The 113510-nt window shown below is 60.0% G+C and carries 102 protein-coding genes, 1 tRNA gene and 2 pseudogenes (1 of these 105 running past the window's edge); 53 read left to right on the top strand and 52 right to left on the bottom strand.

Annotated elements, in window-relative coordinates; translation table 11 throughout:
* From AC1RBR_RS26825 to AC1RBR_RS26815, 3 genes are all read left to right on the top strand, one after another.
* Window positions 1–1064, top strand: the 3' portion of a protein-coding gene (locus AC1RBR_RS26825; protein WP_492567332.1) for a methyltransferase. 172 nt of this gene lie to the left of the window's left edge; only the last 1064 of its 1236 coding nucleotides appear in the window; its start codon lies beyond the left edge, outside the window; it ends in the stop codon at window positions 1062–1064.
* 420 nt (window positions 1065–1484) lie between these two features.
* A tRNA-Thr gene (locus tag AC1RBR_RS26820) sits at window positions 1485–1560 on the top strand.
* A 144-nt stretch (window positions 1561–1704) separates the two neighbouring features.
* Window positions 1705–2571 carry a hypothetical protein gene (locus AC1RBR_RS26815; RefSeq protein ID WP_492567331.1) on the top strand — a complete coding sequence of 289 codons (867 nt, stop codon included), beginning with the start codon at window positions 1705–1707 and terminating at the stop codon, window positions 2569–2571.
* A 346-nt stretch (window positions 2572–2917) separates the two neighbouring features.
* Here the strand turns inward: AC1RBR_RS26815 and AC1RBR_RS26810 are convergent, their stop codons facing one another.
* Both AC1RBR_RS26810 and AC1RBR_RS26805 read right to left on the bottom strand, forming a co-directional pair.
* Complete coding sequence (locus AC1RBR_RS26810; RefSeq protein WP_448179509.1) at window positions 2918–3343, bottom strand: type II toxin-antitoxin system HicB family antitoxin; 426 nt, start codon at window positions 3341–3343, stop codon at window positions 2918–2920.
* A 31-nt stretch (window positions 3344–3374) separates the two neighbouring features.
* Window positions 3375–3557 (bottom strand): type II toxin-antitoxin system HicA family toxin, encoded by a 183-nt coding sequence (locus AC1RBR_RS26805; protein ID WP_492567330.1) that lies wholly within the window; start codon window positions 3555–3557, stop codon window positions 3375–3377.
* A 472-nt stretch (window positions 3558–4029) separates the two neighbouring features.
* Here AC1RBR_RS26805 and AC1RBR_RS26800 point away from each other — a divergent pair, with 472 nt between their 5' ends.
* Window positions 4030–4305, top strand: a complete 276-nt coding sequence (locus AC1RBR_RS26800; protein WP_492567329.1) for a DUF3077 domain-containing protein — start codon at window positions 4030–4032, stop codon at window positions 4303–4305.
* A 51-nt stretch (window positions 4306–4356) separates the two neighbouring features.
* On the opposite strand, the gene AC1RBR_RS26795 is transcribed toward AC1RBR_RS26800, so the two are convergent.
* The 3 genes from AC1RBR_RS26795 to AC1RBR_RS26785 all read right to left on the bottom strand — a co-directional run bounded on the left by AC1RBR_RS26795 (window position 4357) and on the right by AC1RBR_RS26785 (window position 6263).
* The gene (locus AC1RBR_RS26795) at window positions 4357–5037 is read right to left on the bottom strand and encodes an RES family NAD+ phosphorylase (protein WP_098966723.1); all 681 of its coding nucleotides are present in this window, start codon (window positions 5035–5037) and stop codon (window positions 4357–4359) included.
* On the bottom strand, window positions 5034–5444 hold the full coding sequence (locus AC1RBR_RS26790) for an MbcA/ParS/Xre antitoxin family protein (protein WP_492567328.1): 411 nt from the start codon (window positions 5442–5444) through the stop codon (window positions 5034–5036). Before AC1RBR_RS26790 ends, AC1RBR_RS26795 begins: the two co-directional genes overlap by 4 nt.
* 309 nt (window positions 5445–5753) lie before the next feature.
* Complete coding sequence (locus AC1RBR_RS26785; RefSeq protein WP_492567327.1) at window positions 5754–6263, bottom strand: PBECR2 nuclease fold domain-containing protein; 510 nt, start codon at window positions 6261–6263, stop codon at window positions 5754–5756.
* Window positions 6264–6704: 441 nt separating this feature from the next.
* Between AC1RBR_RS26785 and AC1RBR_RS26780 the strand changes: the two genes are divergently transcribed.
* Window positions 6705–7631, top strand: a complete 927-nt coding sequence (locus AC1RBR_RS26780) for a LysR family transcriptional regulator (RefSeq protein ID WP_007961685.1) — start codon at window positions 6705–6707, stop codon at window positions 7629–7631.
* On the opposite strand, the gene AC1RBR_RS26775 is transcribed toward AC1RBR_RS26780, so the two are convergent.
* The 6 genes from AC1RBR_RS26775 to AC1RBR_RS26750 form a co-directional block, all read right to left on the bottom strand.
* Window positions 7548–7865, bottom strand: a complete 318-nt coding sequence (locus AC1RBR_RS26775) for an AzlD domain-containing protein (RefSeq protein ID WP_007952614.1) — start codon at window positions 7863–7865, stop codon at window positions 7548–7550. The genes AC1RBR_RS26780 and AC1RBR_RS26775 overlap by 84 nt on opposite strands.
* Window positions 7844–8560, bottom strand: coding sequence for an AzlC family ABC transporter permease (locus AC1RBR_RS26770; protein WP_003220701.1), 717 nt, complete (start codon window positions 8558–8560; stop codon window positions 7844–7846). Before AC1RBR_RS26770 ends, AC1RBR_RS26775 begins: the two co-directional genes overlap by 22 nt.
* Window positions 8557–8934 (bottom strand): GNAT family N-acetyltransferase, encoded by a 378-nt coding sequence (locus AC1RBR_RS26765; protein WP_003220700.1) that lies wholly within the window; start codon window positions 8932–8934, stop codon window positions 8557–8559. Before AC1RBR_RS26765 ends, AC1RBR_RS26770 begins: the two co-directional genes overlap by 4 nt.
* Before the next feature lie 79 nt (window positions 8935–9013).
* Window positions 9014–9760: a 2OG-Fe dioxygenase family protein gene (locus AC1RBR_RS26760; protein WP_064585516.1), complete on the bottom strand. Its 747-nt coding sequence runs from the start codon at window positions 9758–9760 to the stop codon at window positions 9014–9016.
* Window positions 9761–9991: 231 nt separating this feature from the next.
* Entirely contained in the window at window positions 9992–11278 is a 1287-nt protein-coding gene (locus AC1RBR_RS26755) for an OprD family porin (protein WP_492567326.1), read from the bottom strand.
* Window positions 11279–11574: 296 nt separating this feature from the next.
* Window positions 11575–12243 (bottom strand): DsbA family protein, encoded by a 669-nt coding sequence (locus tag AC1RBR_RS26750; protein WP_492567325.1) that lies wholly within the window; start codon window positions 12241–12243, stop codon window positions 11575–11577.
* Between the two features lie 256 nt (window positions 12244–12499).
* Here AC1RBR_RS26750 and AC1RBR_RS26745 point away from each other — a divergent pair, with 256 nt between their 5' ends.
* A complete protein-coding gene (locus AC1RBR_RS26745) occupies window positions 12500–14593 on the top strand; it encodes a TonB-dependent receptor (RefSeq protein ID WP_492567324.1) in 2094 nt (697 codons plus the stop codon).
* A gap of 175 nt (window positions 14594–14768) precedes the next feature.
* Here AC1RBR_RS26745 and AC1RBR_RS26740 read toward each other — a convergent pair whose 3' ends face one another.
* The 3 genes from AC1RBR_RS26740 to AC1RBR_RS26730 form a co-directional block, all read right to left on the bottom strand.
* Entirely contained in the window at window positions 14769–14981 is a 213-nt protein-coding gene (locus tag AC1RBR_RS26740; RefSeq protein WP_007961849.1) for a hypothetical protein, read from the bottom strand.
* Between the two features lie 245 nt (window positions 14982–15226).
* Window positions 15227–16333, bottom strand: a complete 1107-nt coding sequence (gene aguA, locus AC1RBR_RS26735) for an agmatine deiminase (protein ID WP_007961848.1) — start codon at window positions 16331–16333, stop codon at window positions 15227–15229.
* Between the two features lie 158 nt (window positions 16334–16491).
* Window positions 16492–19404, bottom strand: a complete 2913-nt coding sequence (locus tag AC1RBR_RS26730) for an aminotransferase (RefSeq protein WP_492567323.1) — start codon at window positions 19402–19404, stop codon at window positions 16492–16494.
* A 239-nt stretch (window positions 19405–19643) separates the two neighbouring features.
* Here AC1RBR_RS26730 and rfbB point away from each other — a divergent pair, with 239 nt between their 5' ends.
* The 7 genes from rfbB to AC1RBR_RS26695 are packed head-to-tail and all read left to right on the top strand — an operon-like array spanning window position 19644 to window position 26685.
* Window positions 19644–20726: a dTDP-glucose 4,6-dehydratase gene (gene rfbB / locus AC1RBR_RS26725; protein WP_492567322.1), complete on the top strand. Its 1083-nt coding sequence runs from the start codon at window positions 19644–19646 to the stop codon at window positions 20724–20726.
* Window positions 20723–21598, top strand: a complete 876-nt coding sequence (gene rfbA / locus AC1RBR_RS26720; RefSeq protein WP_166496334.1) for a glucose-1-phosphate thymidylyltransferase RfbA — start codon at window positions 20723–20725, stop codon at window positions 21596–21598. Before rfbB ends, rfbA begins: the two co-directional genes overlap by 4 nt.
* Window positions 21595–22140, top strand: coding sequence for a dTDP-4-dehydrorhamnose 3,5-epimerase (gene rfbC, locus AC1RBR_RS26715; protein ID WP_492567321.1), 546 nt, complete (start codon window positions 21595–21597; stop codon window positions 22138–22140). Before rfbA ends, rfbC begins: the two co-directional genes overlap by 4 nt.
* Window positions 22137–23006: a dTDP-4-dehydrorhamnose reductase gene (gene rfbD / locus AC1RBR_RS26710; protein WP_492567320.1), complete on the top strand. Its 870-nt coding sequence runs from the start codon at window positions 22137–22139 to the stop codon at window positions 23004–23006. The genes rfbC and rfbD overlap by 4 nt, the downstream gene beginning before the upstream one ends.
* 36 nt (window positions 23007–23042) lie before the next feature.
* Complete coding sequence (locus tag AC1RBR_RS26705; protein ID WP_095137931.1) at window positions 23043–24851, top strand: sensor histidine kinase; 1809 nt, start codon at window positions 23043–23045, stop codon at window positions 24849–24851.
* A complete protein-coding gene (locus AC1RBR_RS26700; RefSeq protein ID WP_481396260.1) occupies window positions 24848–26233 on the top strand; it encodes a sigma-54-dependent transcriptional regulator in 1386 nt (461 codons plus the stop codon). The genes AC1RBR_RS26705 and AC1RBR_RS26700 overlap by 4 nt, the downstream gene beginning before the upstream one ends.
* Window positions 26230–26685: a YiiD C-terminal domain-containing protein gene (locus AC1RBR_RS26695; protein WP_492567319.1), complete on the top strand. Its 456-nt coding sequence runs from the start codon at window positions 26230–26232 to the stop codon at window positions 26683–26685. Before AC1RBR_RS26700 ends, AC1RBR_RS26695 begins: the two co-directional genes overlap by 4 nt.
* A 146-nt stretch (window positions 26686–26831) precedes the next feature.
* Here AC1RBR_RS26695 and cysQ read toward each other — a convergent pair whose 3' ends face one another.
* Both cysQ and nudE read right to left on the bottom strand, forming a co-directional pair.
* Complete coding sequence (gene cysQ / locus AC1RBR_RS26690) at window positions 26832–27659, bottom strand: 3'(2'),5'-bisphosphate nucleotidase CysQ (RefSeq protein WP_492567318.1); 828 nt, start codon at window positions 27657–27659, stop codon at window positions 26832–26834.
* An 11-nt stretch (window positions 27660–27670) separates the two neighbouring features.
* Complete coding sequence (gene nudE / locus AC1RBR_RS26685) at window positions 27671–28237, bottom strand: ADP compounds hydrolase NudE (protein ID WP_027611223.1); 567 nt, start codon at window positions 28235–28237, stop codon at window positions 27671–27673.
* Window positions 28238–28325: 88 nt separating this feature from the next.
* On the opposite strand from nudE, the gene yrfG reads away from it, so the two are divergent.
* Complete coding sequence (gene yrfG, locus AC1RBR_RS26680) at window positions 28326–28988, top strand: GMP/IMP nucleotidase (protein WP_095137928.1); 663 nt, start codon at window positions 28326–28328, stop codon at window positions 28986–28988.
* A gap of 112 nt (window positions 28989–29100) precedes the next feature.
* On the opposite strand, the gene lysM is transcribed toward yrfG, so the two are convergent.
* The gene (gene lysM / locus AC1RBR_RS26675; protein ID WP_098966705.1) at window positions 29101–29541 is read right to left on the bottom strand and encodes a peptidoglycan-binding protein LysM; all 441 of its coding nucleotides are present in this window, start codon (window positions 29539–29541) and stop codon (window positions 29101–29103) included.
* A gap of 234 nt (window positions 29542–29775) precedes the next feature.
* On the opposite strand from lysM, the gene fdhD reads away from it, so the two are divergent.
* From fdhD to AC1RBR_RS26660, 3 genes are all read left to right on the top strand, one after another.
* A complete protein-coding gene (fdhD, locus tag AC1RBR_RS26670; protein WP_492567317.1) occupies window positions 29776–30615 on the top strand; it encodes a formate dehydrogenase accessory sulfurtransferase FdhD in 840 nt (279 codons plus the stop codon).
* Window positions 30612–32960, top strand: a complete 2349-nt coding sequence (locus AC1RBR_RS26665; RefSeq protein WP_492567316.1) for an FdhF/YdeP family oxidoreductase — start codon at window positions 30612–30614, stop codon at window positions 32958–32960. The genes fdhD and AC1RBR_RS26665 overlap by 4 nt, the downstream gene beginning before the upstream one ends.
* A gap of 328 nt (window positions 32961–33288) precedes the next feature.
* Window positions 33289–33768 carry a glycine zipper domain-containing protein gene (locus AC1RBR_RS26660; RefSeq protein ID WP_095137925.1) on the top strand — a complete coding sequence of 160 codons (480 nt, stop codon included), beginning with the start codon at window positions 33289–33291 and terminating at the stop codon, window positions 33766–33768.
* A gap of 64 nt (window positions 33769–33832) precedes the next feature.
* On the opposite strand, the gene AC1RBR_RS26655 is transcribed toward AC1RBR_RS26660, so the two are convergent.
* The 4 genes from AC1RBR_RS26655 to AC1RBR_RS26640 all read right to left on the bottom strand — a co-directional run bounded on the left by AC1RBR_RS26655 (window position 33833) and on the right by AC1RBR_RS26640 (window position 38366).
* On the bottom strand, window positions 33833–34264 hold the full coding sequence (locus AC1RBR_RS26655) for an acyl-CoA thioesterase (RefSeq protein ID WP_095137924.1): 432 nt from the start codon (window positions 34262–34264) through the stop codon (window positions 33833–33835).
* Between the two features lie 31 nt (window positions 34265–34295).
* On the bottom strand, window positions 34296–35519 hold the full coding sequence (locus AC1RBR_RS26650; RefSeq protein WP_492567315.1) for a 3-hydroxyacyl-CoA dehydrogenase: 1224 nt from the start codon (window positions 35517–35519) through the stop codon (window positions 34296–34298).
* A gap of 227 nt (window positions 35520–35746) precedes the next feature.
* Window positions 35747–37681, bottom strand: a complete 1935-nt coding sequence (locus AC1RBR_RS26645) for a RecQ family ATP-dependent DNA helicase (RefSeq protein ID WP_492567314.1) — start codon at window positions 37679–37681, stop codon at window positions 35747–35749.
* 181 nt (window positions 37682–37862) lie between these two features.
* The gene (locus AC1RBR_RS26640) at window positions 37863–38366 is read right to left on the bottom strand and encodes a polysaccharide deacetylase (protein WP_492567313.1); all 504 of its coding nucleotides are present in this window, start codon (window positions 38364–38366) and stop codon (window positions 37863–37865) included.
* Window positions 38367–38639: 273 nt separating this feature from the next.
* Here AC1RBR_RS26640 and AC1RBR_RS26635 point away from each other — a divergent pair, with 273 nt between their 5' ends.
* The 5 genes and pseudogenes from AC1RBR_RS26635 to nadS all read left to right on the top strand — a co-directional run bounded on the left by AC1RBR_RS26635 (window position 38640) and on the right by nadS (window position 41292).
* Window positions 38640–38921 (top strand): hypothetical protein, encoded by a 282-nt coding sequence (locus AC1RBR_RS26635; protein ID WP_253150231.1) that lies wholly within the window; start codon window positions 38640–38642, stop codon window positions 38919–38921.
* Between the two features lie 103 nt (window positions 38922–39024).
* Window positions 39025–40167 (top strand): hypothetical protein, encoded by a 1143-nt coding sequence (locus AC1RBR_RS26630; protein WP_492567312.1) that lies wholly within the window; start codon window positions 39025–39027, stop codon window positions 40165–40167.
* A gap of 346 nt (window positions 40168–40513) precedes the next feature.
* Window positions 40514–40786, top strand: a complete 273-nt coding sequence (locus AC1RBR_RS26625; protein WP_492567311.1) for a hypothetical protein — start codon at window positions 40514–40516, stop codon at window positions 40784–40786.
* 103 nt (window positions 40787–40889) lie between these two features.
* Window positions 40890–41003, top strand: a pseudogene (locus AC1RBR_RS26620) (type II toxin-antitoxin system RelE/ParE family toxin); the annotation flags it as partial.
* Between the two features lie 2 nt (window positions 41004–41005).
* Window positions 41006–41292, top strand: a pseudogene (gene nadS, locus AC1RBR_RS26615) (NadS family protein).
* Between the two features lie 65 nt (window positions 41293–41357).
* Here nadS and AC1RBR_RS26610 read toward each other — a convergent pair.
* Together AC1RBR_RS26610 and hslO are read right to left on the bottom strand one after the other, a co-directional pair.
* Complete coding sequence (locus AC1RBR_RS26610) at window positions 41358–42899, bottom strand: phosphoenolpyruvate carboxykinase (RefSeq protein WP_492567310.1); 1542 nt, start codon at window positions 42897–42899, stop codon at window positions 41358–41360.
* Between the two features lie 181 nt (window positions 42900–43080).
* The gene (gene hslO, locus AC1RBR_RS26605; RefSeq protein ID WP_095137915.1) at window positions 43081–43983 is read right to left on the bottom strand and encodes an Hsp33 family molecular chaperone HslO; all 903 of its coding nucleotides are present in this window, start codon (window positions 43981–43983) and stop codon (window positions 43081–43083) included.
* Between the two features lie 104 nt (window positions 43984–44087).
* Here hslO and AC1RBR_RS26600 point away from each other — a divergent pair, with 104 nt between their 5' ends.
* Complete coding sequence (locus tag AC1RBR_RS26600) at window positions 44088–44891, top strand: phosphatase PAP2 family protein (protein WP_492567309.1); 804 nt, start codon at window positions 44088–44090, stop codon at window positions 44889–44891.
* 166 nt (window positions 44892–45057) lie between these two features.
* Here AC1RBR_RS26600 and AC1RBR_RS26595 read toward each other — a convergent pair whose 3' ends face one another.
* On the bottom strand, window positions 45058–45465 hold the full coding sequence (locus tag AC1RBR_RS26595; RefSeq protein ID WP_098966686.1) for an RNA-binding S4 domain-containing protein: 408 nt from the start codon (window positions 45463–45465) through the stop codon (window positions 45058–45060).
* Window positions 45466–45681: 216 nt separating this feature from the next.
* Here AC1RBR_RS26595 and rimB point away from each other — a divergent pair, with 216 nt between their 5' ends.
* Both rimB and rimK read left to right on the top strand, forming a co-directional pair.
* Window positions 45682–46161 (top strand): retropepsin-like aspartic endopeptidase RimB, encoded by a 480-nt coding sequence (rimB, locus tag AC1RBR_RS26590; RefSeq protein WP_492567308.1) that lies wholly within the window; start codon window positions 45682–45684, stop codon window positions 46159–46161.
* A complete protein-coding gene (gene rimK, locus AC1RBR_RS26585) occupies window positions 46158–47063 on the top strand; it encodes a 30S ribosomal protein S6--L-glutamate ligase (RefSeq protein WP_007952690.1) in 906 nt (301 codons plus the stop codon). The genes rimB and rimK overlap by 4 nt, the downstream gene beginning before the upstream one ends.
* A 130-nt stretch (window positions 47064–47193) precedes the next feature.
* Here the strand turns inward: rimK and AC1RBR_RS26580 are convergent, their stop codons facing one another.
* Both AC1RBR_RS26580 and ompR read right to left on the bottom strand, forming a co-directional pair.
* Complete coding sequence (locus AC1RBR_RS26580; RefSeq protein WP_027611205.1) at window positions 47194–48507, bottom strand: ATP-binding protein; 1314 nt, start codon at window positions 48505–48507, stop codon at window positions 47194–47196.
* Window positions 48508–48621: 114 nt separating this feature from the next.
* Window positions 48622–49362, bottom strand: coding sequence for an osmolarity response regulator transcription factor OmpR (gene ompR, locus AC1RBR_RS26575; RefSeq protein WP_003220637.1), 741 nt, complete (start codon window positions 49360–49362; stop codon window positions 48622–48624).
* A gap of 358 nt (window positions 49363–49720) precedes the next feature.
* Here ompR and AC1RBR_RS26570 point away from each other — a divergent pair, with 358 nt between their 5' ends.
* From AC1RBR_RS26570 to tauD, 7 genes are all read left to right on the top strand, one after another.
* Complete coding sequence (locus AC1RBR_RS26570; protein WP_123585646.1) at window positions 49721–52045, top strand: Tex family protein; 2325 nt, start codon at window positions 49721–49723, stop codon at window positions 52043–52045.
* Window positions 52045–52428 (top strand): PaaI family thioesterase, encoded by a 384-nt coding sequence (locus AC1RBR_RS26565; RefSeq protein WP_086793980.1) that lies wholly within the window; start codon window positions 52045–52047, stop codon window positions 52426–52428. Before AC1RBR_RS26570 ends, AC1RBR_RS26565 begins: the two co-directional genes overlap by 1 nt.
* A 318-nt stretch (window positions 52429–52746) precedes the next feature.
* Window positions 52747–54330, top strand: a complete 1584-nt coding sequence (gene gshA, locus AC1RBR_RS26560; RefSeq protein ID WP_492567307.1) for a glutamate--cysteine ligase — start codon at window positions 52747–52749, stop codon at window positions 54328–54330.
* Between the two features lie 280 nt (window positions 54331–54610).
* Complete coding sequence (tauA, locus tag AC1RBR_RS26555) at window positions 54611–55588, top strand: taurine ABC transporter substrate-binding protein (protein WP_492567306.1); 978 nt, start codon at window positions 54611–54613, stop codon at window positions 55586–55588.
* A gap of 16 nt (window positions 55589–55604) precedes the next feature.
* A complete protein-coding gene (tauB, locus tag AC1RBR_RS26550; protein ID WP_492567305.1) occupies window positions 55605–56399 on the top strand; it encodes a taurine ABC transporter ATP-binding subunit in 795 nt (264 codons plus the stop codon).
* Window positions 56396–57229 carry a taurine ABC transporter permease TauC gene (tauC, locus tag AC1RBR_RS26545; protein WP_492567304.1) on the top strand — a complete coding sequence of 278 codons (834 nt, stop codon included), beginning with the start codon at window positions 56396–56398 and terminating at the stop codon, window positions 57227–57229. The genes tauB and tauC overlap by 4 nt, the downstream gene beginning before the upstream one ends.
* A 142-nt stretch (window positions 57230–57371) precedes the next feature.
* The gene (gene tauD / locus AC1RBR_RS26540; protein ID WP_097086892.1) at window positions 57372–58214 is read left to right on the top strand and encodes a taurine dioxygenase; all 843 of its coding nucleotides are present in this window, start codon (window positions 57372–57374) and stop codon (window positions 58212–58214) included.
* Window positions 58215–58369: 155 nt separating this feature from the next.
* Here the strand turns inward: tauD and mgrA are convergent, their stop codons facing one another.
* The 3 genes from mgrA to AC1RBR_RS26525 form a co-directional block, all read right to left on the bottom strand.
* Complete coding sequence (gene mgrA / locus AC1RBR_RS26535; protein WP_492567303.1) at window positions 58370–59407, bottom strand: L-glyceraldehyde 3-phosphate reductase; 1038 nt, start codon at window positions 59405–59407, stop codon at window positions 58370–58372.
* 190 nt (window positions 59408–59597) lie between these two features.
* The gene (locus tag AC1RBR_RS26530) at window positions 59598–60917 is read right to left on the bottom strand and encodes an LLM class flavin-dependent oxidoreductase (protein WP_492567302.1); all 1320 of its coding nucleotides are present in this window, start codon (window positions 60915–60917) and stop codon (window positions 59598–59600) included.
* Window position 60918: 1 nt separating this feature from the next.
* Window positions 60919–63144 carry a TonB-dependent receptor gene (locus AC1RBR_RS26525; protein WP_492567301.1) on the bottom strand — a complete coding sequence of 742 codons (2226 nt, stop codon included), beginning with the start codon at window positions 63142–63144 and terminating at the stop codon, window positions 60919–60921.
* Window positions 63145–63349: 205 nt separating this feature from the next.
* Between AC1RBR_RS26525 and AC1RBR_RS26520 the strand changes: the two genes are divergently transcribed.
* Window positions 63350–64387: a LacI family DNA-binding transcriptional regulator gene (locus tag AC1RBR_RS26520; protein WP_492567300.1), complete on the top strand. Its 1038-nt coding sequence runs from the start codon at window positions 63350–63352 to the stop codon at window positions 64385–64387.
* Between the two features lie 32 nt (window positions 64388–64419).
* Here AC1RBR_RS26520 and AC1RBR_RS26515 read toward each other — a convergent pair whose 3' ends face one another.
* On the bottom strand, window positions 64420–65391 hold the full coding sequence (locus AC1RBR_RS26515; protein WP_492563214.1) for an IS110 family RNA-guided transposase: 972 nt from the start codon (window positions 65389–65391) through the stop codon (window positions 64420–64422).
* Between the two features lie 535 nt (window positions 65392–65926).
* On the opposite strand from AC1RBR_RS26515, the gene AC1RBR_RS26510 reads away from it, so the two are divergent.
* Window positions 65927–66187: a hypothetical protein gene (locus AC1RBR_RS26510; RefSeq protein WP_492567299.1), complete on the top strand. Its 261-nt coding sequence runs from the start codon at window positions 65927–65929 to the stop codon at window positions 66185–66187.
* A 24-nt stretch (window positions 66188–66211) separates the two neighbouring features.
* Here the strand turns inward: AC1RBR_RS26510 and betT are convergent, their stop codons facing one another.
* Both betT and epsC read right to left on the bottom strand, forming a co-directional pair.
* A complete protein-coding gene (gene betT / locus AC1RBR_RS26505; RefSeq protein WP_166496387.1) occupies window positions 66212–68173 on the bottom strand; it encodes a choline transporter BetT in 1962 nt (653 codons plus the stop codon).
* A 424-nt stretch (window positions 68174–68597) separates the two neighbouring features.
* The gene (gene epsC / locus AC1RBR_RS26500) at window positions 68598–69524 is read right to left on the bottom strand and encodes a serine O-acetyltransferase EpsC (RefSeq protein ID WP_492567298.1); all 927 of its coding nucleotides are present in this window, start codon (window positions 69522–69524) and stop codon (window positions 68598–68600) included.
* 190 nt (window positions 69525–69714) lie between these two features.
* Between epsC and AC1RBR_RS26495 the strand changes: the two genes are divergently transcribed.
* From AC1RBR_RS26495 to AC1RBR_RS26440, 12 genes are all read left to right on the top strand, one after another.
* On the top strand, window positions 69715–70713 hold the full coding sequence (locus AC1RBR_RS26495; protein WP_492567297.1) for a D-cysteine desulfhydrase: 999 nt from the start codon (window positions 69715–69717) through the stop codon (window positions 70711–70713).
* Window positions 70714–71057: 344 nt separating this feature from the next.
* Complete coding sequence (gene tcyJ / locus AC1RBR_RS26490; RefSeq protein WP_027611190.1) at window positions 71058–71858, top strand: cystine ABC transporter substrate-binding protein; 801 nt, start codon at window positions 71058–71060, stop codon at window positions 71856–71858.
* A complete protein-coding gene (tcyL, locus tag AC1RBR_RS26485; protein WP_492567296.1) occupies window positions 71858–72523 on the top strand; it encodes a cystine ABC transporter permease in 666 nt (221 codons plus the stop codon). The genes tcyJ and tcyL overlap by 1 nt, the downstream gene beginning before the upstream one ends.
* A gap of 3 nt (window positions 72524–72526) precedes the next feature.
* On the top strand, window positions 72527–73276 hold the full coding sequence (tcyN, locus tag AC1RBR_RS26480; protein WP_492567295.1) for an L-cystine ABC transporter ATP-binding protein TcyN: 750 nt from the start codon (window positions 72527–72529) through the stop codon (window positions 73274–73276).
* 467 nt (window positions 73277–73743) lie between these two features.
* Entirely contained in the window at window positions 73744–74514 is a 771-nt protein-coding gene (locus AC1RBR_RS26475; protein WP_492567294.1) for a hypothetical protein, read from the top strand.
* Window positions 74515–74916: 402 nt separating this feature from the next.
* Window positions 74917–76158, top strand: a complete 1242-nt coding sequence (locus AC1RBR_RS26470) for an SfnB family sulfur acquisition oxidoreductase (protein WP_095137895.1) — start codon at window positions 74917–74919, stop codon at window positions 76156–76158.
* A 36-nt stretch (window positions 76159–76194) separates the two neighbouring features.
* Window positions 76195–77388, top strand: coding sequence for an SfnB family sulfur acquisition oxidoreductase (locus AC1RBR_RS26465; RefSeq protein ID WP_480404384.1), 1194 nt, complete (start codon window positions 76195–76197; stop codon window positions 77386–77388).
* Entirely contained in the window at window positions 77388–78740 is a 1353-nt protein-coding gene (locus tag AC1RBR_RS26460) for an LLM class flavin-dependent oxidoreductase (protein ID WP_492567293.1), read from the top strand. Before AC1RBR_RS26465 ends, AC1RBR_RS26460 begins: the two co-directional genes overlap by 1 nt.
* A 118-nt stretch (window positions 78741–78858) precedes the next feature.
* Entirely contained in the window at window positions 78859–79668 is an 810-nt protein-coding gene (locus AC1RBR_RS26455; RefSeq protein ID WP_480404382.1) for a MetQ/NlpA family ABC transporter substrate-binding protein, read from the top strand.
* A 2-nt stretch (window positions 79669–79670) separates the two neighbouring features.
* Window positions 79671–80792 (top strand): methionine ABC transporter ATP-binding protein, encoded by a 1122-nt coding sequence (locus AC1RBR_RS26450; protein ID WP_492567292.1) that lies wholly within the window; start codon window positions 79671–79673, stop codon window positions 80790–80792.
* On the top strand, window positions 80782–81426 hold the full coding sequence (locus AC1RBR_RS26445) for a methionine ABC transporter permease (protein ID WP_492567291.1): 645 nt from the start codon (window positions 80782–80784) through the stop codon (window positions 81424–81426). The genes AC1RBR_RS26450 and AC1RBR_RS26445 overlap by 11 nt, the downstream gene beginning before the upstream one ends.
* Before the next feature lie 158 nt (window positions 81427–81584).
* The gene (locus AC1RBR_RS26440; protein WP_492567290.1) at window positions 81585–82214 is read left to right on the top strand and encodes a class I SAM-dependent methyltransferase; all 630 of its coding nucleotides are present in this window, start codon (window positions 81585–81587) and stop codon (window positions 82212–82214) included.
* A gap of 98 nt (window positions 82215–82312) precedes the next feature.
* On the opposite strand, the gene AC1RBR_RS26435 is transcribed toward AC1RBR_RS26440, so the two are convergent.
* Genes AC1RBR_RS26435 through AC1RBR_RS26425 form a run of 3 tightly spaced genes read right to left on the bottom strand, consistent with a single transcriptional unit; the run spans window position 82313 to window position 87527 of the window.
* A complete protein-coding gene (locus AC1RBR_RS26435) occupies window positions 82313–85366 on the bottom strand; it encodes an efflux RND transporter permease subunit (RefSeq protein WP_492567289.1) in 3054 nt (1017 codons plus the stop codon).
* On the bottom strand, window positions 85363–86427 hold the full coding sequence (locus AC1RBR_RS26430) for an efflux RND transporter periplasmic adaptor subunit (protein WP_097086864.1): 1065 nt from the start codon (window positions 86425–86427) through the stop codon (window positions 85363–85365). Before AC1RBR_RS26430 ends, AC1RBR_RS26435 begins: the two co-directional genes overlap by 4 nt.
* The gene (locus AC1RBR_RS26425) at window positions 86424–87527 is read right to left on the bottom strand and encodes an efflux RND transporter periplasmic adaptor subunit (protein WP_492567288.1); all 1104 of its coding nucleotides are present in this window, start codon (window positions 87525–87527) and stop codon (window positions 86424–86426) included. The genes AC1RBR_RS26430 and AC1RBR_RS26425 overlap by 4 nt, the downstream gene beginning before the upstream one ends.
* A 259-nt stretch (window positions 87528–87786) precedes the next feature.
* Between AC1RBR_RS26425 and AC1RBR_RS26420 the strand changes: the two genes are divergently transcribed.
* Window positions 87787–88983: an AAA family ATPase gene (locus tag AC1RBR_RS26420; protein WP_492567287.1), complete on the top strand. Its 1197-nt coding sequence runs from the start codon at window positions 87787–87789 to the stop codon at window positions 88981–88983.
* A 119-nt stretch (window positions 88984–89102) separates the two neighbouring features.
* Here AC1RBR_RS26420 and AC1RBR_RS26415 read toward each other — a convergent pair whose 3' ends face one another.
* From AC1RBR_RS26415 to AC1RBR_RS26345, 15 genes are all read right to left on the bottom strand, one after another.
* Window positions 89103–89975 (bottom strand): transporter substrate-binding domain-containing protein, encoded by an 873-nt coding sequence (locus AC1RBR_RS26415; RefSeq protein ID WP_492567286.1) that lies wholly within the window; start codon window positions 89973–89975, stop codon window positions 89103–89105.
* Window positions 89972–90754: an amino acid ABC transporter ATP-binding protein gene (locus AC1RBR_RS26410; RefSeq protein WP_492567285.1), complete on the bottom strand. Its 783-nt coding sequence runs from the start codon at window positions 90752–90754 to the stop codon at window positions 89972–89974. Before AC1RBR_RS26410 ends, AC1RBR_RS26415 begins: the two co-directional genes overlap by 4 nt.
* Window positions 90751–91410, bottom strand: coding sequence for an amino acid ABC transporter permease (locus tag AC1RBR_RS26405; protein WP_047290785.1), 660 nt, complete (start codon window positions 91408–91410; stop codon window positions 90751–90753). Before AC1RBR_RS26405 ends, AC1RBR_RS26410 begins: the two co-directional genes overlap by 4 nt.
* Window positions 91391–92056: an amino acid ABC transporter permease gene (locus AC1RBR_RS26400; protein WP_027611173.1), complete on the bottom strand. Its 666-nt coding sequence runs from the start codon at window positions 92054–92056 to the stop codon at window positions 91391–91393. The genes AC1RBR_RS26405 and AC1RBR_RS26400 overlap by 20 nt, the downstream gene beginning before the upstream one ends.
* Before the next feature lie 599 nt (window positions 92057–92655).
* Window positions 92656–93453 (bottom strand): MetQ/NlpA family ABC transporter substrate-binding protein, encoded by a 798-nt coding sequence (locus AC1RBR_RS26395; protein WP_095137882.1) that lies wholly within the window; start codon window positions 93451–93453, stop codon window positions 92656–92658.
* A gap of 167 nt (window positions 93454–93620) precedes the next feature.
* Window positions 93621–94553: a sigma 54-interacting transcriptional regulator gene (locus AC1RBR_RS26390; protein ID WP_492567284.1), complete on the bottom strand. Its 933-nt coding sequence runs from the start codon at window positions 94551–94553 to the stop codon at window positions 93621–93623.
* Between the two features lie 56 nt (window positions 94554–94609).
* The gene (locus tag AC1RBR_RS26385; protein WP_095137880.1) at window positions 94610–95191 is read right to left on the bottom strand and encodes an alpha/beta hydrolase; all 582 of its coding nucleotides are present in this window, start codon (window positions 95189–95191) and stop codon (window positions 94610–94612) included.
* A gap of 291 nt (window positions 95192–95482) precedes the next feature.
* Window positions 95483–95884: an ExbD/TolR family protein gene (locus AC1RBR_RS26380; protein ID WP_003220570.1), complete on the bottom strand. Its 402-nt coding sequence runs from the start codon at window positions 95882–95884 to the stop codon at window positions 95483–95485.
* Window position 95885: 1 nt separating this feature from the next.
* The gene (locus AC1RBR_RS26375) at window positions 95886–96611 is read right to left on the bottom strand and encodes a MotA/TolQ/ExbB proton channel family protein (protein WP_027611170.1); all 726 of its coding nucleotides are present in this window, start codon (window positions 96609–96611) and stop codon (window positions 95886–95888) included.
* Window positions 96612–96655: 44 nt separating this feature from the next.
* Window positions 96656–97471, bottom strand: coding sequence for an energy transducer TonB (locus AC1RBR_RS26370; RefSeq protein ID WP_492567283.1), 816 nt, complete (start codon window positions 97469–97471; stop codon window positions 96656–96658).
* A 273-nt stretch (window positions 97472–97744) separates the two neighbouring features.
* The gene (locus AC1RBR_RS26365; protein ID WP_097086847.1) at window positions 97745–98080 is read right to left on the bottom strand and encodes a hypothetical protein; all 336 of its coding nucleotides are present in this window, start codon (window positions 98078–98080) and stop codon (window positions 97745–97747) included.
* Window positions 98081–98135: 55 nt separating this feature from the next.
* Window positions 98136–98459 (bottom strand): hypothetical protein, encoded by a 324-nt coding sequence (locus AC1RBR_RS26360; protein ID WP_095137876.1) that lies wholly within the window; start codon window positions 98457–98459, stop codon window positions 98136–98138.
* A gap of 162 nt (window positions 98460–98621) precedes the next feature.
* A complete protein-coding gene (locus AC1RBR_RS26355; RefSeq protein WP_007952780.1) occupies window positions 98622–98948 on the bottom strand; it encodes a hypothetical protein in 327 nt (108 codons plus the stop codon).
* A gap of 189 nt (window positions 98949–99137) precedes the next feature.
* Window positions 99138–100481 (bottom strand): aryl-sulfate sulfotransferase, encoded by a 1344-nt coding sequence (locus tag AC1RBR_RS26350; protein WP_492567282.1) that lies wholly within the window; start codon window positions 100479–100481, stop codon window positions 99138–99140.
* A 23-nt stretch (window positions 100482–100504) separates the two neighbouring features.
* Complete coding sequence (locus AC1RBR_RS26345; RefSeq protein WP_492567281.1) at window positions 100505–102865, bottom strand: TonB-dependent receptor; 2361 nt, start codon at window positions 102863–102865, stop codon at window positions 100505–100507.
* Between the two features lie 165 nt (window positions 102866–103030).
* On the opposite strand from AC1RBR_RS26345, the gene AC1RBR_RS26340 reads away from it, so the two are divergent.
* Window positions 103031–103975: a LysR family transcriptional regulator gene (locus tag AC1RBR_RS26340; protein WP_027611164.1), complete on the top strand. Its 945-nt coding sequence runs from the start codon at window positions 103031–103033 to the stop codon at window positions 103973–103975.
* 190 nt (window positions 103976–104165) lie between these two features.
* Entirely contained in the window at window positions 104166–105782 is a 1617-nt protein-coding gene (locus AC1RBR_RS26335; protein ID WP_492567280.1) for an alkaline phosphatase family protein, read from the top strand.
* Window positions 105783–105892: 110 nt separating this feature from the next.
* Here AC1RBR_RS26335 and AC1RBR_RS26330 read toward each other — a convergent pair whose 3' ends face one another.
* Window positions 105893–106813, bottom strand: a complete 921-nt coding sequence (locus tag AC1RBR_RS26330; protein ID WP_492567279.1) for a TauD/TfdA dioxygenase family protein — start codon at window positions 106811–106813, stop codon at window positions 105893–105895.
* A 181-nt stretch (window positions 106814–106994) separates the two neighbouring features.
* On the opposite strand from AC1RBR_RS26330, the gene AC1RBR_RS26325 reads away from it, so the two are divergent.
* Entirely contained in the window at window positions 106995–107915 is a 921-nt protein-coding gene (locus AC1RBR_RS26325) for a LysR family transcriptional regulator (protein ID WP_045122247.1), read from the top strand.
* A 122-nt stretch (window positions 107916–108037) separates the two neighbouring features.
* Here the strand turns inward: AC1RBR_RS26325 and AC1RBR_RS26320 are convergent, their stop codons facing one another.
* Window positions 108038–109051 (bottom strand): ABC transporter substrate-binding protein, encoded by a 1014-nt coding sequence (locus AC1RBR_RS26320; protein WP_492567278.1) that lies wholly within the window; start codon window positions 109049–109051, stop codon window positions 108038–108040.
* A 408-nt stretch (window positions 109052–109459) separates the two neighbouring features.
* Between AC1RBR_RS26320 and AC1RBR_RS26315 the strand changes: the two genes are divergently transcribed.
* From AC1RBR_RS26315 to AC1RBR_RS26305, 3 genes are read left to right on the top strand one after another with little or no spacing between them, the layout of a single operon-like run.
* Entirely contained in the window at window positions 109460–111058 is a 1599-nt protein-coding gene (locus tag AC1RBR_RS26315; RefSeq protein WP_492567277.1) for an ABC transporter permease, read from the top strand.
* Entirely contained in the window at window positions 111055–111870 is an 816-nt protein-coding gene (locus AC1RBR_RS26310) for an ABC transporter ATP-binding protein (RefSeq protein WP_492567276.1), read from the top strand. The genes AC1RBR_RS26315 and AC1RBR_RS26310 overlap by 4 nt, the downstream gene beginning before the upstream one ends.
* A 13-nt stretch (window positions 111871–111883) precedes the next feature.
* Window positions 111884–113494 (top strand): arylsulfatase, encoded by a 1611-nt coding sequence (locus AC1RBR_RS26305; protein WP_492567275.1) that lies wholly within the window; start codon window positions 111884–111886, stop codon window positions 113492–113494.
* Window positions 113495–113510: the final 16 nt, after the last annotated feature.

Below are 113510 nucleotides of genomic sequence, written 5' to 3'. Positions count from 1 at the left end.
TACGCGGACGATCGCTGGAAGATGCAAAGCGGGCGCATAACCATCCTGCCGATCTCGTCGATGCCCTGGAGCCGTTCGCTGCATTGGCGGAGTTGTCGGCTGAGCTGAGCGCGGTCGGTGAGTTGCCGGGACATGCGCTGGAGACTGCAGGCCACCGATTGAATGTCGATGTGCCGGGGCGCAAGTGGCAGCAGATCGAAGCCTTCGCCAGTCGCTTGTCTTTCGCCTCGCAGCCGACGCACTGGCTGGACTGGTGTTCCGGCAAGGGACATCTGGGCCGACGCCTGTTGGGTACGGGGCAACAACTGACTTGTATCGAATACGATCCGGCGTTGGTCGCCAGTGGTCAGGCATTAAGTCAGCGCCGTCATTTGCACGCCCTGCATGTCGAGCAGGATGTACTGGCGGCAGACGCAGCGAGTGTTATAAGTGCTCAGCACACCCCGGTCGCCCTGCACGCCTGCGGCGATCTGCATGTGCGCCTGATGCAACTGGCGAGCGCTGCAGGATGTCAGCAGATGGCCATCGCCCCGTGCTGCTACAACCGGATCAATCGCAGCGAGTACCAGGCATTGTCCTCAGCGGGCTTGCGATCCGCCCTACAGCTCTCGCTCGAAGATCTGGCACTGCCCATGAGCGAAACCGTCACCGCCGGTGCAAGAGTCCGACGTCAGCGCGACACCTCCATGGCCCGGCGCCTGGCTTTCGATTTGCTGCAACGGCAAGTGCGCTGCGTCGACGAATACCTGCCCACCCCGTCCCTGCCCAGCGCCTGGCTGGACAAACCTTTCGCCGATTACTGCCGCGATCTGGCAGCACTGAAAGAGTTATCCACAATCGGCACGCCAGATTGGCAGGCACTGGAAGCCGCCGGTTGGCAGCGGTTGGCCGAAGTTCGCAACCTGGAATTACTGCGCGGACTGTTCCGACGACCGCTGGAGCTTTGGCTGAATCTTGATCGAGCCATTTTCCTCACCGAACAGGGATACGTCGTACGCCTAGGCACCTTCTGCGACGCACCGCTGACTCCGCGTAATTTTCTGCTGCTGGCCGAGCGCGCTTGAAATCTTTACAGCCTGTGGATAACTCTGTTGATGGTTTTCCCGTGGATCCAATATCTACGGCTATTGCATGGCAAAAACACCATTGGTCATTTTTTGTTCATATAGATAAAAAACCCGTAAAACAGGGCTTTGCGCGCAAAATGAGAATGTGTCCACAAAATCCCCTGCAACACCGCCGTGGCGCCCATCCGTTGTGCATAAGCTTCCAATCAAAAGGACATAAACGGGTGAAATGGGTGCTTGAACGGTGCAGAAATCCTGCCCTCACGCTCATTCTGGCTTGATCGCGTAGCACCTCGGCTTTGCGGCTAAAAACTCGGCGACACCGCTCACGCCAAGCCTGATCCAGCGCCTGCGTAAAAATAGTCTGAATTCAGGGGTTTACAGAACCAACCCAATCGCTATAATCGTCGCCCACACGCCGGTATAGCTCAGTTGGTAGAGCAACTGACTTGTAATCAGTAGGTCCCGGGTTCGACTCCTGGTGCCGGCACCATACAAAAGAAGGGCTTGCAGCGATGCAGGCCCTTTTTTTTGGTTTACACGTAACAAGCCACGTAACAGGAATGTTCGTTAGCGCTCCGGAAACGCGTCCGGCACCTACCGCTTTTTAACCATCGGTTTTCAGAGAAGGGATGCGATGAACTGGAAAAAATTGGATTGGAAGTTCTTCCTTACCCTATTCGGGACGATTGCGGGTGTAGTCGTCCCTGTATATCTGTGGCAAGCGGATTTCTCTTCCCGATCGTTAGGCTTGAAGCTGCTTTCTACATCGGCTCTGCAACCTGCAGCCGACATTCAAGATCTCCAGATTTTTTTGAACGGAAAAAAGATCGAGTCTCCGTATCTGTCATCTTTTGAACTGATAAACACTGGCTCTAAACCTGTGTTGAGCGCTGACTTCGAATCTCCTATCGAGATTTTTCCAACAGGTGGTGCCAAGCTTATTAGCGCCCAGGTAACGACTACAGAACCCGAAAACATCCCAGTGAAAATAACGTTCGATGATCAGCACATTCTGATTGCGCCTTTCCTTTCGAACCCAAAAGACACCGTCGCCTTTTCAATCATCACATCCGGCAAGCCACCAGATTTCGAGCCTCGCGCCAGAATTGCAGGCATTAAATCGATCACGTTCGAAGACTCGACCTCCAAGAAAGGCGAATACAGCGCGACCTCCATCAATCTAGCTCTAGCCTTCGCACTACTGATTCCGTACCTGGTATTTCTCATCTCGACGGTGACAGGGGAGGTATTACCAATATCAAGACCACTCGCTTTCTTCATCTCGACTACTTGTTACGTAGGATTAGTCAAAGCGCTTACGGATGCTTATGCCATCTTTGAGCCATGGCCATCTCGCACAGCAATAGTCGTTGCTATCGCGATTTCAGGGTTGGCTTTAGGGATCTTCGTCGTCATAAGAAGCATGCGATCTGCCTTCAGGGCCAAGCGCGAAAAATCGAAGGGACCGGATCAGCCATTCGCTTCCCCTCCATGGAAGTAAGCACGACACATCTCAATAACGGTGCTGCCAATAGGCGATTGAAATAGGGGTCATAAAATAGGGGTCAGACCACGTTTTGAGCTGAGACTGTGGCCTGACTCTATTTTTCCCCGCCTTATTTTGCTCGTGTCACCACGGAGCTAAGGTCGGTGAAAACGCTTTGAGAAACCCCGGCCTTCCTTTGCTCCTCAGTGGCCGAAGAGAGCGGCAGCAGCGTTACGCGCGAGGCCTTTCCAGACTTCATCTGACGTACTGATTCCATCAAGTCCGCCTGAAATCGCCCTAGTTCATTTGCCATACCTTTTCTTCGCCTTCAGCTATTTTCTCCAACGCTCGCTTGCTGAACTTATGCAGCTTGAACCGAAAGCGAAATCCGCCTTCCAAGTTGCTGCAACGCACGCTCAACATTCTCGATTTTGGAATGATGCAGAAAATCTACCAGGCGATCGACTTGGGGCCGTTGTACGCCGAGACGACGTGCCAACTCGGCCTTGCTTAAACCTGACTCCAAAAGCGTATTCCACAGAGCAACCTTTGCTGCAGTCAGCGCAGGCAGACGCAATACGACGTCACTTGCCTGTTCTCCTGCCTGCCCGGTCGGAATCAACCGGCGATCATCAACGTATATCGAGAGCGCCGTCTCGATTGCATCAATGGCGGTGTCCAACGCTTGCTCGAGGGTGTCGCCAACGGCGTGCATCTCAGGAATTTCTGCGCAGGACAACCAGACACTATCCGGCTCTTCGTGAACTTCCAACGCATATTCGAACATCACGATTCCTCTCATGGGGTACAGCTGAGCCTCAATCCCTGAGGCCCAGCTGTTTGATTATCGATTTTCTCAACCCTTCGCCCATTTCCTTGGCTCCATGATCAGGAAACACAGTTGATTTGCCATTCAAGGAAACCTTGAAGTGACTGCCCTTGCCGGCTTGAAACTCAACGCCTTGGGCTTTCAACCATCGCCGAAACTCGCTGTACTTCATGTGCATCACTCGCCGTTTCGGTAAAGCGAATGTGCAACATATTTGCTGCATTCGCAACATAAATGTTGCACTACACCGAGATGGCAACGGCCACCACCTGGCCACGATTGCGCATCCGTCCTCCGCAAGCTACCGTCAATCCCATCGCTGTCAATTCAGCGACCGGGCCTGAGAACCCGGGTAAGATACAGGCGCACCAGCGCCCCAAACCCATGATTGCCGGCGCTTTTTTTGCACCCGCACTCACGTGTAATGGCGGCTGTGCGTGGGAGACCTTCGGGTCTGCCGGGTTCCTGTATCTCCGGTTTCTCAGCCTGCGCATAGCTGCCACCCTTTCGCCTGAGAACGAAAAATGGCGGCTCTCATTTGATACAGGGAGTTCACAAATGAATGCCATTGATCCATCCGTAATCCGCCGCGCTGCCACACCGGTTACCTCACTCCACGCCTTACGTACGGCAGGTGAAGCGATATGACCGACTACCTCGATTTGAAAACACCAGGCCTTACGCACTTTTCCTTTCAGGCCAATCAAGCGCTGTTCCGCACCAATCGTGGTGTGCCGGTAATAGCCGCCCTTTCTCACGCCTCCCACTTGCTTCACATCTCACGATTGCTCACTGCGGACACTTCAGTCTCGCGCGATCCGGATCTTCACGCTTATGCCTCTCAGTACCTGCAGGAGTTAAGCAAGACGCTGATCGACGATGTGGTGAAAGTATTGGATGCGCCAACAGCAAGCCATTGACGTAAACCGCCAATAAAAAGCCCTCGCGGTACTGCGAGGGCTTTTTGCGTTTCAAACCTGACTGATCTCAAACACATACGAAATCCTGCGCTGACTCGCACTCCACACATAACGCAAATGCTTGCCCTGTTTCGGAATCGATACCGCTGGCGGGCGGAACGCAGCAACACATTCGTGCCCCGTTAGGCGAACACTGTTGTAGAGCAGTCCCCAGGATGCAGACTCGCGCAGTTGTCGGGCAAATGCCTGGGATGGGCCGTAGGCTTCCGGGTCGGGTTGATGCAAATGTGCGAAACCATCACGAACATCGTGCAGCGGCTTAACCACCCGATTGACGTAAGTACGCATGGTCAACTCAAGATCCGCTTCGTTGGTGGCCGCGAGGAAGCGTTCCTGGTGATAGCAAGTTTCGGCGATGGCCGCGGCCTGGCTGCTGGCGGCGTAGTAGACGCCGAAGGTGCCATCGGTGAAGCGGCTGCTTTTGCCGATATGGGTAAACGCCGCCATCACCGGGGTTGAACCGGGGCCGGAGAGCCGGTCTTCGGGGCGCACGCGGGCGAGGACGCCGGCCTGCTCGATCAGGCGATCGTTGGTCAGTGCTTCCAGCGCGTAGGCGATTTCCAGGTCTTCGGGGTCGAGCACGTCTTCGAACAACGCAATCGGCGGGAAGCTGCTGTTGACGATCCGGTAGGCCTTCGGCCATTGCGGCTCAGCCAGCGGCGGGGCCTTCAACCGCGCACCCCATCGAGGTAGCGGCGCACATCAGCGATGTCGACCACCCTACCCACCAGCATGTAATCCAGCGCCGTTCGACCATTGAATGGCGCAGCGGTGTTGGGGCTGCTGACCCACGTATAAGCACGCTCGCGACTGTTGCTGAAGATGATGCTCAAGGCCTTGTGAATGCCCATCAGATACGAGATGCGCTCCAGTGTGTCGTGCGGCAGGCGAATGTTCGGCGGCAGGTGTTTGTACTTGTAGAACGTGGTGTTGCCGACGCCGCCCAGCAAAGTGCGCTGCTGTTCGGCGTTGCAACCCCAGCGCTCCATGAGATTGAAGAAAAACTTCAGCGCGACGCGCCCGGCCTCGGGGACGTCGAGTTGTTCACGCGGGGTGAGGGCTGGGGATGAGGTAGGCATGGTCGTCCTTCTTGGCTGGTCCGCAAGCTGAGCGTAGTACACATATGAATTTTTACAAAAGATCTATTCGCATGCGAATAAGAACCTTGAAATTCCAAGGTTGACACCTCTATGTTCCGTGGCAGAGAATCTGGCTCAAGAGCGCGAAACCGACTGCCTTCAGGTGGCAATAGTCGGCGTTAGGAACCCCGTTGATGACCTGAAAATCAGCGTTCGGGTGAGACCTCTTCTCCCCTGCTTGAGGGAGCACAATATCAAGCAACATTCATGTGAAGGGCAGCCTGAGAAGGCTGCCCTTTTTCGTTTGAGCTACCGGTAATGTCGATACAACAGCTCACCATGCCGATGCTTGTTCAGGCCTTTCTTGTCACAGTTCATGAAATTCCAGAGTACGTTGCCGCGCTCAACATGAACCACCACCAGCATCTGGTATCTCGCGTTGTAAGCACCGATGAAAGAGAGTCGAAACGAGGCGTCATCGTAGGAAACCCGCCATATCTCTAACGGCCTCGTCAGGGTATCTCGCGCAAATTCGGTGAACCGCTCACGGGCATTCGGGCGCTTTTCCACCGTATGAAGCAAATGCTCGCGCTTCACCAAAATCGGCACATATGGCGTTTCGATCAGAACAGCATCAAGACCATGATCAAGTCCGAAGCCTCTGGCAACCTGCTCCCACGCTGCATTAAGACTCAGTTCACCTGGCAGCTCTCTAACCGCAGAAATCAGAAGGCCGGGGTCAATATCGCGAATATCCGGCAGGCCCAGATCTTTCCAGTTTTTTTGATTGGGTAACGCCCTGCTCCCCTGCAAACTCATGGCATCGACTCGCTAGCTTCGCGGATGCCGGCATTGCCTGGAAATCCATGGCCTCGGACTAGAAGTCCCGAAAATAACTACCTGATATTTCAGCCACTTGTGCTTCGGCGGTAAATAAGCCCGTTCGCTCTTTTCTTAGGAGGCTTCCGACAACGGTGCAAAACAGTGGCGTTTCGGTGTGGGAAACATTCAAAAAAGCTGTAGTCCCGAGACGTAAAAAAATGCCCGACTCGTCCGAATCGGGCACTTTTCTTGACCCCAATCACCCCCACGTCATCAAAAATCCCGATCCTGTGTCAGCTTCCAGCCATCGGCGGGGACATCAATTCGCTACTAAACCCGCGACAACTATGCTCAGGTGCTGGAATATAGCCGGCATATGACGCCGGATCGGCAGTCTCGTAAACAACAATACCCAGCCCACTTCAGAGGGCATTACCCATGGATAGCAGAACCTTACGCAACCTCATGCGCATCGTGCAGACCGGCTCGTTGTCGGCCGCAGCCGAGCATTCGTGCCTGACTGTGCAGGCCTTGGCCGCGCAGTTGAACAAGGTCGAAGAGCAGTTCGGTTTCCGCTTGTTTCGACGTTCCAACAAAGGGCTGACGCTGACGCCGCAAGGCACGGAGCTGACGCCCTACATGGACAAAGTGCTGATTGCCACGCGACAGATGGAAGAAAAGGTCGAGGCGCTCAAGGTGCCGGGCCAGCGTACATTGAAGGTTGCGTTGAACAACACGTTGTCGTCTGACTTCAACCGGCGAATGATCGGACGCCTGATCGAGGTGTTTCCCGATTACCAGATGGAATTCAGCTACGCCGAGTCGATGGAGAACCTCAGCAAGCTGAAGAATGAAGACTTTGATCTTGCGGTGTTGATCGGCCCGCAGCGGCCGGGTCTGCCGAGCATTGTTTTGCCGGATGTGCAGGTGCAGGTGGTCGGTGCCCATTGCGGGCAGGAAAACGATCCACTGACGTTGCTGGGCAACAAGTTTCAGGTGCGTCCTGCGGAAGATTGTCCGTATTCCCACAGTTTCCTGCGTTTTCTCGACGCCGGACTGGGCAATCACGAGAACGGTCAACGCATGGTCTATTCCTGCAGCGAAACCCTGACCCTGTCGCTGATCACGCAGATGGACGCAGTGGGCATGGTGTCTCGTGAGGCCGCGCAAAAGAACGGCCTGACGATTTTCCCCGGATTCGAGGATTTCCTCGAAGTGCGTCTGGCGGTGAATAACCCGAACCTGTCGGGGCAGGCCCTGAATGACGTGGTCGATCTGCCGCTACATGAACGAGCCGAGCGCAATGTACGCAGCCGTCCCAACCGCCACACTGAGAAAGAGGTTTTTGCTGAAATACGCACATAACAACGTCGGAATGGCTGCATAAAATTCCGGGCGATCGAGCTGTATGTGCTGATCCTTGATCAACAAGGGTGTCAGGCTGATCGCAGCGACGATCGCCACCGGCAGGTACTCCAGCGCCCGCGCAACGAATGGCGGCCAGTGCTCGGTGTTGACCTGCAGCGGCAACGCGCGTGGCAGGAAGGTCACGGCCATCATCAGCGCGACCACCAGAATCAGGAACGTTTGGTCAGGCATACACCCACTCCGCAGCCCACAAACGTGGCGATGAAAACGTTGAACGGCGAAGTGCCGACCAGGCTCAGCGCGCCCATGCAGGCGACGGCAGCCGCGGCGGCGATGAGTTTGTTGCGGGTGTTGCACAGCGACACCAGCACATAGAGCATCATTGCGGTCAGTGCGTAGTCGAGCTGATATTTGATCAAGTGCGACGCGTATTGCGCGCACACAGCGCCCAACAAACCGCCCAGCACCCAAGAGGTGTGGCAAAACAGGTTGAAGCCGATCAGGTAACGGATGTTGACCGGCGCGCCGGTGCCCAGTTTGACGCTGTGGAACGCAAAGGATTCGTCGGTCAGGCCACCGGCGTAGGCCCAGCGTTCCATGCGGCTGAGCCCCAGTGCGCGCAGGGCCTTGGCCATGTACACCGACATCAGCATGTGCCGCGCATTGATCAGGAAGGTGGTCAGCACGATGGTGGTCAGCGAAGCACCGCTGGAGATCAGCGCCAGCGCGGCAAATTGCGAAGCCCCGGCGTAGACGAACAGACACATCGCCACCGGCAGCCACATCGGCAGCCCGGCGTTCACCGCCATCAGCCCAAACACGAACGACACCGTGAAGTAACCGGCCACCACCGGGCTGGCTTCGGCAAACGTGCGCGATGGCTGATGAGCAGCCATCAGCGGCGCACTGCCGGACGTTTCATTCATAGATCCCTCTCAAATGTCCGCTCGCCGTGGGGTTCGCAAAAACCTTGGGCAGTCCAGAATCGCTTGCCCGCGAGGTTAGCATCGTCGACGAACAGAAACATCCGTAATACACCGACCCGTTTCATGTCGGATGACGCCGCTTCCACCAGCCGCTGGCCGACGCCCTGGCTGCGGTAGCGTGGGCTCACCGCGAGGTGGTTGATGGTGCCGCGACTGCCGAGCATGCCGCCGAGCACCGCGCCGACGATTTCGCCTTCGACATCGAAGGCCAGATAGGCCGTGGTGGTCTTCTGGATCAATACACCGCGCAGGCATTTGGCGTCCTGCCATTCGCAGAACGACACTTCGTCGAACTGCCGGAAGAAGCGCTCCATGCGCTGCGCGTCCTTGGCGGTGGCGCGTCGCAGCACCACCGGCGTCGAGCACTCGACGCCATCGATTGGGGTGATCTGATTAGCGAACAATGTCGAAAGCGGTCCCGGGCCGCGAGAAGGAAATCGCCAGAATCTGCCGATACGCCATGGCATGCGTGTGGGTGTTGCGCGCCGGGGTCACGTAGTGGCGCATGTCGCGATCAAGGAAGTAGGTGGTGTCGAGAATTTCCTGGTAGGTGGTCGACGCCAGTTGATGCTCGTGCACATCGTACAAACGGCTTTCCGCGCCCTCGACATTGTTGCGCCCCCAAAAGTGCACACCGCTGAACGGATAGCCGTCGCAGTGAATCCCTTCCGGGGTTATTTCCAGTTGCTTGCCGGGTTTGATCTCGATGCGGATCTGATGGATCTGGCACTGCCAGATTTCATCGTGCAACTCTTCCGGCAACACGCTTTTGTACACTTCGAAATCGGTGTCGATCAGGCTGCGCATCACCGGCGAAGTGATCACTTCATCGGAGAAGTCCTGAAAGTGCCGCACAACACCGCCCACATAGGCGTTATTCTCTTTCGACTGCACGTACGCGCGATGCTCGAGTTGCTTCAATTCACGTGTTTTCGGGTTGTACTCGAAGTCGCTGTAACGACGGTAACGCATGCCGGCTTCGGCCTGACCGTAGTAACTGTCTGGCTCCATGTTTTCCCAACTTTTGGTCAGTCTGACGAAGTCGGCAAAATGACCGTAGAGATTGAAGTCACCACCCTGGACGTTGACATATTTGTCGCGCCGTAGCGATTCGCCCACTTCTCTGTTCAAAACGATCATTACCAAATTCTCCGCTGCGTTGAGCGGCCTAATCTATTAGGTGGAGAATTTGCGTCCATGAGAAAGAATTTCAGGCATTTAAAGCCCTGCTTGAAACGGTACTTGAAGACGCTTCAAAACAACTTTTACGTGACAAAAACACGGGTTTTTTACGGTTTTTGCGAAAAAGACGTCGAAAAAAAACCCCGAGCCAGTCGGGGTTTTCTCATGTTTCTTACACCGGATCGTTCATCAGAAGATGTTGATCGGGTAGTCCACGAATACACGCACTTCGTTGCCGCTGCTGTTGTAGTCGGCGGATTTCTGCGACACGCGCAGAATCGAGCTGCGCAGTTTCACGCTAAGGTCTTTCGCCGGACCGCTTTGCACGACGTATTTGACCTGGTTGAAGATCTCACGCTCGGTGCCGCCACTGCTGGTGTCGGTGGTGATGTTGTCGCCACGCACGTAAGCAAAGTTGTAGCTCAGGCCAGGTACGCCAAAGGCACCGAAGTCCAGGCCGTAGCCCAGTTGCCAGCTGCGCTCGTCTTCAGCGTTGAAGTCCGACCAGTACGAGTTGGCCAGGTAAATGGTGTTGCCACCGTCGCCCTGACGACGACCATCGTTCTGATAACCGCCGTACGGATAACCCAGGTTGCTGTCACCGGTACTGCGCTGGTGCGCCACGGTGAACGAGTGCGGGCCGGTGGCGAATGTGGCCGCCAGGCTCCAGATCTTGTTGTCCTGGCCGCCGGCGTTCTTGATGTCGGCATAAGACTTGTCGAGCTTGGTGCGATAGCCGTTGAAGTCCAGGGTCAGGGACTGATCCTTGTCGATCGGGAACACGTAGTTGGCGTTCACGTACTGCTTCTTCATGACGTCTTCAACGTCGGAAGCGTACAACGCCGCCTTGAACTGTTCGGTGAACTGGTAGCTACCGCCCAACACGTTGATCGACTTCAGACCACCGCTGTCACGGCCTTCAGCGCTTTTACGCGATTCGGCGGTGAAACGACCGGCGTCCAGTTGCAGGCCTTTGATCTCTTTGGAGGTGATCAAGGTACCGGTGTAGCTTTCCGGCAGCAGACGCGAGTTATCGTAGTTCAGCACCGGCAGGGCCGGCATCTGGTCGCCGTAGGTCAGCACGGTGTTGGACACGCGGAATTTGACCGCAGCGCCACCCTTGGACAGGTCGTCAGCCGCATTGCCGCTGTCACCCTGTTTGAAGAAGTCGATACCACCGGCGCCGCTGCGGCCCTTGCCGCCATCCAGACGCAGTGCGTAAAGACCGAAAGCATCGACACCCACACCAACGGTGCCTTGGGTGAAACCGGAAGAGAACGTACCGATGGCCGCCTGGCCCCACTCGGCTCTGTCCGGATTGCCGTCTTTGTAATCACGATTGATGTAGGCATTGCGCAGCAGCACTTTCAGGCTGCTGTCTTCTACAAAACCCTTGGATTCGGCCTGGCCGTCAGCCATTGCCGAAGTGGCACTCAACATCCCCAGTGCGATCAGACTGATTCGCTTGTTCAACATTTTGTTTTCCTTATTACGGGTTGAAACGCGCTGTGTCGAACGGCTGAAACGGCGCTATCGCACTCTTTTTTCACCCCGAAACAAAAAGACCCGCCCACGACAAAGTCATGGCGGGCCTGCTTGTTATTCTTGAGTCATGGCGGTTGGCCACAGGCGTTGGGCCGAATCGTAGCCGCGCCCTCAATAATGTGTCAATTTCAAGAATCGTCTTTAAATAGGTAAAAATCGTCTAAGAATCGTAAATTTTGCGATAGCACATTGCTCGGAAATGCGCTCAGCCAGTGAATCCAGCGCAATTACGCGCAGCCGTCGAGGCCGCATTGCGCGGAGGATTGCCTCGGCTCATCAACCACAACCGCTTGCTCCAACCAGTCGGCGAAAGCCTGCGGTTTGCCAAGCCATGGGCTGATGTCGATCAAGGTGAACTGCCCATCCTGCTCCAGCGCCAACGTCGGAAAACCTTGGCCACCCAGTTGCGCCAAGAGTGCGCGGCTGGCCTTTACATGCGCTGTCGTATCAACGGACTTAAACGCAGCCACGAAGATGTCACGGGTGTAGCCCAACTCACGGGCGAGTTCGAAAAGTACGGATTCATCGGCAATCCGCCGTCCTTCAACGTAATGCGCCGTCTGCAAACGTCCGAGCATCTGCAAACCGCGACCGTCGATGGCTTCTGCCGCCATCACCGCCGCAATCGGCGGCGTCGAATCGAAAAACGCCGAGTGGTCACGCAGCAGACCTTCGAAATACGCTTCGCCAAAGGGTTGTCCGGTGTATTCGGCAATGCGCCGATCGTGGGGCATGACGTAATCGCGCAGTTGCGGCGAAACGCGCTGGCGATTCGCGCCGCTCATCATTCCGCCCGCATGGGCAATGACCGGCAACACTTGCTGCGCCGCTTGCACCAGCGGTTTGGCGCCGTAGCACCAGCCGCACAATGGATCGTAAATGTAGTGAAGGATCATGGGAGAACTCCGGCAACAAAGTAGAAAAATTCGATGCCGGCAGACTATTCCTACGCGTGTTGGGGAAAAATGCCGGAATGGCTCTCAGACTGTTTCAAGAATCGGTCGAATGGATCGCCTGATCAGGTTGTATCGAAATCGACATAAATTGAAACAATCTGACAGGGGGACTTCTCAGGAATAAATTACAGGAGCAAATGCAAAGCATTACCATTCGCGCGCTTGAATTTCCTTACCCTTTCGGATGCGCTTTTCCATGCCTGCCCCGTTCCGCCTCACGCCTGTCACCCTTGGATTGTCTGCCTTTCTGTCCAGCGGTTTTGCTTACTCCGCCACCGAACTGCCCGCCACCGCGATCAGCGCCGAAGAGCAAGCCGAGGATCCGCGCGTCAAGATCAGCAACACTGCGACTCGCACCTCGACACCGGTGCGCTATGTGCCGCAGGCCATCGACTCGATCAAGACCTCAAACGTCGCCGACTACGGCACCAATGACATCGGCGACGCCCTGAGCGGGATTCCCAACGTCAGCAGCAGCGCCGACACGCGCTTCGACAGCCTGCGTATCCGCGGCTTCGACGCCAGCAACGACTTCTATCTGGATGGCATTCGCGATGACAGCCAGTACAAGCGCGACCTGCACAACATCGAGCGGGTCGAAGTGCTCAAAGGTCCGGCGGCGGTACTTTACGGCCGTGGCAGCCAGGGCGGGATCGTCAACCGCGTGAGCAAGCTGCCCGAGTTCGGCCATCGTTCGACCATCGAGGCCCAGGGCGGCAGCGAAGACCTGCGCAGCCTGTACGCCGACCTCAGCACCGACCCCAGCGAAAATTTAAGCCTGCGCCTGAACATGGGCAATATGGATGAAAACAGTTTCCGCGATGGCGTCAGCGGCAATCGCCAACTGTTCGCGCCATCGATGAGCTGGCAACTGACCCCGGACCTGAACTGGCTGGTGCAATACGAATACAGCCGCTACAACCGCACCCCGGATCGTGGCATTCCCGGTGTGAATGGCCGCCCGGCTGACGTCGGTCGCGACACCACCTACGGCAACGATCACGACTTCATCGACGACAAGGCGCAGTCCCTGCGCTCGAAACTCACCTACGAGATCAACGACAACTGGCAGCTGCGCCAGACCTTGGGGGTGTTCAAGCTCGACAGCGATTTCGACAACACCTATCTCACCGGCTTTGACCCGAAAACCAACAAGGTCGCGCGCCAGCACTGGCAGCAGGATCTGACCACCCGCAACGTCTACAACAACCTTGAGCTGGAAGGTGGTTTCGATACCTTTGGCCTCGAGCATCGCCTGTTGACCGGCGTCGAGATCGGCAGCCAGCGCCGTGATCCGAAGTTGTACAACGCCGCGACTGGCAAGACCCCAGGCGCACAACAGGTGCCATCGCTCGACCTGTTCAACCCCAACCGCGAGCTCCGTCATACCGGCAGCATGCAGGTGTTCAGCGACAGCCACACCGAAGTCGAAAGCCGCGCGGTGTACGTGCAAGACCAGTTGCGTCTGAACGATCACTGGCAACTGCTGGCCGGCCTGCGTTACGACACCTTCGATATCGAGTCGACCAACCAGCTCAAGAACCTCACTGAAGATCGCGACAGCCACAGCACCAGCCCGCGCTTCGGGATTGTCTGGACGCCACTGCAGAATCATTCGTTCTATGCCTCGTGGTCGAAGACTTTCTCGCCCGTCGGCGGCGGCCTGATCGGCATCACCCCGGGGGCTGCCGGTAATAGCAACGACTTGAGTCCGGAGCTGACCAAACAGAAAGAAATCGGCGTGAAAAGCGACTGGCTGAATGATCGTCTGAGCACCACGCTGGCGGTCTACGACCTGGAACTCTACAACCGCCGCACCAGTGATCCGAACGATCCGACCCTGACCGTCATGACCGGTCTTCAGCGCTCGCGCGGCATCGAACTGACCGCCACCGGCAAACTGGTCGGCAACTGGTACATGCGCGGTGGCGTCGGCGTGCAGGACACCACTATCGAAAAGGATAACAACGGCCTGGAAGGCAAGCGCGTCAACAACGTGGCCAAACACAACGGCAGCCTGTTCCTGACCTGGAAACCGGAAATGGGCTGGTACGGCGAAACCGGTCTGACCCTGGTCGGCCAGCGTTACGCCGACAACGCCAACACCACCGTGCTGCCGGGGTATGGCCGCTGGGATGCGCTGGTCGGCTATCGCTTCAAGGACTGGGACTTGCGCGCGGCACTGAACAACATCACTGACCGCGAGTATTACGCCTCGGCCACCAGCCAATATCAGATCCAGCCAGGCGCACCGCGCAGTGTGGTGATGACCGGTACCTATTCTTTCTGATTCAACCCAATACCTGTAGGAGTGAGCCTGCTCGCGATGACCATTTAACATTCAACAGATTCGTTGGCTGTTACTTCGCCATCGCGAGCAGGCTCACTCCTACAGTGGTTTTGTTTCGTGCATAAAAAAAGCGCCGCCATCCCGGCAGCGCTTTTACCAATCCCTGTTGTTGTTCTTATCCTTCCATCACAGCCCATAACGCTTCCAGTTCGGCCTCGCTGAACAGGCCAGCGGGGTAGCGCTCGATCATCATCCGGCGCGGATCAGGTTCCCTGATCTGACGCGTTCCGTTGGATTTCAAAAAGTGCGCGACAATCTGGAGCGATTCGCCGTTAACGGCCATGGGATGCAAAGTCCGCTCGCTGACTACGTTCACTTCGGCGTTCATTTCAGCGCTCTCTCCCCGTTCGTGAGCGGCTACGTTATCCAAGGTATATGACAGAACTGTTGAAGTTCCCCCCTCTCCCTAGTGCACTTTGTCCGATACAAGAGCTATGCCAAGGTTTCCGATTTGTCGACAGGCGGATACAAACAAGCCCGCGGTCCAACAGGGCCGCAGGCTTTTTTGAATGTGTAGCAAGCTAATTTTTGCCTGGCCGATTTATGAGTCAACTCAAGCTGTTACGTCTCAACTCACTCTTTGTGCGGGGCTGGCTGCTGTTGGGTAAGGCAGTGGATATTGCCGCCGCCCAGTAACAGTTCACGGCCCGGCACCATTACCACTTCATGCTGCGGGAACAGCTTCTGCAGGATTTCCCGCGCAGGCGCGTCCATCGGATCGTCGAAGCTCGGCGCGATGATGCCGCCGTTGACGATCAGGAAGTTCACGTAGGAGCCGGCCAGGCGAACGGACGGATTGCGCTCCTGTGTACCGTCGACCGGATCGACACCGGCGCACTCTTCTTCGGTCGCGTACAGCGGCCCCGGAATTGGCATCTTGTGCACCGTGAACGGGCGCCCCTTGGCATCGGTGCTGCTTTGCAGCACGTTCATTGCGGCCTGGCAGCGTGGGTAGTTCGGATCCTGCGGATCGTCGGTCCACGCCAGCAGAACTTCGCCCGGGCGCACGTAGCAGCAGAAGTTATCCACATGACCGTCGGTTTCATCGTTGAACAGACCATCCGGCAGCCAGATGATCTTATCCACAGACAGATTGTCGCGCAGCACCGCTTCGATCTCTTCGCGGCCCAGGTGCGGGTTGCGGTTGTGATTGAGCAGGCACTCTTCGGTGGTGATCAGCGTGCCTTCGCCGTCGACGTGAATCGAACCGCCTTCCAGCACGAAACCTTCGGTGCGATAACGCGGGCTGCGCTCGATTTCGAGGATTTTGCCACCGACCTGCGAATCACGGTTCCACGGCGAATACAGACCGCCTTCAAAACCACCCCATGAGTTGAAGTCCCAGTTCACACCGCGCACTTCGCCGCTGTTGTTGATGACGAAGGTCGGGCCGGTGTCCCGCACCCAGGCGTCATCGCTGGACATCTCGACCACGCGGATATTCGGCACGTCGAGACGTGCGCGAGCGTTCTCGTACTGACCGGCCGACACGGCAACCGTCACCGGTTCAAAACGGGCGATGGCCTTGGCCACTGCAACGTGCGCGGCCTGCGCCGGCTTGCCACCCAGGCGCCAGTTGTCCGGGCGCTCGGGCCAGATCATCCAGGTCTGGGTCTGCGGCGCCCACTCGGCCGGCATGTAGAAGCCATCGTCACGCGGGGTACTTTTCAAAGTGGTCATCGGAACAGGACTCCAGGAAACCGTCGAAGGGTTGCAAAGCAATGGCGACTTTATAACCGATAAATATCGTATTTTAAATGTTTAAGGATGCGAGACTCTTAAAAAACATCGATAAATACCGATACAAATCGAATTTACACGAATTCCTGTGGGAGCGTTTACAGGCCTTCTTCGAGCACCCGATCCAGCATGTCGACAAAGAAGTCGACACTGCGCCGCGAGGTAACCATCGGCGGTTTGATCTTGAGAATGTTCAGGTCATCCCCGGTTGGCTGCATGAAGATCCCCAGCTCACGCAGGCGATAGCACAGCAAGGCGGTTTCCTCGGTGGCCGGCTCCAAGGTCTGGCGATTGCGGATCAGCTCCAATCCCAGATAGAACCCGGAACCATGCACCGCGCCCACCAGCGGATGTTTGTCGATCAGCGCTTCCAGCCGCGCCTTGAAGTGACCGCCGACCACCTGGGCATTTTCCCAGAGCTTTTCTTCTTCCATCACATCCAGCACCGCCATGCCGATCTGGCAGCTCACCGGACTGCCGCCGGCCGAAGAGAAGAAATAACCTTCAGCCTCCAGCGCTTCGGCGATTTCCCGGCGGGTAATGACGGCGCCTAGCGGCTGACCGTTGCCCATGCCCTTGGCCATGGTGATGATGTCCGGCACCACGCCCTGCTCCTCGAAACCCCAGAAGAAGTGGCCCATGCGCCCGTAACCGACCTGTACTTCGTCGGCGATGCACACCCCGCCCTGGGCACGCACCAATGCGTATACCTGTTTCAGATAAGTCGGCGGCAGCGAGATACCACCGGCGTTGCCATACACCGGCTCGCAGATGAAGCCGGCCAATTGGCGCTGCTGTGCGGCAATATGCGCCAGTTGCGCTTCGACGCTGCGCACATAGTCCGGCGCCGAATCGGGGCCGCGGAACTCGCCACGATAGATGTTCGGCGCGGTCACTGGGTGCACCCAGTCCGGGCGGCTTTCCAGCGCTCGCGGGTTGTCGGCAATCGAGGTCGACACCGCATCGGCGCCGACCGTCCAGCCGTGATAGGCCTCCAGCACGCTGAGCATGTCGCGGCCGCCGCTGTAGGCCCAGGCCAGGCGAATCGCCAGGTCATTAGCCTCGCTGCCACTGTTGACCAGAAACACCCGGTCCATGCCTTCCGGCGCCAGTTTCAGCAAGCGTTCTGAGAACTCCGCCACCGCCGCATAGTTGAAGCGCGAGTTGGTGTTGAGCAGCGACCACTGCCGCGCCGCCACCTGGGCCATGCGCGGATGGCCATGACCGAGCACCGCGACGTTGTTGAGCATGTCGAGGTAGGAGCGGCCCTGCATGTCGATCAGGTGATTGCGCCAGCCACGCTCAATACGTGGCGGATCGACGTAATAGTGTTTTTGCGTGCGGGCGAAACTGGCGTCGCGCCGTTCGAGCAAGGTTTTCGCGTCCAGCTCCGGCTCGGCATCGCAGGCCAGCCCCAACAGCGCCGCTGGCGACGGGCACAACGCCTGCCACGCAGCCGCGCGCGAAGGGCTGCAAAACAACGGCGCATCCAGCGATGCAACGCGGCTCAACTGCACAATCAACGGGCCGCTGACCACACCCAGCACCTGACCTTTGACCAGCGCCGCGCCGCTGTGCAACGAGGCGTTCACGCCCCACAGGCGCACACTGAGCTGTGGCCCGTCGAGTTGCAGCACACCACCTGCCGCGTGATGCAGCACACCGGCAAACGGCGCTTCCACCGCCGAACCCTGCGGCACGCGCAACTCAACGTGCAGCGGGAACGTCTCCGGTTCGACTGCTGTGTCCACTCGCGTCTGCGACAAGCGATATTGCCCGTAACGACTCGCCGCCAGCCCATGCGCCGCGGCGGCTTCCGTCAGCAATCGTTGATCGATCCCCTGCTGCTCCCAATTGCCCGCCTCGAAATGCGGACTCAGGACGCCAAGGTCGATCAGCGCAAATTCCCGCCCGACCAGCTCTGGCAACAGCGGCGCAAAACCCTCGCTGCTGATCGCCGGCAGACGCTGGCCGACTGATGTGAGGATCGCCGCTTCCATCAATGCCTGCGGCACCGAAGTCGCCACGTGGAAAATTTCCCATTCGTGGGCAAGATTGTCACGGCTGTAGGTGTTGCCCGGATCGATACTGACCTGCTGCTCGCCACTGAGCACCAGCACCGCCGCCCGCGCCACGATCAATGGCCACAGCGCCTGCAACTCTTCGTGTTGCAGCGGATTGACAGCGTGATAGGCCTGCACCGCCGGCAGAATCACGAACGGATCACCACCGGCATGGTGCAGCAGCGCCGCGCACGTCACCGACAGATCGGTGATGCGCCAGGTGCGCACCAGATCACCGAAGTCGATCACGCCCTGCAATTGCCAATGACGCTTGGCATCGCGTTGCCAGACAGCGTTATCGTCGGTGATGTCCATGTGGATCGCCTGCACCGGCAGTTTGTCCTGCAACGGCTGCAAACGGCGCTCGGCCTGTTCGGCGGCGTCGGCGATCAGTGTGCGCTGGCGTTCATCCTTGATCACCGGTAGCAAATGGCTGATCAGCGCACTGGCATGCCGCGCGTCCCATTGCAACGTGCGATCAAGGCCCGGATGGTCGAAGCCGGCCAGCGCCAGGTCCATCTGGCCACACAGCTGACCGAAACCGGCCACCACGTCCTGGCCCAAGTGATCAAGATGAGTCAGCGGCTGGCCTTCGATGTAGTCCAGCAACCGCACGTGCACCGGCTCGCCATTGGCTTGCAGCGACAACAGATCCGCGCCGTTATTGGCCGGGATCACCTTGGGTACGTTTACCGACGAATGCTCGGCGAGGTACTTGAGACCGGCATGTTGGGCCTGCAACTCCACCAGCGCGTAATCGCCGCGGCAGATTTTCAGGACAAAGCGCCCGCGTTCGCTGTCGACCCGGTAATTGAGATCCTGCTGACTGCCCAGCGCCTGTAATGTGCCGCTGAGCCCGTAATGCTCGGCCAACCATTGCCGGGCCAGCGCCTCGGAAACCTGCGGGCTGGGCAGACTGGCGCGATGAATCAACGTGGCGAGCGGCATGGAACGACCCCTGAAATTTTATTAGGCGCCTATATCGCCATTGCCCCGAGGGATAATCAACCCCCGACCGTGAACACACCCCAGCCCCTGTGCGAACCGGCAACGCCCGTGCGTCGAATATCCAGCAGCAAAACACAGCGCAGACAAAATAGCGGGGGCATCCCTCTTGCACCGTCCCTCACCTGCCGACAAGCTATGCTCCACTCGCTTTATCGTCTTACGGAAAAAGGCCAACCTGCATGCGTATTCTCATCACCGGTGGTGCCGGTTTCATTGGCTCCGCACTGGTTCGCCATCTGATTCGCAACACTGACCACGAGGTGCTTAACCTCGACAAACTGACCTATGCCGGCAATCTGGAGTCCTTGACCAGCATCGCCGACAACAGTCGTTACGAATTCGTCCAGGCCGACATCGTCGACCACCCAACGGTGAGCGCCATACTGCAGCGCTTCCAGCCTCATGCGATCATGCACCTGGCTGCCGAATCCCATGTCGACCGCTCCATTGACGGTCCGTCGGAATTCATCCAGACCAACATCGTCGGCACTTACAGCCTGCTGGAAGCGGCCCGAGCCTACTGGTCGGGGCTGAGCGAGCCGCAAAAAAGCGCTTTCCGCTTTCACCATATCTCCACCGACGAGGTCTATGGTGACCTGCATGGCGTCGATGACTTGTTCACCGAGACCACCCCCTACGCCCCAAGCTCCCCTTATTCAGCGAGCAAGGCCGCGTCCGACCATCTGGTCCGCGCCTGGCACCGAACCTACGGCTTACCGGTCCTGCTGACCAATTGCTCGAACAACTATGGGCCGTACCACTTCCCGGAAAAACTGATTCCGCTGGTGATCCTCAATGCTCTGGCAGGCAAACCGCTGCCGGTGTACGGCAACGGCCAGCAAGTTCGGGATTGGCTGTTCGTCGACGATCACGCGCGGGCACTGCTCAAGGTGGTGACTGAAGGCGTGGTCGGCGAAACCTACAACATCGGCGGTCACAACGAGCAAAAGAACATCGATGTCGTACACGGCATCTGTACGTTGCTCGAAGAACTCGCGCCTCATAAACCTGAAAACGTCGCCCGGTTCGCCGACCTGATCACTTTCGTCCAGGATCGTCCCGGCCATGACCTGCGTTATGCGATCGACGCCGGCAAAATCGAACGCGACCTTGGCTGGGTGCCGGAAGAAACATTCGAGACCGGACTGCGCAAGACCGTCCAATGGTATCTGGACAACCTCGAATGGTGTGGTCGTGTCCAGGACGGCAGCTACCAGGGCGAACGCCTCGGTTCCACGGGTATCAAGGATCTTCACGCATGATGAAAGGAATAGTTCTGGCCGGTGGCTCCGGTACACGTTTGCATCCAATCACGCTGGGTGTATCGAAACAACTGTTGCCGGTCTATGACAAACCGATGATCTATTACCCGATCTCGGTACTGATGCTGGCCGGCATCAAGGACATCCTGGTGATTTCCACCCCACAGGATCTGCCGCAATATCGCAACCTGCTGGGCGACGGCAGCCAGTTCGGCGTGTCGTTCAGTTTTGCCGAACAACCGTCCCCGGACGGTCTCGCCCAAGCCTTTTTGATCGGCGAGCAGTTTATCGGTAACGATCCGGTCTGCCTGATCCTCGGTGACAACATTTTCCATGGCCAGTATTTCGGCGAGCAGTTGAAGAAGGCTGCCCAGCAAAAGGCTGGCGCAACAGTATTCGGCTACTGGGTCAAGGATCCGGAGCGCTTCGGCGTGATCGACTTCGACAGCGAAGGGCGCGCGCTGTCCATTGAAGAAAAACCGGCGAAGCCAAAGTCCAGCTACGCCGTCACCGGGCTGTATTTCTACGACAACGATGTGATCAGAATTGCCAAGGCAGTCAAACCCTCGCCCCGTGGCGAACTGGAAATCACCGATGTGAACAATGCCTATCTGCAGCGAGGCGATCTGCAGGTCGAGCGCTTCGGTCGTGGATTCGCATGGCTGGATACCGGTACGCATGACAGCCTGCTTGAGGCTTCTCAATACGTGCAGACAATCGAACACCGTCAGGGCCTGAAGGTCGCGTGTCTGGAAGAAATCGCCTATCAGAACGGCTGGATCACTCGCGATTATCTGCTCGAACGCGCTCAGTATTTCGGCAAGACCGGATACGGCCAGTACCTGTTCTCGATTGCCGGAGACAACCAATGAACGTGATTGAAACCGGCCTGCCGGGTGTTGTGATCATCGAACCGAAGGTATTCGGTGACGAGCGCGGTTTTTTCTATGAAAGCTTCAACGCCAGGGCATTCGCTGAAGCGACGGGAGTTCACGCACAGTTCGTCCAGGATAACCACTCGCGTTCGCCAAAAGGCGTGTTGCGTGGCCTGCACTATCAGTTGGAAAACACCCAGGGGAAACTGGTACGGGTAACCGTAGGGGAAGTACTGGATGTAGCCGTGGATATCCGCCGCAGTTCGCCGAACTTTGGCAAATGGGTCGCCGTGCGCCTGTCCGCCGACAACCATCGCCAGTTATGGGTCCCGGAAGGCTTTGCCCACGGTTTCGTCGTGCTGAGCGAGGTGGCCGAGTTTCTCTACAAGACGACCGACTACTACACGCCGTCGGCCGAACGCACCATTCGCTGGGATGACCCGACACTGGCCATTGACTGGCAACTGCAGCAAGCCCCGAAGCTGTCTGCCAAGGATCAGGACGGCAAAAGCCTGCAAGAGGCCGACCTGTTCCCATGAAAATCCTTATCTGTGGTCAGAATGGACAGGTCTCGCAGGCGTTGCAGGCGTGTCTGGCCGGTCTCGGCAGCCTCGTAGTACTGGGGCGCGACCGCCTCGACCTCGCGCAACCGGCGCAAATTCGCCAGCAAGTCAGGCAAGTTGCGCCCGACCTGATCATCAATGCAGCGGCATACACGGCCGTTGACCAGGCACAAAGCGAGCCAGAGCTGGCGTTCGCCATCAACGCCACCGGCCCCGGGGTACTGGCCGAAGCGGCCGCCCTGCTGGACGTTCCGCTGATCCATTACTCCACCGATTATGTGTTCGATGGCAACAAACACGCGCCTTACGTTGAATCTGACGCGACCAACCCGCTCGGGGTCTACGGCAAGAGCAAGCTGGCGGGTGAGCAGGCTGTCGCTGCCGCTCATGCGCAGCATTTGATCCTGCGCACCAGTTGGGTCTATTCAACCCATGGCCGCAATTTTCTGTTGACCATGCAGCGTCTGCTTCAGGAAAAACCCGAGTTGCGGGTTGTCGCTGACCAGATCGGTGCGCCGACCTGGGCCGGCAGCATTGCCCGCAGTACCCTCGAACTGATCGAGCGCTGGCAAGACAGGCAAGCGGGTGCCTGGGGTACCTACCACCTGACCGCGCAAGGTGAAACTTCCTGGTTCGGCTTTGCCCAGGCTATCGGCAACGCGCTACTTGAACAAGGGAAGCCTTGCGCAACGCTATTGCCGATTACCTCGAGCGATTATCCGACGCCTGCCGCCCGGCCATTGAATTCGCGACTCGACTGCAGTCGCTTGCAACGGGAATGGGGAGTCAGTCAACCTGACTGGCAAACTGCGCTGCATGAGTGTCTTGCCCGGCAAGCCTAGGCATAATGCGCCTGTCACCACAGGCGCATCCAGCTCATGAAACCTACCCTTCCCCGCAGACCTCGCTGGCGCAGCCTCGCACTGCTGGCCCTGTGTCTGGCGCCGCTGCTGTGGCCGCTGGAGCATCTGGCCGAGCGCTATTACCGCAGTGAACTGGCCGGACAAAACCGCCAGACCCTCGACCTCTACGTCGCCAACCTGCTGGGCACCCTGCACCGTTATGAAGTGTTGCCGCAGATCCTCGGCGACCTGCCGGCCCTGCGCGCCGTGCTCGGCGCACCGGACGACGGTGTCACCCAGGGCAACGCCAACCGTCTGTTGAAAAACATCGCGGCGCAGACCGGCGCCGAAGTCATGTACCTGATGGACACCAGCGGCCAGACCCTGGCGGCGTCGAACTGGGATAAACATGACAGCTTTGTCGGACGCAATTTCGCCTTCCGTCCGTATTTCAGCGAGGCCATGGCTGGGCGTCTGGGACGTTTCTTCGGCCTCGGTACTACTTCGGCCAAGCGCGGTTATTTCTTCGCCGCAGCAGTGCGCAACGGCGAAAAAATCATCGGCGTGCTGGTGATCAAAGTCGACCTCGACCACACCGAAAGCCTCTGGGGCAAAACCCCGGAACAACTGTTGGTGACCGACCATAACGGCGTGGTGATTCTCACCTCGCGCCCGGAATGGCGTTTCCGTTCGACCCGCACCCTGAGCGATACCGAGCGCTCGGCAATCACCGCCATCCAGCCCTATCCGACCCGCGAGCCGCGCCCGCTGAACCTCAGCGACAGCGCCTGGCTGACCCAAACCGTCGATATCGCCGAAACCGGCTGGAGCGTCAGCATCCTTGCCCCGCGCACGCTGATCGACCGTCCGGTGCGCACTGTGGTGGCGATCGGCGGCGCTACGCTGTTGGTGGTGATGCTGTTGCTTGGGCTGATGATGCAGCGTCGCCGGCATTATCTGGAACGCATCGCCTTCGAAGCCAAGGCCCGGCGTGAACTGGAAGGTCGGGTGGCCGAACGCACAAGCGATCTGGAAGGCCTCAACCGCCGCCTGAAGCAGGAAGTGCTGGAGCGTGAACAGGCCCAGCAGGAGCTGGTCCGCGCCCAGGACGATCTGGTCCAGGCTGGCAAACTCTCGGCACTGGGCACCATGTCGGCGAGTATCAGCCACGAACTCAATCAGCCGCTGGCGGCGATTCGCAGCTATGCGGAAAACGCCGAAGTGCTGCTCGATCATCAACGCACCGACGATGCTCGCGGCAACCTGAAATTGATCAGCGAACTGACCGGGCGCATGGCCTCGATCATCGCCCACCTGCGTGCCTTTGCCCGCCGCGATCGACATGCTCCGGAAAGCGTGGCCCTGCAACCGGCGCTGGACGATGCACTGGCATTGCTCGCAAAACGGCGCCGCAGCATGGAAGTCGAGCTGATCCGCGACCTGCCCGCCGCCACGCTGTGGGTCGAGGCCGGGGAAACCCGTCTGCGCCAGGTGCTCGGCAATCTGCTGGCCAACGCCCTCGATGCGCTGACCGAAAAAGGCCCGCCGCGCAAACTGTGGCTGAGTGCCGAATCCACGGCCGAGGGCGTCAATCTGTACATTCGCGACAACGGCCCGGGCTTTTGCATGGAAGCCCTCGGCCGAGCCAGCGAGCCCTTCTACACCACCAAGACCCGCACTCAGGGCCTTGGTCTGGGGCTGGCGATCTGTGAAACCCTGATGCGCGCCTTCGGCGGTGAACTGTCGTTCGCCAACCACAAGCAAGGTGGCGCCTTGATCACCCTGCGGCTGCGCGCTGGTGCGCCCGGGGTCAGCCTGCAACCGTCCGAGGATCGAAGTGCATGACCATCGACAATCGCATTCAGGTGGTGTTGATCGACGACGATCCGCACCTGCGTCAGGCCCTCGGCCAGACTCTGGATCTGGCCGGGCTGAAAATCCTTCCGCTGTCCGAAGCCAAAGGTCTGGCCGGGCAACTGGAGCGTGACTGGCCCGGCGTGGTGGTCAGCGATATCCGCATGCCAGGTATGGACGGCCTGGAACTGTTGAGCGAACTGCACGCGCAGGATCCGGAACTGCCAGTGCTGCTGATCACCGGCCACGGCGATGTGCCGCTGGCGGTGCAGGCGATGCGCGCAGGCGCCTATGACTTTCTGGAAAAACCGTTCGCCAGCGATGCCCTGCTCGACAGCGTGCGCCGCGCCCTGGCCCTGCGCCGGCTGGTGCTGGACAACCGCAGCCTGCGTCTGGCCCTGAGCGATCGCAACGAACTGAGCGCACGACTGGTCGGTCATTCGGCGCCGATGCTGCGCCTGCGCGAGCAGATCGGTGCGCTGGCGGCGACCAAGGCCGACGTGTTGATCCTTGGTGAAACCGGCGCCGGCAAAGAGGTCGTGGCCCGTGCGCTGCACGATTTGTCGAGTCGGCGCAACGGCCCGTTCGTGGCGATCAACGCCGGGGCGCTGGCCGAATCGGTGGTCGAGAGCGAGCTGTTCGGGCATGAGCCGGGCGCGTTCACTGGCGCGCAGAAACGCCGGATCGGCAAATTCGAATTCGCCAACGGCGGCACGCTGTTCCTCGACGAAATCGAAAGCATGAGCATGGACGTGCAGGTGAAACTGCTGCGCATGCTGCAAGAGCGTGTGGTCGAACGTCTGGGTGGCAATCAGCTGATCCCGCTGGACATCCGCGTCATCGCCGCGACCAAGGAAGACCTGCGTCAGGCCGCTGATCAAGGGCGTTTTCGCGCCGACTTGTATTACCGCCTGAACGTTGCACCGCTGCGCATTCCGCCACTGCGCGAACGCGGCGAGGACGCGCTGGTGCTGTTTCAGCATTACGCCGATGAAGCCAGCGCCCGCCACGGTTTGCCACCGCATGAACTGCAGCCGGCGCAACGCGCCTTGCTCCTGCGCCACACCTGGCCGGGCAACGTGCGCGAACTGCAGAACGCCGCCGAGCGGTTCGCCTTGGGGCTGGAACTGGCGCTGGATAACAGTGGAAGTGAAGGCGGCGGCACCACCGTGGAAGTCGTCAGTGGCGGACTGAGCGAGCAGGTGGAAAACTTCGAGAAGTCGTTGATCGCCGCTGAGCTGGCGCGCTCGCACAGTTCGGTGCGCAGCCTCGCCGAAGCCTTGGGTATTCCGCGCAAGACCCTGCATGACAAGCTGCGCAAGCACGGCTTGAATTTCGCCGACAGTGGCGCCCATGGAGAAGAAGCCGAATGAACCGCGACAGCCGCTATCTGGAATCGGTGCTGCATCACGACATTCCGCTGACCCGGGAGATGGGACTCAAGGTCCTCGCCTGGCATGAGCAGCAGTTAAGCCTGCACTTGCCGCTGGAGCCGAACGTCAATCACAAGAGCACCATGTTCGGCGGCAGTCTCTACTGCGGCGCAGTGCTGGCGGGTTGGGGCTGGCTGCATCTGCGCCTGAAAGAAGAAGGCATCGAAGACGGGCACATCGTGATTCAGGAAGGCCAGATCAGCTATCCGCTGCCCGTGACCGGTGATGCCACGGCGATCTGTCCGCCACCGAAAGCGGCGGTCTGGAAGAAGTTTCTGGCGATGTATCAGCGTTATGGGCGCGCACGGTTGACGCTTAATACGCGGATCGTCAACGCCGGCAGCGATGAGGATGCAGTGACGTTCAGCGGGCAATACGTTCTGCACCGCTGAGTCTTCGTGATGCAGTGATCATTTGTGGCGAGGGGATTTATCCCCGATCGACTGCGCAGCAGTTGCAATTCATGTCGTACGTAGAGTGGGGCCGCTACGCGGCCCATCGGGGATAAATCCCCTCACTACAGTGCGATGTGCAGGACTCAGGAGCGAGCCAGCTCCAACAGTCTTGAACGCCACGCCGCTTTCGCCGGCAGCGCCAGAAAGAACTCATTGAGCAGCGATTCCCGCGCCGGATAACAGAACGCTTCGCCCTGCAGATCCAGCACCTCGCCGCCGGCACCTTCGAGCACGCCCTGCGCCGCAGCGGTGTCCCATTGCGACGTCGGCGCCAGTCTTGGGTAGCAATCCGCCGCTCCTTCGGCCAGCAGACAAAACTTCAACGAACTGCCGATGTTTGCCAGTTGCAACTCGCCCAGGCTGGCGCTCAGGCCGGCAAGCAGCCGCTCTTGCTCCGGACTCGAGTGGCGACGGCTCGCCACCACGGTGAACGCTTCACCGGGCGCGAGCGCGTCACGCACCTGAATCGCAACCGGCGAACCACCTTTGTCCCCACGCCACGCGCCGAGACCGGCACCGCCGACATAGAAGCGGCCATTGGTCGGCATCGACACCACGCCAAACACCACCCGACCGTTTTCGATCAGGGCGATGTTGACGGTGAATTCTTCACTGCCGCTGATGAACTCCTTGGTGCCATCCAGCGGATCCACCAGCCACCAGCGCTGCCACCCGGCGCGCACGCTCTGCGCAATGTTGGCGTCTTCTTCGGACAGAATCGGAATACTGGAGTCCAGTGCGGTCAGCCCGGCGACGATTACATGGTGCGCGGCCATATCCGCTGCGGTCACCGGTGAATCATCGGACTTGGCGGTGACCTCCACGCCAGAGCGCCAGAACGGCAGAATCGCCTCGCCAGCCTGCAATGCCAGCTCAACCACCGGCGCCATCAACGGATGGGGAAAACTCATCGACATCTCACTCATGACTGAAAGAACCCGCGCTGCGTCAGCAGGTCACGCGCCAGATACAGCGCCGCCAGGGCGCGGCCTTCGGTAAATTGCGGGTTCTGCGCCAGCGCCGCCAGTTCACGCAGGTTGACCTTGTCGACGCGCATCGGCTCGGGCTCGTCGCCCTCCAGACGCTCCTCGTAGAGATCGGTGGCCAGCACCACCTGGATCTTTTGGCTCATGTAACCGGGCGACAGCGACAACTCGGTCAGATGCTCCAGTTGGCGCGCACCGAAACCGGCCTCTTCCTTGAGCTCGCGCTCGGCCGCTGCCAGTACATCCTCGCCCGGCTCGATCAGGCCTTTGGGCAGGGACAGTTCGTATTCGTCGGTGCCGCCGCAGTACTCCTCGACCAGCACCGCGTGTTCGCTGTCGAACATCGCCACAATCATCACCGCGCCATAACCCGCGCCTTTGCCGACCAGACGCTCGTAGGTGCGCTCCACGCCATTGGAAAAACGCAGCTTCAGTTCTTCGACGCAAAACAGACGACTGGTGGCGACAATCTCGCGGGCGAGTACAGTGGGTTTCTGGCGCATGCAAAGCTCCTTGGCGTGAACGCGCTACTATAACGCGGCTTTCCCGATTGTTTGTGTCGGATATCTTTCTACCGCTCGAGACGTTGCCATGCCTTCTTTACCGTGGTCTGACATCGATACCGTCCTGCTGGACATGGACGGTACGTTGCTGGATCTGCACTTCGACAACCATTTCTGGCTGGAACACCTGCCGCAACGCTACGCCGAACTGCACGGGGTGAGCCGGGCCATGGCCGACATGGAGTTGCAGCCGCTGTTCGAGCGCCATGCCGGGCAACTGCAGTGGTACTGCCTGGATTTCTGGAGCACCGAACTGAAGCTGTCGGTGCGTGAACTGAAACTGGAAACCGCGCACCTGATCGCACTGCGCCCGGATGCCGACACCTTTCTGCAGGCGATCAAAAAGGCCGGCAAACGGGTGATCATGATCACCAATGCGCACCGGGATTCACTGTCGTTGAAACTGGAACGGATCGAACTGGCGCCGTATTTCGAACGGCTGATCAGCTCCCACGATTACGGTTTCCCCAAAGAGAATCCGCAGTTCTGGGATGCCTTGCAGGCGGATATCGGTTTCGATCCGGCACGCAGTCTGTTCATCGACGACACGTTGCCGATTCTGCGCAGTGCGCGGGAATTTGGTGTGACGCATTTGTTGGCGGTGAAAGAGCCGGACAGTCGCAAGGGGCCGAAGGACACGGCTGAGTTTGCGGCGGTTGAAGACTACCGCGATTTGATTCGCGGACTCTAGCAACATCACTGTGGCGAGGGAGCTTGCTCCCGATGGGCCGCGAAGCTGTCCCAAATGTTCACGACTGCTGCGCAGCCGAACGCGAGCAAGCTCCCTCGCCACAGCGTGGTTATTACTTCGGAATACGAAGCTTCTGGCCCGGATAGATCTTGTTCACATCCTTGAGCATCGGTTTGTTGGCGTCGAAGATTTTCTGGTACTGGTTGGCATTGCCATAAACCCGCAGAGAGATCGCACTGAGCGTGTCACCTGCCTTCACCTCGACAAATTCCGCAGCCACCACTACTGGGCCTGTCACCGTAATCTGGTCGTCAACACTGCCAATCCCGGCAATGTTGCCCAAAGTCAGAAGAATTTTTTCTTTCTCCTCCTGACTCGCGACTTCCCCCTTAACCGTGACCTTGTCGCCGTCCACAGTCGCCTGAACATTTGGGTTGCCCAGACCGACCTTGTCGATATGTTCCTTCAACTGCTCACTGGCATTGGCATTACCCGGGGTCAGCAGGTCAATCAGCTTTTCTCCGGCCTCTTTCACAAAGCTCAACAGACTCATAGCGCACACTCCTTGATTTGGGTTCCAGACGTGAAAGCCTAGACCACCTTTGCCGAGCCCGGTTCCAGACCGACCAATGACCCGGCAATGCCGCGTACTCAAGCCTTCGGCGTGCCGCCCGGCCAATTGCGGAGTCGCTTGATCGACGCCATCTATCAATAGATCGACAGTACCGATTAGACGCGACAAGTTGCCGCGCCTAGTCTTAGCGTTGATCAATCCGTCGGTGATGCCATGAACGCCAAGCGCCCAGCCTGCGCGGCGCCTGCACTCGAAACGCCCGCGCCCGCCGCCAGCCAGACCTACAGCTACAGCGATCTGCCCCTTGTGGAATCGGCCAGCACCGCGCTTGCCGAGGAAGTCGCGTTGGCAATTGCCTACAACGGCATCAGTCAGGCAGTGATGCTGGTGACGCCGACGGATCTGGAAGACTTCATCGTCGGTTTCAGCCTCGGCAGCGGCATCATTCAGGACGCCAGCGACATTTATGACCTGCAACTGACCGGCGCGGGCTCGGCGCAATACGCGCAGGTGACCATCGCCAACCGCGCGTTCTGGAACCTCAAGCAACAGCGCCGACAACTGGCCGGTACCAGCGGTTGCGGGCTGTGCGGCGTCGAGGCGGTGGAACAGGCCTTGCCTGACCTCAAAGTGTTGCCCGGCGCACCGTTGCCGCCCGCTGCCTGGCTCGACGGTCTGCGCCAGCGCATCGGCGCGTTCCAGCCACTCGGCCAGCACTGCGGCGCGGTACACGCGGCGGTGTTCATGAACGCCAGCGGTGAATTGCTGCTGGGGCGCGAGGATATCGGCCGGCACAACGCCCTCGACAAACTGATCGGCGGCCTGATCCGCCAGAAGATATCCACAGAGGGTGGGCTGGCGATTGTCACCAGCCGTTGCAGTCTCGAATTGATCCAGAAAGTTTTACGCGCCGGCATCCAGACTCTGGTCAGCCTGTCCGCGCCCACGGGCCTTGCCGTGCAATGGGCCCGTCGCCACAACCTCAATCTCATCCACCTGCCGCAGAAGAATGCGCCGCGGGTTTACAGCCCAGCGATGGAGAATCAAGCGTGAGCCAACATCATCAAGCCGACCAGAAACCCGTCCCGCGCTACAAGCCTTACAAGGGCCCAGCCGGCGGCTGGGGTGCCCTGATCAGTGTGGCTCAGGCCTGGTTGACCAGCGACAACGCGCTGAAAAACCTGCGCATGATGCTCAAGACCAACCAGAACGGTGGCTTCGACTGCCCGGGCTGCGCCTGGGGCGATTCCCCGGAAAGCGGCATGGTCAAGTTCTGCGAGAACGGCGCCAAAGCAGTGAACTGGGAAGCAACCAAGCGCCGAGTGGACGGCAAGTTCTTCGCCAAACACAGCGTGACGTCGTTGCTGGAGCAGAGCGACTACTGGCTTGAATACCAGGGCCGCCTGACCGAGCCGATGGTCTACGATGCCCAGACCGATCGCTACAAACCCATTGCCTGGGACGACGCCTTCGCCCTGATCGGCAAGCACTTGCAAGCGCTGTCGAGCCCGGACCAGGCCGAGTTCTACACCTCGGGTCGTGCCAGCAACGAAGCGGCGTATTTGTATCAGCTGTTCGTGCGCGCTTACGGCACCAACAACTTCCCCGACTGCTCGAACATGTGCCACGAGGCCAGCGGTGTGGCGTTGGCGCAAAGTGTCGGCGTCGGTAAAGGCACGGTGACCTTCGACGACTTCGAACACGCCGACGCGATTTTCGTCTGGGGCCAGAACCCCGGCACCAACCATCCGCGGATGCTCGAACCGCTGCGTGAAGCGGTGAAGCGCGGCGCGCAAGTGGTGTGCATCAACCCGCTGAAAGAGCGCGGTCTGGAACGCTTCCAGCATCCACAACATCCGTTGGAAATGCTCACCAACGGCGATAAGCCGACCAACACCGCGTATTTCCGTCCGGCACTGGGCGGCGACATGGCAGTGCTGCGCGGTATGGCCAAATTCCTCTTGCAGTGGGAGCGCGACGCGCAGAAAGCAGGCGCTCCAGCCGTGTTCGACCATGACTTTCTCAATGCCCACAGCGCCAACGTGCTGGAATACCTCGGGGTTGTCGACGACACCTCATGGGAGCAGATCGTCGAGCAATCCGGCCTGACCCTGGTCGAGATCGAGCAAGCGGCGCGCATGTACGCCAAAGGCAAGAACGTGATCATGTGCTGGGCGATGGGCATCACCCAGCATCGCCACTCGGTGCCGACCATCCAGGAAATCGCCAACCTGATGCTGCTGCGCGGCAACATTGGCAAGCCAGGCGCGGGTCTGTGTCCGGTGCGCGGCCACAGTAACGTGCAGGGCGACCGCACCATGGGTATCAACGAGCGTCCACCGGTGGCGTTCCTCGACTCGCTGGAACGGCGCTTCCAGTTCAAGGTGCCACGTGAAAACGGCCACAACGTGGTCGAGGCGATCCACGCCATGGCCGAGGGCCGCGCCAAGGTCTTCATCGGTCTGGGCGGCAACTTCGCCCAGGCCACACCGGATAGCCCGCGCACGTTCGCGGCGCTTAGCAATTGCGACCTGACCGTGCAGATCAGCACCAAGCTCAACCGCAGCCACCTGGCCCACGGTAAAGACGCGCTGATCCTGCCGTGCCTGGGTCGAACCGACATCGATATCCAGACCGAAGGCCCGCAAGCGGTCACCGTGGAGGACTCGTTCAGCATGGTTCACGCCTCCAATGGCCAGTTGCAGCCGCTGTCGAACCAGATGCGCTCGGAACCGGCAATCATCGCCGGCATCGCCGTCGCCACGCTGGGCAGCAAACCAGTGGACTGGAACTGGCTGGTGGCCGATTACCGGCGCATCCGCGACCTGATCGCCGATACCATTCCGGGCTTCAAGGACTTCAACGAGAAGGTCAAGAACCCGGGCGGTTTCTACCTCGGCAACAGTGCCGGTGCACGCAAGTGGAACACGCCGTCGGGCCGGGCCAATTTCCGCGCGAACATGTTGCCCAAGGACCTGGTGCATGAACGTACCCGTGCCACCGGACAACTGCCGGACCTGATCCTGCAATCGATGCGCTCCCACGATCAGTACAACACCACGATCTATGGTCTCGACGACCGTTACCGCGGGGTCAAGGGCCAGCGCGATGTGCTGTTCGCCAACGAGGCCGACATCATTCGCCTGGGCTTCCGCCCGGGGCAGAAGGCCGACATCGTGTCGATCTGGGATGATGGCCGTGAGCGTCGGGTGAAGGGCTTTACCTTGCTGGCGTTTGATATTCCTGCGGGGCAAGCGGCGGCTTATTACCCGGAAGTGAATCCGCTGGTGCCGCTGGAAAGCACCGGGGATGGCAGCCATACGCCGACGTCGAAGTTCATTGCGATCCGGCTGGAGGCTGCAAGCGAGACTGGGTTGATCATGGCCAAATCTGCGTAAAGCGTTGCCTGGACTGATCCCTTCGCGAGCAAGCCCGCTCCCACATTGGAATGCATTTCAAATGTGGGAGCGGGCTTGCTCGCGAAAGCGGTGGCACATTCAACAAAACTCTTTGTACCCTGCACCATTCCAACGCCCACAAAAAAGGCCGCTTTTTCACAAAAGCGGCCTGTCCGAAGTAGCTAAAGACCGGCGAAAATCGCTTAAGTTCCGCATACAAAACAGCAACTTGCATAATTGTATACAAGTCGTGTTATTCGTCGGATTTCGATTGTCAGCCGTGATACAGAGCCTCAGGATCGCGCCGTCATCCCTTTGAGGCTCCTCTATGAAGTTCTCCTCGATTCTCTTGTTGTCCCTTGGCCTGGTCAGTGGCTTCGCTTCTGCCGGAGGCACCACCGAAGCAGGTGTGGGCGGCGCATTGGGCGGGGTTCTTGGCTCGGTCGTCGGTCAATCTTTAGGCGGCAGCACAGGTTCAACCATTGGCGCGGCCCTGGGCGGCGCGGGTGGTAGCGCGGTCGGCGCGAACAAACACAGCCGTGGCGAAGCGGCCATTGGCGGTGCGTTGGGCGCAGCTGGCGGTAACGTGGTCGGCCGCAGCATGGGCGGCACCACCGGCAGCCTGATCGGCGCCGCAGCAGGTGGTGGCGCCGGTGGCGCGCTGGGCAACTACATGGGTAACAAAAGCAATGACGATGATCGTCATTACGATCGCGGCCGTGACGACCGTCGCTACTACCGCGACCGTCACCCTGGCCGTGGCCACGCTTACGGCCATCGCAAGCATCACCGCTACTATCGCGACTAACCCGTTGCGTTAAGCGCGAAAGCAAAAATCGCAGCCCAAGGGCTGCGATTTTTTTTGCTCAGGTTCAAACCACCAGACGCTCCAGCGCATCACGCAATCTGCCTGGAATCGGCACCGGCTGATTGCTCGTCCGGTCCACGAATACATGGACGAAACGCCCCGCCGCACACGCCTCGCTTTCACCGACCTTGAACACCGCCAGTTCATATTGCACCGAACTGTTACCCAGCTTGCCGACCCGCAGACCGATCTCGATCAGGTCCGGAAAAGCGATCGAGGCGAAGTAGTCACAGGCCGAACTGACCACAAACCCCACCACTTCGCCGTCATGAATATCCAGCCCGCCGACCTGGATCAGGTAGGTATTAACCGCCGTGTCGAAAAAGCTGTAATAGGTGACGTTGTTAACGTGCCCATAGGCGTCGTTATCGTGCCAGCGGGTGGTGATCGGCTGGAAATGTGGGTAATCGGCGCGTTGCGCCATGGTGCTGGACATCGGTATCGACTCCTTGAGTTATCTGTCCAGTCTAAAGGTAAAAACCTTTGCCTCGCGCCGCCAGCTCGCCAATCAGTGGCGCCGGCCGCCATTGATCGCCCTGTCGCGTCTCCAGCGCCAGCAAGCGCTTGTGAATGTCCGCCAGTCCCTGATCGTCCGCCCAGGCCATCGGGCCGCCTCTGTCCGCCGGGAAGCCGTAGCCATTGATGTACACCTGATCGATGTCATGCGCCGATTCGGCAATGCCTTCCTGCAGAATTTTCGCGCCCTCGTTGACCAGCGCCAGAAGGCAGCGCTCGAGGATTTCCTCGGACCCAATCTCGCGGCGCTGAAAGCCGAGGCCTTCGCTAACGCTCAATATCAGCGCATCGACCTCGGGATCATGCTCGGCCTGACGACTGCCCGGCTCGTAGTGGTAGTAACCGTTGCCGGACTTCTGCCCGAAACGCCCCAGTTCGCACAAACGGTTGTCGACCTGAACCTCTGGCGCATCCTGCCCCTCGCCGGCCAATTCGCGCGCGCGCCACTCCAGATCAATGCCGACCACGTCGTACATGCGAAACGGCCCCATGGCAAAACCGAAACCCTGCAACGCTGCGTCGACCTGCTGTGGATAAGCGCCTTCGAGCAGCATCTTGCGCGCCTCAAGCACATACGGATGCAACATGCGATTGCCGATAAAACCGTGGCAGTTGCCCGACACCACACTGACCTTGCCCATGCGTTTGCCCAGCGCCAGCGCCGCTTCCAGCGTCGCCGGTGAAGTCTGTGCTCCGCGGACGATTTCCAGCAGTTTCATGATATGCGCCGGGCTGAAGAAATGCAGACCGAGCACTTGCGATGGGCGCCTGGTTGCAGCGGCAATCGCGTCGATATCCAGTGCCGAGGTGTTGCTCGCCAACAACGCCTCAAGCTTGAGCAGGCCATCCAGCTCGCGAAAGATCTTTTGCTTGAGCGCGAGGTTTTCGTACACCGCTTCGATCACCAGATCGACATTACGGATCGCCGGGTAATCCGCCGCCGCGCTGATCCGGGCAAGACGTGCATCCGCTTCGACCTGATCGAGCCGGCCCTGGCGCACGTTGTGTGCATAAGTCTGCGCCACTGCGCCCAGCGCCTGTTCAAGCATCTGTGGGTTGTTATCGACCCATTGCACGGCGATGCCGGCATTGGCCAGGCACATGACAATACCGCGGCCCATGGTGCCCGCGCCGATCACGGCAGCTTGCTGAATATCGAAGGATGTCTGGCTCATGTTGTTCTCTTGTTGGCGATCCGAAGACAGCCTTCACCATAGTCAGGCACCGGGCATTTTTGAAGTTTATTACCGTGATGAGCGACATTCAGCGCATGGATACAATCCGCCATGGCGCCACAATCCCCTGTGGGAGCGGGCTTGCTCGCGAAAACGGAGTGTCATGCATGGGAATTTCAACTGTCATGACGCCTTCGCGAGCAAGCCCGCTCCCACAGGATTTGTATTTACTCGAGCAGATGATTGTCAGCCCAACTGCGGACTTGCGCGTACGGATACTCCTCCAGCGCCGCATACCCCGAGATCGTCCGCGCCTTCAGCTTGGTAAACAGCGGCACACTTATCCCGCACAGAAAACGCGTCAGACGCTCCGCCGTCGGCATGCTGCCGGTGTGCTGTTCGTGCCTGTGGATAAAATCACCGCACAGCGCCGAGAAACTTTTATCCACAAGCGCTGGCAACTCGGGAGGTTCCGGCAGCCGCGCGACATTACCGTGGCACACCGAACAGTGTCCGCAGTGCTCGGGCGCATTGTGGTCGCCGAAGTATTCAGCCAGGCGATAACCCAGGCAACGCTCAGTGGCGAACAGCTCAAGCATCGCGTGAATCCGCGCGATTTCAGCCTGCTCGTGCCGGGTGAAGTACTGGTGCAACTCGGCGCTCAACACAGCGCTGTCGAAATCGCTGTGCAGCACGTTGTAGACCTCAGTCATCTGCTTGCTCTCAAGCTCGACCCAGCCCTTTTCCTGGAAGTAATCCAGCGCCGTCACCACCCGATTGCGCTCAGCCGAATATTGCGTGTACATCGCCTCGAAATTCACCGTGGCCCAGGTGCGTGCGCGACTGGAGGTGCGGATGATGGCCGCGACAAACTCCCTGCGCTCACCCTCGAAACGCTCAAGCAACGCGTCGGGTTCCAGCAGGTACTTGAAGCGGTACTCGGCGTAATAGGCATAGCGCGGCGCAATCAGGCCCCGCAGCTCCAGCTGCACCAGCAGCGTCTTGAGTGGCAGCGAGCGAATGTTGCTCTGATCGGCCAGCGGTCCGAGCAGAAACTCCCACTGTCCTTCGGGCGCGGCAGCCTGCATTTCCTCCAGCACACAACGAATCCCCTCGCGCTCCGGGGTATCGCCGTAGACGAAGTTTTCCAGCACGTTGAGGCTGTCGCGGTTGGCCAGCACCAGGCAATCCGAAGGCTGTCCATCGCGTCCGGCGCGACCGATTTCCTGACTGTAGTTTTCGATGGATTTGGGCAGGTCGAAATGCACCACGTTGCGGATGTCGCTCTTGTCGATGCCCATGCCGAAGGCAATAGTCGCGACAATGCAATTGGACTGCCCGGCCATGAAGCGCTTCTGTATCGCCTCGCGCTGATCGTTGGGTAAACCGGCGTGATAGGCCTCGGCCTGAATCCCGTTACGTCCCAGATGCTCGGCAATGTGTTCGGCGGTTTTCTGCAGGGTGACGTAGACGATGCTCGGTTGCCCCGCACGCTCGCTCATCCACTCCACCAGCCGCCGGCGCTTGTCCTGCCCGCGTACCGGCTCGACCAGCAGATTGAGGTTGGGCCGATAGAAACCGGTGGTCACCACATCCGCTTCGGCGATGGCGAATTTGGCCTGCATGTCGGCAATCACTTTCGGTGTGGCCGTGGCCGTCAGCAGCAGGGTTTGGGGGATGTTGAACTGACGCTGGTAGTCCGGCAGCTTCAGGTAGTCGGGGCGGAAGTTGTGCCCCCACTCTGAGATGCAGTGCGCCTCGTCGACCACCAGCAGCGAGATCGGCACCTGCTGCAAAAAGTTGCGGAAACGCTCGTTCTTCAGGCGCTCCACCGAGATCATCAGAATCTTCAATTCACCCGAACGGGCGCGGGCCATCACGTCATTGGCGTCATCGCGGCTTTGCGCCGAATCGATACTGCCGGCGCTGATGCCGTGACGTTTGAGGAACGCCAGTTGATCCTGCATCAACGCCAATAGCGGCGAGACCACCAGGGTCAGATGCGGCAGCAATAGTGCCGAAACCTGGTAGCAAAGCGACTTGCCGGAACCGGTGGGAAAAATCGCCGCCGCCGAGCGCCCCGCCAGCACGGCGCTGATCGCCGCTTCCTGTCCGGGTCGAAACTGTGGATAACCGAAAACCTGTTCCAGGGTGTTGTGCATGCGCTGTCACTCCGTTGACCGCTGTGATGCCAACAGCCTAGCGGGCGATCGCAGCGAGTCGAGAAAAGGCCGGGGTCAATTCGATACGGGATGATACAGCCATTGGCGCAGACAACTCGGCCCACTGTAGGAGCGAGCCTGCTCGCGAAGAGGCCCGCAACAGCAATACAAACTTACCGGTTCAGGGTTGCAAAATTGCCACTCGCAGGTGCTCATTCAACACCTGCTCATGCACCCCCAGGCTCTTGCTCGCCCACAACGCATGGGCCGGAGTGATGTCACCGGTAAAGGCCGCCGCCAATTGACGCAGCTGCGCGACACTGCGCACGCGAGGACAGAACGGTTGCCCGTCACAGTCCTGACTGGCGTTGCGATAGCTGCTCAGCAAGCGATCCCACAGACCGTCACGCACCTGCCTGATCGACTTGAGCTGCACATGCGACACACCCAGTCGCTGCTCAAGCCCCACCTCGTCCAGCGTTTCACTGGCGAGCAGGACTTTGCCGAACATCAACACCTCGGCGCGCGAGGCGGTATCGATGCTGGTCTGGCTGGAAAGCGCATCGGGCCAGCCAGTGCGCTCAGGGCCAGCAAACATCCAGCCGTTGTCGGCATCTGATGCCATGGCCAAACGCCAACCACTGGCCAACAGCACTGAAATCGAGGCCATACGTAGCCATTGCATACTCAATTCCCTTTAAGCGCGTATCGGACGTTTGCAAACGTCCTACAGATTCTGGCGCGCACCATACAGATGTTTGCTCAGAAGCGCCTGATATACCCGCAGGAAATTTCCCGACTAAGGGTTTTACCTTTAAAAGGATTTGAAAATACGTAGGGCAAATGCCCGAACCCGGGGAAAACCCCTACGAATTCTGTCCATTGCGGCCGCCTTGTCCCACCGCGCAATGCCCTCCTATAGTGGCCGGCGCGACTTCTCAAAGGACAGCCTGACGCCATGAACTCACTCCACCCGCCGATCAACCGCTACCGCCGATTGAAATCCAGCTACAGCGAAAAACCGGTATTAGTCATCGACACAGACGCCTGCCGCGAAGATTTGCTGGATGCCGCTCAACAACGTCTGTGTGCCGCCAACAATCTACTGGAAACTCTCTACTGCATGTGTTTTCAACAGGCAGACGTCAAAGACATTCCAAACATCATTACTGCGCTTTATTTACTGACTCAAGATGGCTGCGAACTACTGGAAATTGCAAAACTCAAAACCGCTCAGTAAAACCAAAAACACATTCCCAACAAATCCAGACACAAGACACTTCTTTGCCTTTTAAAATAACCCTATTACGTTGATCGCTCTTTCATTAAAAAGAGCAACAAACATGTCTGTTTTAACTATATTTTTTTGCGGCACAGGCTCCAACAAGTTTGATACCACCCATGAAAACTTCTGGAACGGAGAACTGATTTCCACCCTGGCTTCCAATCATTTGGGCCACGAGTTTGCCGAGTGGATCGTGGTGGATGGCCCCGGCAGCGGCAACTTGCAGGCCGATGATCTATTCACCAGGACCAAGGAATACGGCTTGAGCGGAACTCTGTTCGGCAAAGGCTGGGAAGAAAACGTGTTGCACGCGCTCAATATCATCAAGGGCAAGTGTGACTGGCAGCGCGAGCAGCTGACTGAAGCCGAATACAATCGCCTGAAAGCCGCCGGCATTCCGATCGAAGATGTAAAAGTCGAAGGATCCTGGTTCTGGCGCAAATATAATTACGGTGATCGCAGCATTACCCAGCAAAAGTTACAGGAACAAATCATCAAGACTTTTCGCAAGGATGGTATTATTCCCACGCAAGTCAATCTGGTGGGTTGGAGCCGTGGCGGCATTAGTTGCCATATGCTGGCCAATGCAATGTTCAAGGACAGCCTGCTGAAAAACATTCCGGTCAATATCTTCGCGCTCGACCCCGTGCCGGGTATTGGTAACTTTCAGGAAGAGCGCGTCAAACTCGCGGCCAACGTCAAAGAGTATGTAGCCTTCTACGCTCGCGACGAACGCTCCAAAGGGTTCAGCTGCGTCATCCCACAGACTGCTACCGGCACTAAAACCTGCATCTATCCGATGGCAGGGCGCCACGCCACCATGGCCGGCAATGCCACCAGCAGCGGCGGCGTCCCGACCGATGCCAGCGATCTGAAAGTGCTGTTCGAGCCCGGACACATCGTGCGCCACCTCGCCGAAACCTGCCTCAAACGCTGGGGCGTGCAACTGCAAAAAAACCTGGATCTGACTCAGGCCGACCTGGAAAACCTCACCAACGGCATCGTACGCGATGAGGCCAAATACAAACTGATGCACAAACATTCCTATACCTATTTCACCGAACTGGACCAAGGCGAACGCTACGTTTCGCTGGGCAGTAAAGGTTTGCCGTTCAGCAGCGTGAAAGGCGAGATCTACAAGCCGGCGACCGGCCTGGCAACCAGCTTGCTGGATATTTCGGCGTATCAGCATTTACGTTGAAAAATTATGAAAAAAAGGTAGGAACATCCGATGAAATTTTCAACCCGTTCCTACACGCCACGACTCTTTGTCGCCTATCGCGGCTTGAGGGCACAAATCTATAGTCGTGGCTGTCGCTGGCAAATCAGCGGCTCGGGTTTGGTCACCTGAATGGATCGTGCATACGCGTCCGCTGTATGCTGCCGGCACTCAATTGCCTGCAGTTTATGGTGGCTGTGTTTGGGACACCTTCGGGTGTGCCGGGTCTGTGCACGATCCTCACCGGTTGACCAACCCGAACACAGTCGCCTCCTGTCGCTTGGTCACGATGTGGTGGCTTCGCTTGAAGCATTTGAGGATCAACAAAATGAAAACATGGAATCAATTAGCCGCTGATCGCTACTACTCACTCGAATCCAACCTCACCGACACCAAGCCCCTGATCATCGACACACAGGCCAACCCGCAAGACATCCTCGAATGCGCCGTCCAGCGCCTGCGCGCCTCAAGCGACCTGCTGAAAACCCTCTACTGCCTCAGCTTCAAACAAGCCGACAACGAAGACATTCCCCACATCACCCACGCTCTTTACCTGCTGACCAAAGACGGCTTTGACCTGTTGCAGGTCGCCCAACAATGAATGCTCAACTGGAAAGCTCCAGAAAGCTCCAGTCTGAGGTTGAGTGATCAGATCGTTCCCATGTTCGACGTGAGAACGATCACTTACCAGTGATCTACTCAAATTCGTTTCGGCATCACAAATCGGGTTATTGATGATCTACCCTAAAAATGAACAACACGATCTGTCCAGCGATGAGCGTAAAGCACTCAAGGTCTTGATCGAAAAATGGAGATGACCATGAGCAAATTTTTTGATGAGCTGATGGAAAGTGTGCAAGAGATGGACGAGATCGTACGAGGCGAGCGCACACCTTCTCGCGAATTCCATGTTGATGCATTGCAGGTCAAAGAAATTCGTAAAGCTACCGGTTTGACCCAGACCAAATTTGCAGCACTGATCGACGTCCAACTCGGCACTCTACGAAATTGGGAACAGGCCGTCGCGAGCCAACCGGGCCGGCAAAAGCTTTGCTCAAGGCCATTCATAACGACCCGGTTCATGTTTTGAATGCATTGGCTCATTGAGAAAATGAACACCCACAAAAAAGCCGCCCCTAAGAGGCGGCTTTTTCATTCACCAGAACTAAGCCTTACAACTTAGGACCCGCAGCCTTGATCGCATCGCTCACTTCGAACTTCTTGAAGTTCTCGATGAACAGACCGGCCAGCGCCTTGGCAGCTTCGTCGTACGCAGCCTTGTCAGCCCAGGTGTTGCGTGGCTTGAGCAGGTTGGTTTCAACGCCCGGTACGGCCAGTGGCACGTCGAGGTTGATGGTGTCCAGGTGTTCGGTGGCGGCACCGATCAGCGCGCCGCTCTGGATCGCTGCGATCACCGCACGGGTGGTCGGGATGTTGAAGCGTTTGCCGACGCCGTAGCCGCCGCCGGTCCAGCCGGTGTTGACCAGGTAGACCTTGGAGCCAAAGCCGCGGATGCGCTTGATCAGCAGTTCGGCGTATTCGCCGGCCGGACGCGGGAAAAACGGTGCGCCAAAGCAGGTGGAGAAGGTCGACTTGATGCCGCTGCCCGAACCCATTTCAGTCGAGCCCACCAGCGCGGTGTAGCCAGACAGGAAGTGGTAGGCCGCTTGCTCTTCGTTGAGGATCGACACTGGCGGCAGCACGCCGGTCAGGTCGCAGGTCAGGAAGATCACAGCGTTTGGCTCGCCGCCCAGGTTCTTCTCGGAACGCTTGGCAACGTGCTCCAGCGGGTAGGCCGCGCGGCTGTTCTGGGTCAGGCTGACATCGGCGTAGTCGGCGTGCTTGGCGTCGTCGATGACCACGTTTTCCAGCACAGCGCCGTGCTTGATGGCTTTCCAGATGACCGGCTCGTTCTTCTCGGACAGGTCGATGCACTTGGCATAGCAGCCGCCTTCGATGTTGAAGACAACGCCTTCGCCCCAGCCGTGTTCGTCGTCACCGATCAGGTAACGGCTTTCGTCGGCCGACAGGGTGGTTTTACCGGTGCCCGACAGACCGAAGAACAGGGTCACGTCGCCTTCTTCGCCGATGTTGGCAGCGCAGTGCATTGGCAGCACGTCAGCGGCCGGCAGCAGGAAGTTCTGCACGGAGAACATGGCTTTCTTCATTTCACCGGCGTAACGCATGCCGGCGATCAGCACTTTCTTCTGCGCGAAGTTGATGATCACGCAACCGTCGGAGTTGGTGCCGTCACGCTCAGGCACGCACTCGAAGTTGGCCACGTTGAGCACTTGCCACTCGTCACGACCGGCCGGGTTGTACTGGGCCGGGTTGATGAACAGGCAACGACCGAACAGGTTCTGCCAGGCAGTCTGGGTGGTCATTTTGACGGCCAGGTAGTGATCTTCAGCCGCACCTACATGCACGTGGGAAACAAAGTGCTCTTGCGCGTTGTTGAACGCCTCGACACGAGCCCACAGCGCGTCGAACTTGTCGGCCGGGAACTTGCGGTTGATCGGGCCCCAGGCGATAGCGGCCTGGGTGGAAGGCTCTTCAACGATGAAACGATCGACTGGCGAACGACCGGTGCGATGACCGGTACGAACGACCAGAGCGCCGGTATCGGCAAGCTCGCCCTCACCGCGTTGCAGGGCTTCTTTTACCAGATCATCAACACTCAGATCGGTGTACACGGCGTTATTGGCTTGCGTCATGAGGTTCCCCGTCGGCCAGTGGCCGAGTGTGCTCCAAACGTTTTGTAGTAGAAAGTCGTGCACTACTACCGCGAAAAAAGTGGGCCGGATTATGCCAGAAAAGCCCAAAAAGAGTAGGGTCCTCCCGTCGTAACGGCGAAATTCCGTCGTTACGCAGTGAATTTACCTGCGCTGAACCGTTTTAGTGCCGGGTATCTGACGGCGTGTCGACGCCTGCGCCAGCGAACAATTGAGCAATATCGGCCGCATCAAACAGGTAACGCTGGTTGCAGAACTGGCAATCGATCTCGACTTCACCACCGCGCTCGGCCACCAGTGCCTGCGCATCTTCCAGACCCAGACTGACCAGCGCATTGCCTGAGCGTTCCCGCGAGCAGCTGCAACGGAAGCGCAGGTTCTGCACATCGAACAGGCGCACTTGCTCTTCGTGGTAGAGGCGATGCAGGACGGTTTCGTTGTCCAGGCTGAGCAATTCATCGGCGGTCAGGGTGCTGGCCAGGGCGGTGATGTGCTGCCAGCTGGCGGCGCGGTCTTCTTCGTCTTTCAGACGGTCGGCCGGCAGTTGCTGCAGCAGCATGCCACGGGCACGGCGGCCGTCGGCGAACAGCTTGAAGCGCGTGCCGACCTGTTGCGACATGACGAAATAGTTGGTGAAGCACTCAGACAGGGTTTCGCCGTCGAGATCGACGATGCCCTGGTAACGCTGGCCGACAGTCGGGTCGACGGTCAGGGTCAGGTCACCGCCCGGCATCAGGTCGGCAAGGGTCGCGTCCGCGGCGATCTGCTCGGCGTTATAACGCGCCAGGCCACGGATCTCGCGCTCGCTGGAGCATTCGATCATCAGCAGCGGAATCGGCCCTTCGGAGCGTGCCTGCAAAATCAGCAAGCCGTCGAACTTCAGGGTGCCCACCAGCAACGAAGCGGCCGCCATCAGTTCGCCCAGCAACTGCGCGACCGGCTCCGGGTACGGGTGCTTGGCGAGGACTTCGGCGTAGCTGCGTTCAAGCGCAACCAGTTCGCCGCGCGTGTCGCTGTCATCGAAGATGAAACGTTGAGTGAAATCGGTATCCGCTAGGTCGGTCATAATTTTGGGTATCTGAATGTGGTGACAAAATGGTTACAAGACGTGAAAATTTGCGCTTCTTGGCACTCTTTTTGGTGCCAGCGCTAAGCCATGGGAGGCATTTTATGAACAATCCGGGTTTGTTCCAATCAAGGTGGAACCTCGGCCGGCTGGTTCTGTGCAACGTAGTGCCACTGGCGCTACTGGCTTTCTGGTTATGGCCTACGGGCAACTCGCTGTGTGTGATTTTCGACGAGTGGCTGTTCCGCTCGCTCAATGCGCCACTGGCCAGCAACTCCATATGGCTCCACATCTGGACAATTGCAAGTCTGCGGCCGTTTGACATTGTCGTCGGACTGATCCTGCTGACGCTGCTGATCAAGGGCGACTGGGTGTTCAAGGCGATTGACGTGCGTCGCGCCTTTTTCGGTTTTTTCTCGATTCTGCTGCTGATGGTGGTGATCCGCGCGCTGTTTTCCAAATTCGCCGACTACATGGACTGGCAGCACAGCAGTCCATCGATGGTGCTGGAAGGCGCGGTGCACCTGAGTGACTACTTCCCGCATCTGGAAAAAGCCTGGGAGCTGAAGGATCGCTCGAGCCAGAGCTTCCCCGGTGATCACGCATCGGTGCTGCTGATCTGGGCGCTGTTCATGGGTGTATTCAGCCGCACAGTCGGCCAGTTCCTGACGGTCTGGGGCCTGGCGTTGCTGTTCATGCTGCCACGTCTGGTGGCCGGCGCGCATTGGGGTCAGGACGATTACATCGGCGGCATGCTGCTGGCAGTGTGGGCGTTGGGTTGGGGTTACTACACACCGTTTGCCTATCACGCCACCAACTTCTGGCTGAAGGTGACTGCGCCGATTTTCGCTTTGCTGGGCAAGCTGCCGGTGGTATCGCGGATGAGTGTGGTGTCTGCCGCAAACTGACACTTTGCGCAAACCTGTGGCGAGGGAGCTTGCTCCCGCTTGGCTGCGTAGCAGTCACTGAACCAGTCGACTCGGTTGTACTTTGAAATACATGATCGACTGGATAGGGAGTCCTTCGGACTCCAGCGGGAGCAAGCTCCCTCGCCACAATGGTGTGCCGTGCCGGTCAATCGCTGTTGCTGTTCCCACGAAATTTAAACAGATCCCGCCGCTGCTTCTTGCTCGGTTTGCCGTCGGTGCTCACGCCCAACGCCCCGGCCTTGCGCATCGCCGCAGCCGCTTCACGTTTGGCAATGCTCGCCTCCGTCTCGGTATACAGCGTCTGCGCTTCGGGCGCGCCGCGACGCACGATCGACAAGGCCTCGACCCTCACGGTGCGTTCTTCAAAGCCGGTACGAATCTCGAACTCATCGCCAATGCGTGGCTCTTTGCCAGGCTTGCAGCGGTCGCCTCGGCAATGCACCTTGCCACTCTCGATCGCAGCTTTGGCCAAGGCTCGGGTTTTGTAAAAGCGCGCCGCCCACAACCATTTATCGAGACGGACCTTGTCGTCCTCTTCGCTTTTTTGTGCCATGGAATTTCCTCATTCTGAAATGTTGATGAACTGTACTACCGTTTCTGTCGTGCCATGAATGACCCCGTCCCGGATTACAATGCACACCAGCCGACACCTGCTTGAGGGGTCGGCGATCCGGGCCGTAGATATCTGTCGCCTTTTAACCCTTATTCTGCGTGAATACCGCGAATTCGGCCGTACGCGGCCCGAGCGGTTTCTGCCGGTTGAGTACCTTTGAAGACATTTGACCATTTGACCGTTGTCGGTCTGCGCGAGTGGGTGGCGCTCCCTGATCTGGGAGTCGCCGGCCTGCGGGCGAAAATCGACACCGGCGCCAGCACCTCCAGCCTGCATGCCACCGACATCGAGCCGTTCGAACGCGAAGGCCAGAAGTGGGTGCGTTTCACCGCGCACCTGGGCACGGTGGTGCAGTTGCGTCACCGGCGCTGCGAAGCACCGCTGGTGACGCGTAAAACCATCAAAAGCTCCAACGGCCAGGCGCAGGTACGCTATGTGATCAGCACCACCCTGGCCCTCGGTGATCGGGTCTGGGCAGTCGAGTTCACCCTCGCCTGTCGCAAGTCCATGCGCTATCGCCTGTTGCTCGGCTCCAAAGCCCTGATCGATGGCCAGCTGGTGGTCAATCCGGGCATCAAATATGTACAAGACAAGCCGGTGTTCCCGGTATCTACCTCCTCCACAGGTGTTGCATGAAGATCGCTGTGCTGTCGCGGAATCCGCGTCTGTATTCCACCCGTCGTCTGGTCGAGGCCGGCACCGAACGCGGGCATGAAATGGTCGTGATCGACACCTTGCGCGCCTACATGAACATCGCCAGCCACAAGCCGCAGATCCACTATCGCGGCAAGCCGCTGGAAGGCTTCGACGCGGTGATTCCACGGATCGGTGCGTCGGTGACGTTCTATGGCTGCGCGGTGTTGCGCCAGTTCGAAATGATGGGGGTGTTTCCGCTCAACGAATCGGTGGCCATCGCCCGTTCGCGGGATAAATTGCGTTCGCTGCAACTGCTGTCGCGTCGTGGCATCGGCCTGCCGGTCACCGGTTTCGCTCACTCGCCGGATGACATTCCCGACCTGATCGACATGGTCAACGGCGCGCCGCTGGTGATCAAGGTGCTGGAAGGCACCCAGGGTATCGGCGTGGTGCTGTGCGAAACCGCGACCGCAGCCGAGTCGGTGATCGAGGCGTTCATGGGCCTGAAGCAGAACATCATGGTCCAGGAATATATCAAGGAAGCCGGCGGTGCCGACATCCGTTGCTTCGTAGTCGGCGACAAGGTCATCGCAGCGATGAAGCGTCAGGCCAAACCTGGGGAATTCCGCTCCAACCTGCACCGAGGCGGCAGCGCCAGCCTGATCAAGATCACCCCGGAAGAACGCATGACCGCCTTGCGTGCGGCCAAGGTCATGGGCCTGTCAGTAGCGGGTGTGGATATCCTGCGTTCCAATCACGGGCCGCTGGTGATGGAAGTGAACTCGTCGCCGGGCCTGGAAGGGATCGAGACCACCACCGGCAAGAACGTAGCGGGGATCATCATCGAACACCTTGAGAAGAATGGCGGGCCGAACATGACCCGGACCAAAGGCAAAGGTTGATCCGTTGGAAATGTGGCGGCTGACAGGCCGCCTTCGCGAGCAAGCCCGCTCACACATTTTGGAATGCGTTCCCCTGTGGGAGCGGGCTTGCTCGCGAAGGGGCCATCAGCCCCGCTGAATATCCCGACTGTCAGACGGCATCCCGCGGCAACATCAGCCCCAACGGCAATCGAACGCGCGCTTCCAGTCCACCCCCGGAGCGGTTGCGCAGCTCGACATTGCCGCCATGCATCGAAGCAATCCGCTTCACGATCGCCAACCCCAGCCCGGTACCTTTCCCGCCCCGGGCACGGTCGCCACGGGTGAACGGGTTGAAGATCGCCTCAAGCTCCGACGGATCGATCCCCGCGCCACGGTCCATCACGCTCAGCACCACATACGGCGCGCTGGTATCGCCGGACACATAAGCCGCGACCTCGACGCCGCTGCCGGCATGGTTCAGGGCGTTGCCGATCAGGTTGTTCAGCAGGCGTTTCATCGACACCCGGCGCAGCGGAAACGGCTGGATCGGTTCCAGACGCAGACGCACTTTCTCTTCGCTTTGGTTGTACGGTGCGGCCACTTCACGCACCAGATCGCTCAGATCGACCTCCTCCACCGACTCGTCACGACCGTCGCGAATGAACGCGAGGAACTGGTCGAGAATCGCGTCCATGTCTTCGATGTCGCGCACCATGTCGTCGGTCAAATCGTTGCGATCGCCCATCAGTTCCAGCGACAGACGCAAGCGGGTCAACGGTGTGCGCAAGTCATGGGAGACCCCCGCCAGCATCAGCTCACGCTCGCGACCGGCCTGTTCGACGTCTTCGGCCATCTGGTTGAAGGCGCGATACACCTCGGTCATCTCACTCGGTGTGTCGCTGATCGGCAGACGCACGCTGCGGCCCTGACCGAGTTGCCGCGCAGCGTACACCAGACGCTTCAACGGCTGGTTGAGCTGGCTGACGAAAATCCACGCCGAGGCGGTGGACAGCAAGCCGATGGCGAGGAACCAGCCGAGTACGTTCCAGATTTTCTGGCCGCGCAATGGATGCGGGTACAGCGGCACTTTCAGCCAGCCGTCACCGAGGCTTGGCGCACGCACCCACAGCGCCGGCGGCGAGTGCATGCGCAAGCGCACTTCGGTGTCGGCGCCTAGCTCCGCCTGCATCTGCCGCTGATAGATTTCACTGTAGGGCCAATGCTGTTCGCCCTCAGGTACACCGGCACCGACCACCCGGATCAGGGTCGCGGCATCGGCGATCTTCGCGCGGTTTTCTTCATCGGCCGCCCAGTAGGCGCGCAGCGTCAGGGCTACGCCGTGGCTGTATTGGCGATCCACCAGCACGTCCTCGTTCATCAACAGATAAACCAGGGTCAGCGCCTTGGAAAACAGCACGACGATGAGCACCAGCCACAGGGTGCGGGAGAAAAAACTTTGGGGGAACCAGACGGGGGTTTTCATCGATAACCGTTACACACTTGCAGGAGCGAGCCATGCTCGCATATTGCGGATTGCGAGTCTGCGTAGAGGGTCGATCAACCCGGTCTGCGCAGACCCGCTCCTACAAATCGCCGATCACTTGGTAGCGGCGCCATCCGGTACGAACACGTAGCCCACGCCCCAGACCGTCTGGATGTAGCGCGGTTTCGAGGGATCCGGTTCGATCATCCGGCGCAGACGGGAAATCTGCACGTCGATGGAGCGCTCCAGCGCATCCCACTCGCGGCCACGGGCCAGGTTCATCAGCTTGTCGCGGGTCAGCGGCTGACGCGCGTTCATCACCAGCGCCTTGAGTACCGCGAACTCACCAGTGGTGAGCATATGCACTTCTTCGCCACGCTTCAGCTCGCGGGTGGCCAGCGACAGCACGTAATCACCGAAGGTGACGTTTTCGTCTTCGCTGCCCGGCGCGCCCGGCACCGGCGCAGCCTGGCGACGCAGTACGGCTTTGACCCGAGCCATCAGCTCGTCCGGGTTGAACGGCTTGGCCAGGTAGTCATCGGCGCCCAGTTCCAGGCCCTTGATGCGGCTCATCTCATCGCCCTTGGCGGTGAGCATGATGATCGGAATCTGATTGTTCGCCGCCCGCAGGCGACGGCATGCGGTCAGGCCGTCTTCGCCCGGCAGCATCAGGTCGAGGACGACCAGATTGAACACTTCACGCGACAGCAGACGGTCCATTTGCTCGGTGTTCGGTACGGCACGGGCACGGTAGCCCTTGCTGACGAAAAAGCGTTCCAGCAGGCTGCTCAGCCCCGGATCGTCGTCAACAATTAGAATTTTTTCGCCTTCAGCATTGTTTGCAGTGCTGCTCATTGGATGCTCCTTTTAGCTCGGCGCGCATTATGGCGTAGCTGCCGTTATACGCACCGTGTGCATTGTTAGCAGATTTTTCCTTCACTGCCAGAAAACCGGGGTTTCTACCTACAGACTGCTACACCCCCGAATGACAGAACGCTGGTTATAATGCGCGGCGTTTTGTGCCAGGCAACGTCTGAATCGTTACCGCAGGTGGCCGCGATATTTTCCGGGCCTGCGCAGTAATTATTCGATTTCACGGGTCAATGGGGTGCCTTTTGACCCAGGCAGCGGCAATTTTCTAGCCGCTCAACCAGACTCCGGGCCTTTATTTCCGTGCCTGCGAGCCTGCTTTCACAATATGTCAGGTGGTTTTATGGACAGCATCAACAGCCGCATCGCCGAGGAACTCGGCGTACGCCCGCAACAGGTCGAAGCGGCCGTCGCGCTACTCGATGAAGGCTCTACCGTTCCTTTCATCGCCCGTTACCGGAAAGAAGTCACCGGCAGCCTCGATGACACCCAGTTGCGTCATCTGGAAGAGCGTCTGCGCTACCTGCGAGAACTCGACGAACGGCGCATCAGCATCCTCGCCAGCATCCAGGAGCAAGGCAAACTCACCCCTGCCCTCGAGCGCGACATCAAGCTCGCCGACACCAAGACCCGCCTCGAAGACTTGTACCTGCCGTACAAGCAGAAGCGCCGCACCAAGGGCCAGATTGCCCTGGAAGCCGGCCTCGGCGAGCTGGCCGACGGCCTGTTCAACGACCCGAACCTGACGCCAGAAACCGAAGCCGCACGCTTCGTCGACGCCGAAAAAGGCGTAGCCGACGTCAAGGCTGCGCTTGAAGGCGCCAAGTACATCCTGATGGAGCGTTTTGCCGAAGACGCCAGCCTGCTGGAAAAGCTGCGTAACTTCCTCAAGCAGGAAGCGACCATCAGCGCCCGCGTGATCGCCGGCAAGGAAGAAGAAGGCGCCAAGTTCCGCGACTACTTCGAACACGACGAGCCGCTGAAAAGCATGCCGTCGCACCGCGCACTCGCGATATTCCGTGGCCGCAACGAAGGCATCCTCAGCTCCGCGCTGAAAGTCGGCGACGAACTGCCGGGCACCATGCACCCGTGCGAAGGCATGATCGGCCAGCAATTCGGCATCCAGAATCAGAATCGCCCGGCCGACAAATGGCTCGGTGAAGTGGTGCGCTGGACCTGGAAGGTCAAGCTCTACACGCACCTGGAAACCGACCTGCTCGGCGAGCTGCGCGACGGCGCCGAAACCGAGGCGATCAACGTCTTCGCCCACAACCTGCACGACCTGCTGCTGGCCGCGCCGGCCGGCCCGCGCGCCACCCTGGGCCTCGACCCGGGCCTGCGTACCGGCTGCAAGGTTGCGGTGGTCGACTCTACCGGCAAGCTGCTCGATCACGCCACGGTTTACCCGCACGTGCCGCACAACAAATGGGATCAGACCATCGCGATTCTGGCCGCCCTGTGCGCCAAGCACTCGGTTGACCTGATCGCCATCGGCAACGGCACCGCCAGCCGCGAAACCGACAAACTGGCGATCGAGCTGATCAAAAAATACCCAGCAATGAAGATGACCAAGGTCATGGTGTCCGAGGCCGGCGCCTCGGTGTACTCGGCATCGGAACTGGCGGCCAAGGAATTCCCGGATCTGGACGTGTCGATCCGTGGCGCGGTGTCGATTGCTCGCCGCTTGCAGGATCCGCTGGCCGAGCTGGTGAAGATCGATCCGAAATCCATCGGTGTCGGCCAGTACCAGCACGACGTCTCGCAACTAAAACTGGCGCGTGGTCTGGATGCGGTGGTCGAGGACTGCGTGAACGCCGTCGGCGTCGATGTGAACACCGCCTCGGTGGCCTTGCTGGCGCGGATCTCCGGCCTCAACGCGACCCTGGCGCAGAACATCGTCGCCCACCGTGACGAGCACGGCGCCTTCAAAACCCGTGCGGCGCTGAAGAAAGTTGCGCGTCTGGGCGAGAAAACCTTCGAACAGGCCGCAGGCTTCCTGCGCGTGATGAACGGCGACAATCCGCTGGATTCCTCGGCTGTTCACCCGGAAGCCTATCCGCTGGTACAGCGCATCGCCGCTGAAACCGACCGCGACATTCGCTCGCTGATTGGCGACGCCGCGTTCCTCAAGCGTCTGGATCCGAAGAAGTTCACCGACGAGACCTTCGGTCTGCCGACCGTCACCGACATCCTGCAAGAACTGGAAAAACCCGGTCGCGACCCGCGTCCGGAGTTCAAGACCGCCGAGTTCCAGGAAGGCGTCGAAGACCTGAAAGACCTGCAACTGGGGATGATCCTCGAAGGCGTGGTGACCAACGTGACCGCGTTTGGCGCATTCGTCGACATCGGCGTGCATCAGGACGGCCTGGTGCACATCTCGGCGCTGTCGGAGAAGTTCATCAAGGACCCACGCGAAGCAGTGAAGGCGGGTGACGTGGTGAAAGTGAAGGTCATGGAAGTCGATATCCCGCGCAAACGCGTCGGTCTGTCGATGCGCATGAGCGACACCCCGGGCGAGAAGATCGACGGTGCCCGTGGTTCGCGTCCGGGCTCGGCACCGCGCCAGTCTTCGGGCAACGCGCCACGCAAGGAAACGGCCACAGCCGCGCCGGTGAACAACGCCATGGCTTCACTGTTCGCCAACGCCAAGCAATTGAAGAAACGCTGATGGAAATTCCGGCCGGGCTCGTCGAGAGCGCGTTTTTCAAGCTGTTGGGCTGCCGCCTGCACAGCCTGGAAACCGGGGTGGCGCAAGTCGCCCTGGTGCTGGAACCGCAACTGCGCAATCGCGGCGGCAAATTGCACGGTGGCGCGCTGTTCAGTCTGGTCGATATCGCCATGGGTCTGGCCTGTTCCAGCACCCACGGCTTCGATCAGCAGAGCGCGACCATCGAGTGCAAGATCAACTACATCCGCGCCGTATCCGACGGCGAGGTGCTGTGCACGGCGCGGGTCATCCACCCGGGCCGCCGCACGCTGGTGGTCGAGGCCGACGTGATGCAAGGCGACAAACTGGTCGCAAAAGCGCAAGGCACGTTCGCTGTCCTGTAGATGTTGTTCATCATTTTGAGTTAATTTCGGCGCTGTGATCGCAGCGTCGAGCTTTTCTGTGGGAGCGGGCTTGCTCGCGAAGGCGGTGTGTCAGGCAAATTGATGTTGACTGACACGCCCTCTTCGCGAGCAAGCCCGCTCCCACAGGGATCGCATAGTCTTCGCGTGCATCTGCCAGATTCAGGGATTGAAGTCGGCGGTTCGAAAGGGGCTTCGTGAGCCCGAAAAACCAGGCGATAACGCCAGTTTCAACTTCACCCTTGTAGACCGTCCTGCCCACCCCCATATTGGGGCGACTGACGCGTGAAGGAATCCAAATTGAGCGAACTTCTCAACCGCCGCCTGGCTCTGCTCGGCGAGCGCGCCAACCTCTCTCTGCTCGAACAGTGCCTCCACGGTATCGAACGTGAATGCCTGCGCGTGACCAGTGAAGGTCGTCTGGCGCAAACGCCGCACCCGGAAGCCTTGGGTTCCGCGCTGACCAATGAACAGATCACCACCGACTACTCCGAGTCGCTGCTGGAATTCATCACCCCCGCCCTGCCCGATCCTGCCGATACGCTGGCGAGCCTGGACAAGATTCATCGCTTTGCCTACAGCAAGCTCGGCAACGAGTACCTGTGGAGTCCATCGATGCCGTGCCCGCTGCCGGCCGAGGAAGACATCCCGATCGCCTATTACGGCACCTCCAACATCGGTCAGCTCAAGTACGTTTACCGCAAGGGCCTGGCCCTGCGGTACGGCAAGACCATGCAGTGCATCGCCGGGATTCACTACAACTTTTCCCTGCCGGAAAAGCTCTGGCCGCTGCTGCGCGAGGCCGAGGGTTTTGTCGGCACTGACCGCGATTTCCAGTCGTCGTCCTACATCGCACTGATCCGTAATTTCCGCCGCTACAGCTGGCTGCTGATGTACCTGTTCGGTGCGTCGCCAGCGCTGGATGCGGGCTTCCTGCGCGGCCGTTCGCATCAGTTGGAACAACTGGATGCGGACACCCTGTACCTGCCGTACGCCACCAGCCTGCGCATGAGCGACCTTGGTTACCAGAGCAACGCCCAGGCCGGCCTGACACCGTGCTACAACGATCTGGCGAGCTACACCGACAGCCTGCGCAAGGCCGTGGCCACGCCATACCCGCCGTACGTTGAAGTCGGCACGCACCAGGATGGCGAGTGGGTACAGCTCAACACCAACATCCTGCAGATCGAAAACGAGTACTACTCCAACATCCGTCCGAAACGCGTGACCTACACCGGCGAGCGGCCGATCCAGGCGCTGATGGCCCGCGGCATTCAGTACGTCGAAGTGCGTTGCCTGGACATCAACCCGTTCCTGCCGATGGGCATCGACGTCACTGAATCGCGCTTCCTCGATGCGTTCCTGCTGTACTGCGCGCTGAACGACAGTCCGCTGCTGACCAACACTTCGTGCGGCAATGCCACTTCGAACTTCCTCAGCGTGGTCAAGGAAGGTCGGCGTCCGGGCCTGCAATTGCAGCGTGACGGCGAAGCGGTCGAGTTGAAGGTTTGGGCAGCCGAGCTGCTGGAAAAAATCGCACCGCTGGCGGCGTTGCTCGATCAGAGCCATGGCGGCGACGCGCACAGCAAGGCGCTGGATGCGCAACTGGCCAAGGTCAAGGATTCGTCCCTGACCCCGTCGGCCCAAGTGCTGGCGGCCATGGCCGAGCACAAGGAAAGCTTCGCGCAATTCTCCCTGCGCCAGAGCCAGGTGCATGCCGAGTTCTTCCGCAGCGAGCGGTTGGCTGCTGATGAACAGGCGAAGTTTGAAGAGCTGGCGCGCTCGTCGCTGGCGCAACAGGCGGAGCTGGAGCAGAACGAGGTCGGTGATTTCGACGTGTTTGTCGGGTCGTATCAGGCGAGCATTCTGGCGATCAGCAACTAACCACTATTACCTGTGGCGAGGGAGCTTGCTCCCGCTCGGCTGCGCAGCAGCCGCAATTTCAGTCCCCCGGTGCATAAGAAGCACCGTGATGAATTGATATTGGAGTCCTCCGGCCTCCAGCGGGAGCAAGCTCCCTCGCCACAATGGCCTCACCAGCAATCCCTCCGCTTAGATTTTTCCGCTCATAAGCTAAGTCTAAAAAGTTATTTATTTTTGGATTCTTAGATCATTTAGTCTCCTTTGACGCCGATCGTCGGTCGCCTGATTTGGAGCACTCCCCATGAAACTGAATTTCCCGCTTCGCCTGCTGGCCGTGGCCTCGTTGGCTGCTGCGAGCTTTCTGGCGCAGGCCGCCGACCTCACCGTCGCCTACCAGACCACCGTCGACCCGGCGAAAGTCGCCCAGGCCGATGGCGCCTACGAAAAAGCCACCAAGGCCGACATCAACTGGCGCAAGTTCGATAACGGCGCCGACATCATCGCTGCCATCGCTTCCGGTGACGTGCAGATCGGCTACCTCGGTTCTAGCCCGCTGACCGCTGCGATCACCCGCAAGGTTCCGGTGGAAACTTTCCTCATCGCCACCCAGATCGGCGCCGCCGAAGCACTGGTCGCTCGTGACGGTTCCGGGATCAAGACCCCACAGGATCTGATCGGCAAGAAAATCGCCGTGCCGTTCGTGTCCACCGGTCACTACAGCCTGCTCGCCGCGCTGAAGCACTGGAACATCGATCCGTCGAAAGTCACCGTGCTCAACCTCGCCCCGCCAGCGATCATCGCCGCGTGGAAACGCGGTGATATCGACGCCACTTACGTGTGGGATCCGGCCCTCGGTGTGGCCAAGGAAAACGGCAAAGTGCTGATTACCTCCGGCGAACTGGCCAAGTTCGGCGCGCCGACCTTCGATGCCTGGATCGTGCGCAAGGACTTCGCCGAGAAGCACCCGGAAATCGTCACCGCGTTCGCCAAGGTCACCCTCGACGCCTACGCCGATTACCGCAAGGATCCACAAGCCTGGCTCGCCGACCAGTCCCACGTCGACAAACTGGTAAAGCTCTCCGGCGCCAAGGCCAGCGACGTTCCATTGCTGCTGCAAGGCAACGTCTACCCGCTGGCGGCTGATCAGGTGATCACACTCGGCGCGCCGACCACCAAGGCCATCACCGACACCGCCGCGTTCCTCAAGGAGCAGGGCAAGGTCGAGGCCGTACTGCCGGACTACGCGCCGTACGTCAGCGCCAAATACATCACCAATTGATCGGGAGTGGACTGCGATGGCCTTGCTACAGCTGGAGCGCATCAGCGCACAGTATCCCGGCAGCCCGGAACCGGTGCTGGCGGACATTTCCCTGACCCTCGGGCCTCAGCAATTGCTGGTCGCCCTCGGCCCGTCCGGCAGTGGCAAGACTTCACTGTTGAACCTGATTGCCGGCTTCGTCGAACCCAGCGCCGGGCGCATCACCCTCGACGGCGTGCCGGTCAAAGGCCCGAGCGCCGAACGTGGCGTGGTGTTTCAGGACGACGCGCTGTTGCCTTGGCAGGATGTGTTGGCCAACGTCGCTTTCGGTCTGGAACTGGCTGGCGTTGCCAAGGACAAACGCGAAAAGATCGCCCGGGAAATGCTTGCGCTGGTCGACCTTTCCGGTTTCGAAAATCGCCGCATCTGGCAACTCTCCGGCGGCCAGAAACAGCGCGTCGGCCTGGCCCGCGCCCTCGCCGCTGACCCGCGTGTGCTGCTGATGGACGAGCCCTTCGGCGCCCTTGACGCATTCACCCGCGAGCAGATGCAGGAGCTGTTGCTGCAAGTCTGGCAGCGCACCGCCAAACCGGTGTTCCTGATTACCCACGACATCGAAGAAGCGGTGTTCCTCGCCACTGACCTGATTCTGCTGGCACCGAATCCGGGGCAGATCGTCGAGCGCCTGCATCTGGAATTCGGTCAGCGTTACGCTGCCGGTGAGTCGGCGCGGGCGATCAAATCCGACCCGCGTTTTATCGAAACCCGCGAGCACGTGTTGAGCAAAGTGTTCTCGCAACGCAGCGCCGTACAACGGCAGGAGCGCGCATGAGCAGTTACGACGTTTCCGCCCCGGCAGTGAAAAGCCCTTCAGTGGTGATTCCCGTGCGGCGCAGCCTCAGCACGCGGTGGATCAGCCTGCTGACCCTGTTGACCTTGCTGGTGATCTGGTGGGCGGTGACCGCCAGCGGTTTGATCGAACCGCTATTCCTGCCGCCACCGTCCGCCGTGCTGCAAAAGGGCTGGTTGCTGGCGACTACCGGTTACATGGATTCCACCCTGTGGCAGCACTTGGGCGCGAGCCTGAGCCGCATCGGTCTGGGTCTCGGCTTTGCGATTCTGACCGCAGTGCCGGTGGGCATCGCCATCGGCGCCAACCGTATTGCCCGTGGTGTGCTTGATCCGTTGATCGAGTTCTACCGGCCGATTCCGCCATTGGCTTATCTGCCGCTGATCGTGATCTGGTGTGGCATCGGCGAGTTGTCGAAAGTGCTGCTGATCTACCTGGCGATTTTTGCGCCGATCGCCATCGCAACAGCCACCGGTGTGCGCACTGTAGACCCGGCGAAATTGCGCGCTGCGCAGTCGCTTGGTGCAACCCGTGCACAACTGATTCGCCATGTGATCTTGCCCAGTGCCCTGCCGGACATTCTCACCGGTGTGCGCATTGGTCTGGGCGTTGGCTGGTCGACCCTGGTCGCCGCCGAACTGATCGCCGCCACCAGCGGCTTGGGCTTCATGGTGCAGTCGGCTGCGCAATTTCTGGTCACCGATGTGGTGGTGCTGGGGATTCTGGTAATCGCCTTGATTGCCTTCGCCATGGAAATGGGCCTGCGCGCCCTGCAGCGCAAACTGGTGCCGTGGCACGGCCAGGCGCACTGACATATTTGATGTGAATCCCCTGTAGGAGTGAGCCTGCTCGCGATTGCGGTGTGTCATTCACCCCAGCATTGACTGCCAGCCTGCAATCGCGAGCAGGCTCACTCCTACAAAAGCTCTATCCCCGAATTCGAAGAGTAAGACCATGAGCAGCCTGACCATCACCCCATTAAGCTCGGCCCTCGGCGCGCAGATCAGCGGCGTCGACGTCAGCCAGCCGTTGAACCTGGAACAGCGCGACGCCATCGAGCAGGCGCTGCTCAAGTACCAGGTGCTGTTCTTCCGCAACCAGCCGATCGAGCCTTCGCAACAGGCACGTTTCGCCGCGTATTTCGGCGACCTGCACATTCACCCGATCTACCCGAATGTGCCGGAGCAGCCCGAAGTGCTGATCCTCGACACCGCCGTCACCGACGTGCGCGACAACGCGATCTGGCACACCGACGTGACCTTCCTGCCGACCCCGGCGATGGGGGCAGTGCTCAGCGCCAAGCTGTTGCCGGAATTTGGCGGCGACACCCTGTGGGCCAGCGGAATTGCCGCGTATGAAGCGCTTTCGGCACCGATGAAAAAGCTGCTCGAAGGGCTGACCGCGACTCACGATTTCACCCGTTCGTTTCCGCTGGAGCGTTACGGCAACACGCCGCAAGCCCTGGCACAGTGGGAAGAGGCACGACGCAAGAATCCGCCGCTGTCGCACCCGGTGATCCGCACCCATCCTGTGAGCGGACGCCGTTCGTTGTTCGTCAACGAAGGCTTCACCTCGAAGATCAACGAGCTGTCGGATACCGAGAGCGAGGCGATATTGAAGTTCCTGTTCGCCCACGCAACGCGGCCGGAATTCACCATTCGCTGGCGCTGGCAGCAGGACGATATTGCCTTCTGGGACAACCGCGTGACCCAACATTACGCGGTGGATGATTACCGCCCGGCACGACGGGTGATGCAGCGGGCGACGGTGTTGGGGGATGTGCCGTTCTTCAAATAAGGCCTGATTGCTGTGTTGTTTTCAAAGGCCCCTTCGCGAGCAAGCCCGCTCCCACAGTTTGATCGTGTTTCTTCAGGAGGAACGCAATTACCTGTGAGAGCGGGCTTGCCCGCGAAAGCGTCAGAGCAGGCGCCGAATAATTCGGCGCCAGTGACTTATTCAGCAGTCGAAGGCTTCTCCCACAGATTGATCCCGCCCTCCTGGGCAAACCGGTCGATCTCCGCCAGTTCTTCGGCACTGAAACTCAGATTCTTCAACGCCCCGACGTTCTCGATGATCTGCTCCGGCCGGCTCGCGCCGATCAGTGCCGAGGTCACTCGCGGATCACGCAGGGTCCAGGCCAGTGCCAGTTGCGCCAGGCTCTGACCGCGACGCTTGGCGATCTCGTTCAGTGCGCGCACATGCGCGATGTTGGCCTCGGACAGATGCGACGCCTGCAACGAACCACCGCCCGGACGATTGACCCGCGCATTTGCCGGCACGCCGTTGAGGTATTTATCGGTCAGCAGACCTTGCGCCAGCGGGGTGAAGGCGATCACGCCAGTACCGAGCTCGTCGGTGGTGTCGAGCAGGTCTTTTTCCACCCAGCGATTGAGCAGGTTGTACGCCGGCTGATGAATCAGCAGCGGTACCTTCCATTCCTTGAGCAGCGCAGCGATCTCGCGGGTTTTTACCCCGGAGTACGACGAGATACCGATGTACAACGCCTTGCCCTGCTGCACGGCGGTGGCGAGGGCGCTGGCGGTTTCTTCCAGCGGGGTGTCCGGGTCGAAGCGGTGCGAATAGAAGATATCCACATAGTCCAGACCGAGGCGCTGCAGGCTCTGGTCGAGACTGGCCAGCACGTATTTGCGCGAGCCGCCGCCCTGACCGTACGGGCCGGGCCACATGTCCCAACCGGCCTTGCTTGAAATGATCAGTTCATCGCGGTAGTGCTTGAAGTCTTCGCGCAGCAGGCGACCGAAATTGATCTCGGCGCTGCCGTACGGCGGGCCGTAATTGTTGGCCAGGTCGAAGTGGTTGATGCCCAGGTCGAACGCGGTGCGCAGCAGGGCGCGCTGGGTGTCGATCGGCGTGCTGTCGCCGAAGTTGTGCCACAGGCCCAGCGACAGCGCCGGCAGCACCAGACCGCTGCGGCCGACGCGGCGGTAAGGGATGGAGTCGTAGCGGTTTTCGGCAGCGGTGTAAGTCATCGAATCCTCTCTTGTTTGATGAACAGCAAATTGAGGGTGAATCCCAACCCTGTGGCGAGGGAGCTTGCTCCCGCTCGGTTGCGCAGCAACCGCAAACCGTCCAGCGTGGTATGCCTGTCTGAATGCGATTGCAGGTTTTGGGTCTGCTTCGCAGACCAGCGGGAGCAAGCTCCCTCGCCACAAAAGTGATCTACACAAATCTGTTTCGCGGTCGGGCAAGGCCCAGGTTTTCGCGCAAGGTCCGGCCCTCATACTCGGTTCTGAACAGCCCGCGCCGTTGCAGTTCCGGCACCACGCCATGGGCGAAGTCTTCGAGCCCGCCCGGCAGGTGCGGCACCAGCACGTTGAAGCCGTCCGCCGCGCGCTGTTCGAACCACTCCTGCAAGCGATCGGCGATCTGCGCCGGCGTGCCCACCAGACTGTAATGCCCGCGCCCACCGGCAATCTTGCGGCCCAATTCGGCGAGGGTCAGATTCTCCCGGCCCGCCAGTTCAGTCAGCAATTTCTGCCGGCTCTGCTGGCCGCTGTCGGTCAGTGGCAACTCCGGTAGCGGTCCGTCCAGCGGGTACTTCGACAAGTCGAAGTTGCCCAGCATACGCCCAAGCAACGCCACGCCAACCTCCGGTTCGACCAATTGCTGAAACGTTTCACATTTTTCCTGCGCTTCGGCCTCCGTCTGCCCGACGACGACAAACACCCCGGGCATGATTTTCAGCGAGTCGGCACTGCGCCCGTACTTGGCCAGGCGCCCCTTGAGATCGGCGTAGAACGCCTGCGCGCCCGAAAGCGAAGTCTGCGCGGTGAACACCACCTCAGCGGTCTGTGCCGCCAGTTCACGCCCGGTCTCGGACGAGCCGGCCTGCACAATCACCGGTTGCCCCTGCGGCGAGCGCGCCACGTTCAGCGGGCCTTTCACCCGAAAATGCTCGCCGACGTGATCCAGTACGTGCAGCTTCGACGGGTCGTAATACGCGCCACTGGCCTTGTCGCGGACAAAGGCATCGTCCTCCCAACTGTCCCACAGCCCGGTGACCACCTGATGAAACTCGCGGGCACGGCTGTAGCGTTCGGCGTGGCCGATGTGCTCGTCGCGACCAAAATTCAGCGCCTCGGCGGCGTTGTCCGAGGTCACCAGATTCCACCCGGCGCGGCCACCCGACAGATGATCGAGCGAAGCGAATTTACGCGCCACGTGGTAAGGCTCGTTGTAGCTGGTGGTCGCCGTGGCGATCAGGCCGATGCGCTCGGTCACCGCGCTCAGGGCCGAGAGCAAGGTCAGCGGTTCGAAGTGATCGGAGCGCGCCATGCGGCTGGCGATGTCCTGCGTCGGCGCGGCCACACTGTCGGCGACGAACAGCGTGTCGAACTTCGCCGCCTCGGCAATCTGCGCCAGACGCTTGTAGTGGGCGAAATCCAGACCGGCATTGGCCGGCACTTTCGGGTGCCGCCACGCGGCGACGTGGTGCCCGGTGGCCATGAGAAAGGCGCCAAGTTTCAGCTGTCTGCTCATCTCAGAAATCCTTGCGCAGTTGCACGCCGAAGTAGCGCTCGTCATCCCGTGGCACGGCGCGGTAGATGTAGCTGCCACCGCTGGCCAGCAACGGTGAGTAGGACTTGTCGGCGAGATTCTTGCCCAGCAGCGCCACGCGCCAGCCGTTGCTGTAATCGGCGAGCGCGACGCTGGCGTTCCAGATGCCGTAGGCACCCTGTTTGGTGTCGGCATTCTGGCTGATGTCGTACTGCACTTCGCTCTGCCAGCTGTAGTCGGTGCCGAGTTCGATATCGAGGCCGTTATCCAGCGGGATGCTGTAGTCGGCGCGCACGTAGCTTTTCCAGTCGGGGCTGAACGGCAATGGCTTGCCATTGACGTTGCACGACGCCGCCGCGCCCGCCGGGCAGCTGAATTGGTCGATGCGCGCGCGGGTGTAGGCCAGCGCCCCGGAGAACTTCAGTTGCTGGGTCGCCTGCAAGGCGTAATCGAGTTCGACGCCTTCGGTGCTGACGCTGCCGGCGTTGATCAGACGCGTCACCACTTGCCCGGCGACGGTGTCGAAAAAGTTCGCCTGGTAGTTGTCGTAATCGCTGTGGAACACCGCGAGGTTGGTGGTCAGCCGGTTGTTCCAGCTGGTGGCCTTGATCCCCGCCTCCCAAGTATTCGAGGTCTCCGGCTTCAGCGCTTCGGTGTCACGCGGCTGCATGTTGAAGAACACGTTGTACGCCGGGCCTTTGTAGCCGCGCGAATAGGTCAGATACGTGGTGACCGCATCGCTGAGGTCGTACTGCACGCCGAGCCGGCCGGACCAGCCGTCCTCGTCTACCGAACCGGAACTGCTGGTGGCCGGTTGAATGCCGCTGACCGTGGTCGCCGAGGTCGAGATGCGGCGGTGATCGTATTCAAGATCATCGTGGGTGTAGCGCAGGCCGGCGATGCCACGCAAGTCCGAGGTGAAGTTCAGCGTGGCTTCGCCGAACGCGGCGTAGCTGTCGCTGGTGGTGCTGTAATCGGCGACGCCACGGTCGGTGCGTGTGGTGGTGGTCAAGGTGCGCTGATAGGTCTCGTCATCCTTGCCGTGCATGTAGAACAGGCCGCCAACGTATTCGAGGAACTCACCTTTCGGCGAGGCCAGGCGCAGCTCTTGCGAGTACTGGTCGAAGGCCAGCTCGCCCTTGTCGGCGGTGCCGGGGAACGCTGCAGTGATCGTGCTCAGCCGATCGCCATCCTGATATTGGGTGTTGTCCCAGCCGCGCCACGCGGTGATCGACGTCAGGGTGTAATCGCCCAGTTGCCAGTCGAGCTGGCCGGACAGGCCTTTGTTGGTGTCCTCGACGTGGCTGCGGGTGTCGGTATTGATGTCGCGGTTGTGGCCGCTGGCGTAGACCGGGCTCAACGCGTTGGCGAATGCCGGGGTCAGCGACTTGCTGACCACGCCGTTGGGGCCGTCGTCGTGGGACTGCATGTAGTCGGCGATCAGGGTGAAGGTCACGTCGTCGTTCGGGGTGAACTCGAGTTTGCCGCGCACGCCGCGATGGTTGTAGCCGTTGACCTCCTGGCCGTTGTGCTGGTTATCGACGTTGCCGTCGTAAGTGCCGAACAGGGTGCTGATCGAACCCTTGAGCGTGTCCGGAATCAGGCTGCCGCCAATGCCGAAGCGGGTGCGGCTTTCGTTGCCGCTGTAGTACGACTGGTCGATGTAACCGTGGGTCTCGTTGGTCGGCGCCTTGCTGGTGATGTTGAGCACACCGGCCGAGGCGTTCTTGCCGAACAGCGTGCCTTGCGGGCCACGCAGCACTTCGACGCGCTCCAGATCCAGCAAGTCGAGAGTGGATTGGCCGGGACGCGCATAGACCACGCCATCGATCACCGTGGCCACCGTTGGCTCGACGCCGGGCGAGGTGGAAATCGTGCCGACGCCACGCACGAACAACGAGGTGTCCTTGTTCGACGCACCGGTACGGAAATTCAGCGACGGCACTTGCTGAACGATGCTCGCCACGCCGTTGCGGTTGTCGCGCTCCAGTTGTTCGCCGTCGATCACCGACACTGCCACCGGCACCTTCTGCAGCGACTCTTCACGGCGGGTGGCGGTGACTGTGACGGACTTGAGGGTCGGCTCTTGTTCGCTGCTGTCGGCGGCGAAAGCCGTGGGCAGCGGCAACGCCGCCAGCCCGGTAAAGATCCAGCCAGCGGCGCGAATCGACTGCGCCAGTTTGTGTGTCGCCCCAGGGATGTTGTGCATGATTGCCCGCTCGAAATTGGCCCTGAACCGCTGCCGTTCTGCGACGACAGCGCCTGAATCGGTGTCTTGGGCATTCGCTCGAGCGAGTAGCAGACAATGCGCTTTGTTAGCGCTAACATCGCCAGTATTGGCAAGCTCGGCATAGAGCGTCCAATACTGAAAAATTACTTTTATATGCGTTTTGGTTTTTAAGAAGGATCGAGCCTTGAGCCAGGAAAAGCCCCGCAAACGCCGTGGCGCCGGACGCGTGACCCTGAACGCGGTGGCGCGCGAGGCTGGCGTTTCGGCGATTACCGTGTCGCGCTATTTCAATCAGCCGGAATCGGTCTCGCCGGAGCGCCGCGAGCGCATTGCAGCAATAGTCGCCGAGCTGGGTTACGTGCCGAATCTGGTGGCCGGCGGACTGGCGTCGGCGCGGGGCAAAATTGTCGGCATGGTGATTCCGAACATCTCCGGACCGATCTTTGCCAACACCATTCAGGGCTTCAGCGACACCCTCAACCGCCACGGTTATCAATTGCTGCTGGCGTCGAGTTACTTCAGTACCGAACAGGAAGAAAACGCCGTGCGCGCGTTTCTCGGCTGGTCGCCGGCGGCGCTGGTGCTGACCAGCCACTTCCACAGTTCGGGCACGGAAAAGATGATCGCCGAAGCGGAGATTCCGGTGATCGAAACCTGGGATTACCAGCCGGATCGCGCGCCGATGCAGATCGGCTTTTCGCACTATGAAGTCGGCGTGACCGCTGCGCGTTATCTGCATGACAAAGGCTATCGCCGCATCGCCTTTGTGCAGAACAGCGCCGCCGGCGACCTCAGTGCACTGGAACGCCGCGACGGTTACGCCGCTACCCTGCGCCAATTCGGGCTGGAGCCGTGGGTGTTCGTCCCGAACGCCGACCGCGCACCGTTCGAGGCCGGCAAGCAAGCGATGGAAGCACTGATGAACGCCGCTGCCCGCCCCGACGCGATCATCTTCGCCAACGACAACCTCGCCGCCGGCGGCCTGCTCGCCGGGCAACGCGCCGGCATCAAGATCCCCGAAGACTGCGCCGTGCTCGGCTTCGGCGACTACCCGTTCGCCGAGATGCTGTTGCCGAGCCTGAGCACGATCAAGCCACCAGCACTGGAGATTGGCGTGCTGGCGGCGACGCGGGTATTGGAAAGCCTTGGGGTGTTGCCGAGTGATGATGTGCAGCGGCTGAATCTGTTGCAGTGCCAGTTGATCGAGCGCGAAAGTACATGATTCAACAACCTCTGTAGATACCGTCTTGCCCCTTACCGGGCAAGTGCCAATTTCGGGTCAAATGGTTGGCCCGATTTGAGCACTCCGTAAACGAAGTGCAGCAACTTGCGCATGGCTGCACAGATGATCTGTTTGGGCGCCTTGCCATTGGCCTTCAAGCGTTCCTTCATGGCGATGATCGCCTCGTTGTGCTTCAGCGCTACCAGGCCTGGCATGTACAGACCCGCGCGGACGCGAGCCGATCCGATCCTGGAAATCACTGTTCTGCCTTTGAGCTTTCCCGAGTCCTGCAGCTTTGGGTTCAACCCCGCAGCAGCGACCAGTTTGCGAGGGTCGTCATATTTGCGCAGGTCGCCCAGTTCGGCCAGCAGCCGCTCAAGGGTTTTCTGCCCGATACCGTCGATGGTCACGATCAAGTCGCGCATCTGGCGCATGTCCGGATCATCGTCGATGTGTTTCTTGATCGCTTTGTGCGTTTCAGCGATCTCTTTTTCGATGTGGCGCAGAACGGAGTTGATCGAGTCTTTGACCTTTTCGTCGGACACATCCAGACGATTGAGCTCCATCTGTTCCATTTCCTGAAGATCATCCAGCCGACGCACCATCGCCTTCAGTTGGCGGTATTTCAGTGGCTCCGGTGCCCAAAGCTGAAGCTTTTCAGCCTTTTCCCGAGCAAAATCAGCGATCAGTTTGGCGTCGCTTTTATCGGTTTTGATCCGGCGTAACTCGCTGTCGGCGTAAGCATGGGTCGTGGCCGGATTGACGACACAGACCCGGTAACCCTTGCTGTAGACGAACTCGGCAAGTTCCAGGTGATAGATGCTGGTGGCTTCCATCACGATCAAGGCTGTAGGCTCGACCTGCTTGTTCAACCAAGCTTCAAATTCTTTGAAACCCTTCGAGTTATTAGGCAGCTTGGCCTTGGTTTTGTGCTTGCCGTTCGGCAAGTGCGTGGCGATATCAAAGGTATTTTTAGCGACATCGACACCGACGAAACTGGACATGACTGTCTCTCCATTGATCCGTTTTCGATCATCACTGCACTCTGTCCAACCTTGCGAATGCGAGCTCTCGCCAGAGACGGGCCCAAGATACCGTTCGAACTATATGAGTGAGTGTGGAGGGCTGGAGCACGATCTACATCACAGGCAAAAAGCCTAAGGAGCTGCACGGCTTCCAAGTCCCTCCCTCGATGATCAGTCGAGAACTATCGCTCCTGACGGAGCGATAGTCGAGATACAAGGAGCTGCCGCAGGCTGCGATCTTTTGATTCTGGCTTCTAAAAGCGAAAGATCGCAGCCTGCGGCAGCTCCTACAGTGTCTTCGTTATGCCGACAATTGAGCCTGGCTTGAATTGATGTGGGCTGAATTGGCTATGCTCTAAAAAACACCGAGTTGGCCCTATCGCGAGCAGGCTCGCTCCCACAGAGATCAGCTGTGAACACGGAATCAGTGAACAATCGAGGTCCATTGTGGGAGCGAGCCTGCTCGCGATGAGGCCCAGCCATACAACACATCCCTACCAGGCAGATCCCGATCATGCACACCGCCATCATCATCTTCTTCGGTCTGGTCCTGCTCGCCCTGATGCTCTACATCGGCGAGCGCGTTGGCTTCAGCCGGCAGACCCTGGCCTACAGCTTCGCTGCGCTGTGGCTGGCGTTGACGGTGATCAATGGCGCGGTGGGGGTGGTGCATGCCGGGCAGCCGCTGGGTTCGGAGATCGCGGTGGGCAGTGCGGTGTTTGGAGTGCCGATAGCGGCAATGGTGTTGTTCATGGCGCTGAGCGCCGGGTCGTGAAACGTCCCGGCGCTCAGTTGCCGATCAACGCACCAGATGCAGGAACTGCATGTGGCGTTCGTACTGGTCGAGGATGTCGTTGATGATCTGTTCCTTGGTGTAGCCGACCAGATCGTAGTCCTGACTGCCCTCGCTCAAGTGCACTTCAGCGCGGTAGTAGCGGCGGTTGTTGAGTTGCTTGGAACCCATGCCACCCCGAGCAAAGGACGGTGTGAAGTAACCGCGCATCTGCACTTGGTAGATGAACGGATGCTGCTCACCGTGACCGATTTCCAGGCTGATGTTGTCGTGCGCCGGATCCGGCTGGGTGACCACGTTCAGGCCCTTCTCGACGAACACCGCCGTCACTTCTTCGATCGCCGGGCGCACCGTGGTGTCCATGAAGCGGTACACCTCGTCGCGTGACGGGAAGTGCACCGCCTGACTCAGGCGCTGGCGCCAGCCGCCCGTGCCACGCCGCGAACCGGAGACCGGTGCCAGCGAATGCAACTGCGCGATCTGTTTCTGCGACTCCAGATAGAACGCCTTGTGCAGGCCCCACATCATCAGCAGCAAAATCATCGAGAACGGCAACGAGGTCAGCACTACCGCCGATTTCAGCGCATCGATGCTGCCGGAAAACAGCAACGCACTGGTGATCAACGCGGTCATCGCGCCCCAGAACACTCGCAGCCATTTCGGCCCGTCTTCGTCCGGGTTGCCGCCCTTGGCCGACAGGGTCGAAAGCACTACGGTACCGGAGTCGGCGGAAGTGACGAAGAACACGAAGCTGATGAACACCGTCACCGCGATGACGGTCTTGCTCCACGGGTAGGTTTCCAGCAGCAGGTAAAGGCTCATCGACGGATTGTCGAGGGCTGACATGCCCAGTGCCGACATGCCGTGGTTGAGCACCTGATCGATCGCGCTGTTGCCGAAGATCGACATCCACGCCAGGGTGAAACCGAGTGGAATCAACAGCACGCCGAAGACGAATTCACGGATGGTCCGGCCACGGGAAATCCGTGCGATGAACAGGCCCACGAACGGCGACCATGCGATCCACCAGGCCCAGTAGAACACCGTCCAGCCACCGAGCCAGTCGCTTGGTTTGTCGTAGGCGTAGAGGTCGAAACTCTTCATCGGCAAGGCGCCGAGGTAATCGCCGAGGTTCTGGATCAGCGTGTTGAGCAGGTGCTGGGTGGGACCTGCGAACAACACGAACAGCAACAGCGCACAGGCCAGCAGCATGTTGATGTCGGACATGACCCGCACGCCCTTGTCCACACCCGACACGGCGACGATGATCGCCGCGCCCATCATCAGCGTGATCAGGCCGACCTGAATCCACTGGGTGTGAGCGATGCCGAACAGGTAGTCGAGACCGGAGTTGAGGTGCAGCACGCCGAAGCCCATGTCGGCACCCAGACCGAACACCGTGGCGATGATGCCGAAGCCATCCACCGCGTAACCGATGGGGCCGTTGATGCGCTTGCCGATCAGTGGGTACAGCGCCGAACGCAAGGCCAGCGGCAGGTTATGCCGGTAGGCGAAATAGGCCAGCGCCATGCCGACAAAGGCGAACACGCCCCAGCCGTGCAGGCCCCAGTGCAGAAACAGAATCTGCATCGCCTGCCGCGCCGCATCGGCGGTGCCGGCTTCGCCTTGTGGCGGTTGGGCGAGGTGCGTCAGGGGCTCGGATACGCAAAAGAAAAATAGCGTGATGCTGATCCCGGCGGCGAACAACATACCGGCCCAGGACAGGTAACTGAACTCGGGTTCGTCGTGGTCGGCACCGAGTTTTATCTTGCCGTAGCCCGATAACGCGGTGACCACCACGAAGACCAGATACAGGGTCATCGCGAGCATGTAGTACCAGCCGACCGTATTGGCCGCCCAGTTTTGCGCAGCCAGCAACCAGGCTCCGGCCTGCTCCGGCATGGCGATGACAACCAGACCAAACAGCAGAATCACCGTCGCGGCGAAGTAGAACACCGGCGGATTCATGCGTACCAGGCCGCTGGTGGGAATAGACGATGCACTCATGAAACGTGCACCTCGAGGGGTTGAAACGTGGCTGAAATGATCGGACTCAGCAAAGGCAAGCCTCCTGTTGTGAGCGGGCAGCGAACCACCGGTTTAACTTGAATGAACGTTCAAGTTAAACATGGATAGGGTGATAAGGACTAATCGCAGGGCCAGGCGGTAGTTTTCCTACAGTAGCCCAAGGAGGGGTATGACGCGGGTTTGAGGGGATTCGTTCAATGGAGAATTGGCTGAATGCCATCAACCTGATTCGATGGGCAAATTGTGGCGAGGGAGCTTGCTCCCGCTGGACTGCGCAGCAGTCCCAATCCGGCGTCAGTCGCAATTGGGAGTCCTGCGGCCTCCAGCGGGAGTAAGCTCCCTCGCCACAAACGAACTGGAAATCTTACTTCTGCGTCCCGTCATCATGCTGCAGATTGGCCTGAGTCAGGTTGCTCCCTGCCGGCACGCTGCGCGTCAGCCACACATTACCGCCGATGGTCGACCCCTGGCCGATAGTGATCCGTCCCAGAATCGTCGCGCCGGCATAAATCACCACGTCGTCCTCGACAATCGGATGGCGTGGATGGCCCTTCTGCAACTGCCCGTCTTCATCCGCCGGGAAGCGCTTGGCGCCCAAAGTCACGGCCTGATAGATCCGCACCCGCTCGCCGATGATCGCGGTCTCACCGATCACCACACCCGTGCCGTGATCGATGAAGAAACTGCGGCCGATCTGCGCGCCCGGGTGGATGTCGATGCCGGTGGCCGAGTGCGCAATCTCCGCACTGATCCGCGCCAGCAACGGCAACCCGGCGCGATACAGATGGTGCGCCAGACGATGGTGAATCACCGCCAGAATCCCCGGATAGCACAGCAGCACTTCATCGACACTTCGTGCCGCCGGATCGCCGTGATAGGCGGCCAGCACATCGGTATCGAGCAGGCTGCGCAGGCCCGGCAAGGCCAGGGCAAAATCCTGAATGATACGGATCGCCTGAGCTTCGACGTCGGCATCGCCTTGAGCGCTGTGCCGGGCGACATATCGCAATTCCAGCCGCGCTTGCACCAGCAAGGCATTCAACGAGGTATCGAGGGTGTGGCCGACATAGAAATCCTCACTCTCTTCACGCAGATCCACCGGCCCCAGTCGCATCGGGAACAACGCACCACACAGCGCCTCGAGAATCTCGGCCATCGCGGCGCGGGACGGTAACTCGCGACCACCCTGCTCGCCGCTGGCCCGGCCATTCTGGGTACGCCACTGATCCCGCGCGGTACGCAGTTGGCTGACGATGGTCTGCAATTGCCAATGGCTGGAACGCTCGCTCACGGTAAAGACTCCTCACGGGCGGCCGGACGGTCGGGCCGCGTCAACGGCGACTACTTTACGGCATGCCCGCGAGCGCGAATTAAGAACCGATAGTGCTGGCCTAAGCACATTTGGCTATAAGCAATTCCCGGTTGCCCCGCTAAAACGGCCTGCCTATAGTCCTGTCATCTTCCTCCGCCAGTACGGGCTCATGATCAAACAACAGCTGGATCGCTTTAACCGTCTCGACCTGCTCGGCCAACCCACGCCACTGGAAAAACTCGAACGCCTGTCCGCCTGGCTGGGCCGCGATGTGTACATCAAGCGCGATGACCTGACGCCGTTGGCCATGGGCGGCAACAAGCTGCGCAAACTCGAATACCTCGCTGCCGACGCCCTCGCCCAGGGCGCCGACACGCTGATCACCGCCGGCGCCCTGCAATCGAACCATGTGCGCCAGACCGCCGCGCTGGCGGCCAAACTTGGCTTGGGTTGCGTGGCGCTGCTGGAGAATCCGCTGGGCACCGACGACAGCAACTACACCGGTAACGGCAACCGCCTGCTGCTCGACCTGTTCGACACCAAGGTCGAGCTGGTGGATAACCTCGACAACGCCGACGAACAACTGGCCGCACTCGCCGTGCGCCTGCGCAGCAATGGCAAGAAACCGTATCTGGTGCCGATCGGTGGCTCGAATGCCCTCGGTGCATTGGGCTACGTACGTGCCGGTCTCGAACTGGCGGAGCAGATCAAGGACACCGGCCTGGAATTCGCCGCCGTGGTGCTGGCCACGGGCAGCGCCGGGACCCACAGCGGTCTGGCGCTGGCGTTGAGCGAAGCGCTGCCGCAATTGCCGGTGATCGGCGTGACCGTCTCGCGCAGCGAAGAAGATCAGCGCCCGAAAGTGCAGGGGCTGGCCGAGCGCACGGCGGAGCTGTTGGGCGTGAAATTGCCGGAGAGCTTCAAGGTCGAGTTGTGGGACGAATACTTCGGCCCGCGTTACGGCGAGCCGAGTGCCGGGACACTGGCGGCGGTGAAACTGTTGGCCAGTCAGGACGCGGTACTGCTCGACCCGGTTTATACCGGCAAGGCCATGGCCGGCTTGCTCGACGGGATCGGCCGCCAGCGTTTCAACGAGGGCCCGATCATCTTCCTGCATACCGGTGGGGCGCCGGCGTTGTTTGCCTACAGGGATGTTTTGTGCGGTTGAAGCGCTTTTGTGGCAAGGGAGCTTGCTCCCGCTGGGGCGCGCAGCGCGCCCAAACCTGCTTCCGCGTTTTTCAGTTGAACACTGGCGTCAGGTATTGCGGACTGCTGCGCAGTCAGGCGGGAGCAAGCTCCCTCGCCACAGGTCAAGTCCTCATATTCCATATATGAATATCAAATTAGACATTAAGTATTTTCAAGTCTAAAGCAGACATCTTATAGTCTCGCCGCAGGCGAATTTCGGGCAAGACGCATAAGCTGCTTTAGGGCACGATAACGCAGTCGTTCAACTCCCGGATTCGCCAACTTTCCTTAAGCGTCTTCCATAAGAAAACACAGGGGCTTGTCATGAATTTTTCCGCACTACGTCGCAATCTGCTGGTAGGTTCGCTGGGCCTTGCACTGAGCGCCGGCCTGATCGGCCAGGCAACCGCCGGTGAGCAGCTGCAACAGATCAAGGACAAAGGCGTTATCAACGTCGGCCTGGAAGGCACTTACCCACCGTTCAGCTTCGTTGACGAGAACGGCAAACTGTCCGGTTTCGAAGTCGAGCTCTCCGAAGCCCTGGCGCAGAAACTCGGCGTCAAAGCCAAGATTCAGCCGACCAAGTGGGACGGTATCCTCGCTGCGCTGGAATCCAAGCGTCTGGACGTCGTGGTCAACCAAGTGACCATCTCCGACGAGCGCAAGAAGAAATATGACTTCTCCGAGCCGTACACCGTTTCCGGGATCCAGGCACTGGTGCTGAAGGACAAGGAAGCCAAGTTGAACATCAAGACCGCTGCCGACCTGTCCGGCAAGAAAGTCGGTGTCGGCCTGGGCACCAACTACGAACAATGGGTTCGCGCCAACGTGCCGGGCGCTGACGTGCGCACCTACGACGATGATCCGACCAAGTTCGCCGACCTGAACAACGGCCGCACCGACGCCATCCTGATCGACCGTCTGGCCGCACTGGAATACGCCAAGAAAGCCCCGAAAACCGTGGCTGCCGGTGAAGCGTTCTCCCGTCAGGAATCCGGTATTGCCCTGCGCAAGGGCGAGCCTGAGCTGCTGGCTGCGGTGAACAAGGCGCTCGACGAGCTGCGTGCCGACGGTACCCTTGAGAAGCTGTCGAAGAAATACTTCAACGCTGACGTCACCAAATAATGGAAGAAGCTTTCCAACTCGCACTGGACTCCGCGCCCTTTCTGCTCAAGGGCGCGTATTACACGGTCATCCTCAGCCTGGGCGGCATGTTCTTCGGCTTGCTGCTGGGCTTCGGCTTGGCCTTGATGCGCCTGTCGCGCTTCAAACTGGTGAGCTGGATCGCCCGCATCTACGTGTCGTTCTTTCGCGGCACGCCGTTGCTGGTGCAACTGTTCGTGATCTATTACGGCTTGCCGCAATTGGGTCTGGAACTGGATCCACTGCCAGCGGCGCTGATCGGCTTCTCGCTGAACATGGCTGCCTACGCCTGTGAAATCCTGCGGGCCGCGATCGGTTCGATCGAGCGCGGCCAGTGGGAAGCCGCTGCGAGCATCGGCATGACCCGTGCGCAGACCTTGCGCCGGGCCATCCTGCCGCAAGCGATGCGCACGGCCCTGCCGCCGCTGGGCAACAGCTTCATTTCGCTGGTCAAGGACACGGCACTGGCCGCCACCATTCAGGTGCCGGAACTGTTCCGCCAGGCGCAACTGATTACCGCCCGGACTTTCGAAGTCTTCACCATGTATCTTGCCGCCGCGCTGATCTACTGGATTCTGGCCACGGTGCTGTCGCACCTGCAGAACAAGCTGGAAGAGCGGGCCAGTCGGCACGACCAGGAGTCCTGACCCATGATTGTCGTGGAAAAACTGACAAAGCAGTTCAAGGGTCAAGAGGTGCTCAAGGGCATCGATCTTGAGGTGAAGGAAGGCGAGGTCGTGGCCATCATCGGCCCCAGCGGTTCGGGCAAGACCACGTTCCTGCGCTGCCTGAATTTCCTTGAAGAGCCCACCAGCGGCCGGATCAAGGTCGGCGATATCGAAATCGATACCAGCCGCCCGCTGAACCAGCAACAGAGCCTGGTGCGCAACCTGCGCCAGCACGTGGGTTTCGTGTTCCAGAACTTCAACCTGTTCCCCCACCGCACTGCACTGGAAAACGTCATCGAAGGGCCGATCGTGGTCAAGAAGATGCCGCGCGAGCAAGCCGTTGCCCTGGGCATGAAGCTGCTGGCCAAGGTCGGTCTGGCCGGCAAGGAAGAGGCGTATCCGCGTCGTCTGTCCGGTGGTCAGCAACAGCGCGTGGCGATTGCCCGGGCGCTGGCGATGGAGCCGGAAGTGATCCTGTTCGACGAGCCGACTTCGGCCCTCGACCCGGAACTGGTGGGCGAAGTACTGGCGACCATTCGCGGTCTCGCGCAAGAAAAACGCACCATGGTCATCGTCACCCACGAAATGGGTTTCGCCCGCGACGTGGCTAACCGTGTGGTGTTTTTCGACAAGGGCGTGATCGTCGAGCAAGGCGAAGCCAAGGCGTTGTTTGCCAACCCGAAAGAAGAACGCACCAGACAGTTTCTCAGCAAGTTCCTGAATCACGCCTGAGGTATTTATTACCTTGAATCATAACTTCCATGGACGGAAGTTTTATCTCCCCCACCTGAATAACTTTTAAATCCTTCCAGCTTAAAACCTGTCAAAACAATACATATATGTTCTGCAACAGATAAAAGTTATCTTCAGCGCGCTTTCGTGCCTGTGAAATGATCTAAACGGGCCAGCACAAAATCACAAAAATTCGCGAAAAACCGTAGCTCGATTCGCCATTACCGCTAGGCAGCATGCCTCATCAGCGTAGGACGCTTCTGATTAACCGGTAATTCACGGATTAACTAAACCGCTCTATTGACACTCTTTCCGGCACGCTCTTATCTAGTCGCCAACCGGCATCCATTAGTTGAATCAATCCGTACTCAGCCCGAACAGAAGTTCACGGTTGTATTACCGATTCATCACGCCTTTTGTTGTTTCAAGAAACGGAATTCGCTGCAAGACTTCAAGGAGAGAACCCGATGACCCGCACTTCGCACGCCCCCGAACTGGCAGCGCCGAATCTGGCGTCCGCATCCAAAAACGCCATCAATCTGGCCGCTGCCGCGCATTTGCTGATCGATGTCCTGCCCTACTCCGGCATGGACGCCGGTGATCTGATCGAACTGTTCTGGAACAACTGCTACGTCGCCTCGCGAGTCTTGACCAGCGAAGACGTCGGCGCCTCAATCAGCCTGCGGGTGCCGGAAAGCTTTATCGCCAGTGGCACCGCACGGATTCACTATCGAGTGATGCAAGTCGGTCAGGGGCCGGCGCTGTCGGCGGCCACGCGGGTGCAGGTCAAGCTCGACTGCCCCGGCGGCCAGCCTTCGCCGCTCTGCGGTGACGAGAATCAGCAACTGGCCCCCGTCTCGCTGCCCGACACCATTCGCCGTCAGGGCGTGAACCCCAATCAGATCAAACGCGGTGTGCCACTGACCATCGAACCCTACCTGAACATGGCCGAGGACGACGCCATTACCTTGCGCTGGGGCGACGTGCGCATGGACCTGGCACCGATCACCGCAGCGGATGTCGGCCTGCCGATTCAGGTCTGGGTACCACCGGCAGTGATCGTCGAGGGCGGTGAGGACCTGCGCCTGGACGTGACCTACTGCGTCATCGACTGGGTGGGCAACAACTCACGCTGGGCACCGCCACGGACGCTGAAGATCGGTTGCGTGAATCCTTATCTGAAGGTGCCGCTGCGCCAAGCGCTGAAGGCTGCTGAATCGCGCAAAGAAGAACGCTGAACTTTGTGGCGAGGGAGCTCGCTCCCGCTGGGGTGCGAAGCGCCCCCAGAACCTGCAGACTGCGTTTGTTCAATTGAAACGTGGATCAGGTTTCGCGACTGCTGCGCAGCCGAGCGGGACGGTGCGACGAGTCGACAAGCTCCCTTGCCACAGACTTCAGTCGCCGAAACAAAAAAGTTGTTAACCAGGCGGGCCACTCACCCTTCTATACATATTCCTAAAAGTTAGTTTATTTAATATTTATACACGCTTAGGGTATATGAACCGGACCACCGGACATTCTTTCGTTCGCCGCACTTTTGCGGCGTTTTTCATGAGATGTGAGGTAGGTAGTATGGTCCGGAACACAATCACCCCAGTGCAGATCGCCAGGGCATTGCGTGCAGCCAAGGAGCGGCACTGATGTCCAGTCTGGCAGACGCAAACGTCCAGTCGGATCTGGACATCGCCCCGTTGTTGTTGCCCGCGCAGGTCTTGCGCAACGACGCCCAAGCCATCAAGGCTGCCCACGATCTGGCGCAAGTCGCCCGCGTGCAGGCCGCCAAACGTGATCGTCAGCGCAAGCTGCCGTGGTCGGAAATCGAACAGTTCACCCGCAGCGGCCTCGGCAGTATTGCCATCCCGCGTGAGTACGGCGGCCCACAGGTTTCGTTCGTCACGTTGGCCGAAGTGTTCGCGATCATTTCCGCAGCCGACCCGGCGCTGGGACAGATCCCGCAGAACCAGTTCGGCATCATCAATCTGGTGCTCGGCAGCGCCACCGAAGCGCAGAAAAAACAGCTGTTCCAGAGCGTTCTGGAAGGCTGGCGGATCGGCAATGCCGGCCCTGAGCGCGGCACCAAAAACACCCTGGAATTGAAAGCGCGCATCACCGCCGATGGCGATGACTACGTGATCAATGGCCAGAAGTTCTACTCCACCGGCGCGCTGTTCGCGCACTGGGTGGCGGTCAAGGCGCTCAATGACGACGGCAAGCAGGTGCTGGCCTTCGTCCGCCGTGGCACCCCGGGCCTGCGCATCGTTGATGACTGGTCGGGCTTCGGGCAGCGCACCACTGCCAGCGGCACGATTCTGCTGAACAACGTGCGCGTCGAGTCGAGCCTGGTCGTCGATAACTGGAAGATCAACGAAAAGCCCAACACTCAAGGCGCCGTGTCGCAGCTGATTCAAGCGGCCATCGACGCCGGCATCGCCCGTGGCGCCATCGACGACGCCATCGAATTCGTCAAAACCCGCGCGCGGCCATGGATCGACGCCAAGGTCGAACGCGCCAGCGATGACCTTTACGTGATCGCCGACATCGGCAAACTGAAAATCGAACTGCACGCGGCTGAAGCACTGTTGCGCAAGGCCGGCAAAGTGCTCGACCAAGTCCACGCCGCGCCGCTGACCGCCGAGTCCGCCGCCCGCGCTTCAATTGCGGTGGCCGAAGCCAAAGTGCTGACTACCGAGATTTCCTTGCTCGCCAGCGAGAAGCTTTTCGAACTGGCCGGCAGCCGCGCGACCCTCGCCGAATTCAACCTCGACCGCCACTGGCGCAACGCCCGCGTGCACACACTGCACGACCCGGTGCGCTGGAAGTATCACGCGGTCGGCGCTTATCGCTTGAACGGTACTTTGCCGGCCCGCCATTCCTGGATCTGATGACCGCACACTTTCTCAAAGGCATTGGAGAGAACCATGACTTTTTCCCATCCCGTCGCGATCATCACCAGCGATGAGCAAGCCCTGATCGTCGCCAGCGACCTGGCCGAAGATTTCAAACGCGACAGTGCCGTGCGCGACCGTGAACGCCGCCTGCCACTGCCGGAACTCGACGTGTTTTCCCGCTCCGGCCTGTGGGGCATCAGCGTGCCCAAGGAATACGGCGGCGCCGGTGTGTCCAACGTGACCCTGGCCAAAGTCATCGCCCTGATCGCTCAGGCCGACGGCTCTCTTGGGCAGATTCCGCAGAACCATTTCTACGCCCTCGAAGTGCTGCGCGTTAATGGCAGCCACGAGCAGAAACAGCGGCTGTATGCCGAGGTGCTGGCCGGCCAGCGCTTCGGCAATGCTCTGGCGGAACTGGGTACCAAAACCGCTCACGACCGCGTCACCAGCCTCAAGCGTGACGGCGACGGCTATCGCATCAACGGGCGCAAGTTTTATGCGACCGGCGCGATCTACGCGCAGCGCATCCCGACGTCCGTGGTCGATGAAAATGGCGTGCAGCAACTGGCCTTCGTCCCGCGTGACAGCCAAGGCCTGACGGTCATCGACGACTGGAGCGGCTTCGGCCAGCGCACCACCGGCAGCGGTTCTGTGGTGTTCGAAGACGTCTACGTTGCCGCCGAGGACGTGATCCCGTTCCAGAGCGCCTTCGAGCGTCCGACCACGGTCGGCCCGCTGGCACAGATCCTTCACGCCGCCATCGACACCGGCATCGCTCGCGCCGCTTACGAAGATGCCCTGCACTTCGTGCGCAGCAAGACCCGGCCATGGATCGACTCCGGTAACGACAAGGCTACTGAGGACCCGCTGACCTTGAAGAGCTTCGGCCACTTGAGCATTCGTCTGCACGCCACCGAAGCACTGCTGGAACGCTCCGGCGAATTCCTCGACAAGGCCCAGGCCGAGACCAACGCCGAAACCGTCGCTGCCGCCTCGATTGCCGTCGCCGAAGCACGGGCGATCAGCACCGAAATCTCCTTGGCGGCCGGCAGCACTCTGTTTGAACTGGCCGGCAGTCAGGCGACCCTGATCGAGCACGGCCTCGACCGTCACTGGCGCAACGCCCGGGTGCACACCCTGCACGACCCGGTGCGCTGGAAGTATCACGCGGTGGGCAATTACTACCTCAACGATGAAAAGCCGCCACTGCGGGGCACCATTTGATGAGTAAGAAAAAGATCCTGCTAAACGCGTTCAACATGAACTGCATCGGCCACATCAACCATGGCCTGTGGACGCATCCGCGCGACACCTCGACCCGCTACAACACAATCGAATACTGGACCGAACTGGCGCAGTTGCTGGAGCGCGGGCTGTTTGACGGGCTGTTCATCGCCGACATCGTCGGCGTGTACGACGTCTACCAGAACTCGGTGGACGTCACGCTCAAAGAGTCGATCCAGTTGCCGGTCAACGACCCGTTGCTGCTGGTGTCGGCGATGGCCGCCGTGACGAAAAACCTCGGCTTCGGTCTCACTGCCAACCTCACTTACGAGCCGCCGTATCTGTTCGCCCGGCGCATGTCGTCGCTCGATCATCTGAGCCGGGGTCGGGTCGGCTGGAACATCGTCACCGGTTATCTCGACAGCGCCGCCAAGGCCATGGGCCTGCGCGAACAGGTCGAGCATGACCGTCGCTACGATCAGGCCGACGAGTACCTCGAAGTGCTCTACAAACTCTGGGAGGGCAGTTGGGAAAACGGCGCGGTGCTCAATGACCGCGAGCAGCGCATCTACGCGCAGCCGGAGAAGGTGCACAAGGTCGAGCACCACGGCGAGTTCTATCAAGTCGAGGGTTATCACCTCTGCGAACCGTCGCCGCAGCGTACGCCGGTGCTGTTCCAGGCTGGCAGTTCGGACCGCGGTTTGCTGTTCGCCGGGCGTCACGCCGAGTGCGTGTTCATCAGCGGCCAGAACAAGCCATCGACCAAGGTGCAGGTGGACAAGGTCCGCGCCAGCGCCGTCGAAGCCGGGCGCAATCCCGAAGACATCAAGGTGTTCATGGGCCTCAACGTGATCGTCGGCGCGACCGAGGAAGCCGCGTGGGCCAAGCACGCCGAGTACCTGAGTTATGCCAGCGCCGAAGCCGGCGTCGCGCATTTCTCGGCGTCCACCGGCATCGACTTTTCCCGGTATGAAATCGACGAACCGATCCAGTACGTCAAGAGCAACGCCATCCAGTCCGCGACCAAAAACCTGCAGAACAACGACTGGACCCGACGCAAATTGCTCGATCAGCACGCCCTCGGTGGCCGCTATATCACCGTGGTCGGCTCGCCTGAGCAAGTGGCGGATGAACTGGAAGCGTGGATCGCTGAAACCGGGCTCGACGGCTTCAACCTCACGCGCATCGTGACCCCGGAAAGCTATGTCGATTTTATCGAGCTGGTGATTCCGGAGTTGCAGCGGCGTGGGTCGTACAAGACCGCGTATGAGAGTGGCAGCTTGCGCGAGAAGCTGTTTCACGGTGAGGCACATTTGCCCGAGCAACACACCGGCTCTTCGTACCGCCGCTAAAAGCATCGCGAGCAGGCTCACTCCTACAGGGGAACGCATTCCAAATGTAGGAGTGAGCCTGCTCGCGATGAGGCCCGACTAGACACCACAAACTTATGCACTGACTGGAAACCACACCATGATCAAGAAACGCCTGTCCCACCCAGTCAAAGCACTGGCCCTGGCCTTCGGCCTGTTCAGTTCGGCGGTGTTCGCCGCCGATGCACCCCTGAAAATCGGCACCACCGCCGCCTTCGCCATTCCACTGGAAGCCGCCGTCGAAGAGGCCTCCAGACAAGGCCTGAAAGTCGAGCTGGTGGAGTTCACCGACTGGATTGCACCAAATGTCAGCCTCGCCGCCGGCGACATCGACGTGAACTACTTCCAGCACATCCCGTTCCTCGAAAACGCCAAAGCCGCCTCCGGTTTTGACCTGGTGCCGTTCGCCCCGGGGATCATCAACAACGTCGGTCTCTATTCGAAAAAATACAAAAGCTTTGACGAGTTGCCTGAAGGCGCCAGCGTGGCCATCGCCAACGACCCGATCAACAGTGGTCGCGGTCTGCAACTGCTGGCCAAGGCCGGTCTGATCACCCTGAAACCGGGGGTCGGCTACAAGGCCACCGAAGACGACATCGTCGCCAACCCGAAGAAGATCAAGATTCTGCAAGTTGAAGCCGTGCAACTGGTGCGCGCCTACGATGACGCCGATCTGGTCCAGGGCTACCCGGCCTACATCCGTCTGGCGAAGACCTTCGACGCCGGCTCGGCGCTGCTGTTTGACGGCCTCGACCACAAGGAATACGTGATTCAGTTCGTCATCCAGCCGAAGAGCAAGGACGACCCGCGCCTGATCAAATTCGTCGACATCTACCAGCACTCGCCGGCCGTTCGCGCCGCTCTGGACAAGGCCCACGGCAAGCTGTATCAGGCCGGTTGGGAAAGCTGAACATGACAGCCGCGATCCAACGGCGACTGGAGATTCCAGAGCCAGAAAATGCTGAAAAAACCGAACTGCATCCCGAGCTGAATCGCGCCCACGTGCGCTTCATCGGCCTGGGTAAAACCTACGAGGGTCGGCAAGGCCCGGTCGCGGCCCTGCAAGGCATCGATCTGGCGATCCAGCGCGGCGAGGTGTTCGGCATCATCGGCCGCAGCGGCGCCGGCAAGTCGTCGCTGATCCGCACGATCAATCGTCTGGAACAACCGACTGCGGGGCGCGTACTGATTGATCAGGTCGACATCGGCAAGTTCGATGAGGATCGTCTGGTCACGCTGCGGCGGCGCATCGGCATGATCTTCCAGCACTTCAACCTGATGTCGGCCAAGACCGTGTGGCAGAACGTCGAACTGCCGCTGAAAGTCGCGGGTGTGCCGAAGCCGCAACGTGAGCAGAAGGTTCGTGAACTGCTCGAACTGGTCGGCTTGCAAGCCAAGCACAAGGCCTATCCGGCGCAGCTTTCCGGCGGGCAGAAGCAGCGTGTCGGCATCGCCCGCGCATTGGTGCATGACCCGGACATTCTGCTGTGCGACGAGGCCACTTCGGCGCTCGATCCCGAGACCACGCAGTCGATCCTCGGCCTGCTGCGCGAGATCAACCAACGCCTAGGCCTGACCATCGTATTGATCACCCATGAAATGGCGGTGATCCGCGAAATCTGCGACCGCGTGGTGGTCCTGGAACACGGGCGGATCGTCGAGCAGGGGCCGGTCTGGGAAGTGTTCGGCAATCCGCAGCACGAAGTCAGCCAGACCTTGCTCGCGCCGCTGCAACACGCTCTGCCGGAAGAACTGCAAAGCCGTCTGCATGCCCAGCCACGCTCCCCGAGCGCGGCGGTGGTATTGCGTTTGCAGTTCACCGGTGGCGCCGCCGACGAGCCGGATCTGGCGGCGCTGTTCGCCGCTCTCGGCGGACGCGTGAAGTTGCTGCAGGGCGGCGTCGAGCGGATTCAGGGCCACGCGCTGGGACAACTGTTGCTGGCGGTCAGCGGCTCGGCCCTGAGCGCCGAACAATTGCGCGAACGTGCCGGGCAGTGGGCGCAACGGGTGGAGGTGCTGGGTTATGTGGTTTGATCGTTTGCTCCAGGGTTTCATCGACACCTTCCTGATGGTCGGTGTGTCGTCACTGATCGCCTTGCTGGTGGGGATCCCGATGGCGGTGATTCTGGTCACCAGCGACAAGGGCGGGATCTATCAGGCGCCGCTGCTCAACCGGGCGTTGGGCGCGTTCGTCAACCTGTTCCGCTCGATCCCGTTTCTGATTCTGATAGTCGCGCTGATTCCGTTCACCCGGCTGATTGTCGGCACCACGTACGGGGTGTGGGCCGCGGTGGTGCCGCTGACGATTGCCGCGACGCCGTTCTTTGCGCGGATTGCCGAAGTGAGTCTGCGTGAGGTCGATCACGGCTTGATCGAGGCGGCGCAGGCCATGGGCTGCCGGCGCTGGCACATCGTCTGGCATGTGCTGTTGCCTGAAGCGCTGCCGGGGATTGTTGGCGGGTTCACGATTACGCTGGTGACGATGATCAACTCGTCAGCCATGGCCGGGGCGATTGGGGCCGGCGGTTTGGGCGATATCGCTTACCGCTACGGCTATCAGCGCTTTGACAGCCAGATCATGCTGACAGTGATTGTGTTGCTGGTGGCGTTGGTGGCGGTGATTCAGTTGGGTGGAGATCGTCTGGCGCGGGGCCTGAACAAGCGTTAAGGCATGCCGCGCCTCTGAAACCGCTATCGCGAGCAGGCTCACTCCTACAGGGGAACGCATTTCAAATGCAGGAGTGAGCCTGCTCGCGATGGGCTGCGCAGCGGCCCCGCTGGTTGGCGTATATTCGACAAATCCCAACTGCCGCGCAGCCCTCGACCATGAAGCAAACCCCCACCGATCTGGAACAGATCACCGCCACCACCCTCGGCCACTACAACTCGGTGGCCGAAGATTTTCGCGAAGGCACCCGCGATCACGATGTCAGCCAGAACATCGAAGCGCTGCTACGGCATATACACGGCACTGCGCCGTTCACGATTCTCGATTTCGGCTGCGGCCCGGGGCGCGACTTGCAGACGTTCACCCGCCTGGGCCATGTCGCGGTCGGTCTGGATGGCGCGGAAAAATTTGCGCAAATGGCCCGCGAAGACAGTGGCTGCGAGGTGTGGTGTCAGGACTTTCTGAAACTCGATCTGCCGGCCGAACGCTTCGACGGGATCTTCGCCAATGCGGTGCTGTTTCATGTGCCGTTGCAGGAATTGCCGAGAGTGCTCAAGCAGTTGCATGGCACGCTGAAACCGGGCGGGGTGTTGTTCAGTTCCAATCCGCGCGGGGATAACCGTGAGGGCTGGAATGGGCCACGCTACGGCTCATATCACGACCTGGACGCGTGGCGCGGGTTGCTCACGGCAGCGGGGTTTGTCGAGATTGAGCATTACTACCGGCCGGCGGGATTGCCGCGCGAGCAGCAGCCTTGGCTGGCCAGCGTCTGGCGTAAATCTGCGTAGTCAGTTCTGACGCCTTCGCGAGCAAGCCCGCTCCCACAGTTGGAATGCGCTCCCCTGTAGGAGTGAGCCTGCTCGCGATGAGTGCGCAGCACTCGCTTTTAGCGGGTCTCTTTCTGCGGTTCGCGAATCTTGTACCAGGCCACATACAGCGCCGGCAGAAACAACAGCGTCAGCAACGTCGCTACCACGATCCCGCCAATCATCGCGTAGGCCATCGGCCCCCAGAACACTTCCCGGGCAATCGGGATCATGCCCATGCTCGCCGCCGCCGCGGTCAGCAGGATCGGCCGACGCCGGTGCTCGGTCGCTTCCACCACCGCATCCCACGGCGCGGAGCCGTTGCGCTCGAACTCATCGATCTGCGTCACGAGGATTACCGAGTTGCGGATGATGATACCGATCAGCGCCAGAATCCCGAGGATCGCCACAAAGCCCATCGGCGTCCCGGTCGGCACCAGCGCCAGCACCACGCCGATCAGCCCCAGCGGCGCGACACTGGCCACCAGGAACATCTTCTGCACGCTGTGCAGCTGGATCATCAGGAAGGTCGCCATCAGGAACAGCATCAACGGCAAGACCTTGGCAATCGGCCCCTGGGCCTTGCCGCTTTCCTCGACCGTACCGCCGGTGGCGACTTTGTAGCCGACCGGCAGTTTTTCAGCGAAGGCGTCGATCGACGGTTTGAGCAATTTCACCAGGTCGGTCGGCTGGATCTCGTCACGCACCGAAGCCTTGATGGTGATGGTCGGCAAACGGTCGCGACGCCACACCAGCGGCTGCTCCAGCTCATAACGCACGGTGGCAAAGGCCAGCAGCGGGATCGACGTGCCGTTGGGTGTGACGATCTGCAGGTTCTGCAGGGTTTCCGGCGTGCCGCGTTCCGAGTTCACCGCCCGGCCGACCACGTTGATCAGGTAGATGTCGTCGTTAACCTGGGTCAGCGGCGCACCACTGACGATGCTGTTCATCAGTTTCGCCACGTCTTCCGAGGACAGCCCGAGCTGGCGCGCCTTGTCCTGGGCGATGTCGATGCGCAGGACTTTGCCCGGCTCGTTCCAGTCGTAAATGATCTCGCCGATGTGCTCGTTATTGTCCAGCTCGGTCGCCAGATCGATGGCGTGCTTGCGCACCTGATCGATGTCCTTGCCACTGACCCGGTACTGGATCGGACGTCCCACCGGCGGGCCCATTTCCAGCGCCTGCACGTAACTGCCGATGCCGACGAAGTCTTTGTGCAAGCGCTCGCGCAGGCGTTGGCTCAACGCCTCACGGGCCTCGAAATCCTTGCTGACGATCACCAGTTGCGCGTAGTACGGGTTCTGCAATTGCTGGTCGAGCGGCAGGTAGAAACGGATCGCACCCTGACCGATGTAGGTGCTCCAGCGCACGATGTCCGGGTCGCCCTTGAGCGTGGCTTCGAGCTTGTCCACGGCCTTGCGGGTTTCGTCGATCGAGGCGTTTTGCGGCAGGTTCAGGTCGACAAGAATTTCCGGGCGATCTGACGACGGGAAGAACTGATTCTGTACAAAGCGCATACAGAACACCGCCAGCACAAACAGCAGCACGGTGATGCCGATCGCCCACCAGCGATTGCGCATGCACCACAGCAAACCACCGTTGAACGCCCGACCGATGCGGCCCGGCTCGGCTTCATGGGGTTTCACGTTGGTGCTGAGGATGTGCACGCCGATCACCGGCGCAAAGAACACCGCCACCACCCACGACACGAGCATCGCCACCGCGATCACCGCAAACAGGGTGAAAGTGTACTCGCCGGCGGAGCTGGCGTTGAGGCCAATCGGCACGAAACCGGCGACCGTCACCAGCGTACCGGTGAGCATCGGGAACGCCGTCGAGGTGTAGGCGAACGTCGCCGCTTGTTCCTTGGTCTCACCCATTTCCAGGCGCGTGACCATCATCTCCACGGTGATCATCGCGTCGTCCACCAGCAGGCCGAGGGCGATGATCAGCGCCCCGAGGGAAATCCGCTGCATGGTGATGCCGCTGTATTCCATGAACACGAAGACCATCGCCAGCACCAACGGAATCGAGCACGCCACCACCAGCCCGGCGCGCACGCCGAGGCTGATGAAGCTGACCACCAGCACGATCACCACCGCTTCGAACAGCGCACTGGTGAAACCGCCGACCGCCTCTTCCACCACCACGGCCTGATCGGACACCGTATGGACGCCGACGCCAACCGGCAAATCAGCGGTGATCTGGTCGATCCGCTGGTGCAGCGCCTTGCCGAATTCCTGGACGTTACCGCCCTTCTGCATGGCAATCGCCAGACCGATTGCCGGCTTGCCGTCGAAACGGAATTCCGGGGTGGCCGGGTCGACGTAACCGCGACTGATGTCGGCAACGTCTGCCAGGCGATAGAAGCGGTCATTGAGTTTTAGATTGACCTCGGCCAGGTCCTTCTCCGAAGCGAACTGCCCCGAGGTGCGCACCGAAATGCGCTCCGGGCCGGCCTCGATCACCCCCGCCGGGGTCACGGCGTTCTGCGATTGCAGGCTCTGCACCACCTGACGCTGGTCGATGCCCAGCGCGGCAAGTTTGCGGGTGGAGAAGTTCAGGTAAATCACTTCGTCCTGCTGGCCGATCATTTCGATCTTGCCCAGCCCCGGGACGTTGCGGATCTCGGCGCGGGCCTGCTCCACGTAGTCGCGCAACTGGCGCATGGTCAAGCCGTCGGCGGTAAACGCGTAGACCGAGCCGTACACATCGCCAAACTCGTCGTTGAACCCGGGGCCTTGAATGCCCTGGGGAAACTGCCCGCGAATGTCATCGATCTTCTTGCGCACCTGGTACCAGATCTCCGGGATGTCCTTGGCGCTGGTGGTGTCGCGCAGGTACACGTAGACCGTAGATTCACCGGGGCGTGTGTAGCTTTTCACGTAGTCGAGGGAGTCGAGCTCCTCGAGTTTTTTCTCGATGCGGTCGGTAACCTGTTTGAGGGTTTCCTCCTGGGTCGCGCCCGGCCATTTGGTCTGGATGACCATGGTCTTGATGGTGAACGAAGGGTCTTCTTCGCGCCCCAGATTGAAGTACGAAAACACCCCCATCAGCAGCGCGACGAACATCAGATACCAGACGAACGACTGATGCTTGAGGGCCCATTCGGAGAGATTGAAAGAGCCTTTCATTGACTGTCCTCGTCGAGTTTCACGGCTTGTCCGGGTTTGAGACTGTTGACGCCTGCGGTGACCACTTGCTCGCCGGACTTGACCCCGCCGGCCAGCACCACCGTGCCGTCGGTACGGCTGATCACGCTGACGTCACGGGGCGCGACGGTTTTGCTTTGGGTGTCGATCACCCAGATGCGGGTCTTGCCGTCGGTTTCCTGCAGGGCGGTGGCGGGTAATTCGATGCGCGGCTTGATCGCCGAACTGAGCGTCACGCTGATCGCCGTGCCGAGACGGAAACCCTCCGGCGTATTGGCCAGGGTCAGCCGCGCGCGGCGGGTGCGCGTGGCGCTTTGGGCCTGCGGTTCGATTTCGCGAATGGTTGCGGTGGTGTTGATACTCGGGTCGAGTTGCCCGGCCACCAGAAACACCACGTCGGAAGGAATCTCGTCGACCAGCGTGTCCGGCAGATCGATCACCGCTTCCTTGATGTCCGGTTGCGCCAGAGTCACCACTTGCTGACCTGCTGTCACCACTTGCCCGGCTTCGGCATTCCACGCGGTGACCACGGCTTTGTGGTCGGCGCGCAGTTCGGTGTAAGCGAGTTGATCCTGGCTTTGGTTAACCGCCGCCCGCGCCTGATCGAGCGAGGCCTGAGTGGTTTTCAGATCCGTAGTGGCGATGTCCAGTTGCGCCTGCGCGCCAACCCCGCGATCGAACAGCGCCTGCTGCCGACGGGCATTGGCCTGGGCGTTGATCAGTTGCGCCTGGACCTTGGCCAGGTCGCCCTGGGCCGAGCGCAACTGGTTCTGCTGATCGGACGGGTCGAGGGTCGCCAGCAGCGTCCCCTTTTGCACCTCGGCGCCGACATCGACGTTGCGACTGGCAATACGACCGCCGACACGGAACCCGGTGTTGCTCTCGTAACGTGCCTGAATGCTCCCGGCGAAACGCCCGAGGGTTTCTTCGTTCAGCGCCTGTACCTTGATCGACAGCACCGGCCGCACTGGCTCCGGCGGTGGCTCGCTTTTCGAGCAGGCGGCCAGCAGCACGCCGATGGACAACAGCCCCAGACGCTTCATGGCTGCGCTCCCGGTTGCAGACCTTCGTAGGTGTTTTCGGCGATTTCGACTTTCATGCCCGGGTGCAGCAATTGCCCACCCGCGACAATCACTTTCTCACCGCCCTTGAGGCCGTCGCTGATGATGACCTTGCCGATCAGGTAGCGGCTGACGGTGACGTTGTGCAGTTGCGCTTCACCCTTGTCGTCGACCATCCACACCGCCGGATCACTGATGTTTTTGGTCAGCGCCGACCACGGCAATTCCACCGCCGACTTGCCGCTGCCCTTGGCGGTGGCGCTGACCACCGAGCCGAGCTGCATGCCCTGTGGCAGGCTGTCGAGGGTGACTTTGACTTGCACCGTGCCAGACTGCGCCGACACCGCCGGGGTGATTTCACGCACCGTGCCGGTGGTCTTGATGTTGGGGTTGTCGAGCAGGCTGACGACAATCGAACGCTCCGCCGGACGCTCAGCCAGCAACGACTCATAAACGTTGAACACCGCATCACGATCGCCATCGCGGGCCAGTTTGAAAATCGGCGCGGTGGCCTGGACCACCTGGCCCACTTCGGCTTGGCGCTCGGTAATGATCCCGGGGGCATCAGCGATCAGCGAGGTGTAACTGAGTTGATCCTTGGCATTGGCCAGTTGCGCCTGCGCCGCGCTCAGGGCGCTCTGGCTGCTGCGCAACGCGGCTTGTGCGGAATCGAATTCGCTCTGGCTGGTGTAGCCCTTGGGCAGCAGCTTCTGCTGACGCACGAACGCCGCCGCACTCTGCTTGACCCGCGCCTGTTCGGCGATGACCTGGGCTTGCGCGGAATCGACGTTGGTCTGCAAATCCTTGGGATCGAGTTTGGCCAGTACCTGTTTGGCGCTGACCCGGTCACCGACATCCACCATGCGCTGGATGATCTTGCCGCCGACCCGGAACGACAGTTCGGTCTGCACCCGCGCCTGCACATCGCCGGTGAGGGTCACGGCAGCGGCGTAATCGGCCGGTTTGACCTCTTGCACGAAGACCCGTGGCAGGTACTCCTGAGGAGCCTTTTTTTCGCCGCAAGCGGTCAGCAATGTGAGCAGGCTCAGCACGACAACTGTTTTCAATCCGGGACTCGCCATGCAGACTCCTTCCTGTGTACGAACGTGCAAGTGACGATACGACTGTGAGCTTAGAACAGGGTTCAACCTTCGCTCGCGGGAATAATGCATTTTCAGAAGGATTTTTGTGGCGAGGGAGCTTGCTCCCGTTCGACTGCGCAGCAGGCGCAAAACCTGTCGAATCGGAGGTTGGGGCAGCTTCGCAGCCCAGCGGGAGCAAGCTCCCTCGCCACAGGGGTACAGGCACGGCACACTATCAGCTCCGGCAAAGGAAACGCCCATGCTCAAGACCCTCGCGGTGGCCAATTACCGCTCGATCAACAAACTGGTGATTCCGCTGGGCCGGCTGAACCTGATCACCGGCCCCAACGGCAGCGGCAAGTCCAATCTCTATCGCGCCCTGCGCCTGTTGGCGGAGACCGCCCAGGGTGGCGTGGTCAATGCGCTGGCCCGCGAGGGCGGGCTGGATTCGACGTTCTGGGCCGGCCCGGAAACCATCAGCCGGCGCATGCGCAACGGCGAAGTGGCGATCGAGCCGACGGTGCGTCAGGGCGTCAAACGGCTGCGCCTGGGGTTTGCCGGCGAGGATTTCAGCTATTCGATCAGCCTCGGATTGCCCGATTCCAACGGACATTTCATGCTGCCGGGGGATAGTCATCCCAGCCCCTCGCGCTTCAGCCTCGATCCGCAGATCAAGCGCGAATGCATCTGGGCCGGGCCGCTCTATCGCCCGGCCAGCCTGCTGGTGGATCGCAACGGCCCGATGATTCGCGCCCGCGAAGGGCGCAGCTGGGACGTGCTGGCGCAGCACACACCGAATTTCGACAGCCTGTTCGATCAGATCGGCAGTCTGCGCAGTTCGCCGGAAGTGTTCCAGATGCGCGAGTTCATTCGCCGCTGGCGCTTCTACGATCACTTTCGCAGCGACGCCGACGCCCCGGTGCGCCAACCGCAACTGGGTACGCGTACGCCGGTGCTGCACCACGACGGCCGCGACCTCGCAGCAGCCCTGCAGACCATCAATGAAATCGGCGACCCCGAGGCGTTGCAGGCGGCGATCAGCGACGCGTTTCCCGGCGCACGGCTGAACATCGCACCGCTGGCCGGCGGACGTTTTGCCATCGAGTTTTATCAGGAGGGGTTGCTGCGGCCATTGTCGGCGGCGGAGCTGTCGGACGGCACGCTGCGTTATCTGTTGCTGATCGCCGCGCTGCTGACGCCACGCCCGCCGTCATTGATGGTGCTCAACGAACCGGAAACCAGTCTGCACCCGGATCTGTTGCCGGCGCTGGCGCGCTTGATCATTCGCGCATCGCAGGCGTGTCAGGTGTGGGTGGTGTCCCATGCGCGACGGTTGATTTCGGCGTTGCAGGAAGATCCCGAATGCAACTGCATCGTGCTCGAAAAAACGCTGGGCCAGACCGGAATTGTCGGGCAGCGGGTGCTGGATGAGCCGGCGTGGAACTGGCCGGATTGAGCGGTGCCTGAACCACCGCTTTCGCGAGCAAGCCCGCTCCCACAGGGCTACGCATTCAACTGTGGGAGCGGGCTTGCTCGCGAAGAGGACCTTCAGGTCAGCGCAGATTTAACGGCCAATCACCCCTGCCACTTGCCACCCTCGACAATCACACTCTCAGGCTGGGTGTCATCGCTCAGTTCTTTACGCACATATTGGTCGTACAGCTTGAGCAGGTATTTCTCTTCACCCAACTTGGCCAGCTCGGTATTCACCCAGTCACGCAGCTCGACGTTGCCCTTCTTCACCGCCGGAGCAATCGGTGCTTCGGCGCCGAGTTTTTCGTCCAGCACGCGGTAACCCGGGTTCTGCTTGGCCCAGCTGAACAGCACCAGGTTGTCCTGCGCGTAGGCATCGCCGCGACCGTTGGCCAGGGCTTGCAGCGACTCGGAGTTTTTCTCGAACTTCAGCAGTTTCCAGTCCGGATGATTCTTGGTCAGCCAGATGTCGGCGGTGGTACCGGTGGTAACGATGGTGGTGCGAGTGGCCAGGTCATCCAGCTTTTTTACCGTGCTGCTTTGCGGCACCAGCGCCTGCACCGCGACCTTGAGGTTCGGGTTGGTAAATTCCACCGCTTCCTTGCGCTCCGGGGTCACGGTCATGTTGGCGAGGATCAGGTCGACCTTGTCGCTCTGCAGGAACGGAATGCGGCTCGCCGGCTCTACGGCCACGAACTCGACCTTGTTTTCATCGCCCAGCAGATCCTTGGCGAAGCGCCGGCCGATGTCGGTGTCGAAGCCGACGTAGCGCCCGGCCTCATCAACGAAACCGAACGGCGGCTTGTCGGTGAATACACCGACGATCAGTTTGTCGCGGGCCTTGATCTTGTCCAGGTAGCTGGCCGGCGCAGCGCTTTCGCTGGCGACTTTCGGCTTCGGCGGTTCTTCGGTTCTGCTGCAACCGGCAAGCAAGGCAAGGCTGAGCAGAGGCAGTAATAAAGCGGCAGTTTTCATAACAGTTCCAGTTCCTTTGTCGGATTCGTTTGAGGCAGTGTTGCAACGAAGGAGAACTTCTCCAGAAACTGCTGCGCGCGTGCGGTTTGCGGGTTCGTAAAGAAAATCTCGGGCGGGTTCTGCTCAAGGATGCGTCCGGCATCCATGAACACGATGCGGTCGGCCACCGCGCGGGCGAAGGCCATTTCGTGGGTGACGATCAGCAGGGTCATGCCCTCGCGGGCCAGGCCCTGAATCACTTGCAGCACTTCCTTGACCATCTCCGGATCAAGGGCAGCGGTGACTTCATCAAAGAGCATGACCCGTGGGTTCATGCACAACGAGCGGACGATGGCGATGCGTTGCTGCTGACCGCCAGAGAGCTGACGTGGAAACGCATCGCGCTTGTCCGCCAGGCCCACCCGCTCGAGCAAGGCTTCGGCCTGCTGCTGTGCTTCACGGCGCTGACGCTTTTGCACCTTGAGCGGGCCGAGCAGCAAATTGTCGAGCACGCTCATGTGCGGGAACAGGTGATAACTCTGGAACACCATGCCGATCTGCTGGCGCACGTCGCGCCAGTCGGTGACCTTGTCCAGCAGCTCGCGCCCGGCAAATTTCAGGCTGCCGCTGTGTGCGCTTTCCAGCCCGTTGAGGCAACGCAGCAACGTGCTTTTGCCACAACCGCTGGGGCCGAGGATGACGATCACTTCGCCGCTGCGCACTTGCAGGTCGATGCCCTTGAGCACCTGCTGCTCGCCATAGAATTTGTTGAAACCCTGAAACTCGATCAATGCGCTCATGCTTGCGTCCAGCGCCTCTCCAACACGCGCGAGGCGGCCGAGAGCGGGTAGCAGATGAAAAAGAAAAACAGAAACAGCGCGCCGTAGATCAGCACCGATTCGTAGGTGCGCTCGATGATCTGCTGGCCGACCTTGATCACATCGACCACGCCAATCAGCACCGCCAGCGAGCTGGTCTTGATGATTCGCGTGTAGACGTTGATGGTCGGCGGCGTCATGCGTTTCAGCGCCTGCGGCAGCAGCACGTAGCCGTACAGTTGCGCTGCGTTCAGGCCGATCGACAGCCCTGCTTCACGCTGCCCGCGCGGCAAAGAATGCAACGCACCGCGCGCCACTTCGCCGACCTCGCTGGCGCCCCACAGCGACAGCACCAGCACCGCGCACCAGAAGCTCGGCAGGCTCAGGCCGAAGAAAATCGGCAGGCCGAAAAACAGCAGGTACAACCAGACCAGCACCGGGATCGCCCGGAACAGTTCCAGATACACGCGCAAAATCGCGTTCAGCCATGTCACGTTGAGCGTGCGCAACACGCCGTAGAGCACGCCGCCGACAGTGCTGATGGCGATGCTCAGAAACGAGATCGACAGAGTTTGCCCGGCGCCTTTTGCCAGTTGCGGCAACGACACCCAGAGCAGTTCAAGACCCGAACTGGCCATGCTGGAGCCTCCTTTCCAGACGGCTGAGCAGCAGCGACAGCGGCAAGAACAGCAGCACGCAGATCAGCGTCAGCACGGCGAGCATTTCGTAGGTTTTGTAGTAGAGCGCGATGTAGCTCTTGGTGGTGTAGAGGATTTCCGGTACCGCCACCGCCGAGACCACGGTGGTTTCCTTGAGCAGGAAAATGAAATTGGCGAACAGCGACGGCAGGCTGAGAATCCCCGCCTGCGGCAGGATCACGTAGCGTAGCAACTGGCCGTGGGACAGGCCGATTGAGCGACCCGATTCCAGTTGCGCCTGCGGTACCGCATCGACGCCGGCGCGCAGCACCTCGGTGAGGTAGGCGCCGCCGAGAAAAGTCATGGTGATGATTGCCGCAGTAAATCCGGAAACCTGGATGCCGATGGCCGGCAAGGCGAAGTAGACGAAGAACAGTTGAATCAGCAGCGGCGTGTTGCGCGCCAGTTCCACATACAGGCCCACCAGTTTTTGCAGGTACGGTGTGCGGAACACCAGGATCGTCGCGTTGAGCAGCGCCACCAGCAGCGACGTGCCGATGGCGATGAAACCGACTTGCAGCGTCACGCCCACGGCCTTGAGAAAGGCCGGCAGGGTACTGAGGATAAATGCGTAATCGAAAGTCATGAAGCATCCTGGACGTCGCTCGGTAAGCGACGGTCATGCAGTCCATGGACAGCGGGTAACTGTCCGGCAGGCGCTGACTTTATAGGTATAAAAACAAGAATTTAAATACCGTTAAAGCATATTGATATCACGCAAAAAACTATCCTGTGGGTTTGCCGGGAAGGAATAAGAAGGCTATTTTCCCTTGCGCTGTAGGAAGGATCTTTTTTGCATGAAAGCCCTCCAAGGACGAACAGCTTTTGGCCAGACTCCCCCGGCCAAACCATTACAAGGAAGAAAACATGGACGTAAAAGTGCCGCAGCGACTGGATCCGCAGGACATCGTGAAATTGCTCGTGGCGTTGCGCCGGGCGCTGAAGACTCAAGTGGCCTGAACCCGATCTGGCTTTTGATATTTTGTGGCGAGGGAGCTTGCTCCCGCTCGGCTGCGCAGCAGTCGCAAACCGGGCACGCCATTGGGAGTCCTTCGGCCTCCAGCGGGAGCAAGCTCCCTCGCCACAGGAATGTCGATCCCATAAATCGAGCACCCACAAAAACGCCGATGCCCATCACTGGCCATCGGCGTTTTCATACCTTGAAGGGGTGTATCAAGCCTCGGATCAGAACGCCGGCAGCACCGCGCCGTTGTACTTCTTCTCGATGAACGCTTTGACTTCCGGGCTGGTCAGGGCTTTGGCCAGTTTCTGGATCGCGTCGCTGTTCTTGTTGTCCTCACGGGCCACCAGGAAATTCACGTAAGGCGAGTCAGCGCCTTCGATCACCAGCGCATCCTTGGTCGGGTTCAGCTTGGCTTCCAGCGCGTAGTTGGTGTTGATCATGTCCAGATCAACTTCCTTCAGCACACGTGGCAACAGGGCCGACTCCAGTTCCTTGAACTTGAAGTTGTGCGGGTTCTTGGCGATGTCTTTCGGGGTCGCCAGCGCGTTTTTCGGATCTTTCAGTTCGATCAGGCCAGCCTTCTGCAGCAGGATCAGGGCACGGCCGCTGTTGCTGCCTTCGTTCGGGATGGCGATGGTTGCGCCGTCCGGCAGTTCAGCCAGGGTTTTGTACTTGCTCGAGTAGCCACCGAACGGTTCAACGTGGACGCCTTGCACGGTCACCAGGTACTTGGACTTGTCGTCCTTGTATTTGCCGGCGTTGAAGCTGTCCAGGTAAGGCTTGGTCTGGAAGTAGTTGGCATCCAGACGCTTCTCGCCAACCTGCACGTTCGGCTGCACGTAGTCGGTGAAGACCTTGATTTCCAGATCCACGCCTTCTTTGGCCAGGGTCGGTTTGATCAGCTCGAGAATTTCCGCGTGCGGCACCGGAGTCGCCGCCACCACCAGTTTCTCGCCGGCCTGGGCCAGGGAAGCAGTCAGAGCAGCCGCCAATGCGGTAAACAACAGAACCTTTTTCATGCAGTGTCCTTATCGAGAATCACGGTCGCGAATGGCGACGGCTATTAATACGAGTGCCAGTGAAGTGCTATCTCTGGCGTGAAGCGGACAATACCGGGATTTTTTATTCCCTGACAATAACGTTTATTCACTTTGATATTCCATTTCGTTCATACATAACCTGACGGCTACATCTGCTGGCTCAAACCAATCAGCAGATCTTTCAAAGCCTTACGTTCGTCGACGCTGCCGCCGATGTTGATTTGTGCCACCAGTCGTTCGATCTGAAGCTGCGGCTCAGACACTTCGGGCAGATTCAGGTGCTCCGGCAGGATTTCATCGCCGGTACTGACCAGCAGCGCAAAGTGAATGACGTTTTCCAGCTCACGGGTGTTGCCCGGCCAACTGTGGCGCTCCAGCAGGTGCTGCGCCGCTTCGCTGATCAACGGCACCGGCAGATCAAGGCGCTGGCTGTAGATGCCGAGGAAATATTCCGCCAGCGACAGGATGTCGCCGATTCGCTCGCGCAGGGCCGGCAATTCCAGCTGACCTTCGCTGAGGTAGTGGTAGAGCCGTTCGTGAAATTTCCCCGCGTCCACCGCCTGTGCCAGATCGATGCTGGTTGCCGCCACCAGTCGCACATCCACCGGGCTTGGCTGATGTGCGCCGACGCGGGTGACTTCGTGGTTTTCCAAGGCGGCGAGCAGTTTGATCTGGATCGGCAGCGGCAAGTCGCCAATCTCGTCCAGATACAAAGTGCCGCCGTTGGCCGAACCGAACCAACCGGCGCGACTGCTCGCCGAACCGGTGTAACTGCCGGCGGCATAACCGAACAGCTCGGCATCGGCGTAAGTAGGACTGATCGCGCCGCAATTGACCGAGACGAACAGGCCGCTGCGATCACTGGCACGATGGATATGGCGCGCGAGCAGCTCTTTACCGGTGCCGGTCTCGCCACGAATCAACACCGAAATGGCTCGCGGCGCCAGGTGCTCCAGCTCCTCGCGCAACTGGCGGGAGCGGGGATCGACGAACACCAGCGCCTTGGCGCGAATGCTCAGGGGACTTTTTTCCGCATCGGGAAAGGTCAGCAACGGCTGACCGAACGTTTCGAAACTCATGGCAGACTCCCGCCCAGAACCGCCGGCAGACGGGGGCGTTCAAAAAAGAAAAAGGTTCAAGCGCGACGCCGGGCGTGGTGTTCCATGCGATTCTGCAGGCGATACAGATAAGCGAAACCCTGCTCCCAACGCTGATGCCCGGACTTGACGTTGATATGCCCGGCTCCGGCAAGAATCCCCGCTTCGGCGCCCCAGTTGCGCGCCAGCTCGAGGGCGCGCGGGGCGCTGACGGCGGCGTCGTTGTCGGAACTGACCACCTGGCTCGGGAACGGCAGCAGGTCGGTCGGGATCGGGGCGAAATTGCGCAGTGCCGGCGCGCAGGCCGGACGCTCGACATCGGCCGGTGCGACCAGCAACGCACCGCGCACCTGACGCAGGTATTGCACGGGCGCGGTGGCAGCCCAATGCGCAACGGTGATGCAACCCAGACTGTGAGCAATCAGGATCACCGGTGTGCTGTCGGCGGCAATCGCTTCGGCCAGCGCCGCAACCCAGTCTTCACGGCGCGGTGTCAGCCAGTCGGCCTGCTCCACGCGTGCGCTGTTGGGCAGGCTGTGCTGCCAGTGGGTTTGCCAATGATCTTCTGGCGATCCTTGCCAGCCCGGCACAATCAGGTAGCGGATTGATTCGTTGCGCATGGGGGAGCTCTCCTGCGTCGTGTCTGTTCCTGATCGAGTATAGGGACGGGATTTATATTCGTTAAGGAATAAGAAGCTATTTATTAAGACCAGAAAAGAATATTAGACACACACCTGTGGGAGCGGGCTTGCTCGCGAATGCGGTGCCTCAGTCAACATTGATGTCGATGCAGCTGACGCTTTCGCGAGCAAGCCCGCTCCCACAATCGGTCGGTGGTGAGGCTGGTTTTGCGGAATAAAAAAAGGGCCGCACCCTGCCAAGGAGACGGCCCCGGAAAAACGAAAATCTGGTTACCGCGCAGTGATCACCGACAACTTGGTAATTCCCGCCCGTTCAATCGAAGCCATGGCCCGCGCCACTTCGCCGTAGTTCACCCCATCGTCGGCCTGCAATTGCACGCGCACTTCCGGGTCCTTGGCCTTGGCCGACTTGAGGTTGAATTCCAGCAAGTCCGGCTGGATTTCATCCTTGTTGATAAACAGTTTGCCGGCACCGTCGATGCTCACCACCAGCGGATCTTTTTGCTCGACCGGCGCCACCGCTTCGGTCTTCGGCAGGTTGATCGGGATCGCGTTGGTCAGCAGCGGCGCGGTGACGATAAACACCACCAGCAGCACCAGCATCACGTCCACCAGCGGCGTCACGTTGATCTCGCTCAGTACCTCGTCGCTGTCTTGCGTGGAGAAGGCCATATCAGGACGCCTCCTTCACTTTTGTCGCGTTGCCCGGTGCCGCGACCTTGTGCGCCGTTGGATGGATCAGCACGCGGAACGAGCTCTTCTGCGCCAGGCTGTAGAAGTCGTGGGCGAAGTCATCCAGGTCCGCCGCCGTCAGTTTCAGACGCCGCAAAAAGTAGTTGTAAACCAGCACCGCCGGCACCGCGACGGCAATCCCCACACCGGTGGCAACCAGTGCCGCGCCGATCGGACCGGCGACGGTTTCCAGGCTCGCCGAACCGGCCGCGCTGATGCCTTTGAGCGCCTCCATGATTCCCCACACCGTGCCGAACAGACCAATGAACGGCGACGTACTACCAATACTCGCGACCACCGCCAGACCGGTTTCCAGCGAACGCCGTTCGCGGACGATCTGCTGGCGCAAGGCACGTTCGAGACGATCCTGATGGTTGATCGCCTGGCTCAGGTCATTGGCCTGCGGCGCCTCACCCACCTGAATCGCCGCGTAACCGGCCTGTGCCACCCGGGCCGCGGCACCAGGCTGGGTTTCGCTCAACTCGGCGGCGGAATCCAGACTCGACGCTGCCCAGAAGCGTTTATGAAACTTGCGATCCTGCGCCTTCAGACGACCGAACTGCACAGCCTTGAGCAGCGCCAGTCCCCAGGTGGCAACGGAAAAAACCACCAGCAGCCAGATCACCGCGCTTTCGATGGATTCCAGTGGAGAGGCCAGTAACGTCATGATGTATTCCCTCGTGTAAACATTTAGCGCGAATAGGTTTCGGTTTAATGAATCTTGAAATCGATGGGCACGCTGACCCAGCCGTCCTGGGCGACATCACCCTGCTTGGCCGGCACGAAGCTCCACTGTTTGACGGCATTGAGTGCCGCATCGTCGAGCTGTTGCCGACCACTGCTTTTCTGAATCTGGATCTCGCCCGGTTTGCCATTGGCCAACACGTGCACCCTTAACAACACCGTGCCTTCCCAGCCGCGACGCTGGGCCAGCGACGGATATTCCGGCGCCGGGTTCTTCAGGTACGCCGCGTTGGCCGAGGCCGGTGTCACTGGCGCGGGAGCCGGTGGCGCGGGCGGTGCCGGGGCGGCGACTGGAGCGGCCGGTTGGGGCGGCGCCGGAGGCTGTTCGACTGCTTTGGGTGCCGGTTTCGGCACCGGTTTGGCCACCGGTTTCGGCTTGGGTTTGGGAATCGGTTTGGGTGGCGGAGGCTTCACCGCCAACTCGTCTTCAACCGGCGGCGGTGGCTCAACCACCGGTGCCGGTGGCGGCGGTTCGACCACTGGTGGCGCGGGTGGCGCCGGCCGCGAAAACTCGATGGTCATCGGCGGAATTTCCGGCGGCACGATTGGCAACGCCGGCGTCGGATGCTGGTTGATCCAATAGATCACCGCGCCGTGCACCAACAGCGCCAGCACGCCGAGCAGAATGGTTTCACGGCGGCTCAGAATGCCCTTGGGCGCACGCTGCAAACGCAGCAGCCCCAGCGGCACACGATGCGGCCGGCCGAGATCGACCAGTTCGCCACTCGGCGTCTGACGCCACAGCAATTCCTGTGCGCTGGCGGCGGTCTGGACATTGCCCATTGATTCACTCCCTGCGGTCTCTTTGCGAAGTACCCGACAGGTCGCCGCAAACATCCCCCGGGCGACCGGTCGTTGGGTGAATCATTGGAGCAATCGCTTATCTCCGAAAGTAACTTTTATCGATGTGTTTAGTTTTTTTACGAATATAGGTTTCGTAGATTGTCGCAAAGCCACGGCCTGCAAGGGCTGGCGCCGAGGGCTGAATTTACAATGCTTTTCAAGCATGAAAATTATTCGGCGAAGGCATGCGAAACCCACTCATTTCGCGCTTCTTCAGCGGTTTTGCCGGATGAATTCCAGGCCATTCAACCCGATGTTGCCCATCATGTCCGCCGCGCTGCCCAGTGCCCGCAAGCGTGTGTAGGCCTGATCGGGCGAGAACATCACCCAGGCTTGCGCCGTGCCATCGGCCGTCAGCGTATTGAAAGAGATAGCAACCGGGCCTGTTGAAAAACCATGTCTGAAATGGAAATTGCCAAATGCGATCGGGTACTCGATGCCGGACAGCGACAGGGTTCCGGTGAAACTGCCGGTGCGGTCATCGCCTTCGGTCAGGGTCAAGGTTGTATCTGAAGGTTCATGACGATAAACGCCGTTGATCTTGGACATGTGCAGCATCCTTGCTGGGTGTTTTGAGAGAGAGAAACCTGGCGCGGGCTGCGCCTCATGCATGGCGAACGAAGTCGCCCGGCAGGCTGCTGACCACGCCGTCATAGGTAACGCGCACGCAGTGCCCCTGCAGTTCATGAGTGCCGCGACTTGGCGAGAACAGGGTCAGGGCGAAATAACCGTGATCCTGGTTATTGGCAATCAGCGTGACCACGGTTGGCGGCTGGTAGCCGTTGAGGCTGGCGTAACGGCCATTGACGATGCCGTAGCTGATGCCTTGGTGATGCAACGTGCCGGCGAAGACCCCGGTGCGGTCATCGGAATCGACAATGGTCAGGGAGGGCCCATCGAGGGTGTTGGAATAAAGCGCGTTTTGCATGCAAGCGTCCTGCTCGAATGATTGAGTTCACCGCGAGCTTAGAATCAGACGCCAGAAAACGCTGTCATCCACAGGAAACACAACCAACATGAAAATGACTTATTTCATGTAAGAAAAAAGCCGCCAGGCGCAATAGCATGACGGCTTTTTTGTGACACAAAATTACTGTTTAACAAACTCTCCAGCCAGGCCAACAACATCACCATCAAAGTTGGTGCGCGAACCCACCGCACGAACTTTTGAGTAGTTGTGATCCGGTGAGAACAGCGTCCAGGATTGATAACCGGTGCCGTCATTCAGAGCCGCGAAGGTGATGATCGTAGGCTGCCCGGTGCTGTTCTGGAAATGGTAATGCCCGTAAGCGATGTCGTAGTTCACGCCGTTCTGACTGAACTTGCCGCTGAAGGTGCCGTTGGAATCGTTGCCATCGGTAATCGTCAGTTTGGCGCCAGCGTTAGCGTTTACATAATTGCCATTAATGCTCGACATAACGTGATTTCCTTTATCGTTGGATAAGTGTCTTCCGATGAGAGCAAGTTCCCTCCTGGAAACTCACGACACTCAGGATGGTTGGCCATTCACTTATTGTCCACGCGACTTTTCAACGAAATTGCAATAAGCAGTATTCAAACCGCACATAACTTATCGCCATTCATTCGAGCATTAATTCCTTTTCAACTAACGACTGGCACTGGTCTGCTGCACTGCCGATGTCGGGGCAATCACGGCAGTCTCGGAGCGCGGCGTACCCTTCGGCACCCAGTCGTAACTCACGGGCAACGCCCGATAGACCCAGTTGCTGATCGCGTCGCTGCCCGGTGCTTTACCCAGATAAGGACTGACGTATTCCCAGACGTTTTCGCCGTTGGCCGTGACCTGGAAAAACCGCCCGTTCATGCCTTCGTCGATCAGCGTATTGCCGTTGGGCAAACGTCGCGCGCTGCTGATGAACGAGCTATAGAACGCCCACCCCGGCTGCTTCGAATTCGCCGCACTGTACTGCCAGACGATTTCATTTTTCTGCGGGTCGATTTCCAGCACTCGCGAGCCGGAAATCAGCCCGAGGGTGACATTCGGGTACCCCGCCGAACCCTGGTTGTCGAACACCAGCAGGTTGCCCGCGCCGGGCAACCCGGCAGGGATGATGTGCGCGTCGTGCTGGCCGACAAATTGATCCACCGGACGCGGCAGTTTCTGCGCGGTTTTCGGGTTGATCAGCGGCAGGTTCGGGCCGAGGCGCCAGACCACCTTGCCGCTGTGTTTGTCGATGATCGCGATGAAGTTGGCGTTGCGTGAATCGAGCAACAGGTTGTCTGGATTGAAGCGCTTGTCCCCGGCATCGAACCACTTGTTCGGCCCGACCACGCTGAGGTTGTTGATGTGCAGGTAATCCGGGTTGTCACTGGCGCGCACCAGCTTCAGTTGCTCCGGGGTGAAGCCGAATTCGTTGAGGTGTTCCGAGGCCAGCCACTGCCATTTCACCTGCCCGTCGGGGCTGACTTCATAGATCGCATCGTCGATCACCTCAGGGACTTTGAAGCCTTTGACCTTATGCACCTTGTTCGCCAGCACCACGGTGTTGCCGTTGCTCAGGCGCCGCTGATCATGGTGTTGCTGCGCGGCGCCACCGGGCGCCTTGTCGCCCCACTGCCAGATAACCTTGCCGTTCCAGTCCAGCTCGCCGACGCTTTGATTGCCGAGGCCGTTGCCGGCGGAGCCGAGCTTGCCCGGATCCTTGTCACTCAGTTGCAACAGCACATGCCCGCGCTCGCCGCCGACCAGTTGCGGGTCGATGATCACCGATGGGAAGCCCGCCTGCGCCCAGGTTTTCACCTCGTTGCCGTTCATGTCGATCAGGTGCGTCTGCTTGTCGGCACCACTGAAAATCACGTATTGGTTGAACGCCTTGTCCGGGTCGTAACGGGTGACGCCGGTCGGGTACACGCTGGGGGCGGCGAACGCCGCGCTGCTTGAGACTGCGCCGGATAACAACAGCGCTAAAGCGGTTTTGCCTGGCAACATGATGCAGCTCCTTGAATGACAGATCAGAAGTCGTAGCGACCGGTAACGCCGAGGGTGCGCGGCGTGCCGAGCAGGCCTTCATAAGCGCCGTTGCCGCCGGTCCACAGGGTCGTGTAGTAGGTCTTGTCGAAGGCGTTTTTCAGCCACAGCGAAACGTCCCACTGGCCCTGATTGAAATCGCCGCGCAGACCGGTGGACAGGTTGACCACCGCGTAGCTCGGGATCTGCCCGTAGTCGGAATCTTCGACCGTGCCCACCGCTTTGGAGCGGAACGCATAGCTGGCGGTGACGTAGGGTTCGAAGCCGTTGGCCAGACTCCATTTGTATTCGCCGTTGGCGTTGCCGATCCATTTCGAGGCGCCGACCACTTGATGGCCGCTGAGGTCGCAGGACGCCGGTGCGCCCGGTGCCTGGCTGACTTCCGGCGGGCATGGCGCATCTTTGTACGAGAGGTAGCTGACGTCGTTGTACGAGCCGTTGAAGTTCAGCGTCAGGCCGCGCAACGGGATCACCGTGCTTTCGAATTCGACGCCGCGCGAGCGCACCGAGCCGGCGTTGGTCAGGTACTGCACGCGGTTGATGTCGTCGTAGGCGTTGGTCTGGTAGGCGTTGACCTGAGTCCAGAAAACGTTGGCGTTGAGTTGCAGACGCCGGTCCCACAAGGTGCTTTTGAAACCGAGTTCGGCGTTGTTGGCGCGCTCGGTGCCGATCAGCAGCGAGTCGGCGCCAGCGGTTGGCGCCGAACCCACCGCGAGGTTCACCCCACCGGATTTTTCGCCGTGGGACAGCGTGGCATAGCCGAGCAGATCATCGGTGATGCGATAGCTGAGGTTGAGCAACCCGGACGGGCTGGAGCTGTACTGATTCAGATCGCCGGAATCATAGGCACCAGTGCGTCCGCGGCGTGCCGTGGCCGCTGCGCCGGTGACAGTGGCGCCACCGACCGGAGCATCGCGAGTGACCCAGGCGTTCTTCTCTTCATAGGTGCCGCGCACCCCGGCGGTGAAGTCGAGGCGTTCGGTAAGGTGCCACGTGCCTTGGGCGAACAGGGCGAAGCTGTCGGTCTTGATGTGGCCGTTGCCGACGCTGCCGACGTTGGCCAGCGCACCGCGTGGCGTGCCGTTCCAGATGTCGGCCTGCGGGCCGTAATAGGCGAAGGATTTGTTGTCCAGATCCGAGCCGAAGTAGTACGCGCCCACCACGTAATCGAAGAACTCGCCCTTGGGCGAGGCCAGGCGAAATTCCTGCGAGTACTGTTTGTCTTCGACCGAAACCCCGGCGTTGTAAGTCGCCGCGACGTTGAGACCATCGTCGTTGGCCGGAGTGAAATTCCAGAAGCGATACGAGCTGATCGAGGTCAGGGTGAAATCGCTCGGCAACGTCCAGTTGGCCTCCACCGACGTACCGCCCTGATGCACGGTGACGTGCTGGTCGTTGTCCAGATTAACCTTGCGGTGCGAGCCGTTGACCAGCGTCGCACCCGCGGCATTGGCCCGCGATTGGTAGAGATTGACGCCGTTGATGGTCGGCCCGGTGTTGTACAGCACGCGGGTGCCGGCGCTGGAATCCTCTTCGTTGTAATCGCCGATCCAGCGCAGGTTGAAGTCTTCGTTGGGCTTGAACAGCAACTGCGCACGGAAGCCATCGCGCGAGCCACCGTTCAGGTCATGGCCGTTGTATTCGTTCTTGATGTCGCCGTCGCTGCGGGTGCGATAGGCCGAAAAGCGTCCGGCCAGTTGATCGTTGAGCGGCCCGGAAATCGTGCCCTTGGTCTGGAAGTAGCCGTCCTCGCCGAACGAGGTTTCGATGCTGCGCTCAGGGGTGAAGGTCGGCGCGCGGGTGCTGATGTTGATCACCCCGGCGGTGGTGTTCTTGCCGAACAGCGTGCCTTGCGGCCCGCGCAGGACTTCGAGCTGTTCGATGTCCATCAGGTCGAACACCGCCATCCCCGGACGGCCCAGATACACGTTGTCGATGTACAGACCGACACTGCCTTCGAGACCGTCGCTGGCCGGGTTGTTGCCCAGACCGCGAATCGACACGCTGGACTGACGCGCATGCATGTAGGCGACGTTGACGCTCGGCACCAGTTGCTGCAAATCCTGAATCCGGTAGACCCGCTGCGTCTCCAGATTCTGCCCGCTGACCACGCTCATCGGCGTCGGCACGTCTTGCGAACTTTCTTCGCGCCGGCGCGTGGTGACGGTCACGGTTTCCAGCTGCGAGCTGTTGGCCGCCGGTTTGCCGGCCGGCGCCGGTGGCGGGGCTTCGGCCTCGGCGGCGTAGCTGTGAGTCCAGCTGGCGCTCCCCGCCAGCAACAGGGCCAGAGGCAGGCGTTTGAGCCGTCGTGGCGTTAAGGGTGACGCAAGGTTCAACGGACTCATGGCGCGGCTCCTGGTCAAAAAACACACAGACATCTTCAGCGCTGCATATTCTTTTCAGTTATTTATTTATGGATTTACAAATATTTACTGCATAAGAGATTGCCTTTATAAGGAGTCGACCTAATGCATATCCAATGCATTTCCCGGATATTTTTTATGTGAAAAATGCATATCGACTTGCGCCAACTTCGTCACTTCATCGCCCTCGCCGAACAACGCAGCTTCGTCGCCGGCGCGCAGGCGGTGAACCTGTCGCAGTCGGCGTTCAGCCGCAGCATTCAGGCGCTGGAACACAGCGTCGGCTGTCAGTTGGTCGATCGCGGGCGCAAGGATCTGCCGCCGACCAAGCAGGGTCAGGTGCTGCTCGAACATGCACGGCGACTGGTCAGCGGCGCGCAGCAGATGGCCAACGAGATCAGTCAGTTCAATGGTCTGGAAGCCGGCGAGCTGCGCTTCGGTTGCGGCCCGGCGCCGGCCGCCGGATTGATCCCGCGCGCGATCGGCGCATTCATCGGCCGCTATCCGAAAGCGCGGGTGCAATTTCAGGTCGATGACTGGCAAAGCCTGAGCAAACGCCTGCTCAGCGAGGAGTTCGAGTTCTTCGTCGCCGACACCCGGCACTTCGAAGCCGATCCGGATTACCTGACGTATCGCTTGCGGCCGCGCAAATGGCATTTCTGTTGCCGTGCCGGGCATCCGTTAGCGGCATTTGAACGGGTTTCGGCCGAACAATTGATGAGCTATCCACTGGCGGTGAGCATTCGTCCGCCGAACCTGCGCAAGGTCATCGTCGACCTCAGCGGCCGCCCGGACTTCACCCCCAATGTCGAATGCGAAAACAGCTCAAGTCTGCTCAGCGTGGTGCTGCGTTCGGATGCGATCGGCATTGTCGGGGCGTATTCCGATGCGCTGCATCAGGCCAAGGGTGAGCTGGTGTGTTTGCGGATCGACGGCCTGGCGGATGATCTGGAGGAGCTGTACACGCGCTACGGGATTGTCAGTCGCGCGGGGTATCGGTTGTCGCCGTTGGCCGAGGCGATGATTGAGCAGATCAAGGCAATTGATGCTGTGGATGAGGAAGTGTGTTCGCTGGAGAATTTTGCAGTCTGATAAATCGATATCGCGAGCAGGCTCACTCCTACAATGGATCGCATTCCAATTGTAGGAGTGAGCCTGCTCGCGATGGCGCCAGCCCAGGCACCGATGCATCCACTGCATAAAACCCATTCCCCAAATGCACTTGCCGAACACCCCCGCCGAAAGCGAAAACCCTCGCCTGTCTTTCTGACCGGTGAACACCATGTCCAACCCGCAAAACTCCGTGCGCAATGTGCTGTACATCATGTGCGATCAGCTGCGCCGCGATTACCTGTCCTGCTACGGCCATCCGCATCTGCATACGCCGAACATTGATCGCCTGGCCGCCGCCGGCGTGCGCTTCAACCACGCCTACACCCAGGGCACGATTTGCGGGCCGTCGCGGATGTCGGCCTACACCGGGCGCTACGTCAGCAGCCATCAGGTCGCATGGAACGCTGTGCCGTTGCCGCTGGAAGAACTGACGATCGGTGATTATCTGCGCCCGCACGGCATTCGCACTGCGCTGGTCGGCAAGACCCATGCCACGGCCAATGTCGACGCCCTGCAGCGTCTGGCGATCAACCCGTACAGCGCGCAGGCCGAAGTGCTCAACGAGGTCGGTTTCGAGCCGTACTTCCGCCACGACGGGATCTTCCCCGACGACCCGCTGTTCGACGACAAACGCGAATCCGCGCCCTACACCCATTACCTGCGCGAGCAGGGCTTCGACGGGCGCAACCCCTGGCACGACTGGGCCAACGCCGCCGAAGGCGAGAACGGCGAAATCCTCAGCGGCTGGCAGATGCGTCATGCGCATTTGCCAGCGCGAATTCCCGAGCAGTTCTCAGAGACTGTCTACACTACAAATCGAGCCATCGACTTCATCACCGAGCAAGGTGAGAAATCCTGGTGTTTACACCTTTCCTACATCAAACCGCACTGGCCCTACATCGTACCGGCGCCATACCACGCTCTGTACAGTACGAAATCGATTCTCGAACCGGTCCGCGCGACGCCCTCCGAAGCGAGCAAACACCCCGTATACACTGCGTTTCGCCAGCATGAGGAAAGCCTCAACTTCTCCCGTGACTCAGTACGATTGAATGTAATCCCCACTTACATGGGCCTGATCAAGCAGGTGGATGATCAACTCGGGCGGCTGTTCGATTTTCTGCAGAGCAACGGACGTTGGGATGACACGTTGATCGTGTTTACCAGCGATCACGGCGACTTTCTCGGCGATCACTGGCTGGGCGAGAAGGAGTTTTTGCTGGAACAGGCAGTAGGCGTGCCCCTGATCGTGCGCGACCCGCGCGATGCGGCGGACATCACTCGGGGCACGGTGGATGAGCGGCTGGCAGAAACCATTGATGCGTTGCCGACGTTTCTCCATGCGCTGGGCTTGCCGGGCGCCGAACATCGGCTGGAAGGACGCTCGCTGATCCCGCTTTTACACGGGGAAAATCCCGACTGGCGTCGCTACGCGATCAGCGAATACGACTACGCCTTCCAGGCCCCGGCACGCGAGCGACTTGGCCAGCCGATCGACCGTTGCCGCATGACCATGGTGCGCAGCGAGCGCTGGAAATACCTGGTGTACGACGGCTTCCGGCCACAGTTGTTTGACCTGTTGAATGATCCGCAGGAGCTGCGCGATCTGGGTGAGGATCCGGCCTACGCGGCGGTGCGCGAGGAGCATGCGGGGTATCTGTTCGAGTGGGTGCGCGGGTTGAAGCGGCGGACCACGATCAGTCATCAGGAAATTGATCTGCGCGGACAGCGGTTTCGCTATGGCGAGCCAGAGACCGAGAAAGTCGTGCAGATTGGCGTTTGGTGAATCAAAAGCTTCGCGAGCAAGCCCGCTCCCACAGGGCCATATGTTGTTCACATCCATTGTGCTCAACACACCTCCACTGTGGGAGCGGGCTTGCTCGCGAAGAGGCCCGATCACACGCCGCCGATATCAAGCCCTTTGATGGTCTGACTACGCTGCCCCGAAGCCCCGACCGGCACCTCACCCTTGAGCGTCACCCGCCGCACGATGCGATCCTGGGTGCCGTAATCATCAATCGCATAATGCTGGGTCGAACGGTTATCCCAGATCGCCACATCACCCGCCTTCCAGCGCCAGCGTACGGTGTTTTCCTGACGGATCACATGGCTCTGCAACAGGCCGAACAGGTGCGCCGAATCGGCTTGCGAATAGCCCTTGATGCGTTTGACGAAGTGCCCCAGCAACAAGCTCTTCTCGCCGCTGATCGGGTGCACACGCACCACCGGGTGCTCGGTCTCGTAGACGGTCGAGGTAAAGATCTTGCGATAGCGCTCGAGCTTCTCCGGCGACACGTCCGGCTTGGCCCCGGCATAGTCGTATTCGTTGCTGTGCACGGCGACCAGTTTGTCGGCCAATTCACGCAGCTCGCTCGGCAGTTCGTTATAGGCGGTCGCGGTGTTGGCCCACAAGGTGTCGCCACCGAAGGCCGGGGCCACCACCGAGCGCAGGATCGAGGCTTTTGGGTAGGCCTCGACGAAGGTCACGTCGGTGTGCCAGGAGTTGGCGCGCTGGCCCTCGGCGCCGTCCAGTTCCAGCAGATAACGTGTGCCCTCGCGCACCGGTACGGTCGGATGCGCCACCGGCTCGCCGAGCAGATGGGCGAAGGCTTCCTGGCGCTGATCGTCGAGCTGGGTCTGCTCGCGGAAGAACACCACCTTGTACTGGATCAGCGCCTGCTGAATGGCTTCGACGGTAGCGGCGTCCAGTTCTCCGGACAGGTGCACGCCACGGATCTCGGCGCCGATACGGCCGGCCACCGGGTGGATTTCCAGCGCGTGAACAGCGGGTTTTACAGCGAGTGCGGCATTGCTCATGGGTAGACCCTCATCGACTGCTTGCGGTTAGGCGGCAGCGAAACATCGCTCTATCTATATTCCATTTACATCTAATAGATATTCACATGCTTCGTTGACGGAATAAGAGCTTGCATTTAAAACCTCAAGCAACCCTCGTCGCAAATGCCTTCGAGCTATTTTTAGGATGCCGGAAAAGCATATGGATCTTCGCCAGTTGCGCTACTTCATCGCCCTCAATGAACACCGCAGTTTTGTCCGTGCGGCGGACGCGATGGGCATCACTCAACCGGCATTCAGCCGCAGCATTCAAGGGCTGGAGCAGGAGTTCGGCTGCGTGCTGGTGGATCGCGGCAACAAGGATCTGCGCCCGACGCCCGAAGGCCAGGTGGTGCTGCAACACGCCCTGACCCTGGTGCAAGGCGCGGCGCTGCTCAGCGCGGAAGTGACGCAGATGACCAAGCTCGATGCCGGTGAACTGCACTTCGGCTGCGGCCCGGCCCCGGCGGTGAAACTGGTGCCGGATGCGGTGGCGCAATTCATCAACGCGCACCCGAAAGTGCGCACCTGTTTTCAAGTGGATAACTGGGAAAAACTCAGCCGTGCGCTGAGCCGCGAAGAAATCGAATTCTTCATCGCCGACATCCGCCACTTCGAAGCCGACCCGAACTTCCAGACCCAGGCCCTGACGCCCAAGCGCGGGGTGTTTTTCTGCCGGCCCGGACATCCGCTGCTGGCCAAGGAAAGCCTTTCGACCAACGACATGTTCGACTACCCACTGGCGACCACGCTGATCCCGCCGGGAATTCGCAAATTGCTGGCGAACCTCAGCGGCCGGATCGACTTTTCGCCAACCATCGAGACCGAGCATTTCCCGGCGCTGGTGAAAGTGGTGCTGCAATCCAATGCGATTGGCATCGGTACGGAAGAGGCGTTTTACGAGGACATTGCCCAAGGGTCACTGGCGCTGCTGCACTGGCGCAACCTGCCGCAGAATCTGGAGAGCATGAACGCGCGCTGCGGGATTGTCAGTCGCACAGGATTTCGCTTGTCGCCGGCAGCAAGAGCGATGATCGAGACGCTGGTGGCGGTGGATAAACAGGAGGTCAGCGTCGCGGTTTGAGGACGCCTTCGCGAGCAAGCCCGCTCCCACAGGGGATCGTTGTGAATACAAAATCTGTGTTCACTGAAGATCCCTGTGGGAGCGGGCTTGCTCGCGAAGAGGCCCGTCCAGACACTGGAGATTCAGAGCTTGGCCGCCGCCAGTTCAGGCGCCACCCAATCACTGACCTTGAACGGCTTGCGAATCAGCTTCTGCTGCGCCGCCAGATCCACCGAGTCCTGTAACTTGCCGAGGAACACCGGGTCCAGCGTCGACGGGAACACCTCGCTGAGTTTCTGATCCGCCAGATCCTGGGTCAGGATCACCGGTGGATAACTCGCCAGCCCCGACACCAGTTGCACATAAGCGTCCTTGTTGCTGTCCTGGGTCAGCCACTCCACCGCCTGCTGCTGCGCCTTGAGCAGTTTGGCCACGACCTCCGGGTGCCCGTCGACAAACTTGCCGGTGCCGACCAGCACCGATTGCACACTACCGGCACCACCCAGATCCTTGGTGTTCAGCGGCAATTCCGCCAGCCCCTTGGCTTGCAGCGCCGTCAGCCCTGAGCTGCCCCACGACGCGTCGATCTGTTTCGCCGCCAGTGCCGCGACCGCGCCGCTGAAGTCGAGATTGATTACTTTCAGATCCTTCTCGCTCAAGCCCTGACTGGCCAGCGCCGCATCAAACGACAACTGCGTGGCGGTGCCACGGAAGATCGCCACGCGCTTGCCTTTCAGATCCTGCAGGGTCTTGATCCCCGACCCCGGCACCACGCCCAGATATTGTTTCACCCCACGCGCACTGGCGCTGAGTAGCCGCGTGTCGAGGCCATTGGACTTGCCGATGATCGCCGCCAAGTCGCCCAGATACGCCAGATCGACCTGACCATTGGCAAACGCCTCGTTGATCACCGGCCCGGCGCCCTTGAAGAAGCTCCACTGAATCTTGATGCCCTGATCGGCGAAGGCTTTTTCGAAGATCTGCTGATCTCGCAGCACGTCCACCACACCGCCGCCGCTGTGCTGGGTGCCGGCGCTCAGGTCAGGCACGGCGATCCTGATTTCCTTGAGCTCGTCGGCCTGCGCGGTAAACGCCAGCAGGCCCGCCAGTGCCGGAATGGCAAACAGACTGAAGACTCGTTTGAAGGGACGGTTCATGGGTACGGCTCCTAGATCACGACAGGCGTTGAGGAGCCGAAAGTAGGCCGAAGCGTGACCTTCGCTTAAATACTATAAATGCACATTTTTATAGCTTTTAGCGCTAAGCGAGCAACAACGCGGGCTGCAGCGCCGTATGCATTAACAGCATCGAAAATATTCTTCGAATGCATTGGATGCGCGTCGCGCTGCAGGCCTTAAATGGTCTGGCTTATCTCTCAATAGAATTAATTTGAATTTTTATAGATCGATTTTGCATACACCGCTAGTCATTTGTGGGAGCGGGCTTGCTCGCGAAGAGGCCGAGTCATTCACCATCACCGGTGCCTGACACTCCGTCTTCGTGAGCAAGCCCACTCCCACACAGGCACAGCGGTTCGCCATGCAACCCGACAACGGAGGTCACCCATGGCCCGTGATTCCCTGCTCAGCCTGCCGCTGCCCGCGCCACCCCTGAAAAGTCGACGGGCGTGGCCGAGCCTTAACCAACGTCTGTTGCCGTGGCTGTTGCCGATCAGCCTGTTCGCTCTGTGGTGGCTGGCCGCACGCAATCAATGGATGAGCGAGCAGATCCTGCCAGCGCCATCGCTGGTGTGGAACAGCGCCATCGAGCTGTCCCAGGGCGAGTTGTGGAGTCATTTGTGGATCAGCCTGCAACGTCTGCTCTGGGGCTTGCTGGCAGGGATCTCAGCTGGTGCGTTGCTGGGTGCCGCGCTGGGCTTCAGTCGGCGCCTCGAACGCCTGATCTTCCCGACGTTCGCCGGTCTGGCACAGGTACCAACGCTGGCGTGGATTCCACTGTTCATGGTGTTTTTCGGCATCGGCGAAGTGCTGAAACTGGTGGTGCTGATCAAGGCCATCGTGGTTCCGGTGACCCTGCACACCCTGGTCGGCGTTCGTGATGCGCAACCGAAACTGCGCGAAGCTGCCGCCGTATTGCGCCTGCCGTCGTACTTGCTGATCCGGCGTCTGGTGCTGCCTGCCGCACTGCCGGCGTTCATGGCCGGCGTGCGTCTGGCCCTGGCCGCGGGCTGGACTTCATTGCTGGCGGTGGAGCTGCTGGCCTCCAGTGAAGGCATCGGTTACCTGATGGTCTGGGCACGGCAACTGTTCATGCTCGACATCGTGTTCGTGTGCATCGTGGTCATCGGTGTGCTCGGTGTAGCGATGGATCGCGGCATCGGTTTTCTCGACCGCAAACTGGTGCACTGGCCGCACCCGGCGACCGCAGAAATCCGCCGTGGCCCGCGCTATGAAGGCTGGCAACGGCTGCAACCGTGGCTGTTGCCGCTGAGCCTGATCGGCTTGTGGCAAGTGGCGAGCGATCAGCAGTGGGTCGATGCGAACATTCTGGTCAGCCCGCTGGCGGTACTGGAAACGACCAGGAACGGTCTGCTCGACGGCACGCTGATCAGCGGCATGGCCTTGAGCCTCGGTCGTACCCTTGGCGGGTTGCTGCTGGGCGGCGGACTCGGTTTCACCCTCGGCCTGTTGCTGGGTCTGTCGCGCACCAGCGAACGGCTACTCGGCCCGACCCTCGCCGCCATCCGCCAAATCGCGATTTTCGCCTGGGTGCCGCTGCTCACCGCGTGGTTCGGTTTGGGTGAATTGGCGAAGTGGGTGTTCGTCGCCCTCGCCGCGTTTTTCCCGCTGTTCATCGCCACCCAACGCAGCGTCGCCAACCTCTCGCCACAACTCAACGAAGCCGCGCAGGTGCTGCGCCTGAGCCTCGGCCAGCGCCTGCGTCGTCTGGTGCTGCCGGGTGCGGCGCCGGGGATTTTTGCCGGGCTCAGGCTGAGCCTGATCTACGCCTGGCTCGGCACCATCGGCGCCGAATACTTCATGCCATCCAACGGCGGCATCGGCAGCCAGATGATCGGCGCCCAACAACTGCTGCGCATGGATCTGATCATGGCCGGGATGCTGCTGGTCGGCCTCACCGGCGCCCTGCTCAACCTCATCGGCCAACGCCTGGAAATTCGCGCCACTCGCTGGAGACACGCATGAACGCACCGATTGTCAGCTTCACCCACGTAGGCAAATCCTTCGACGTCGACGGTTTCGAACTGGAGGCGATTCGCGAATTCAACCTCGACATCGCCGAGGGCGAATTCGTCGCCATCGTCGGCTCCAGCGGTTGCGGCAAATCCACCTTGCTGCGTTTGCTGGTGGGTCTGGATACGCAGTTTCGCGGGCAGATCAGCGTCGATGGCAAAGCCGTCGGCGGCATCGGCGGCGAGCGCGGCATCGTGTTTCAGGAGCATCGCTTGTTTCCGTGGCTGACGGTGGCCGACAACATCGGTCTGGGCCTGGTCAACGAACCACTGAGCGCCGCCGAAAAGCAGCAACGCATCAACGATTTCATCGATCTGGTCGGCCTGCGCGATTTCACCCGCGCCTATCCGCACCAGCTCTCCGGCGGCATGGCCCAGCGCGTGGCGATTGCTCGCGGGCTGGTCGCCAGCCCACGGATTCTGCTGCTCGACGAACCCTTCGGCGCACTCGATGCGCTGACCCGCCAGCAGATGCAGGACGAGCTACTGGCGATCCGCGACCGGGCAAAAATCACCACGATCCTCGTCACCCACGACGTCGAAGAAGCGATCTTTCTCGCCGACCGCGTGGTGGTGATGGAGCCGCGTCCGGGACGGATCAAGCAAGTGGTCGACATCGCCTTGCCGCACCCGCGTCAGCGCAGCAGTTTCGACTTCCATCAGTTGCGCGAAGAGCTGCTGCACGAACTGACCAGTGACGACCATTACCAACCGAGCCTGCCGGTCCAGATCCGCGATCTGCCGCTGTCGTTCATTGCCTGCTGAGAGGAGCTTTTCGATGCCGCAACGCCCCAATTTTCTGGTGATTCTGGCCGACGATCTCGGCTTCTCCGACATCGGTGCCTTCGGTGGCGAAATCGCCACGCCGAACCTCGATGCCCTGGCCAACAACGGCCTGCGCCTGACCGATTTCCACACCGCACCGACCTGCTCGCCAACCCGCTCGATGCTGCTGACCGGCACCGACCACCACATCGCCGGCATCGGCACCATGGCCGAAGCGCTGACCCCGGAGCTGATCGGCAAACCCGGTTACGAGGGCTATCTCAACGACCGCGTCGTCGCCCTGCCGGAGCTGCTGCGCGAGGCCGGTTATCAGACGTTGATGAGCGGCAAATGGCACCTCGGCCTCACCGCTGAACTGGCGCCACAGGCCCGCGGTTTCGAGCGTTCGTTCTCGCTGCTGCCGGGTGCGGCCAACCACTATGGCTTCGAGCCGACCTACGATGAACACACCCCTGGCCTGCTGAAATCGACCCCGGCGCTGTACATCGAAGACGACACCTTTATCGATGAGCTGCCCAAGGATTTCTACTCGTCGGACGCCTTCGGCGACAAGCTGCTGCAATACCTCAAGGAGCGCGATCAGAGCCGGCCATTCTTCGCTTATCTGCCATTCTCCGCACCACACTGGCCGTTGCAGGCACCGGCCGACATCGTCGAAAAATACCGTGGCCGTTATGACGCCGGCCCCGAAGTATTGCGCCTCGAACGCCTGGAAAAACTCAAGGCGCTGGGGCTGATCGAGCCGGATGTCGAACCGCATCCACTGATTCAACTGAACACGCAATGGGCTGCGTTGAGCGACGAGCAAAAACAGATTTCCGCGCGGGCCATGGAGGTCTACGCGGCCATGGTCGAGCGCATGGACTGGAACATCGGCCGGGTGGTCGATTACCTGCGCCAGCAGGGCCAACTCGATAACACCTTCATCCTGTTCATGTCCGATAACGGTGCCGAGGGCGCACTGCTGGAGGCGTTCCCCAAGTTCGGCCCGGAACTGCTGACTTACCTCAATCAGCATTACGACAACAGCCTCGACAACATCGGCCGCGCCAATTCCTACGTCTGGTACGGACCGAGCTGGGCGCAGGTGGCGACCGCGCCGTCACGGCTGTTCAAAGCCTTTACCACCGAGGGCGGGATCCGCGTACCGGCGCTGCTGCACTATCCGCAATTGCCAATCAAAGGGCAGATCAGCCACGGCTTCGGCACGGTGATGGACATCACCCCGACCATTCTCGATCTGGCCGGCGTGCGCCATCCGGGCAAGCAATGGCACGGCAAACCGGTGGCGCCGCTGCGCGGTAAATCATGGCTGGGCTTTTTGTCTGGCGAGACGGCGCAGGTGCATGACGAGCACACCGTGACTGGCTGGGAGTTGTTTGGGCGGCGGGCGATTCGTCAGGGCTCGTGGAAAGCGGTGTGGATCCCCGGGCCGGTGGGGCCGGCGACCTGGCAGCTTTATGACCTGAGCAGCGATCCGGGGGAGATTCATGATCTGGCGTCGAGTCAGCCGGACAAGCTCAGCACCTTGATCGGGCATTGGCAGAAATATGTGGAGGAGACCGGGGTGATTCTCAGTGCTTCGCCGTTTCAGCCGGATTGAGGTTGCCTGATCCGAC

The organism is Pseudomonas sp. GW823-FHT01D03 (assembly GCF_058798255.1).
This window is presented reverse-complemented; position numbering and strand designations above follow the sequence as displayed.

What these genes read in the sequence shown, in the direction of transcription:
- AC1RBR_RS26815 (WP_492567331.1), top strand. Translation starts at nt 1,705, where the DNA reads ATGAACTGGAAAAAATTGGATTGGAAGTTCTTCCTTACCCTATTCGGG.
- AC1RBR_RS26810 (WP_448179509.1), bottom strand. Translation starts at nt 3,343, where the DNA reads ATGTTCGAATATGCGTTGGAAGTTCACGAAGAGCCGGATAGTGTCTGG.
- AC1RBR_RS26805 (WP_492567330.1), bottom strand. Translation starts at nt 3,557, where the DNA reads ATGAAGTACAGCGAGTTTCGGCGATGGTTGAAAGCCCAAGGCGTTGAG.
- AC1RBR_RS26800 (WP_492567329.1), top strand. Translation starts at nt 4,030, where the DNA reads ATGACCGACTACCTCGATTTGAAAACACCAGGCCTTACGCACTTTTCC.
- AC1RBR_RS26790 (WP_492567328.1), bottom strand. Translation starts at nt 5,444, where the DNA reads ATGCCTACCTCATCCCCAGCCCTCACCCCGCGTGAACAACTCGACGTC.
- AC1RBR_RS26785 (WP_492567327.1), bottom strand. Translation starts at nt 6,263, where the DNA reads ATGAGTTTGCAGGGGAGCAGGGCGTTACCCAATCAAAAAAACTGGAAA.
- AC1RBR_RS26780 (WP_007961685.1), top strand. Translation starts at nt 6,705, where the DNA reads ATGGATAGCAGAACCTTACGCAACCTCATGCGCATCGTGCAGACCGGC.
- AC1RBR_RS26775 (WP_007952614.1), bottom strand. Translation starts at nt 7,865, where the DNA reads ATGCCTGACCAAACGTTCCTGATTCTGGTGGTCGCGCTGATGATGGCC.
- AC1RBR_RS26770 (WP_003220701.1), bottom strand. Translation starts at nt 8,560, where the DNA reads ATGAATGAAACGTCCGGCAGTGCGCCGCTGATGGCTGCTCATCAGCCA.
- AC1RBR_RS26765 (WP_003220700.1), bottom strand. Translation starts at nt 8,934, where the DNA reads ATGGAGCGCTTCTTCCGGCAGTTCGACGAAGTGTCGTTCTGCGAATGG.
- AC1RBR_RS26760 (WP_064585516.1), bottom strand. Translation starts at nt 9,760, where the DNA reads ATGATCGTTTTGAACAGAGAAGTGGGCGAATCGCTACGGCGCGACAAA.
- AC1RBR_RS26755 (WP_492567326.1), bottom strand. Translation starts at nt 11,278, where the DNA reads ATGTTGAACAAGCGAATCAGTCTGATCGCACTGGGGATGTTGAGTGCC.
- AC1RBR_RS26750 (WP_492567325.1), bottom strand. Translation starts at nt 12,243, where the DNA reads ATGATCCTTCACTACATTTACGATCCATTGTGCGGCTGGTGCTACGGC.
- AC1RBR_RS26745 (WP_492567324.1), top strand. Translation starts at nt 12,500, where the DNA reads ATGCCTGCCCCGTTCCGCCTCACGCCTGTCACCCTTGGATTGTCTGCC.
- AC1RBR_RS26740 (WP_007961849.1), bottom strand. Translation starts at nt 14,981, where the DNA reads ATGAACGCCGAAGTGAACGTAGTCAGCGAGCGGACTTTGCATCCCATG.
- aguA (WP_007961848.1), bottom strand. Translation starts at nt 16,333, where the DNA reads ATGACCACTTTGAAAAGTACCCCGCGTGACGATGGCTTCTACATGCCG.
- AC1RBR_RS26730 (WP_492567323.1), bottom strand. Translation starts at nt 19,404, where the DNA reads ATGCCGCTCGCCACGTTGATTCATCGCGCCAGTCTGCCCAGCCCGCAG.
- rfbB (WP_492567322.1), top strand. Translation starts at nt 19,644, where the DNA reads ATGCGTATTCTCATCACCGGTGGTGCCGGTTTCATTGGCTCCGCACTG.
- rfbA (WP_166496334.1), top strand. Translation starts at nt 20,723, where the DNA reads ATGATGAAAGGAATAGTTCTGGCCGGTGGCTCCGGTACACGTTTGCAT.
- rfbC (WP_492567321.1), top strand. Translation starts at nt 21,595, where the DNA reads ATGAACGTGATTGAAACCGGCCTGCCGGGTGTTGTGATCATCGAACCG.
- rfbD (WP_492567320.1), top strand. Translation starts at nt 22,137, where the DNA reads ATGAAAATCCTTATCTGTGGTCAGAATGGACAGGTCTCGCAGGCGTTG.
- AC1RBR_RS26705 (WP_095137931.1), top strand. Translation starts at nt 23,043, where the DNA reads ATGAAACCTACCCTTCCCCGCAGACCTCGCTGGCGCAGCCTCGCACTG.
- AC1RBR_RS26700 (WP_481396260.1), top strand. Translation starts at nt 24,848, where the DNA reads ATGACCATCGACAATCGCATTCAGGTGGTGTTGATCGACGACGATCCG.
- AC1RBR_RS26695 (WP_492567319.1), top strand. Translation starts at nt 26,230, where the DNA reads ATGAACCGCGACAGCCGCTATCTGGAATCGGTGCTGCATCACGACATT.
- cysQ (WP_492567318.1), bottom strand. Translation starts at nt 27,659, where the DNA reads ATGAGTTTTCCCCATCCGTTGATGGCGCCGGTGGTTGAGCTGGCATTG.
- nudE (WP_027611223.1), bottom strand. Translation starts at nt 28,237, where the DNA reads ATGCGCCAGAAACCCACTGTACTCGCCCGCGAGATTGTCGCCACCAGT.
- yrfG (WP_095137928.1), top strand. Translation starts at nt 28,326, where the DNA reads ATGCCTTCTTTACCGTGGTCTGACATCGATACCGTCCTGCTGGACATG.
- lysM (WP_098966705.1), bottom strand. Translation starts at nt 29,541, where the DNA reads ATGAGTCTGTTGAGCTTTGTGAAAGAGGCCGGAGAAAAGCTGATTGAC.
- fdhD (WP_492567317.1), top strand. Translation starts at nt 29,776, where the DNA reads ATGAACGCCAAGCGCCCAGCCTGCGCGGCGCCTGCACTCGAAACGCCC.
- AC1RBR_RS26660 (WP_095137925.1), top strand. Translation starts at nt 33,289, where the DNA reads ATGAAGTTCTCCTCGATTCTCTTGTTGTCCCTTGGCCTGGTCAGTGGC.
- AC1RBR_RS26655 (WP_095137924.1), bottom strand. Translation starts at nt 34,264, where the DNA reads ATGTCCAGCACCATGGCGCAACGCGCCGATTACCCACATTTCCAGCCG.
- AC1RBR_RS26650 (WP_492567315.1), bottom strand. Translation starts at nt 35,519, where the DNA reads ATGAGCCAGACATCCTTCGATATTCAGCAAGCTGCCGTGATCGGCGCG.
- AC1RBR_RS26645 (WP_492567314.1), bottom strand. Translation starts at nt 37,681, where the DNA reads ATGCACAACACCCTGGAACAGGTTTTCGGTTATCCACAGTTTCGACCC.
- AC1RBR_RS26640 (WP_492567313.1), bottom strand. Translation starts at nt 38,366, where the DNA reads ATGCAATGGCTACGTATGGCCTCGATTTCAGTGCTGTTGGCCAGTGGT.
- AC1RBR_RS26635 (WP_253150231.1), top strand. Translation starts at nt 38,640, where the DNA reads ATGAACTCACTCCACCCGCCGATCAACCGCTACCGCCGATTGAAATCC.
- AC1RBR_RS26630 (WP_492567312.1), top strand. Translation starts at nt 39,025, where the DNA reads ATGTCTGTTTTAACTATATTTTTTTGCGGCACAGGCTCCAACAAGTTT.
- AC1RBR_RS26625 (WP_492567311.1), top strand. Translation starts at nt 40,514, where the DNA reads ATGAAAACATGGAATCAATTAGCCGCTGATCGCTACTACTCACTCGAA.
- AC1RBR_RS26610 (WP_492567310.1), bottom strand. Translation starts at nt 42,899, where the DNA reads ATGACGCAAGCCAATAACGCCGTGTACACCGATCTGAGTGTTGATGAT.
- hslO (WP_095137915.1), bottom strand. Translation starts at nt 43,983, where the DNA reads ATGACCGACCTAGCGGATACCGATTTCACTCAACGTTTCATCTTCGAT.
- AC1RBR_RS26600 (WP_492567309.1), top strand. Translation starts at nt 44,088, where the DNA reads ATGAACAATCCGGGTTTGTTCCAATCAAGGTGGAACCTCGGCCGGCTG.
- AC1RBR_RS26595 (WP_098966686.1), bottom strand. Translation starts at nt 45,465, where the DNA reads ATGGCACAAAAAAGCGAAGAGGACGACAAGGTCCGTCTCGATAAATGG.
- rimK (WP_007952690.1), top strand. Translation starts at nt 46,158, where the DNA reads ATGAAGATCGCTGTGCTGTCGCGGAATCCGCGTCTGTATTCCACCCGT.
- AC1RBR_RS26580 (WP_027611205.1), bottom strand. Translation starts at nt 48,507, where the DNA reads ATGAAAACCCCCGTCTGGTTCCCCCAAAGTTTTTTCTCCCGCACCCTG.
- ompR (WP_003220637.1), bottom strand. Translation starts at nt 49,362, where the DNA reads ATGAGCAGCACTGCAAACAATGCTGAAGGCGAAAAAATTCTAATTGTT.
- AC1RBR_RS26570 (WP_123585646.1), top strand. Translation starts at nt 49,721, where the DNA reads ATGGACAGCATCAACAGCCGCATCGCCGAGGAACTCGGCGTACGCCCG.
- AC1RBR_RS26565 (WP_086793980.1), top strand. Translation starts at nt 52,045, where the DNA reads ATGGAAATTCCGGCCGGGCTCGTCGAGAGCGCGTTTTTCAAGCTGTTG.
- tauA (WP_492567306.1), top strand. Translation starts at nt 54,611, where the DNA reads ATGAAACTGAATTTCCCGCTTCGCCTGCTGGCCGTGGCCTCGTTGGCT.
- tauB (WP_492567305.1), top strand. Translation starts at nt 55,605, where the DNA reads ATGGCCTTGCTACAGCTGGAGCGCATCAGCGCACAGTATCCCGGCAGC.
- tauC (WP_492567304.1), top strand. Translation starts at nt 56,396, where the DNA reads ATGAGCAGTTACGACGTTTCCGCCCCGGCAGTGAAAAGCCCTTCAGTG.
- tauD (WP_097086892.1), top strand. Translation starts at nt 57,372, where the DNA reads ATGAGCAGCCTGACCATCACCCCATTAAGCTCGGCCCTCGGCGCGCAG.
- mgrA (WP_492567303.1), bottom strand. Translation starts at nt 59,407, where the DNA reads ATGACTTACACCGCTGCCGAAAACCGCTACGACTCCATCCCTTACCGC.
- AC1RBR_RS26530 (WP_492567302.1), bottom strand. Translation starts at nt 60,917, where the DNA reads ATGAGCAGACAGCTGAAACTTGGCGCCTTTCTCATGGCCACCGGGCAC.
- AC1RBR_RS26525 (WP_492567301.1), bottom strand. Translation starts at nt 63,144, where the DNA reads ATGCACAACATCCCTGGGGCGACACACAAACTGGCGCAGTCGATTCGC.
- AC1RBR_RS26515 (WP_492563214.1), bottom strand. Translation starts at nt 65,391, where the DNA reads ATGTCCAGTTTCGTCGGTGTCGATGTCGCTAAAAATACCTTTGATATC.
- AC1RBR_RS26510 (WP_492567299.1), top strand. Translation starts at nt 65,927, where the DNA reads ATGCACACCGCCATCATCATCTTCTTCGGTCTGGTCCTGCTCGCCCTG.
- betT (WP_166496387.1), bottom strand. Translation starts at nt 68,173, where the DNA reads ATGAATCCGCCGGTGTTCTACTTCGCCGCGACGGTGATTCTGCTGTTT.
- AC1RBR_RS26495 (WP_492567297.1), top strand. Translation starts at nt 69,715, where the DNA reads ATGATCAAACAACAGCTGGATCGCTTTAACCGTCTCGACCTGCTCGGC.
- tcyJ (WP_027611190.1), top strand. Translation starts at nt 71,058, where the DNA reads ATGAATTTTTCCGCACTACGTCGCAATCTGCTGGTAGGTTCGCTGGGC.
- tcyL (WP_492567296.1), top strand. Translation starts at nt 71,858, where the DNA reads ATGGAAGAAGCTTTCCAACTCGCACTGGACTCCGCGCCCTTTCTGCTC.
- tcyN (WP_492567295.1), top strand. Translation starts at nt 72,527, where the DNA reads ATGATTGTCGTGGAAAAACTGACAAAGCAGTTCAAGGGTCAAGAGGTG.
- AC1RBR_RS26475 (WP_492567294.1), top strand. Translation starts at nt 73,744, where the DNA reads ATGACCCGCACTTCGCACGCCCCCGAACTGGCAGCGCCGAATCTGGCG.
- AC1RBR_RS26470 (WP_095137895.1), top strand. Translation starts at nt 74,917, where the DNA reads ATGTCCAGTCTGGCAGACGCAAACGTCCAGTCGGATCTGGACATCGCC.
- AC1RBR_RS26465 (WP_480404384.1), top strand. Translation starts at nt 76,195, where the DNA reads ATGACTTTTTCCCATCCCGTCGCGATCATCACCAGCGATGAGCAAGCC.
- AC1RBR_RS26460 (WP_492567293.1), top strand. Translation starts at nt 77,388, where the DNA reads ATGAGTAAGAAAAAGATCCTGCTAAACGCGTTCAACATGAACTGCATC.
- AC1RBR_RS26455 (WP_480404382.1), top strand. Translation starts at nt 78,859, where the DNA reads ATGATCAAGAAACGCCTGTCCCACCCAGTCAAAGCACTGGCCCTGGCC.
- AC1RBR_RS26450 (WP_492567292.1), top strand. Translation starts at nt 79,671, where the DNA reads ATGACAGCCGCGATCCAACGGCGACTGGAGATTCCAGAGCCAGAAAAT.
- AC1RBR_RS26445 (WP_492567291.1), top strand. Translation starts at nt 80,782, where the DNA reads ATGTGGTTTGATCGTTTGCTCCAGGGTTTCATCGACACCTTCCTGATG.
- AC1RBR_RS26440 (WP_492567290.1), top strand. Translation starts at nt 81,585, where the DNA reads ATGAAGCAAACCCCCACCGATCTGGAACAGATCACCGCCACCACCCTC.
- AC1RBR_RS26435 (WP_492567289.1), bottom strand. Translation starts at nt 85,366, where the DNA reads ATGAAAGGCTCTTTCAATCTCTCCGAATGGGCCCTCAAGCATCAGTCG.
- AC1RBR_RS26430 (WP_097086864.1), bottom strand. Translation starts at nt 86,427, where the DNA reads ATGAAGCGTCTGGGGCTGTTGTCCATCGGCGTGCTGCTGGCCGCCTGC.
- AC1RBR_RS26425 (WP_492567288.1), bottom strand. Translation starts at nt 87,527, where the DNA reads ATGGCGAGTCCCGGATTGAAAACAGTTGTCGTGCTGAGCCTGCTCACA.
- AC1RBR_RS26420 (WP_492567287.1), top strand. Translation starts at nt 87,787, where the DNA reads ATGCTCAAGACCCTCGCGGTGGCCAATTACCGCTCGATCAACAAACTG.
- AC1RBR_RS26415 (WP_492567286.1), bottom strand. Translation starts at nt 89,975, where the DNA reads ATGAAAACTGCCGCTTTATTACTGCCTCTGCTCAGCCTTGCCTTGCTT.
- AC1RBR_RS26410 (WP_492567285.1), bottom strand. Translation starts at nt 90,754, where the DNA reads ATGAGCGCATTGATCGAGTTTCAGGGTTTCAACAAATTCTATGGCGAG.
- AC1RBR_RS26405 (WP_047290785.1), bottom strand. Translation starts at nt 91,410, where the DNA reads ATGGCCAGTTCGGGTCTTGAACTGCTCTGGGTGTCGTTGCCGCAACTG.
- AC1RBR_RS26400 (WP_027611173.1), bottom strand. Translation starts at nt 92,056, where the DNA reads ATGACTTTCGATTACGCATTTATCCTCAGTACCCTGCCGGCCTTTCTC.
- AC1RBR_RS26395 (WP_095137882.1), bottom strand. Translation starts at nt 93,453, where the DNA reads ATGAAAAAGGTTCTGTTGTTTACCGCATTGGCGGCTGCTCTGACTGCT.
- AC1RBR_RS26390 (WP_492567284.1), bottom strand. Translation starts at nt 94,553, where the DNA reads ATGAGTTTCGAAACGTTCGGTCAGCCGTTGCTGACCTTTCCCGATGCG.
- AC1RBR_RS26385 (WP_095137880.1), bottom strand. Translation starts at nt 95,191, where the DNA reads ATGCGCAACGAATCAATCCGCTACCTGATTGTGCCGGGCTGGCAAGGA.
- AC1RBR_RS26380 (WP_003220570.1), bottom strand. Translation starts at nt 95,884, where the DNA reads ATGGCCTTCTCCACGCAAGACAGCGACGAGGTACTGAGCGAGATCAAC.
- AC1RBR_RS26375 (WP_027611170.1), bottom strand. Translation starts at nt 96,611, where the DNA reads ATGACGTTACTGGCCTCTCCACTGGAATCCATCGAAAGCGCGGTGATC.
- AC1RBR_RS26370 (WP_492567283.1), bottom strand. Translation starts at nt 97,471, where the DNA reads ATGGGCAATGTCCAGACCGCCGCCAGCGCACAGGAATTGCTGTGGCGT.
- AC1RBR_RS26365 (WP_097086847.1), bottom strand. Translation starts at nt 98,080, where the DNA reads ATGTCCAAGATCAACGGCGTTTATCGTCATGAACCTTCAGATACAACC.
- AC1RBR_RS26360 (WP_095137876.1), bottom strand. Translation starts at nt 98,459, where the DNA reads ATGCAAAACGCGCTTTATTCCAACACCCTCGATGGGCCCTCCCTGACC.
- AC1RBR_RS26355 (WP_007952780.1), bottom strand. Translation starts at nt 98,948, where the DNA reads ATGTCGAGCATTAATGGCAATTATGTAAACGCTAACGCTGGCGCCAAA.
- AC1RBR_RS26350 (WP_492567282.1), bottom strand. Translation starts at nt 100,481, where the DNA reads ATGTTGCCAGGCAAAACCGCTTTAGCGCTGTTGTTATCCGGCGCAGTC.
- AC1RBR_RS26345 (WP_492567281.1), bottom strand. Translation starts at nt 102,865, where the DNA reads ATGAGTCCGTTGAACCTTGCGTCACCCTTAACGCCACGACGGCTCAAA.
- AC1RBR_RS26340 (WP_027611164.1), top strand. Translation starts at nt 103,031, where the DNA reads ATGCATATCGACTTGCGCCAACTTCGTCACTTCATCGCCCTCGCCGAA.
- AC1RBR_RS26335 (WP_492567280.1), top strand. Translation starts at nt 104,166, where the DNA reads ATGTCCAACCCGCAAAACTCCGTGCGCAATGTGCTGTACATCATGTGC.
- AC1RBR_RS26330 (WP_492567279.1), bottom strand. Translation starts at nt 106,813, where the DNA reads ATGAGCAATGCCGCACTCGCTGTAAAACCCGCTGTTCACGCGCTGGAA.
- AC1RBR_RS26325 (WP_045122247.1), top strand. Translation starts at nt 106,995, where the DNA reads ATGGATCTTCGCCAGTTGCGCTACTTCATCGCCCTCAATGAACACCGC.
- AC1RBR_RS26320 (WP_492567278.1), bottom strand. Translation starts at nt 109,051, where the DNA reads ATGAACCGTCCCTTCAAACGAGTCTTCAGTCTGTTTGCCATTCCGGCA.
- AC1RBR_RS26315 (WP_492567277.1), top strand. Translation starts at nt 109,460, where the DNA reads ATGGCCCGTGATTCCCTGCTCAGCCTGCCGCTGCCCGCGCCACCCCTG.
- AC1RBR_RS26310 (WP_492567276.1), top strand. Translation starts at nt 111,055, where the DNA reads ATGAACGCACCGATTGTCAGCTTCACCCACGTAGGCAAATCCTTCGAC.
- AC1RBR_RS26305 (WP_492567275.1), top strand. Translation starts at nt 111,884, where the DNA reads ATGCCGCAACGCCCCAATTTTCTGGTGATTCTGGCCGACGATCTCGGC.